This is a genomic window from Pseudomonas aegrilactucae, from assembly GCF_019168305.1.
GTDB lineage: Bacteria > Pseudomonadota > Gammaproteobacteria > Pseudomonadales > Pseudomonadaceae > Aquipseudomonas > Aquipseudomonas aegrilactucae.
In genome coordinates this window covers 1-104,536 of the sequence record NZ_JAHTBI010000072.1, presented here as the reverse complement: position 1 = coordinate 104,536, position 104,536 = coordinate 1, and the positions used below count along the sequence as shown (strand labels likewise).

Sequence of the window (104,536 nt, the reverse complement as noted above, 5' to 3'; positions counted from 1 at the left end):
TTTGATCGTTTTTGTCTGAACAAACCCGAAAAAGTGCGCAACTTCTTGCGCAGTACTGCGCAAGAAGTTGCGCACTCGTCTGTACATGGCAACCCACATGGCCTGCAGCAATGTATGCACAGGGTTATCCACATTTGAGTGCGCAAGAAGTTGCGCAGTGGGTAAAAATCACGGAATGGCGTTTCAGGGGTTGTAATTTCAGGGAAACCTGGAAAAGACGCTGTGCTCGTCGACCGCAGTGCGTGAAACAGAAATTTTTATGACCGTTCGTCGGTATTCTTGGCAGCCACAAAAAAGGGCCCTGCCGTCGCCGGCAGGGCCCTTCTTCATTCAGCGATCAGCGATCAGCGATCAGCTGTACACACGCCCCAGCAACTGGCGATGGCTCTCGAACTGGTCCAGCACGTCGCGGGTGATCTGCTCGGCGGTAAAGCCCATCAGGTCGTACTCCTGACTGCCGTTGTGCAGGTACACCTCGGCACGGTAGTAGCGCTGGCGCACTTCGCTCTCGCCTTCCACCGGCGCCTCGCTCGGCGCCGCCAGGTAACCGTCCAGGCTCACTTCGTAGACGAACGGGTTGCCCTCTTCCATCTCGATGCGCAGGCCCATGGCTTCACGCGACTGACCCAGACGCGTCTGCACCTGCAAGCCCATGCCCTGCAATTGCACGGTCGCTTCCTTCAGGGCCGGGCTGACCTGCTTGTCCATGAAGCGCTGCACCATCGATTGGGTCGGCTGCAGGTCCAGCTGCGACAGGCGTTCGCTGAAACCACGACGACCACGCGCGGCGAGTTCCGCCTGCTCCTGCTCGACCTGGGCGTCCTGCTTCATGGCCTTGAACAGGCCAAACATGAACACCACCAGCACCACCGAAAACGGCAGGCCGGCCAGCACCACCATGGTCTGCATGGCCTGGAAGTTGCCCACCAGCAACAGCCCGATGGTCACCAGGGTGATGATCGCCGACCACAGGATACGCAGCCAGTGCGGCGCATCCTCATCCACGTCACCGCCCTTGCACGACAGGTTGGCCATCATCACCGCCCCCGAATCCGCCGGGGTCAGGAACAGCACGAAGCCGACGAACACCGCCACGCCCACCACGATCTTGGCCGCCGGGAAATGCTCCAGCAACTGGTAGATCGACATCGCCGGCTGCTCTACGGCCGTGCGCCCCAGCTCCACCGCGCCATGGTTCATCACCAGGTCCAGCGCGGTGTTGCCGAAGATCGACAGCCACGCCAGGGTAAAGCCCAGCGGTATCAGCAACACGCCAGCCACCAGCTCGCGCACGGTACGGCCACGCGAGATACGCGCAATGAACATGCCCACGAACGGGGCCCAGGAAATCCACCAGGCCCAGTAGAACAGGGTCCACAGCCCCAGCCAGCCCTCGGACCTGGCGTTGTCGCCTTCATACACGTACAGGTCGAAGGTCTTGAGAATCACCCCGTTGAGGTAATCGCCGATGTTCTGCACAAAGCCGTTGAGCAGGTGCAGGGTGTCACCGAACAGCAGCACGAACAGCAGCAGGCCGCTGAACAGCAGGATGTTCAGGTTGGACAGGCGGCGAATGCCGTTCTCCACACCCGATACCGCTGCAATCGTGGCCACGGTGCTCATCACCAGGATCACGATCAGCAGGTTGGTGTCGCTGTGCGCCATGCCGAACAGGTACTCCAGCCCCGACGACACCTGCATCGCGCCGATGCCCAGGTTGGTCACCAGGCCCAGCAGGGTCACGAACATGCCGAAGATGTCGACGGTGTGGCCGGCAGCGCCCTTGACCCAGCGCTCGCCCACCAGCGGGTACAGCGCCGAACGCAAGGCCAGCGGCTGGTTGTGGCGGTACGCGAAGTACGCCACGGCCAGGCCGACCAGGGCATAGATCGCCCAGCCGTGCAGGCCCCAGTGCAGGAAGGTCAGTTGCATGCCCTGGCGGGCGGCCTGCAGGCTGGCCGGCGCACCTTGGGGCGGGTTGAAGTAATGGTCCAGCGGTTCGGACGCGCCAAAGTACAGCAGCGAGATACCGATACCGGAGGAGAACAGCATGCCGGCCCAGGCACCGTAGCTGAAGTCGGGCTTGTCATCCTTGCCGCCAAGCTTGAGCTTGCCGTACGAGGAAAATGCCAGCCCGATGACGAACACCAGGTAGGCGCCGATCACCAGCATGTAGTACCAGCCGAAGCTGCGCGACAGCCAGGCTTGGGCCTGGCCGAGGATTTGGCCGGCCGCGTCCGGGGCGGCGATCAGCAAGGCAGTCAACAGCAGGATCAGCAGCGCCGAGGTGTAGAACACCACGCTGTTGACCCGGACCCTCTCGGCAGGGGTCTTGATAAGGGAGGCAGAACTCATTGCACAGATGCTCCAGGCAGTGCGAGAGAAAACACGAATCGACCCGTCACCCGCGCAATTGGTGCAATAGCCCTACTGCGTCAGGTGTTATAAAAGCACCTTGAAAAACCGTGATCCCAAACCGGGTGCGTTGAAAAAACAGCACAAGAACCCCGTCATGAGGGTTCGCCGCGCGGTGCGACACCGCAGGGCACTGCTGTTCAACGTTCCGTTTAAACCCGTGCACGCCTTGCATTTCGGGGGTTACACGTCTTTTTTGGGGTGCCAATCTGCGTCAGCGAAGGGTCAGAAAACCCTGTCAATGGCGCGAATTGTCGCAGAGCTTATTCTTTGTTGATTGAACGTTCAATCAAAACAAAATAGACTGGCCTTCGCCCGGTAGCCGCCTGTCGTCTGCCCGAAGGCCTGAGGAGATGTGCAAGATGCCCAAGGTCGGTATGCAACCCATCCGCCGCCAGCAGTTGATCGAAGCCACGTTGACGGCCATCGATCAGGTCGGGCTGGGGGATGCCAGCATTGCGCTGATCGCCCGTTTGGCCGGTGTGTCGAACGGCATCATCAGTCACTACTTTCAGGACAAGAACGGCCTGATCGCAGCGACCATGCGGTACCTGATGAACGTGCTGATCGAGAATGTCTCGGCACGCCGCCAGGCGCTCAAGGACGACAGCCCGCGTGCCTACCTGCAGGTGATCATCGAAGGCAACTTCGACGCCAGTCAGGTCAACGGCCCGGCAATGAAAACCTGGCTGGCCTTCTGGGCCGCCAGCATGCACCAGCCGTCTTTGCACCGGTTGCAGCGGATCAACGATCACCGCTTGTATTCCAACCTGTGCTGCCAGTTCCGCCGCACGCTGCCCCTGCCTGAAGCACGCAGCGCGGCCCGCGGGCTGGCTGCGTTGATCGACGGGCTGTGGCTGCGCGGCGCGTTGTCGGGGGATGCCTTCGACACCGACCAGGCAAAGCAGATCGCCTACGAATACATGGATCTACAACTGGCTAAACAGACGAGCCCGGACACACATACCCAGGCCTCTGAACCACCGCGCGTCGCGATTGCCAAACAAGCAGGAGCACAGCGCGCATAGCCAACACACACTGCACTTGCGAGGACACTATGGCCCGTTTCGAAACGCAAAAACTCTACATTGATGGTGGTTATGTCGACGCTTCCAGCGGCGCCACCTTCGACGCCATCAACCCGGCCAACGGCGAAGTCCTCGCCCAGGTGCAACGCGCCAACGAAGCCGACGTGGAGCGTGCAGTAGAAAGCGCCGAACGTGGCCAGAAAGTCTGGGCGGCGATGACCGCCATGCAGCGCTCGCGCATCCTGCGCCGCGCCGTCGACATCCTGCGCGAGCGCAACGATGAGCTGGCCGCGCTGGAAACCCTGGACACCGGCAAGTCGTACTCCGAAACCCGCTACGTCGACATCGTCACCGGTGCCGACGTGCTCGAATACTACGCAGGCCTGGTGCCGGCCATCGAAGGCGAGCAGATCCCACTGCGCGACAGCTCGTTCGTCTATACCCGCCGCGAGCCGCTGGGCGTGACCGTGGGGATCGGCGCGTGGAACTACCCGATCCAGATCGCCCTGTGGAAATCCGCCCCGGCCCTGGCCGCCGGCAACGCGATGATCTTCAAGCCATCGGAAGTCACGTCGCTGACCACCCTGAAACTGGCCGAGATCTACACCGAAGCCGGCCTGCCGGACGGCGTGTTCAACGTACTGACCGGCAGCGGCCGCGACGTCGGCACCCTGCTGACCGAACACCCGCGCATCGAGAAGATCTCCTTCACCGGCGGCACCACCACCGGCAAGAAGGTCATGGCCAGCGCCTCGAGCTCTTCGCTCAAGGAAGTGACCATGGAGCTGGGCGGCAAGTCGCCGCTGATCATCTGTGAAGATGCCGACCTGGACCGCGCCGCCGACATCGCGATGATGGCCAACTTCTACAGCTCGGGCCAGGTGTGCACCAACGGCACCCGCGTGTTCATCCCGGCCTCGATGAAAGCGGCGTTCGAAGCCAAGATCGCCGAGCGCGTGGCACGCATCCGTGTCGGCAACCCGCAAGACGAAAACACCAACTTCGGCCCGCTGGTCAGCTTCGCCCACATGGAAAGCGTGCTGGGCTACATCGCCAAGGGCAAGCAAGAAGGTGCCCGCGTGCTGTGTGGCGGCGAGCGCCTGACCGAGGGTGAGTTCGCCAAGGGCGCCTTCGTCGCCCCGACCGTGTTCACCGACTGCCGCGACGACATGACCATCGTCAAGGAAGAGATCTTCGGCCCGGTGATGAGCATCCTGTCCTACGAGACCGAAGAAGAAGTGATCCGCCGCGCCAACGACACCGAGTACGGCCTGGCCGCCGGTGTCTGCACCAACGACATCAGCCGCGCGCACCGCATCATCCACCAGCTGGAAGCGGGTATCTGCTGGATCAACGCCTGGGGCGAATCGCCGGCCGAAATGCCGGTCGGTGGCTACAAGCAATCCGGTGTCGGCCGTGAAAACGGCATCAGCTCGCTGGCCCAGTACACTCGCATCAAGTCGGTACAGGTCGAGCTGGGCAACTACGCGTCGGTGTTCTAAGCACCCCGTGCAGCCGCGCCCGGGCTCCACGGCCCGGGTGCCTCCCCCGCTCCCCTGCTCACTGCCAATGAGGGTACACACCATGTCCCACGTATTTGACTACATCATCGTCGGGGCCGGCTCGGCCGGCAACACCCTGGCGACCCGCCTGACCGAAGACGAAGGCGTCACCGTATTGCTGCTTGAAGCCGGCGGCCCGGACTACCGCGCCGACTTCCGCACGCAGATGCCGGCCGCGCTGGCCTTCCCGCTGCAGGGCCGTCGCTACAACTGGGCCTACGAGACCGATCCGGAGCCCCACATGGACGGCCGCCGCATGGAGTGTGGTCGCGGCAAGGGCCTGGGTGGCTCGTCGCTGATCAACGGCATGTGCTACATCCGCGGCAACGCCATGGACTACGACGGCTGGGCCAAGCTGCCAGGCCTGGAAGACTGGTCGTACCTGGACTGCCTGCCGTATTTCCGCAAGGCGGAAACCCGTGACATCGGCCCCAACGACTACCACGGCGGCGAAGGCCCGGTCAGCGTGACCACGCCAAAAGCCGGCAACAACCCGCTGTTCCACGCCATGGTCGAAGCCGGCGTGCAGGCCGGTTACCCACGTACCGAAGACCTGAACGGCTATCAGCAGGAAGGGTTCGGCCCGATGGACCGTACCGTCACGCCGAACGGCCGGCGCGCCAGTACCGCACGCGGTTACCTGGACACGGCCAAGAAGCGCTCGACCCTGACCATCGTCACCCATGCCCTGAGTGACCGCGTGCTGTTCGAAGGCAAGCGCGCCGTGGGCGTAACCTACCTGGTAGGCGCCAGCGAAGAGCGCGTCGAGGCCCGTGCACGCAAGGAAGTCATCGTGTGCAGCGGCGCCATCGCCTCGCCGCAACTGCTGCAGCGTTCCGGTGTAGGCCCGGCCGCCCTGCTCGAAAGCCTGAACATTCCGGTGGTCCATGACCTGCCGGGCGTGGGTGAAAACCTGCAGGACCACCTCGAGCTGTACCTGCAATACGCCTGCACCCAGCCAGTGTCGTTGTACCCGTCGCTGCTCTGGTACAACCAGCCGGCCATTGGTGCGCAGTGGCTGTTCGCCGGCACCGGTATCGGCGCCAGCAACCAGTTCGAGGCCGGCGGCTTCATCCGCTCGCGCCCTGAGTTCGACTGGCCGAACATCCAGTACCACTTCCTGCCGGTGGCGATCAACTACAACGGCAGCAACGGCGTACAGGAACACGGCTTCCAGGCGCACATGGGTTCGATGCGCTCGCCCAGCCGCGGCCGTATCCAGCTGAAATCGCGCGACCCGCGCCAGCACCCGAGCATCCTGTTCAATTACATGGCCACCGAGCAGGACTGGCAGGAGTTCCGTGACGGCATCCGCCTGACCCGCGAGATCATGGCGCAGCCGGCGCTGGACGCCTACCGTGGCCGCGAGATCAGCCCGGGCGCCGAGGTGCAGACCGACGAGCAGCTGGATACCTTCATCCGTGAGCACGCCGAAACGGCCTTCCACCCATCGTGCTCGTGCAAGATGGGCACCGACGAGATGGCGGTGGTCGACCACCAGGGCCGCGTGCATGGCATGCAGGGGCTGCGCGTCGTGGATGCCTCGATCATGCCGATCATCACCACCGGCAACCTGAACGCGCCGACGATCATGATGGCGGAGAAAATCGCCGACAGGATCCGTGGTCGCCAGCCATTGCCGCGCAGCACGGCCAAATACTATGTGGCCAATGGTGCGCCGGTGAAGGGCAAGCCGATGCGTGAAGTGGCGCAGGCTTAAGACCCTGCAGCCCGCTTCGCCGGCAAGCCAGCTCCCACAGGTTTATCACTGCTCTTGAGGGCAGTGCGGTACCTGTGGGAGCTGGCTTGCCAGCGAAAGCGTCCGTATTGGCAACAGCAGATCAAGCACCCGGGCGGTGCTTTTTTTGTACCCGCGATAATCGCTTTACAGCCCGCCAACTCATCAGGTTAGAATCCTTGGCACGCGACCTGCTAGCTGAAGTCAGGCAAAAAGCAAGTCGACCTTATTCTGCACTGCCCTGGAGTACTGCCTTTGGATGCGTCCACCATCAATAGCCTGTTCTTGATCGGCGCATTGCTGGTAGGTGCAAGTATCCTGGTCAGTTCACTCTCCTCGCGCCTGGGCATCCCGATCCTGGTGATCATCCTGGCCGTGGGCATGGTCGCCGGTGTCGACGGCGGCGGCATCATCTTCAACAACTACCCCACCGCCTACCTGGTGGGCAACCTGGCATTGGCCGTGATCCTGCTCGACGGTGGCCTGCGCACACGCGTGTCGAGTTTTCGCGTGGCTCTGTGGCCGGCGCTGTCGCTGGCCACGGTCGGGGTGATGATCACCACCGGGCTCACGGGCCTGGCGGCCGCCTGGCTGTTCGACCTGAACCTGATGCAGGGCCTGCTGATCGGCGCCATCGTCGGCTCCACCGACGCCGCTGCGGTGTTCTCGCTGCTGGGCGGCAAGGGCTTGAACGAACGGGTGACCGCCACCCTGGAAATCGAGTCGGGCAGCAACGACCCGATGGCAGTATTCCTCACCGTGACCCTGATCGAGATGATCGCCAGCGGCCAGAACGGCCTGCACTGGGGCCTGCTCGGGCACCTGGTGCGCGAGTTCGGCATCGGCAGCCTGCTGGGCCTGGGCGGCGGCTGGCTGATGCTGCAGCTGGTCAACCGCATGAACCTGGCCGGCGGCCTGTACCCGATCCTGGTGGTGAGCGGCGGCCTGGTGGTGTTCGCCCTGACCAACGCCCTGCACGGCAGCGGCTTCCTGGCCGTGTACCTGTGCGGCCTGGTGCTGGGCAACCGGCCGATCCGCAGCCGCCACGGCATCCTGCACATGCTCGACGGCATGGCCTGGCTGGCGCAGATCGGCATGTTCCTGGTGCTGGGCCTGCTGGTCACGCCCCACGACCTGCTGCCGATCGCCCTGCCGGCACTGGGCCTGGCCCTGTGGATGATCCTGTTCGCGCGGCCGCTGTCGGTGATGGTCGGTCTGCTGCCGTTCAAGGCCTTCCACGGGCGCGAAAAGGTGTTTATCTCGTGGGTCGGCCTGCGTGGCGCGGTGCCGATCATTCTCGCGGTGTTCCCGTTGATGGCCGGCCTGCCCGATGCGCAGCTGTACTTCAACCTGGCGTTCTTCATCGTGCTGGTCTCGCTGCTGGTGCAGGGTACCAGCCTGCCGTGGGTGGCGCGCCTGCTCAAGGTGACCGTACCGCCGGACCCTGCGCCCATTTCGCGCTCGGCCCTGGAAGTGCACATCACCAGCGAGTGGGAGCTGTTCGTGTACCGCCTGGGCGCAGAGAAGTGGTGCATCGGCGCGGCCCTGCGCGAGCTGAAAATGCCCGAGGGCACCCGTATTGCAGCCCTGTTCCGTGGCCAGCAACTGCTCCATCCGTCGGGAAGTACCACCCTGGAAGTGGGCGACCTGCTGTGCGTGATCGGCCATGAGCACAACCTGCCGGCCCTCGGCAAGCTGTTCAGCCAGGCGCCGCAGCGTGGCCTGGACCTGCGCTTCTTCGGCGACTTCGTACTCGAAGGGGACGCAGAACTGGGGGCTGTAGCGGCGTTGTACGGCCTGCAGCTCGACGGCCAGGACGCGCACCTGCCGCTGGCACGCTTCATCGCACAGAAGGTGGGCGGCGCGCCGGTGGTGGGCGACCAGATCGAATGGAACAGCACCTTGTGGACCGTTGCACTGATGGAAGGGAACAAGATCCTCAAAGTGGGGATCAAATTCCCCGAAGGTTCTCGACCCGGCCCCGGGTTGTTCCTTTAAACTTCGATTCTCTGCCCGGTTCTACGACGTCTGCCTATGTCCCTGCGCACTGTTTTTAGCGCAGCCCTGCTCGGGCTGTGCCTGTCCCTCTCCCTCGCCCACGCGGCGGAGCCACCTTCCACCGCGAGCGTCCAGCACAGCCTGGACAAGATCGCCGAGCGCAAGCTGCCCGAGGCCGACCAGAAGGCCCTGCAGCAGGTGCTGGAGCAGACCCTGGGGTTTCTCGCCGCGCGCGAGGACTACGACAAGCGCCTGGCCGCGCTCAAGCAGCAACTGACCGACGCGCCGCGCCAGACCAGCGAGAGCCAGCGCGAGCTGACCCGGCTCAAGGACAGCAAGCTCGTCCCGGTGGCCCAGCGCTATGCCGCACTGAATGTGCCGCAGCTGGAGCAACTGCTGTCCGAGCGCACCACCCAGCAGGGTGAGCTGCAAAAGGCGCTGTCCGAAGCCAACAGCCTGATCATCAATTCCCAGACCCGCCCCGAGCGCGCCCAGGCCGAGATCAGCAGCAACCAGACCCGCACCCAGCAGATCAACAGCACCCTCAAGCTTGGCAAGGACAACGGCAAGAGCCTGTCGGCCGAGCAGCGCAACCAGCTCAATGCCGAGCTGGCCTCGCTTACCTCGCTGACCCTGCTGCGCCGCCAGGAACTGGCCGGCAACAGCCTGCTGCAAGACCTGGGCAACAGCCAGCACGACCTGCTGATCGAGCGCGCCACGCGCCTGGAACAAGAGATCCAGGACCTGCAGACACTGATCAACCAGAAGCGCCTGGCGCAGTCCCAGCAAACCGTCACCGAGCAGTCGATCGAGGCGCAGAAGGCCGGCGGCAGCAGTGTGCTGGCCACCGAGAGCGCGGCCAACCTCAAGCTCTCCGACTACCTGCTGCGCAGCACCGACCGGCTCAACGAGCTGACCCAGCAGAACCTCAAGACCAAGCAGCAGCTCGACAGCCTGACCCAGGCCGACCAGGCCCTGGACGAACAGATCAGCGTGCTCAAGGGCAGCCTGCTGCTGTCCAAGATCCTCTACAAGCAGAAGCAGGCGTTGCCGCACCTGAAGGTCGACCGCGACCTGGCCGACCAGATCGCCGACATCCGCCTCTACCAGTTCGAGGTCAACCAGCAGCGCGAACAGATCAGCAGCCCCAGCAGCTATGTCGAAAAGCTGCTCGGGACCCAGCCGCCCGAGAGCGTTACCCCGCAGCTGCGCAAGGCGCTGCTGGAGGTGGCGATCACCCGCAGCGACCTGCTCGAACGCCTGAACCGCGAGCTGAGCGCCCTGCTCAACGAATCGATCACCCTGCAGCTCAACCAGAAGCAGTTGCTGAGCACCGCGCAGAACCTGCGCGGCACCCTCGACGAGCAGATGTTCTGGATTCCCAGCAACAAGCCGCTGGACCTGGAGTGGCTGGGCACTGTGCCAGAGCGCCTGCACAAACAGGTGGTCAGCCTGCCGTGGGGGTCGGGCATCAACGAACTGGCCGACGGCCTGACCCAGCGCCCGCTGCTGTTCCTGCCCCTGCTGCTGCTGATCGGCGCCCTGCTGTGGCGGCGCAAGTACCTGTATGCGCGCCTGAGCAAGGTTCACCAGGATGTCGGCCACTTCAAACGTGACAGCCAGTGGCACACGCCCCAGGCGATCCTGATCAATATCCTCCTGGCCATGCCATTGAGCCTGGGCCTGGCGCTGTGCGGCTACGCCTTGCAGATCGACGCCCGCGGGCAGAACGCCAACCTGGGTGCTGCGCTGTGGCAGATCGCCCAGGCCTGGCTGGTGTTCTATACCGCCTACCGAATCCTGGCACCCGGTGGCGTGGCCGAGCTGCATTTTCGCTGGGAGAAGCCGCAGGTCGAGTTCCTGCGCGGCTGGATCCGACGCCTGGGCAGCGTGGTGCTGGCGCTGGTCGGCGTGGTCGCGGTGGCCGAGCATCAGCCCTCGGCGCTGGCCGAAGACGTGCTCGGCATCGGCGTGGTGCTGACCTGCTACGCACTGATGGCCTGGCTGCTCAGCCGCCTGCTGCTGAGCAGCCCCACCCACCGCAACACCTCGCTGTTCCGCAAGGCCGTGGGCGTGGCGTTCACCGCCTTGCCGGTGGCGCTGTTCATTGCCGTGTGCTTTGGCTACTACTACACCGCGCTCAAGCTCACCGACCGCCTGATCGACACCTTGTACCTGCTGATGTTCTGGCTGGTGATCGAGGCCGCCTTCGTGCGCGGGCTGGCCGTGGCCGCGCGGCGCCTGGCCTACCAGCGCGCGTTGAGCAAGCGCAACGCGACCAAGGAAGGGCTCGATGGCGAGGTGATCGTCGAAGAACCGACCCTGGACATCGAGCAGGTCAACCAGCAGTCGCTGCGCCTGATCCGCCTGGCCCTGCTGGGTGGTTTCATGGCCGCGCTGTACTGGGTGTGGGCCGACCTGATCAGCGTGTTCGCCTACCTCGACAACATCACCCTGTACGAGTACACCAGCGGCACGGGCGCGGCCATGAGCATGGTGCCGATCAGCCTGGGCGACCTGCTGGGTGCCCTGGTGATCGTGGGCATCACCTTTGCCCTGGCCGGCAACCTGCCGGGCCTGCTCGAGGTGCTGGTGCTGTCACGCCTGAACCTGGCCCAGGGCAGCGCCTACGCCACCACCACGCTGCTGTCGTACGTGATTGCCGGGGTCGGCTTCGTCACCACGCTGTCGACCCTCGGGGTCAGCTGGGACAAGCTGCAATGGCTGGTGGCCGCGCTGTCGGTGGGCCTGGGCTTCGGCATGCAGGAAATCTTCGCCAACTTCATCTCCGGCATCATGATCCTGTTCGAGCGCCCGGTGCGCATCGGCGACACCATCACCATCGGCAACCTGTCGGGCACGGTGAGCAAGATCCGCATTCGCGCCACCACCATCACCGACTTCGACCGCAAGGACATCATCGTCCCCAACAAGACCTTCATCACCGGGCAACTGATCAACTGGTCGCTGACCGACACCATCACCCGGGTGACCCTCAAGCTGGGCGTGGACTACGGCTCGGACCTGGACCTGGTGCGCTCCCTGCTGCTGCAGGCGGCCAACGAGAACCCGCGGGTGCTCAAGGAGCCGGCGCCGATCGTGTACTTCCTGAACTTCGGCGAAAGCACCCTGGACCACGAACTGCGCATGCACGTACGTGACCTGGGCGACCGCAACCCGGTGCTTGACGAGATCAACCGCTACATCAACAAAGAGTTCAAGAAGCAGCACATCAACATCTCGTTCCGGCAGATGGAGGTGTACCTGAAGAACATGCAGGGCCAGGAGTACAAGATGGTGCCGGTCGAAGCGCCGAACAAGACCGTGTTGCCCGATCCGCCCACCGATGCTTCAGGAGATGGCCGTTGAAAGCCCTTGATGAGCTGACCTTCGACAACCGCTTCGCCCGCCTGGGCGACGCGTTCTCCACCCATGTGCTGCCCGAGCCGATTGCCGAGCCGCGCCTTGTGGTGGTCAGCGAGGCGGCCATGGCGCTGCTCGACCTCGACCCTACCGAGGCCCACTCGCCGGTGTTCGCCGAGCTGTTCAGCGGGCACAAGCTGTGGGCCGAGGCCGAGCCGCGGGCCATGGTCTATTCGGGGCATCAGTTCGGCTCGTACAACCCGCGCCTGGGCGACGGCCGCGGGTTACTGCTGGGCGAGGTCTACAACGCTGCCGGCGAGCACTGGGACCTGCACCTCAAGGGCGCGGGCCAGACGCCGTACTCGCGCATGGGCGATGGCCGCGCGGTGCTGCGCTCCTCGATTCGCGAGTTCCTGGCGTCCGAGGCGTTGCACGCGCTGGGCATCCCCAGCAGCCGCGCCCTGTGCGTGATCGGCTCGAGCACGCCGGTATGGCGCGAAACCCAGGAGCGCGCGGCCATGGTGCTGCGCCTGGCCCCGAGCCATATCCGCTTCGGCCATTTCGAGTACTTCTACTACACCCGCCAGCCCGAACAGCAGCGCGAGCTGGCCGAGCATGTACTGAACCTGCACTTTGCCGACTGCCGCGAGCAGCCCGAGCCGTACCTGGCGATGTTCAGGACCATTGTCGAGCGCAATGCCGAGCTGATCGCGCGCTGGCAGGCCTATGGGTTCTGCCACGGCGTGATGAACACCGACAACCTGTCGATCCTGGGCATCACCTTCGACTTCGGGCCGTTTGCGTTTCTCGACGATTTCGATGCCGGCTTCATCTGCAACCACTCCGACGACCAGGGGCGCTACAGCTTCAGCAACCAGGTGCCGATCGCACACTGGAACCTGAGCGCGCTGGCCCAGGCGTTGACGCCGTTCATCAGTGTGGAGGCGTTGAAAGAGGCGCTGGGGCTGTTCCTGCCGTTGTACCAGGCGCATTACCTGGACCTGATGCGTCGGCGCCTGGGGCTGACCGAGGCGCGCGACAACGACATGGCGCTGGTGGAGCGCCTGCTGGAGCTGATGCAGAAGGGGGCGGTGGATTACACGCTGTTCTTCAGGAAGCTGGGCGACCAGCCGGCAGGCGACGCGGTGCAGGTGGTGCGCGATGATTTTGTCGACCTGGCCGGGTTCGACGCCTGGGCGGTGGCGTACCTGGCGCGATTGGCTGAAGAGCCGGGCAATGCCCAGGGGCGGCGCGAGCGCATGCATGCGGTCAACCCGCTGTACATCCTGCGCAACTACCTGGCCCAACGTGCCATCGAGGCGGCCGAGGGCGGGGATTACGAGGAGGTGCGACGGCTGCACCAGGTGCTGACGCGGCCGTTCGAGGAACAGCCGGGGATGCAGGCCTATGCCGAGCGGCCGCCGGAGTGGGGCAAGCACCTGGAGATCAGCTGTTCGTCCTGATGTACCTGGCTTGACTGCACCGGCCTCTTCGCTGGCAAGCCAGCTCCCACAAGGTTCTACGGCGCACACCTGACCTGTGGGAGCTGGCTTGCCAGCGAAGGGGCCATTACAGCCACCAGTTCAACAGGGTTTCATCCTCGTCATCGTTGAGGTTCTTGTAGATATTGGCGTAGTACCACTGCACGCCGGTCTGCTCACGAAACGCGTCGAACACCTTGCAAATGGCCTCGAAGCCGTTGCTGGCCGGCACTGCCAGCGTCAGGTTGCCCTTGTAGCGCCCATCCAGCGTACCGCCCAACTGCGTCTTCACGGCCTCTTCCAGGCCGTCCACGGCATCCTGTGGCAGCTCGTTGGCATAGATGTGAATGCAGAAGTTGCCGCCACGCTTTACCACCTCGACATGCTGGTCGGGGATGGCGGTACAGATGATGTCGCCGCGTGCCATGTTCAGCGCCAGCCCCGGCGAGGACAGCAACTCATAGGTATGCTCGCCCACCTCGTGCACCGGCACGGTTTCGTGCACGGGCTCACCCTGTTTGTTTCGGTCGACGAATACGCGAATGTGGAGCGAATGTTGGCAATCCATCGGTCTGTCCCTAGCCTGTTCAGAGAGGCCGCATGCTAAACCATTACACCCTCTTCGCCACAGAGACCTGGAGCCAGTCGACGCCACCTTGCAATCCGCACTCATCACCTCCAGATATCCGACATCAACCGCCTGCACCGGACCGCCGCCATGACCGACCCACTCCACATCCCCTGCCCGCACTGCAACGGCCTCAACCGCATCCCCGCCGCGCGCCTGGGCGATGCGCCCAAGTGCGGGCGCTGCAAGGGGGCGGTGCTGCTGAACACCCCGTTCGAGTTGAAACAGGGCGATTACGCCAGCCAGGTCAAGGGCGACCTGCCACTGCTGATCGATGTGTGGGCAGACTGGTGCGGGCCGTGCAAGTCGTTCGCACCGGTCTTCGAACAGGCTGCCAGCCAACTGGCCGGGCGCTGCCGCCTGGCCAAGCTCGACAGCGAAACCAACCAGCAACTGGCCGGGCAACTGGGCATCCGCTCGATCCCCAGCCTGATCCTGTTCAAGAACGGCCGTGAAGTGGCGCGCCAGAGCGGCGCCTTCCCGCTGCCGCAACTCATGCAATGGTTGCGTAGCCAGGGCGTCTAGGCGCCCTCTTCGAGCAACGCATGCAGTTCGACGAACTGCTGGGTCAGCTTGTGCCGTGGTTCCAGGTGGATCAGTGGCAAGCTGGCCTGGTGCGATTCGCGCATCTTCACCGAGCTGTTGAGGTACACCGGCAACACCGGCAAGCCCTCGGCGATCAGTTCGTCGAGCATCTGCTGCGGCAGGCTGGCACGCGCCTGGAACTGATTGACCACAATCCCCTCGACCTGCAGGCCTTCGTTGTGGTCGTCTTTCAGCTCTTCGATCTCGGCCAGCAGCCCATACAGCGCCTGGCGCGAAAAACTGTCGCAGTCGAAGGGGATCAGCACACGATCAGCAGCGATCAACGCTGAAACCGCATAGAAGTTGAGCGCCGGCGGGGTATCCAGGTAGATCCGGTCGTAATCCTCGTCAAGCGCTTCGAGCAGCTTTCGCAGCTTGTTGATCTTGTGCTTGGCCTCGAGCTTGGGCTGCAGGTCGGCCAACTCCGCGGTGGCGGTCACCACATGCAGGTTTTCAAATGGGGTCTGGTAGATGTCGACCTTGTTCTTCCTGGCGAACGGCCCCGAGGACAGGGTCTGCTTGAAGAAGTCGGCAATGCCCATGGGGATGTCCTCGCCGGTCAGCCCGGTAAGGTACTGGGTCGAGTTGGCCTGGGCATCCAGGTCGATCAACAGGGTTCGATACCCCTCATTGGCGCTCACCGCCGCCAGGTTGCAGGCGATGCTCGACTTGCCCACGCCACCTTTCTGATTGAACACCACGCGCCGCATGTACAAACCTCCATGTGTCAGGAACGACCGAGTATGTGGGCGCTGCACCGGTTTAGCCAGCACCGCCCAGCCACAAAATCCGAGTTGTACTACACGTCAAGTAACAGATAGACGGTATTAAACAGAAGCAAAATCTGCTTGTCCTACCACCACCAGCATTGCTACACACCGGCGTCACCGGGATAATGCGCGCCACTCGGCGATTGCGCCACACCCTCAGAGGTCGTGTTCCGAGGCATCTTTCGGCAAGGAAGTCCCTCAGGGCGGGAAGTACACCATCTTGATCACGTTCAACATCAGTCAGTGGCGCGCTTGGGCGCCGGGCCTCGAGTCGGCTGCCGACTGGCAGGCCTGGAGCGCCGCGCCGTGCGTGCCCGAAGCGGGCGAGCACGCCCCTGATGTGGCGTTCCTGCCCGCCCTGCAGCGCCGCCGCCTGAGCCGCCTGGCACGCATGGCGTTCAGCGTCGGCTGGCCGCTGGCCGAAGGCCTGGAGGCACTGCCGCTGGTGTTCGTGTCGCGCCACGGGGAAACCCCGCGCACCCTCGAGATTCTCAGCGACCTGGCCGCCGCGCAACCGCTGTCGCCCACCCAGTTCAGCCTGTCGGTGCACAATGCAGTGATCGGCCTGTGGTCGATCCTGCGCAACGAGACCGCCGAGATGACCGCACTGGCTGCGGCCGGCGACGGTTTCGAGCAGGGCCTGGTCGAGGCCGCCGCACTCCTGCACGAGGGCGCGCCGGCCGTGCTGCTGATCATCACCGAAGAACAACCGCCACAGGCCTACCGCCAGTGGATCGACGACGTACCGTTCCCCTATGCCCTGGCATTGCTGCTGACCCCGGGCGAGCAATGGACGCTTCGTCTGAGCGATACGCCCCACGCCTCAGCCCCCACGCCGTGGCCCCATGCCCTGAATTGGCTGCGCAACTCGCTGAGTGGCGCCACTACCTGCACCCATACCTGGAACCGTCGTACATGGAACTGGCAACGCACGCTTTGAACACGCCGCGCGACGCCTATTACTGGCGTCTGCTGGCCACCGCCGCAAGCTTCTGCCTGTTCGGCATCGGCGGATTGTGCCTGCGCGTGCTGGTGTTCCCGCTGCTGGCCTGCCTGCCGGGCGATGCGCAGGTGCACCGGCGCCGTGCGCGGGCGGTGGTGAGCCGGCTGTTCTGGCTGTTCATCCGCTTCATGTGCCGCACCGGCGTGCTCACCTACAGCGTCAGCGGCGCCGAGCGGCTCGGCCGGCCCGGGCAGATGATCATCGCCAACCACCCGTCGCTGATCGACGTGGTGTTCCTCATCGGCCTGGTGCGCGATGCCAACTGCGTGGTCAAGCAAAGCCTGTGGCAGAACCCCTTTACCCGTGGCCCGGTGCGCTCCACCGGCTACATCAGCAACGACGGCAGCATGGACATGCTCGACACCGCCGTCGAGGCACTGCAAGGCGGCCAGACCCTGATCATCTTCCCCGAAGGCACCCGCACCCAGCCGGGCCAGGCACCGGCCTTTCATCGCGGCGCTGCCGCCATCGCCCTGCGCGGTGCGCGGATCATCACCCCGGTCGCCATCACGGTCAGCCCCACCACCCTGACCAAAGCCGAGCCCTGGTACCGCATTCCCGCACGGCGCGTGCACTTCAGTTTGCGCGTGGGTGCCGATATAGAACCACACACCTTTGCCGCCGCAGGTCCTGCACCGCAAGCCTCGCGTCGTCTGAACGACTTTCTGCATCAGCATTTCATCAAGGAGCTCGCCACAGATGAGCCAGCAAGACCTTAACCATGACATCAAGCTGTTGATCATCGAGGCCCTGGGCCTGGAAGACATCGGTGCCGACGACATCGACAACGATCAGCCGCTGTTCGGCGAAGGCCTGGGCCTGGATTCGGTCGACGCCCTGGAACTGGGCCTGGCGATCCAGAAGCGCTACGGCATCAAGATCGACGCCGACGCCAAGGACACCCGCAATCATTTCACCAGCGTGGCCAGCCTTGCGGCTTTCGTCACCGCCAAACAGGCAGCCTGAGACCGCATCATGCAAAACCGCGAAGACATCTTCACCACCCTGCGCGACGCGCTGGTCGAACTGTTCGAACTGGACCCGGCGCGCATCAGCCTGGACTCCAACCTGTACCAGGACCTGGAAATCGACAGCATCGACGCCGTCGACCTGATCGACCACATCAAGCGCCAGACCGGCAAGAAGATTGCCGCCGACGACTTCAAGGCGGTGCGCACCGTCAATGACGTGGTCGAGGCCGTGTACCGCCTGGTCAACCCGGCGGCATGAACCGCCTGATCGGCCTCGGGCTGCTGCTGGCCGGTCTGCTGTACCCCTTTGCGGTGTATTTCGGCATGGCCCACGTGGCCCCCTGGCAGTTCGGGCTGTTGCTCGGCGGCCTGTGGCTGGCCCGCGCGCTGACCCACCGCAGCCAGCCCGGCGGGCGCTGGATGGCCCTGGCGGCCATCGCGTTCTGCGTGCTGCTGGCGGTGTTCGACAGCCCGCACCTGCTGCGCTGGTACCCGGTACTGATCAGCGCCTTCCTGCTGGCGGTGTTCGGCACCAGCCTGAAGGTCGGCCCACCGATCGCCGAACGCCTGGCGCGCCTGAGCGAACCGGAGCTACCGGCGGTGGCGATCCCCTATACGCGCAAGGTGACCCAGGCCTGGAGCCTGTTCTTCCTGCTCAACGGGTTGATCGCCGCGGCACTGACGCTATGGGCACCGCTGAGCTGGTGGACGCTGTACACCGGGCTGATCGCCTACGGGCTGATGGGCCTGCTGTTTGCCATTGAATGGCTGATACGACAACGCGTACGAGGACGCTCATGAAATGGATCAACCTTGAGCACCTGCTGCACCCGACCGACGCCCCGCGTACGGTTACCTTCGCCCCGGCACTGGACCACACCGGGGTGTGCGAGCGGGCCCTGCAACTGGCCGGCGGCCTGCACCAGCGCGGCGTAACGCGCCTGGCCGTGCACCTGGAAGACGCCGCCGACCTCGCCGTGGCCCTGCTCGGTGCCTGGCGCGCAGGCGTGCACGTGCTGCTGCCGGCCGACCTGCAGGCCAACACCCGCCAGCGCTGGCAGGCCGAGGTGGACCTGTGGCTGACCGACCAGGCAGGCGACACGCAGTGGGACACACTGCTGGGCAGCCCACTGGCCGCCGCCGACCTGAACCTGGACACGCCGCTGCTGAGCCTGTGCACCTCCGGCTCCAGCGGCGAGCCCAAGCGCATCGAGAAAAACCTGCGCCAGCTGGCCAGCGAAGTGCTGGGCCTGGAGCAACTGTGGGGCGCGCAGCTCGGGCAGGCCTGCATGATCGGCAGCGTCGCCACCCAGCACATCTATGGCCTGCTGTTTCGCGTGCTGTGGCCGCTGTGCGCCGGGCGCAGCCTGGTGCGTCGGCAGTTGCCGTTCCCCGAAGACCTGCAACGCGCCAGCCGCGAGCATCCGGCGTTCGCCTGGGTGGCCAGCCCGGCGCTGCTCAAGCGCATGGGCGACAACCTCGACTGGCCGGCGCTGAGCCGGGTGCGCCGGGTGTTTTCCTCCGGTGGCGAGTTGCCGGCCGCTGCCGCCCAGGCGCTGCAGCAGCGCCTGGGGCAATGGCCGTGCGAAATTCTCGGCAGCTCCGAAACCGGCGGCATCGCCTGGCGCCAGGGCGGCACGCTCTGGCAGGCATTCGCCGACGTGCGCCTGAGCCAGAACGAACACGGCGCGCTGTGCATCGCCTCACCTTATCTGCCACCCGGCCACCTCGAACACAGCATGGATGCCGTCGCGTTCAGCGACGATGGCCGCTTCAGCCTGCTCGGCCGCCTGGACCGCATCGTCAAGCTCGAAGAAAAGCGCATTGCCCTGCCGATGCTCGAACAGGCGCTGCTCCAGCACGCCTGGGTCGAAGATGCGCGCCTGGCCGTGGTGCAGGAAAACCGTGCCTCGCTCGGCGCCCTGCTGGTACTCAGCCCGGCCGGCCTGCACGCCCTGCGCAACAGCGGCCGTCGCACCGTCACCGAGGCCCTGCGCCAGCACCTGGCCGGGCACTGCGAAGCCATCGCGCTGCCGCGCCGCTGGCGCCTGCTGCGCCAACTGCCGTTCAACGCCCAGGGCAAGCTGCCCCAGGCCGACGTGCAGGCACTGCTGCTGGCGCCACGCCCCAAGGGCCCGGAGGTACTTGGCCAGGTGCGCGAAGGCGACGAACTGCGCCTGCAACTGGCGGTGTCGGCCGACCTTGCCTACTTCAACGGGCACTTTCCCAGGACCCCGGTGCTGCCCGGCGTGGTCCAGGTCGACTGGGCCCTGGCCCTCGGCCAGCCACTGTTCGACCGGCCACGGCGCTTCGCCGGCATGGAAGTGCTCAAGTTCCAGCAACTGGCGCGCCCCGGCGACGTACTCGAACTGAGCCTGCGTTTCGATGCCGAACGCGGCAAGCTCTACTTCACCTTCAGCAACGCCGGCGCACCCTGCTCCAGCGGGCGCATCGTGCTGGAGGCCGTGGATGCATAAGCCGTGTGCGGTGATCCCGGTGTACAACCACGAGCGCGCGGTGCCGGCGGTGGTCGCCGACCTGCTGCGCGCCGGCCTGCCCTGCGTGCTGGTCGACGACGCCAGCAGCCCGGCCTGCGCCCAGGTGCTGCAGCAGCTGGCCACACAACCCGACATTCATCTGGTGAGCCTGACGCTCAACCAGGGCAAGGGGGGTGCGGTCATGGCCGGCCTGCGCGAAGCCGCACGCCTGGGCTTCAGCCACGCCTTGCAGGTGGACGCCGACGGCCAGCACGACCTGGGCGACGTGGCGCGCTTTCTGGCGCTGTCGCGCCAGCACCCGCAATCGCTGGTGTGCGGCTACCCGCAATACGACACCAGCGTGCCCAAGGGCCGCCTGTATGCGCGCTACCTGACCCACGTGTGGGTGTGGATCAACAGCCTGTCGCTGCAGATTCCCGATTCGATGTGCGGCTTTCGCGTGTACCCGCTGGAGCGCACCTTGGCGCTGATCAACTCGGTCAGGCTGGGCCGACGCATGGACTTCGACCCGGAGATCCTGGTGCGCCTGGCCTGGCGCAACCAGCCGATGCAGTGGCTGGCGACCAGGGTGCATTACCCGCAGGATGGGCTGTCGCACTTTCGCCTGTTCCACGACAACGCGCTGATCTCGAAAATGCACACCAAGCTGTTCTTCGGCATGCTGCTGCGCGCGCCCGTGATCCTGTGGCGACGGTGGCGGCCATGAGCGAGCAACGGCACTGGGCCGCCCACCAGGAGCGCGGCAGTTTCTGGCTGATGAAGCTCACCGCCTTCGGCGTGCGCGTGCTCGGCCGGCGCCTGCTCAGCCCGATCCTGTATGGCATCGTGCTGTACTTCTTCATCTTCGCCAGCAAGGCCCGCCACAGCGTGCGCGAGTACCAGCAGCGCCTGGCCCGGTGGAGCGGGCAGCCGCAACTGCGCCCCACCACGCGCCGCGTGTTCGGCCAGTTCATGGCCTTCGCCGATGCGCTGCTGGACAAGCTCGACGTATGGAACGGCAAGCTGGGCATCGAGCAGATCGAGATCGTCGACCCGGCGCACCTGCGCACCCAGCTGCGCGCCGAGCGCGGGCAGATGCTGGTGGGCGCGCACCTGGGCAACCTGGAGGTGTGCCGCGCGCTGGCCGAGCTGGGCGAGCAGGTGACCATGAACGTGCTGGTGCATACCAAGCACGCCGAGCGCTTCAACCGCCTGCTGGGCGAGGCCGGGGCCACACACCTGCGCCTGATCCAGGTCAGCGAGCTGGACCCGGCCATCATGCTGCAACTGAGCCAGCGCCTGGAGCGCGGCGAGTGGCTGGCGATTGCCGGCGACCGCGTGCCGCTGCACGGCGGGCGCACCGTGCGGGCCGACTTCCTCGGCCATTCGGCGGCCTTCCCGCAGGGCCCGTGGCTGCTGGCCGGGCTGCTCAAATGCCGTACCAACCTGTTCTTCTGCCTCAAGCAGCACGGCCGCTACCAGGTGATCCTCGAACCGTTCGCCGAGGCCATCCAATGGCGCCGCGGCCAGCGTGACCAGGTGATCGCCGACTGTGCCGGGCGCTACGCCGAGCGCCTGGGCCATTACTGCCTGCAGGCACCGCAACAATGGTTCAATTTCTACCCTTTCTGGAAGACCGATGACCAAGCCTGAACTGGAGCCGATCACCTTCGGCGAGTCGCCCCTGTCCATCGAAGCCGTGCTGGCCCTGGCCAGCCGCCAGGCGCCGACGCGCCTGCAGGACGACGCCGAATACCGCGCACGCATCGCCCGTGGCGCGCAGTTCCTCGACTCGCTGCTGGACAAGGAAGGCGTGATCTACGGCGTCACCACCGGCTACGGCGACTCCTGCGTGGTGGCCGTGCCGCTGGAGCACGTCGAGGCCCTGCCACAGCACCTGTACACCTTCCATGGCTGCGGGCTGGGCAAGCTGCTCGACGCCCAGGCCACCCGTGCGGTGCTGGCGGCGCGCCTGCAGTCGCTGTGCCACGGCGTGTCCGGGGTACGTGTGGAGTTGCTGGAGCGCCTGCACGCGTTCCTTGAACACGACATCCTGCCGCTGATCCCCGAGGAAGGCTCGGTGGGCGCCAGTGGCGACCTGACCCCGCTGTCGTACGTGGCCGCCACCCTGTGCGGCGAGCGCGAGGTGCTGTACAAGGACGAGCGCCGCAGTGCCGGGGACGTGCACCGCGAACTGGGCTGGCAGCCGCTGGTGCTGCGGCCCAAGGAAGCCCTGGCCCTGATGAACGGCACCGCGGTGATGACCGGCCTGGCGTGCCTGGCCTTCGCCCGCGCCGACTACCTGCTCAAGCTGGCCACGCGCATCACCGCGCTCAACGTGGTAGCGCTGCAGGGCAACCCCGAGCACTTCGACGAGCGCCTGTTCGCCGCCAAGCCGCACCCGGGGCAGATGCAGGTGGCCGCGTGGCTGCGCCAGGACCTGGCCATCGACGCCCCCACCGCGCCCCTGCATCGCCTGCAGGACCGCTACTCGCTGCGCTGCGCGCCGCATGTGCTGGGCGTGCTGGCCGACAGCCTGAACTGGCTGCGCGGCTTTATCGAAATCGAGCTCAACAGCGCCAACGACAACCCGATCATCGATGCCGAGGCCGAACGCGTGCTGCACGGCGGGCACTTCTACGGTGGGCACATCGCCTTTGCCATGGACAGCCTCAAGACCCTGGTGGCGAATGTGGCCGACCTGCTCGACCGCCAGCTCGCGCTGCTGGTCGATGTGCGTTACAGCCATGGCCTGCCGAGCAACCTGTCGGGGGCGCCGGCCGAGCGTGCGATGCTCAACCACGGTTTCAAGGCGGTGCAGATCGGCACCAGCGCCTGGACCGCCGAAGCGCTCAAGCACACCATGCCGGCCAGCGTGTTCTCGCGCTCCACCGAATGCCACAACCAGGACAAGGTGAGCATGGGCACCATCGCCGCCCGCGATGCCCTGCGCGTGCTGGAGCTGACCGAGCAGGTCGCCGCCGCCACCCTGCTGGCCGCCAACCAGGGCGTCTGGCTGCGCAGCCTCGAAGCCGACGCGCGCAGCCTGCCGCCGGCACTGGCGGCGATGCACGTGCAACTGCGCGAAGACTTCGCCCCGGTGATCGAGGACCGTGCGCTGGAAGGCGAGCTGCGCCTGTGCCTGCAACGCATCGCCAGCCAACACTGGAGGTTGCATGCGTAGTCAGGGCGTAATGCACGTCGACACCGAGATCCTGGTGCCGTTTTTTGACGTCGACAGCATGCACGTGGTGTGGCACGGCCACTACGTCAAATACCTCGAAGTGGCACGCTGCGCGCTGCTCGACCACCTGGGCCACAACTACCAGCAGATGCAGGCGGCAGGCTTTGCCTGGCCGGTGATCGACCTGCAACTGCGCTACATGCGCGGTGCCACCTTCGGCCAGCGCCTGAACGTGCGCGCCAGCCTGGTGGAATGGGAGAACCGGCTCAAGATCAACTACCTGATCAGCGACCTGGCCACCGGCGAGCGCATGACCCGTGCCAGCACCGTGCAGGTGGCGGTCGAGATCGCCAGCCGCGAGATGCTGCTGGCCTCGCCCAGGGTGATGGTCGATGCGGTGCACAAGGTGCTCGGATGAAAAGCGTGCTGCGTAGCCTTACCCTGATCGGCCTGCTTGGCTGCGCGTCGCTGGCCCAGGCATTCGGCCTCGACGAGCTGAGCCGCCAGTTGGGTGAGCCTGCCGTGATCAAGGGTGCGTTCATTCAAAAGAAGCACCTGCGCGCCCTGCCCCAGCCGCTGGTGAGCAAGGGCGAGTTCGTGCTGGCCCGCGACCATGGCCTGCTGTGGCTGCTCAAGACGCCGCTGCAACAGGACTACCGGCTCGACGCCAAGGGCATCGCCCGGCGCGATGCCAACGGCTGGCAGAGGCTGCCGGGCAAAAGCGCCGGGGCCGAGCAGAACCGGCTGTTCTTCGCCGTGCTGCAAGGCGACAGCAGCGGCCTGCAGCGGGATTTCGACCTGAACCTGAACGGCACTGCCGAGCACTGGCAACTGCAACTGACCCCGCGCTCGCTGCTGCTCAAGCAGGTGTTCACCCGCATCGACATCGCCGGTGGCCGCTACGTGGAACAGATCCAGCTGCTTGAAACCCAGGGCGACAGCACCGTGCTGCGCATGCCGGCAAGCACCCAGGCCGCCGCCCTGACCGACGCGGAGCACACCGATTTTGCCGACTGAGCGCCTGCTGCCGCGCCTGTTCACGCTGCTGTTGCTCGGCGTGCTCGCCCTTGCCGGCTGGCAATGGCACAGCGGCGCGCCGCTGTCGGCCGACCTGATGACCCTGGTGCCCGGCGCCACCCAGGACCCGCTGGTGCAGCGCGCCGAACAGCGCATGCAGGCGCCGCTGAACCGCGAGATGCTGGTACTGGTCGGCCACCCCGAGCGCGACCAGGCGATTGCCCTGGCCCAGCGCCTGAGCGGTGAATGGCAGGCCAGCGGGCTGTTCGAAAAGGTCCAGTGGAGCCTGCAGGCCGATCTCGATGCGCTGCGCAAGCAGTTGCTCGACGGGCGCGTAGCCATGCTCGCCGCCAGCGACCGACAGGCCCTGATCAACACACCGCACGCCTTTATCGAACAGCGTGTACAGCGCCTGTACGACCCCTTTGCCGGCTTCAGCCTGGTGCCCAGCCAGGACGACTGGCTGGGCCTGACCGGCCTGATCCAGAACAGCCAGCCCAAGCCCGCCGCAGTAGAGCTGGACACCGCCAGTGGCGCGCTGCTGGCCGAAGCCGACGGCCAGCACTGGGTGCTGCTGCGCGCACGCACGCTGGGCAATGCCTTCGACCTCAGGCTGCCGCTGCAGGTCGCCGACCTGCTGGCGCAGTCACGCGATCAGGCGGCCCAGGTGGGCGGCCAGTTGCTGGCCGCCAGCGGCCTGCTCTACGCCGCCAATGGCCAACGCCAGGCCAGCCAGGAAATCACCTGGGTCGGCGGCGGCGCCACCGTCGGTATCCTGCTGTTGCTGTGGCTGGCGTTTCGCCGCGCCCGCGTGCTGCTGGCCTTCGTGCCGGTGCTGGTGGGCATGCTGTTTGGCGCAGTGGCCTGCGTGGCGCTGTTCGGCCAGATGCACGTGATGACCCTGGTGCTGGGTTCGAGCCTGATCGGCGTGGCCGTCGACTACCCGCTGCATTACCTGTCCAAGAGCTGGAGCCTGCGCCCGTGGCAGAGCTGGCCGGCGGTGCGGCTGACCTTGCCGGGCATGAGCCTGAGCCTGGCCACCAGCTGCATCGGCTACCTGGCGCTGGCCTTCACCCCGTTCCCGGCGCTGACCCAGATAGCGATCTTCTCCGCCGCCGGCCTGGTCGGCGCCTACCTGGCCGCAGTGTGCCTGCTGCCTGCGTTGCTCAAGGGCATGACGCTGGAGCCGGCGCACTGGCCGCTGCGTATCGCGCAGTGGCTGCTGGCGCTGCGTCAGCGCCTGCTGAACAAGGTCTCCAGCCCCTGGCTGCTGGCGCTGCTGATGCTGTTCTGCGCCGGTGGCCTGTGGCAGCTGGACAGCCACAACGACATCCGCCAGTGGGTTGCCAGCCCGCCGCAACTGCAAGCCGAGGCCCAGGCCGTGGCGCGCATTACCGGTTACCAGCCCACCAGCCAGTTCTACCTGGTGCGCGGTGCCGACCAGACGCAATTGCTTGAACGCCTGCACAGCCTGTCCAGCCGCCTCGACGAACTGGTCGAACTGGGCAAGCTCAAGGGCTTCATGAGCCTCGATCGCCTGGTGGCCAGCCAACCGGAACAGCAGCGCCTGCGCGAGGCATTGGCCAACCTGCCGGCCCACTGGCAGCCGCTGCTGGCGCTGGGCGTGCCGGTGGCTGCGCTGCAGGCGGAGCTGGGCCAGTTGCAGGCGCTGGCGCTGCAGGATATCGACCAGGCCCTGGCCGGCCCGCTGGCCGAGCCGTGGCGCACCCTGTGGCTGGGCGCCGATGCCCAGGGCGTGGCGGCTGTCGTCAGCCTGCAGGGGCTCAACGACCCGGCGCTGCTCAACCTGCAGAGCGAAGGGCTGCAAGGGGTGCAACTGGTCGACCGGCTCGGCGAGCTGAACCGCCTGTTCAGTGCTACCCAGATCAGCGCCGCCGAACTCAAGCTACTGTCCTGCGCACTGATCGTGGTGCTGCTGGTGCTGCCGTTCGGCCTGGGCGGTGCCCTGCGCATCGTCGCCCTGCCGCTGCTGGCGGCGCTGTGCAGCCTGGCGAGCCTCGGCTGGCTGGGGCAGCCACTGACGCTGTTCAGCCTGTTCGGGCTGCTGCTGGTGACCGCGATCAGCGTCGACTACGCGATCCTCATGCATGAACGCATCGGCGGCGCCGCGGTGAGCCTGCTCGGCACGCTGCTGGCGGCGGCCACCACCTGGCTGTCGTTTGGCCTGCTGGCGGTGTCGGGTACCCCGGCGGTAAGCAATTTCGGCCTGGCGGTCAGCCTGGGGCTTGCCTTCAGCTTCCTGCTTGCCCCATGGGCGGCCACCGACAAGGAGGCCGCCAGCGCATGACTGTCCTGCTGTTCTGGTTGTTCGCCCTGCTGTTGTTCGGCATCGCCAGCGAGCTGGGCCGTCGCCTGGGGCTGATCCCGATCGTCAGCCAGTTGCTGCTGGCCGCCCTCGGCCTGCCACTGCTGATGCTGCTGTGGGTCGAGCCGCACTGGCAGCTCACGGGCGCCGCACTGATCGCGCCCACCTGGCTCAAGACCCTGTATGGCGCCAGCTTCGCCCTGCTGCTGGGGCATATCCTCAGTGACGTGGTGGAGCTCAAGGTCGACCGCCAGAGCCTGAAGATCGCCCTGCCGAGCTTTCTGGTGCCGTTTGCCGCGGGCCTGGCCTGCGGCACCTGGCTGCTGGGCGAACAGCCGTGGCTGACCACCCTGGCGCTGGGCCTGGTGTTCGCAATCACCGCGATCCCGGTGCTGTACCTGTACCTGCGCCATATCGACTACCCGCCGGCGGCCGCGCGCCGCCTGATGCAGTCGGCGATCCTGATCGACCTCACCTGCTGGCTGCTGTTCGGTCTGGGCCAGGGCAGCCTGAACCCCTTGAGCCTGCTGCTGCCGCTGCTGGGCGCCGGGGTGCCGCTGGTGCTCCATGCCCTGCGCATCCGCCAGCCGCTGGTGTACAGCCTGGGCTTTTTCGCCCTGCTGTTCGTGGCCGAACACTACAGGCTCAATGCGCTGATCTTCGGCATCGGCTACCTGGCCTGCATGGCCTGGCGCAAGATCAGCCTGCGCATGCCGCTATCTCCCACCTGGATCAAGCGCCTGCAGAACGGCGTGGCGATCCCGCTGATCCTCACCTTCGGCATCGTGCAGATCGACCTGCACGATGTGCTGCAAGGCTTCGACCTGCTGCAACTGGGTGCCCTGCTGCTGGCGCCGATCGTCAGCAAGCTGCTCGGCAACTGGCTGGGGCTGAGCTGGGCCACGCCGTCGTTCGCCGGGGCAAGCAAATGGCGCGAGAGCCTGCTGCTGAACATTCGCGGCCTGAGCGAAATCGTGTTTCTCAACCTGCTGCTGCAACAACACCTGATCAGCCCGGCGCTGTACTTCGCGCTGATGCTGATGAGCCTGGTCGCCACGCTGATGCCTGCGCTGGCCGGGTTGCACCGCATCCCCATGACTACTCTCCCCACGGCACGGAGGCCACATGCCGAACGCTGAACTGCAACAACACCCGGTGCTGATCATCGGCGCTGGACCGTCTGGCGCCATCGCCGGCGCCCTGCTCAAACGCCAGGGGCACGATGTACTGATCATCGAGCGCCAGCGCTTCCCGCGCTTCTCCATCGGCGAGAGCCTGCTGTCGCACTGCATCGACTTCGTCGAAGAGGCCGGCATGCTCCCGGCCCTGGAGGCCGCCGGCTTCCAGCGCAAGAACGGCGCGGCCTTCGCCTGGGGCGAGGAATACAGCGCGTTCGACTTCGGTGAAACCTTCAGCAATGGCCGTCCGACCACCTTCCAGGTGCAGCGCGCGCGCTTCGACCAGTTGCTGGCCGACCAGGCCGCGCTGCAGGGCGTGCAGATCCGCTACGAGCAAGAGATCGTCGGCGCCGACTTCGAGCGCCCGCGACCGCAGGTGCAGGTCCGTCGCCTGGACGGCAGCGCGTACACCGTGGAGGCCGGCTTCGTGCTCGACGCCAGCGGCTACGGCCGCGTGCTGCCGCGCCTGCTGGACCTGGAGGCGCCGTCGAACTTCCCGGTGCGCCAGGCAGTGTTCACCCACATCGAAGACCGCATCGAGCATCCCGGTTTCGACCGCGACAAGATCCTGATCACCACCCACCCCGAGAAACGCGACATCTGGTTCTGGACCATTCCGTTCAGCGATGGCCGTTGCTCGCTGGGCGTGGTGGCCGCGGCCGAGCACTTTGCCCAGGCCCCCGCCGACCTGGATGAATGCCTCAAAGCCTTCGTCGCACAGACCCCAAGCCTGCACAAGGTCCTGGCCAACGCCGTGTGGGACACCCCGGCACGCACCATCGGTGGCTACTCGGCCAACGTGAAAAGCCTGCACGGGCCGGGTTTTGCCCTGCTCGGCAACGCTGCCGAGTTCCTCGACCCGGTGTTCTCTTCGGGCGTGACCATCGCCATGCGCTCGGCGAGCATGGCCGCCGGCCTGCTCGACCGCCAGCTCAAGGGCGAAGCGGTGGACTGGCAAACCGAATTCGCCGTACCGCTCAAGCGTGGCGTGGATACCTTCCGCGCCTACGTCGAGGGCTGGTACGACGGCAGCTTCCAGGACGTGATCTACCACCCGGCCAGCTCGCCGGAAATCCGCGCCATGATCAGCTCGATCCTGGCCGGCTACGCCTGGGACATGAGCAACCCGTTCGTCAGCGAACCGCAGCGGCGCCTGCGCATGCTGGCGCAGGTCTGCGCAAGGCCGACGGCATGAGCGAGCCGACGTTCCTGAGCAAGACCTACGTCGAGGAAACCCGCTTCGGCTTCTGGTTCCTGCGCAGCCACACCTGGCAGCACCACGTGCTGCGGGTGGCGATCGACGACCTGCGCGGGCTGTTCGACAACGAACCGCCCCAGGCACCGGTGGTACTGGACGTGGGCTGCGGCCAGGGCAAGTCGTTCCAGTACCTGCAACGGGTATTTGCCCCGGCACGCCTGCTGGGCACCGATGCCGACCCGCACAGCCTCGACCTGAGCGCAGCCGAGGCACGGCGCCTGGGCCTGGATGTGGAACTGCGCGGCAGCGACTGCGCCGCGTTGCAGTTCGACGACGCCAGCGTCGACATGGTCTTCTGCCACCAGACCTTCCACCACCTGGTGGAGCAGGAAAAAGCCCTGGCCGAGTTCTGGCGCGTGTTGAAGCCTGGCGGCTACCTGCTGTTTGCCGAATCCACCGAGGCCTACATCGACACCTGGGTGATCCGCTGGCTGTTCCGCCACCCCATGCACGTACAGAAAAGCGCCGAGGGCTACCTGGGCATGCTGCGTGACCAGGGCTTCGCATTCGACACCCACAACGTCTCGTACCCGTACCTGTGGTGGAGCCGTTCCAGCGACTTCGGCCTGCTCGAACGCTTCGGCCTGCGCACGCCGCCACCAGTGGGCCAGCGCGAGGAAACCCTGGTCAACGTGGTGGCGCGCAAACCGTTGCAGGCGCACACCCCATGAAACGCCTGCTGCTGATACTCGCCTTCGCCTGGCTGGCCGGTTGCACCAGCCACCCGCCATTGCCCGCGCAGTTGCCGACGCTGGCCTTGCCGCTGCAACTGCATGTGCAGCGCGAGCAGGCCGGCCAGCGCCAGGACTGGCTGCTGGTGATCCAGCAGGAAGACGCACGCCTGCGCTGGTCGCTGCTCGACCTGCTGGGCATGCCCCAGGCGCGCCAGTTGCTGCAGGACGGCACCTGGCAGGCCGACGGCCTGTTGCCGCCCAATCCAGCCGCGCGCGAGCTGTTCGCCGCGCTGCTGTTCGCCCTCACGCCGCAATCCAAGCTGCAGCGCGCCTACCCCACGGCGCAGCAGCAGGGCAATCAACGCCACCTGGGTAGCCGTTGGTCAGTCACCTATGGCCAGTCGGGATCATTGCGCTTGAACCTGGAGCAAGGCCTGCGTTATCTAGTCAGCCCCCTACCCAGCGAGAACACGCCATGACTGCCTACCTCAATGCCCTGGGCCTGGTGTGTGCCCTGGGCCGCGACCAGGCCGAGGTGGCGCGCCGCCTGTTTGCCGGTGACGGTTCGGGCATGCGTGAAGAACAGGGCTGGATACCCGAGCGCAGCGTGCCGGTGGGCGCCGTACAGGGCGAGTTGCTGGCATTGCCGCCGGCATTGCACGCCCACCACAGCCGCAACAACCAGCTGCTGTACGAAGCCGCCCTGCAGATCGAGGCGCCACTGCGCCAGGCCCTGGCTCGCTACGGCAATGGCCGTGTCGGGGTGGTACTGGGCACCAGCACCTCGGGTATCGGCGAGGCCAGCGAAGGCATCGCGCATTACCTGCGCGAGCAGCAGTTCCCGCCCAGCTACGACTATCACCAGCAGGAGCTGAGCGCGCCCGCCAACTTTCTGGCCGAGTGGTTGCAGAGCAGTGGCCCGGCCTATGTGATCTCGACCGCCTGCACCTCCAGCGCCCGTGCCCTGATGAGCGCACGTCGCCTGCTCGAGATGGGCCTGTGCGATGCGGTGGTGTGCGGTGGGGTCGACAGCCTGTGCCGGCTGACCCTCAACGGCTTCAGCGCCCTGGAAGCGGTCAGTGCGCAGCGCTGCAACCCGTTCTCCGCCCACCGCAACGGCATCAACATCGGAGAAGCCGCGGTGCTGTTCCTGATGACCCGCGAACGCCCCGACCAAGGCCCGGCGATTGCCCTGCTGGGCGCTGCGGCCAGCTCCGACGCGCACCACATCTCGGCCCCCGAACCGACCGGCAAGGGCGCCCTGCAGGCCATGCGCACGGCACTGGCCGATGCCGGCCTGGCCCCGGCACAAATCGACTACCTGAACCTGCACGGCACCGCCACGCGCCACAACGACGCCATGGAGAGCCTGGCCGTGGCGCAGTTGTTCGCACCCACGCTGGCGTGTTCCTCGACCAAGCCCATGACCGGGCATACCCTGGGCGCTGCCGGCGCGCTGGAAGCAGCGTTCTGCTGGCTGGCGCTGGCCCCGGGCAACGTCGAGGGCCACCTGCCGCCGCATGTGTGGGACGGGCAGCCCGACCCCGCGCTGCCGGCGCTGAACCTGATCGACCGCCCGTCGCGCCTGTCCGCCACGGGCGTGCGCCACCTGATGAGCAACTCGTTCGCCTTCGGCGGCAACAATGTGAGCCTGATTCTCGGAGACACGCCATGAACACCTGGCCCCTGGCCGAGCTGCTGCCGCACGCCGGCGACATGATCCTGATCGATCAGGTCGAGTCGTTCGACGAGGAGCAGATCCGCACCCGCCTGACCGTACGCCCCGGCGGGCTGTTCAACCGCGAGGACGGCAGCCTGCCGGCCTGGGTCGGTATCGAGCTGATGGCGCAGAGCGTCGCTGCCTATGCCGGCTGTCGTGCGCGCGAGCAAGGCAAAGCGGTGGAGCTGGGCTTTCTGCTCGGCACGCGCAAGTTCGAATGCAATGTCGAGCACTTCCCCGCCGGCGCCGAGCTGCAGGTGCACGCCCTGCGCTCGCTCGAAGACGAGAACGGCATGGGCGTGTTCGAATGTCACCTGAACGGCCCAGGCATCCATGCCCTGGCCCGCTTGAACGTTTTTCGCCCGCCACAGGCTGCGAGCTACCTCGCAGAACCGGGCCCAGAGGATTCGCCCCATGACTGACACCATCCTGGTCACCGGCTCCAGCCGTGGCATCGGCCGCGCCATCGCGCTGCGCCTGGCACGTGCCGGCTACGACCTGGTGCTGCATTGTCGCAGCGGCCGCGCCGAGGTCGAGGCGGTGGCCGAGGCCGTGCGCGCCCTGGGCCAGCAGGCGCGCATCCTGCAGTTCGACGTGTCCGACCGCGCCGCCTGCGCGGCCATCCTCGGTGAGGACGTCGAGGCCCACGGCGCCTATTACGGCGTGGTGTGCAACGCCGGCCTGACCCGCGACGGCGCCTTCCCGGCGCTGAGCGAAGAGGACTGGGACCAGGTGCTGCGCACCAACCTGGACGGTTTCTACAATGTGCTGCACCCGCTGAGCATGCCGATGATCCGCCGCCGCAAGCCGGGGCGCATCGTGTGCATCACTTCGGTCTCGGGGCTGATCGGCAACCGTGGCCAGGTCAACTACAGCGCCTCCAAGGCCGGTGTGATCGGCGCCGCCAAGGCCCTGGCGATCGAGCTGGGCAAGCGCCAGATCACGGTCAACTGCGTGGCGCCGGGGCTGATCGACACCGCCATGCTCGATGAGCACGTGCCGGTCGAGGAACTGCTGAAAATGATCCCCGTCCAGCGCATGGGCACCCCCGAAGAGGTGGCCGGCGCGGTGAATTTCCTGATGTCGGCCGAGGCCGCGTACATCACCCGTCAGGTGCTGTCGGTGAATGGAGGGCTGTGCTGATGAAACGTGTCGTGGTCACCGGCATGGCCGGCATCACCTCCCTGGGCAGCGACTGGGACAGCATCGCAGCGAACTTCGCCGCCAACCGCAGCGGCATCCGCCGCATGGATGAATGGGACCGCTTCGAGGAGTTGAACACGCGCCTGGCCGGGCCCATCGACGACTTCAAGGTGCCCGCCGCCTGGACCCGCAAGCAATTGCGCAGCATGGGCCGCGTATCGCGCCTGGCAGTGGCAGCAGCCGAGAACGCCCTGCGCGACGCCGGCCTGCTGGGCGACCCGATGATCCGTGACGGGCGCATGGGCGTGGCCTGCGGCTCGTCCACCGGCAGCACCGACGAGATCAAGGCGTTCGGCAACATGCTGCTCAACTCGGTGGCCGACGGCCTCAACGCCAACTCCTACGTGCGCATGATGCCGCACACCACGGCGGCCAACATCAGCATCTTCTTCGGCCTGACCGGGCGCCTGATCCCCACCTCCAGCGCCTGCACCAGCGGCAGCCAGGGCATCGGCTACGCCTACGAGGCAATCAAGTTCGGGCGCCTGCCGCTGATGCTCGCCGGCGGTGCCGAAGAACTGTGCCCCACCGAAGCCATGGTGTTCGACGCGCTGTACGCCACCAGCCTCAAGAACGACACCCCGCAAAAGAGCCCGCGCCCCTACGACAGCGGCCGCGACGGCCTGGTGATCGGCGAAGGTGCCGGCATGCTGGTGCTCGAGGAACTCGAACATGCCCTGGCCCGTGGCGCGCACATCCATGCCGAGATCGTCGGCTTTGGCAGCAATGCCGACGGCCAGCACACCACCCGTCCCGAGCAGGCCACCATGCGCCGCGCGATGGAACTGGCGCTGGAGGATGCGCAACTGGCGCCCGAGGCCATCGGTTACGTCAACGGCCATGGCACCGCCACCGAGCAGGGCGATATCGCCGAAACCCAGGCCACCAGCAGCCTGTTCGGTGCGCGCATGCCGATCAGCTCGCAGAAGAGTTTCTTCGGCCATACCCTGGGCGCGTGCGGTGCACTGGAGTCGTGGTTCAGCATCGAGATGATGAACCGCGACCAGTACGTGCACACGTTCAACCTGGACGAGGTCGACCCGCTGTGCGGCGCGCTGGACTACCTGCGCGGCGAATTCCGCCACCTGCGCAACGACCACGTGATGAACAACAATTTCGCCTTTGGCGGGGTCAATACTTCGTTGATCTTCCGCCGCTGGCACTGATTACCTACAACCTGCTGGAGAGAATGGAATGTCTTCATTGATTCGCACCGCACTGCTCGGCCTATTGCTGGCCGGCGTGCTCGGCTGTACCACCAAGCCGCTGCTGACCCCTCAGGAGCAGCTGAACCTGACCCGTCCGGTAAGCCACGAGCAGGTCAAGCAGGCTATCGTGCAGACCGTGACCAAGCGTGGCTGGAGCGTGCGCCGGGTAACCCCGGAACAGATCCAGGCCGACATCCTGGTGCGCAACACCTTCTTTGCCGCCGTCAACATCGACTACAGCGCCACCGGCTATCGCATCAACTACCGCGACAGCCGCGAGCTGGACTACAAGGACGGCAAGATTCACCGCAACTACAACCGCTGGGTCAAGGCGCTGGACAACAACATCCTGCGCGAGCTGAAAAACCAGCAGGCCCTGCAAGACGTTCAGCGCGCACTGAACCAGCAAGACAGCACCCTCAACTGAAACCCCAAGGAAAGACCCCATGCGTTTGAAGACCTGGACCGCAACCACCGCCCTGCTGTTGTGCGCCCTGCCTGGCCTGAGCCAGGCGCGTGACACCACGCACTACCTGCCGTTCGAGAAAGTGGTCGCGCAGATGACCGCCGAGAAGAAGCTCGACGGCTCGGTGAAATTCTACCTGGCCGGCGTGCAGCCACGCGGCAAGGTCACCGTGGTAAGCCCGGCAGCGGTCACCAACAAGAAGACCAACGCCTTCAACAAGACCGACGAAGCCGCCTGCGAATGGGCCCTGCAATCGGCACTGCTGACCATGCAGGACGCAGCGCGCAAGGTCGGCGCGAATGCCGTGGTGAACATCTCCAGCTACTACAAGCGCAACGAGCGCAAGGACGCCACCACCTACGAATGCCACGCCGGCGCGGTCATGGCGGGCGTCGCGATCAAGGGTGACCTGGCCAAGGTGCAGTAAGCCTTCAGCCGTGGCGCAGGGCCTGCCGGGTCAACAACTCGGTAAAGGCCCTGGCCATCGCCGACACATCCTCGCGCCGTTGCGCCAGCCACACCGCCGTCACCGCATCGCGGTCGAGCAACGTGCGGTACACCACCCCGTCGATGCGCATGCGCTGGAACGACGCCGGCAACACCGACACCCCCAGCCCCGCCGACACCAACCCGATGATGGTCATCGCCTCGCCCGCCTCCTGGGCAAAGTGCGGGCTGAACCCGGCTGCGCGCGCCAGGCTCAGCAACTGTGCGTGCAGGCCGCTGCCGTAGCTGCGTGGGAAGAACACGAACGGCTCATGCGCCAGTGCCGCCAGTTGCAGCCCTGGCTCGCTGCCCTGCGCCAGCGGGTGCGCGGCATTGATTACCGCCACCAGCGGTTCACGAAACAGCTCGGTGATCACCAGGCTGTCGGGCACGCTCATCGGGCGCATCAGGCCGACCTCGATCGACTCGTCGAGCAGCGCATCGACCACGTCGCGGCTGCTCATCTCCTTGAGATTCAGGTGCACCGCGGGGAAGCGCTGGCGGAAGGCGTAGATGGCCTTGGGGATGCTGGAATTGAACGGCGCCGACGAGGTGAAGCCGATCTTCATCTCGCCCAGTTCACCCAGCTGCGCACGCCGCGCCACGTCGGCGGCCTTGTCGACCTGGGCCAGCACTTGGCGCGCCTCGTCCAGAAACAGTCGCCCGGCCTCGCTGAGCGCCACCCGTCGGTTGGTGCGCTCGAACAGGCGCGCACCCAGCTCCTGCTCCAGGGCCTGGATCTGCTGGCTCAAGGGCGGTTGGGAGATCCCCAACTGCTGTGCGGCGCGGCCGAAATGCAGCTCTTCGGCCACCGCGATGAAATAGCGCAGGTGGCGCAGTTCCATGGCAACTCCATTAGGTCGTGAAACCTCTTAAACAGGTCGAACAATATATTGGAAATGATCATTAGCCAGCTATATGCTTTTTTCACTGCCCGCCAGGGCTGTACCCCTTCCGAGGTCTCCGTGAAAACTGCTGTTGCCCATGATCTGCCGCCCGTGTCCCCACCCCCTGCCGCGCACCTGAACGAACGGTGGATCGAAAAAGGCACGCCGGCGTTCATGCGCACGGTGCTGGCGCTGTTCTGTGGCGGGTTCGCCACCTTCGCCCTGCTGTACTGCGTGCAGCCGATGATGCCGCTGCTGTCCCGGGAATTTTCCATCAATGCGGCGCAAAGCAGCCTGGTGCTGTCGGTGTCGACCGGGCTGCTGGCCTTCGGCTTGCTGATCACCGGGCCGATCTCCGACCGTATCGGGCGCAAGCCGGTGATGGTGTTTGCCTTGTTCTGCGCGGCGCTGTGCACCCTGGCCAGTGCGCTGATGCCCAGCTGGCACGGGGTGCTGGCGATGCGTGCGCTGGTGGGCCTGTCGCTGAGCGGGCTGGCGGCGGTGGCCATGACCTACCTGAGCGAAGAGATCCACCCGCAGCACATCGGCCTGGCGATGGGGCTGTACATCGGTGGCAACGCGATTGGCGGCATGAGCGGGCGGCTGATCACCGGGGTACTGATCGACTTTGTCAGCTGGCACACGGCAATGCTGGTGATCGGCGGGCTGGCGCTGATCGCGGCGGCAGTGTTCTGGCGGATCCTGCCCGAGTCGCGCAACTTCACACCGCGCTCGATGAACCCGCGCAACCTGTTGAACGGGTTTACCCAGCACTTTCGCGATGCCGGCCTGCCGTGGTTGTTCCTTGAAGCCTTTTTGCTGATGGGTGCGTTCGTCACGCTGTTCAACTACATCGGCTACCGGCTGCTGGCCGAGCCGTACCACATGAGCCAGGCACTGGTGGGGCTGTTGTCGGTGGTGTACCTGGCGGGCATCTACAGCTCGGCGCAGATTGGTGCGCTGTCGGACCGGCTGGGCCGGCGCAAGGTGTTCTGGATGAGCATCCTGTTGATGTTCGGCGGGTTGCTGCTGACGCTGTGCTCACCGTTGGTGATGGTGATCGTGGGGATGCTGGCGTTCACCTTCGGCTTCTTCGGTGCGCACTCGGTGGCCAGCAGCTGGATCGGCCGGCGCGCGCTGACGGCCAAGGGGCAGGCGTCTTCGCTGTACCTGTTCAGTTATTACGCGGGGTCGAGCGTGGCGGGGACCGCGGGCGGGGTGTTCTGGCATTACGCGGGGTGGAACGGCATCGGGCTGTTCATCGGCAGTTTGCTGGTGGTGGCATTGCTGGTGGCGTTGCACCTGAGCAAATTGCCGGCGTTGCCGGGGAATGTGAAACCCTGAAAAAGCGGGGCCGCGTTGCGGCCCATTCGCTGGCAAGCCAGCTCCCACAGGGAATCCACCGCCTTCAAGCTCAGTGATCACCCTGTGGGAGCTGGCTTGCCAGCGAAGCTTTTCAATTGATCAGTTGATGACTTCGACCACGTCGACATCGATCTCGCGCTTCATCAGGCTCTTCTCGACTTCACCGGTCAGCTTGACCTTGGTCTTTTCGTTGAACGCCACGGCAGGCAGGTCTTCGTTGTCGATTTCGACGGTGATGGTGCCGCTGGCGTCCTTGAACTCGTAGTTGTCGTCGTTGTTGAGCTTCTTCACCACATACCCCACCAGCACGACCGGGGTATCGTCGGCCGCTTCATTGGCCGCCGCCACCGTGGTGACAGGCTGGGCGCCAGGGCCGGTGTAGCCGGCAGCCATCGCGCCAGTGGTGAACAGGGGAGCAAGCAGCAGGGCAAGGTAACGGGTTTTCATGGCAGTGGTTCCAAGGTCGGTTTCGATGGAGCCAGACTAACCAACCACCCTGAACTGAACCTTAAATGCAGAACGCCCGGCACAAGGCCGGGCGTTCTGCGTACAACACTGCTTACGGGTGGTACTGCGCCGACAGCTCGTGCACGGCGTGGATGAACGCGCCGGCATGCGCCGGGTCGACTTCCGGGGTGATGCCGTGGCCAAGGTTGAACACGTGGCCGGTGCCATGGCCGTAGCTGGCCAGGATGCGCCCGACTTCGGCACGGATGGCTTCAGGCTTGGCGTACAGCACGGTCGGGTCCATGTTGCCCTGCAACGCCACCTTGCTGCCCACGCGCTGGCGCGCCTCACCGATGTCGCAGGTCCAGTCCAGGCCCAGCGCGTCGGCGCCGGCCTCGGCAATGCTTTCCAGCCACAGGCCGCCGTTCTTGGTGAACAGGATCACCGGCACCTTGCGCCCTTCGTGCTCGCGGATCAGGCCGCTGACGATCTTGCGCATGTAGGCCAGGGAGAATTCCTGATAGGCCGCCGCCGACAGGTTGCCGCCCCAGGTGTCGAAGATCTGCACCGCTTGTGCACCGGCCAGGATCTGCCCGTTGAGGTAGCTGGTGACCGACTGCGCCAGTTTGTCGAGCAGCAGGTGCATGGCCTGCGGGTTGTCGTAGAGCATGGCCTTGGTCTTGCGGAAGTCTTTCGACGAGCCGCCTTCGACCATGTAGGTGGCCAGGGTCCACGGGCTGCCGGAGAAGCCGATCAGCGGCACGCGACCGTTGAGCTCGCGGCGGATGGTGCTGACGGCGTCCATCACGTAGCCAAGATCTTTTTGCGGATCGGGGATCGGCAGTGCCTCGATGTCGGCCAGGGTGCTGACGACTTTCTTGAAGCGCGGGCCTTCGCCGGTCTCGAAATACAGGCCCTGGCCCATGGCGTCGGGGATGGTGAGGATGTCCGAGAACAGGATCGCGGCGTCGAGCGGATAGCGGTCCAGCGGCTGCATCGTGACCTCGCAGGCGAACTGCGGGTTCATGCACAGGCTCATGAAGTCACCGGCCTTGGCGCGGCTGGCACGGTACTCCGGCAGGTAGCGACCGGCCTGGCGCATCATCCACACCGGGGTGACGTCTACGGGTTGCTTGAGCAGGGCGCGCAGAAAACGATCGTTCTTCAAGGCAGTCATGTCGGCATCCGGAAAAAAAGTGGGGGCATTTTCTCAGACACCAACGTAAAAGGCACGGTATCAACCGTGCCTTTTGTCTATCGACCTGTGGCAGGTCAATAGATTTAGTTAAAAGCTTCGCTGGCAAGCCAGCTCCCACAGGGATAGCGGTGAACCTTGTGGGAGCTGGCTTGCCAGCGAAGAGGCCGGATCAGACCCCCAGATAGTCCAGGATCCCCTCGGCCGCATTGCGCCCTTCGAAGATTGCCGTCACCACCAGGTCCGAACCGCGCACCATGTCGCCACCCGCAAAGATCTTCGGGTTGCTGGTCTGGTGCTTGAACTGGCTCTGCTCGGGCGCCACCACACGGCCCTGGCTGTCGGTCTGGATGCTGAACTGCTCGAACCACGGCGCCGGGCTTGGGCGGAAACCGAACGCGATGACCACGGCATCCGCCGGGATGATCTCTTCGGAACCCGGGATCGGCTCGGGGCTGCGACGGCCGCGTGCATCCGGTGCGCCGAGACGGGTCTCGACCACCTTCACGCCCTCGACCTTGTCTTCACCGACGATCGCGATCGGCTGGCGGTTGTAGAGGAACTTCACGCCCTCTTCCTTGGCGTTCTTCACCTCTTTGCGCGAACCGGGCATGTTCGCCTCGTCACGCCGGTAGGCACAGGTCACCGCCTTGGCACCCTGGCGGATGGAGGTGCGGTTGCAGTCCATCGCGGTGTCGCCACCGCCCAGCACCACGACCTTCTTGCCCTTCATGTCGACGAAATCTTCCGGCGACTTTTCAAAGCCCAGGTTGCGGTTGACGTTGGCGATCAAAAAATCCAGCGCGTCGTGCACACCCGGCAGGTCTTCACCCGGGAAGCCACCCTTCATGTAGGTGTAGGTGCCCATGCCCATGAACACCGCATCGAACTCTTCGAGCAGCTGTTGCATGCTGATGTCCTTGCCCACCTCGGTGTTCAGGCGGAACTCGATGCCCATGCCGCTGAACACCTCGCGACGGTTGCTGAGCACCGTCTTCTCCAGCTTGAACTCGGGGATGCCGAAGGTCAGCAGGCCACCGATTTCCGGGTTCTTGTCGAACACCACCGGGGTCACCCCGCCGCGCACCAGCACGTCGGCACAGCCCAGGCCCGCGGGGCCTGCACCGATCACCGCAACGCGCTTGCCGGTGGGCACCACCTTGGACATGTCCGGGCGCCAGCCCATGGCGAAGGCAGTGTCGGTGATGTACTTCTCGACCGAACCGATGGTCACCGCGCCGAAGCCGTCGTTGAGGGTGCACGCACCCTCGCACAGACGGTCCTGCGGGCACACCCGCCCGCACACTTCGGGCAGGGTGTTGGTCTGGTGCGACAGCTCGGCGGCAGCAAGGATGTTGCCCTCCGACACCAGTTTCAGCCAGTTGGGAATGAAGTTGTGCACCGGGCACTTCCATTCGCAATACGGGTTGCCACAGCCCAGGCAGCGGTGAGCCTGCTCGACCGACTGCTGGGGTTTGAAGGGCTCGTAGATCTCCACGAACTCTTTCTTGCGTTGACGCAACAGTTTCTTCTTCGGATCTTTGCGCCCGACCTCGATGAACTGGAAGTCATTACTCAGACGTTCAGCCATGTTCAAAACCTCATCAAACTCTTCAGGCGCATATCACTGCGGGTTGGCACGGGTGCTGGACAGCAGGTTCTTCAGGTTGGCCGCCTTGGGCTTGACCAGCCAGAAGCGACGCACGTAGTCATCCAGGTTTTCCCAGAGCTCACGACCCCATTCGCTGTTGGTTTCTTCGACGTATTCGCCCAGCACGCGCTGCAGGTGGCTGCGATAAGCCTCCATCGCCTCGCCGCTGATACGCTGGATCTCCACCAGTTCGTGGTTGACCTTGTCAACAAAGCTGTTGTCCTGGTCGAGCACGTAGGCAAAGCCACCGGTCATCCCGGAACCGAAGTTGTAACCGGTCTTGCCCAATACGCAGACAAAGCCGCCGGTCATGTATTCACAGCAGTGATCACCGGTGCCTTCGACGATGGCGTGGGCACCGGAGTTGCGCACAGCGAAGCGTTCGCCCGCGGTGCCGGCGGCGAACAGCTTGCCGCCGGTGGCGCCGTACAGGCAGGTGTTGCCGACGATGGCGCTGTGCTGGGTTTCGAACGGGCTGCCTGCAGGCGGTACGATCACCAGCTTGCCGCCGGTCATGCCCTTGCCGACATAGTCGTTGGCATCCCCTTCGAGGTACATGTTCAAGCCACCGGCGTTCCACACTCCGAAGCTCTGCCCGGCAGTGCCGTTGAAGCGGAAGGTGATCGGCGCCTTGGCCATGCCCTGGTTGCCGTGCAGGCGGGCGATTTCGCCGGAGATGCGTGCGCCGATGGAACGGTCGCAGTTGCAGATATCCAGGGCGAACTCACCACCGCTCAGGTCGCGGATGGCCGGCAGGGCCATCTGCACCATTTTTTCGGCCAGCACGCCCTTGTCGAACGGCGGGTTGCGGTCGACTTCGCAGAACTGCGGCTTGTCGGCCGGCACGTGCGGGCTGCCCAGCAACGGGCTCAGGTCCAGGTGCTTCTGCTTCTCGGTTTCACCCGGGAGCATTTCCATCAGGTCGGTACGCCCGATCAGCTCGCCCAGGCTGCGCACACCCAGCTTGGCCAGCCACTCGCGGGTCTCTTCGGCGATGTAGGTGAAGAAATTCACCACCATGTCGACGGTACCGATGTAGTGGTCCTTGCGCAGCTTGTCGTTCTGCGTCGCCACGCCGGTGGCGCAGTTGTTCAGGTGACAGATACGCAGGTACTTGCAGCCCAGCGCGATCATCGGCGCGGTGCCGAAGCCGAAGCTCTCGGCGCCGAGGATCGCGGCCTTGACCACGTCCAGGCCGGTTTTCAGGCCGCCGTCGGTCTGTACCCGCACCTTGCCGCGCAGGTCGTTGCCGCGCAGGGTCTGGTGGGTTTCGGCCAGGCCCAGCTCCCACGGGGCACCGGCGTACTTGATGGAGGTCAGCGGCGAAGCGCCGGTGCCGCCGTCGTAGCCGGAGATGGTGATCAGGTCGGCATAGGCCTTGGCCACGCCGGCGGCGATGGTACCGACGCCCGCTTCTGCCACCAGCTTGACCGAGACCAGTGCCTGGGGGTTGACCTGCTTGAGGTCGAAGATCAGTTGCGAGAGGTCTTCGATCGAGTAGATGTCATGGTGCGGCGGGGGCGAGATCAGCGTCACGCCCGGTACCGCATAGCGCAGCTTGGCGATCAGGCCGTTGACCTTGCCGCCCGGCAACTGGCCGCCCTCGCCTGGCTTGGCGCCCTGGGCCACCTTGATCTGCAGCACTTCGGCGTTGACCAGGTACTCGGGGGTGACACCGAAACGACCGGTGGCCACCTGCTTGATCTTGGAGCTCTTGATGGTGCCGTAGCGGGCCGGGTCTTCGCCGCCCTCGCCGGAGTTGGAGCGTGCGCCCAGGCGGTTCATGGCCTCGGCCAGGGCTTCGTGGGCTTCCGGTGACAGTGCACCCAGAGAGATACCGGCCGAGTCGAAGCGCTTGAGGATCGCTTCCAGCGGCTCGACTTCGCTCAGGTCCAGCGGCTGGTCGAGGGTTTTCACCTTGAGCAGGTCGCGGATCATCGACACCGGGCGCTTGTCGACCAGTGCGGTGTATTCCTTGAACTTGGCGTAGTCGCCCTGCTGCACGGCGGCCTGCAGGGTGTTGACCACGTCCGGGTTGTAGGCGTGGTATTCGCCACCGTGCACGAACTTGAGCAGGCCGCCCTGCTGGATCGGCTTGCGCGGGCTCCAGGCTTCGGCGGCGAGCAGCTTCTGCTCGTTCTCGATGTCGACGAAGCGCGCGCCCTTGAGGCGGCTGGCCACGCCACGGAAGCTCAGGTTGACCACTTCCTCGGACAGGCCCACGGCTTCGAACAGCTGCGCGCCCCGGTAGGAACCGATGGTGGAGATGCCCATCTTCGAGAGGATCTTCAGCAGGCCCTTGGAGATGCCCTTGCGGTAGTACTTGAACACTTCGTCCAGGTCGCCGAGCACTTCGCCGGTACGGATCAGGTCCGCCAGCACTTCGTAGGCCAGGTACGGGTACACCGCCGAGGCGCCGAAACCGATCAGCACCGCGTAGTGGTGCGGGTCGCGGGCGGTGGCGGTCTCTACCAGGATGTTGCTGTCGCAACGCAGGCCCAGTTCGGTCAGGCGGTGGTGCACAGCGCCCACGGCCAGCGACGCATGCACCGGCAGCTTGCCCGGCGCGATATGGCGGTCGCTCAGCACCAACTGGGTCTTGCCGCTGCGCACGGCCTCTTCGGCCTGCTCGGTGATGTTGCGCACGGCCGCTTCCAGGCCGACGCTTTCATCGTAGTTGAGGTCGATCACCTGGCGTTCGAAGCCCGGGCGCTCGAGGTTCATCAGCGAACGCCACTTGGCCGGCGAGATCACTGGCGAGCTGAGGATCACCCGCGAGGCGTGCTCGGGGGATTCCTGGAAGATGTTGCGCTCGGCACCCAGGCAGATCTCCAGCGACATCACGATGGCTTCGCGCAGCGGGTCGATCGGCGGGTTGGTGACCTGCGCGAACTGCTGGCGGAAGTAGTCGTAGGTGGAACGCACGCGCTGCGACAGGATCGCCATCGGCGTGTCGTCGCCCATCGAGCCCACCGCTTCCTGGCCCTGCTCGCCGAGCGGGCGCAGCACCTGATCACGCTCTTCGAAGGTGACCTGGAACATCTTCATGTACTGCTTGAGCTGGTCGCTGTCGTAGCTGGCCACGCCCTGGTCGTCGCTCAGGTCGGCCTGGATACGCAGGGCGTTCTGGCGCAACCAGCGCTTGTACGGGTGGCGCGACTTGAGGCGGTTGTCGATCGCATCGGTGTCGAGGATCTGGCCGGTCTCGGTGTCGACCGCGAAGATCTGCCCCGGGCCTACACGGCCCTTGGCGATAACGTCTTCGGGCTTGTAGTCCCACACGCCGATTTCCGACGCCAGGGTGATGTAGCCGTTCTTGGTGGTGACCCAGCGCGCCGGGCGCAGGCCGTTGCGGTCGAGCAGGCACACGGCGTGGCGACCTTCGGTAAGCACGATGCCCGCCGGGCCGTCCCACGCTTCCATGTGCATGGAGTTGTATTCATAGAACGCACGCAGGTCGGGGTCCATGGTCTCGACGTTCTGCCAGGCCGGCGGTACCAGCATGCGCACGCCACGGAACAGGTCGATGCCACCGGTGACCATCAGCTCGAGCATGTTGTCCATCGACGAGGAGTCGGACCCCACGCGGTTGACCAGCGGGCCGAGTTCTTCAAGGTCCGGGATCAGGTCGTTGGCAAACTTGGCGCGACGGGCCTGGGCCCAGTTGCGGTTGCCGGTGATGGTGTTGATCTCGCCGTTGTGGGCGAGGAAGCGGAACGGCTGGGCCAGCGGCCATTTCGGCAGGGTATTGGTGGAGAAGCGCTGGTGGAACACGCAGATCGCGGTTTGCAGGCGCTCGTCACCCAGGTCCGGATAGAAGGCGGTGAGGTCCGCCGGCATCATCAGGCCTTTATAGATGATGGTCTTGTGCGACAAGCTGCAGATGTAGTGGTCGCTGTCGTGGGCGTTGGCCACGGAGGAGCGGCGACGGGCACTGAACAGCTTGATCGCGAAATCCTGGTCGCTCAGGCCTTCGCCACCGATGAACACCTGCTCGATCTGCGGCAGGCGCTCCAGGGCCAGACGGCCCAGGACGCTGGTGTCGATCGGGACCTTGCGCCAGCCAACCAGGGTCAGGCCGGCAGCGAGGATCTCACGGTTCATGTTGTCGCGCGCCGCCTGGGCTTTGACCGGGTCCTGGTTGAAGAACACCATGCCCACGGCATATTGCTTCGCCAGCTCGGCACCGAACGCTTCGCGGGCCACGGCACGCAGGAACTGGTCGGGCTTCTGCATGAGCAGACCACAGCCGTCACCGGTCTTGCCGTCGGCGTTGATCCCACCACGGTGGGTCATGCAGGTCAGGGCCTGGACGGCCGTTTGCAGAAGGTGGTGGCTCGGTTCGCCCGTCATATGGGCGATCAGGCCGAAACCACAGTTATCCTTGAATTCTTCGGGATGGTACAGACCTGTTTTCATAGACACTTTCTCACCAGGTTCGCCTCTCACCAAGGCAAATCTCTTTTTAATACAACCACTTACCATCCACGCCGAACGAACGTCAGCTTTGCGGGGGCAATTCGGATGCCATTGTTGCACAGCGACAGTGACGCCCACAAATTTACTGACGAATCAGTGAAAATCCATGTCGCATTTTTGAATGTTTTTTATCGGGCATCCGTGGTAACGGAATCGCTCGAGTCTGAAGCGTTTCAGCCTGGACTGCAACTAGGGCTTGTGGCCGGCAGTCTGGGACAGAAAAGCCTGCCGCGTTTTACGCAGCAGGCTTCGCCGATGTTCAGGAGTCGCTCAGCAGGTGGCGGGGGTAGTGCCACCAGGCTATTTCAGCGGGTCGCAGCCAGCTCTTGTTGGACGCTGGCGACGGTACGTGGCCAAGGTTTACCAGCCTGGACCTTGGCTGGCAAGGCTTTGATTGCAGCAAGGGCAGCATCGCGGCTGGAGAAGCTGCCGTAGGTGATCACGAACAGCGGCTTGCCCTGCAGGGTTTTCTTGAAGTAGCGATAGTCGCCACCCTGCGCCTGGACGTAGGCCTGGGCCGACGCTTCGGAACTGGTGCCCAGGATCTGCACCACATAGTTGCCTGGCGCCTGGGCACTGTACCAGCTACCGCCGGCCGCCGGCTTGGCAGCAGGTTTTTCAGCCGGTTTCGGGGCGGGCTTGGCCGTGGCGACCTGCACCGGGGCAGGCTTGGGAGCTGGTGCAACCGGCTTGCTGGCAACCGGTACGGCGGGTTGCTGCACAGGTGCAACCGGCTGCGCCGGCGTCGGCGCGGGGCCTGCCGTGACACCTGGCGGCGGCGCGATAGTGGTCACGGTTGGCGGTTGCAGCGCGGTGTCGCCGGCCGGGCCGGACTCTTCGCCCTCGTCCATGCCGGCCGCTTCGGCCAGCGGGCCACGCATGACCGGCTGGGACTGCCCGACCAGCGGCAGCGGCATCGGTTGCGAGGAACCGGCAAACTCGATGGCCGGGCCACCGTTGTTCGACTGTGCGGTACCTGGCTTGCCCTCGCCCAACGGCAGTTGTGCCTGCTCAGCCGGCGCGGTGACGGGCGCCTGGTCACCCTTCTTGGGCATCAGCACGGCTGCCGCCACGGCAACCACCACCACAGCAGACAACGCCAGCACGTGTTTCTTAGGCATATTGAACCCCATTGATGGTCGCTTCACCGTCGAGCGGGTAGCGAGCATGGCTTCGATCATGGTATCCCGGGCCACCTGGTTGATTGCCCCAGGCCAGCCGTCCGAGTTTTCGTGAATATCGGCAATCTGTTCGCTGGTGAACACCTCGATGCCACGCCCGGCACCGTCCAGACGCTGTTCCAGGTATTCCCGGGTCTCGTCTTCGGTGTAGGGCTGCAACTCGATGACGTGGAAGCGCTCCTGCTCGGCATTGAGCTCGTCCAGTGCAGCGATCAGCGAAGGCTCGCCGAACAGGAACACGTGCGGGCGCCCTTCGGGCGTGCCTGCCGCCAGTTCCAGCAAGGCTTGGAGTGCCGACTCGCCCAGTTGTTCCGCATCGTCCACCAGCAGGTAGACTTCCTGACCGGTCAGGGCCAGTTGCACGATCTGCGCGATGATTCCCGGCACCTCGGGCTTGCTCACACCCAGTGACTGCGCCACCTGGGCCAGCAGGCCACCGGCGTCGCTGGCGCCACGTGCCGACACCACCACACTTTGCACCGACTGCTTGTTGGTACTGGCCACCAGGGCCTGGCGCAGCAGGGTCTTGCCACTGCCCTGAGGCCCGGTCACCACCAGCAGCAGCTGGCTGTAACGCGCCAGGTGATGCAACTGGCCGAGTACCGGCTTGCGCTGGGCAGGAAAGAACTTGAAGCCAGGCACCCGCGCAGCGAAGGGGTCATGGTTCAACTGGTAATGGCCGAGAAAGGCCTCGTCGGCATGCAAACTAGTCATCGAACTCTCGTCAACCTCAAAGCTGGGCGACGATGGCGCGGTAATCCGCCGCCAGCGTGGCCTGAAGAATCTCTTGCGGATAGTCGTCGGTCACCAGCGCTTCGCCGATGTGGCGCAGCAGGACCAGGCGCAGACGACCGTCGAGCACCTTTTTATCGACCGCCATGTGTTCCATGAAGTGAGCCGGGGTCATTTCCTGTGGCGGCACCACCGGCAGCCCGGCGCGCTGGAACAGGCGGACAGCGCGGTCGCGCTCGGCCTGACTGATCCAGCCCAGGCGCATGGACATTTCCAAGGCCATTACGGTGCCGGCAGCCACGGCTTCACCGTGCAGCCACACACCATAGCCCATGTGGGTCTCGATGGCATGGCCGAAGGTGTGACCGAGATTGAGCGTGGCCCGCACACCGGACTCGCGCTCGTCCGCGCCCACCACGGCCGCCTTGGCCTCGCAGGAGCGCTGGATGGCGCGCGTCAGCGCCACCTGATCGAGCGCGCGCAGCGCATCGACGTTGTCTTCCAGCCAGCCCAGGAACGGCTCGTCGCAGATCAGGCCGTACTTGATGACTTCGGCCAGCCCTGCAGACAGCTCGCGTGGTGGCAGGCTCTTGAGGCTGGCGGTATCGATCAGCACCGCATTGGGCTGATAGAAGGCGCCGACCATGTTCTTGCCCAGCGGGTGGTTGATGCCGGTCTTGCCGCCCACCGACGAATCCACCTGGGACAGCAGGGTGGTCGGCACCTGGATGAAGTCCACACCGCGCTGGTAACAGGCTGCGGCAAAGCCTGCCATGTCGCCGATCACCCCGCCGCCCAGGGCGATCACGGTGGTACGCCGGTCATGGCGCGCGGTCAGCAGGGCATCGAAGATCAGTTGCAGGGTTTCCCAGTTCTTGAAGGCTTCGCCGTCGGGCAGCACCACCGGCAGCACCGAATAGGCACCCAGGCTTTGGCTCAGGCGTTGCAGGTACAGGGGTGCGACGGTCTGGTTGGACACGATGGCGACCTGCTTGCCGGCAATGTGCGGCGCCAGCAGTTCAGGCTGATCCAGCAGGCCTTCGCCAATGTAGATCGGGTAGCTACGTTCGCCCAGTTCGACCTTAAGTGTCTGCATGTGTCCCCACAAAGAACAAAGGCGCGGCATCGAAGGCTCGACCCGCGCAATAACGAAGTGCCCTGCCAGGGCATGACTGGTCGCCGAGGATAGTCATGCCTTAGCGGGGCGGCAACTTCTGCAAGCGCTCGAGAATGTCCAGCACCACCATGCGTGGCGGCCGCTCGTCGGTTTCTACCACCAGGTCCGCGATTTCCCGGTACAGCGGGTCGCGCAGCTCGAGCAACGCGCGCAGCGTGGCTTCCGGGTTGGCGGTACGCAGCAGCGGCCGGTTGCGGTCGCGTGCCGTGCGCCCCACCTGCTGCTCGACCGAGGCATGCAGGTAGATCACCCGCCCGCCGGCGTGCAACGCCAGGCGGTTGGCGTCGCGCATCACCGCGCCGCCACCGGTGGCCAGCACCACGCCGTCGGCCTCGCACAGCTCGGCAATCATCGCCTGCTCACGATCACGAAAGCCGGGCTCGCCTTCCTTGTCGAAGATCCACGGAATATTGGCGCCCGTGCGCAGTTCAATTTCCTTGTCGGAATCCTTGAACGGCAGGCGCAGCTCTTTGGCCAGCAAGCGACCGATGGTGCTTTTACCGGCACCCATCGGCCCTACAAGTATCAAATTTCGCACAGAATCAACGACTCACAGCAATCGCCTGGTCACTCATGATACGCGGAGTCAGGAAGACCAGCAGCTCGGATTTTTTCTCTTGGATAACGGCGCGACGAAACAGCCGCCCAACATACGGCACATCGCCGAAAAATGGCACCTTGTCGACAACATTACTTTGCACGGTGGAGTACACCCCGCCGATCACGATGGTCTCGCCATCGCCCACCTGAACCTTGGCATTGACCTCGTTCTTGCGGATCGGCGGCACGCTGTTCAAGGCATTCAGATAGTCCGGCTCGTCCTTGGTGACCTTGACGGCCATGATCACGCGGTTGTCGGCGGTGATCTGCGGCGTCACCTCCAGCGACAGCGACGCCTCGCGAAAGGTGGTGGAGGTGCTGCCGTTGGCGCCCGACTCCTGGTACGGCACCTCGGTGCCCTTGAGGATGCGCGCGGTCTCCTTGTCGGCAGTGACCACCTTGGGCTGGGAGATGATCTCGCCGTTGCCGGTCTTTTCCATGGCGCTGAGTTCAAGGTCGAGCAGCACGCTGTTGCGCACCAGGCCCAGACCGATGCCTGCCGCCGGCCGCTCCACGCCCAGGTCGACGAACGGCTGCCCATCTGCGGCCATGCCCTTGAGGCTGAACCCGCCACCCAGTTGCACCGCCCCACCCCAACGCACACCCAGGCTTTTTTCATAATCGACATTGGCCTCGACAATGCGCGCCTCGATCATCACCTGGCGTACCGGCACGTCGAGCTGCGCCAGCATGCGACGCAGCTCGGCCAGACGAGCAGGCGGCTGGCTGGCAATGATGGTATTGGTGCGCTCGTCGACCGTGATCGCCCCTGGCGCCTCTTGCGGCGCCAGGGCCTGGAACATCTGCACCAGGTCGGCCGCCCGCGCATGGTTGACGGCCAGCAGCTCACGGGCCAGGGCCACGGGCGGTTGCGCCGCCAGCGCCTGGCGCTCATGCCCGGCCAGCTCGGCCAGGGGCGCCACCAGCAGCACATTGCCGTCCTGGCGCCGCCCCAGGCCCTTGCTGCGCAACACCAGGTCCAGTGCCTGCTCCCACGGCACATCCTGCAGGCGCAAGGTCACCTTGCCCTGCACCGCATCGCTGACCACCAGGTTGGTACCGGTGAAATCGGCCAGCACCTTGAGCACCGAACGCACCTCCACATCCTGGAAGCTCAATGACAGCCGCTCGCCACCCCCGGGCAAGGGTTGCAGCGCCGCCAGTGCCTGCGGCAGCCCGAGCACCAGCAACAACGCAACACACACACGCGCCCTTCTGTTCATCCATGACCTCCCTGGTCAGTTGAAGCTTCGTTGAGCATTGACGCCAATCACCCGCGAACGCACCACCCAGCCGCCGCCCTCGACCCAGACCCGCTCGGCCAGCTCCAACTGCTGTGCCTCGACACGCACCACCCGGCCCTGGTCGGGCCCCAGCCGATCACCCACACGCACCGGATACAGCGCGCCTGCCGCGCGGATCAGCGCCACGGCCCCACGTGGGTCTGCCAGGTGCCCCACCAGTTCCAACTGGTCCACGGGCAAGCCCTCCAGCACCGATGCGGCGGGGGCAGGCGTCGAGGCGCTGAACGGATTGCGCGACGCCATCAGCGCCCCCTCGGCCTGCACCGGTGCCTCGACAGGCACCCCGGAGGCATAGGCGTTGAGCTGCAGTTGCAGGCGCAACTGCTCGCGCCCATCCAGCGGCGACACCTGCAGGTCATGCAGGGTTGCCCGCCTGGGCAGACCGAGCAGTGCGTCGACAAACCCCGACAGTTGCGAAAAGTCGCCCACCACCCGCACCTGAATCGGCACCTCGGCATACTCGGCCCGGGCCTGCGCCGCCAGCACGTTGACCTGTTCGAACACCAGGCCCCGGCCTGTCGCGGCGATGTCCTGCAACAACCCTGGCAGGCCGCCCTCGGGCAACAGCGGCGCCTGGGCCTCACGCAAACGACGCTGCAACTGCAGCAACCGCGCCTGCTCCCCGGCCAGTCGGGCCGCCTGGTCGGCCTGCTGCTGCCAGGTCACCTGCAGCTCGGCACCACGGGCCTGTGCCCGTGCCAGCGCCGCGTCACCCGCGCGCAGGTGCGCACCCTGCCCCAGCCCGAGCAGCAGCACGCCACCGCCCACCAGCAACAACAGCTTGCGCGGCCATGACCACGCCGCGATCGCCCCCCAGCTCAGCGCCTGGTTCACGGCCGCACCTGCGCACTCATCTGGAACACCTCGCCGGTCGCCGTGGCCTTGACTTCCTGCAGGCGGATATCGGCCAGGCCAGGCGACTGCCCGAGGTTGCTCATCAAGCGGGTCACCGACGCTCGCCCCTGCGCCACGCCTTCCAGGCGCAGGGCGTTGCCCTCCAGCGCCAGCGCGGTCAGTTGCACCCCAGGCGGCACACGCCGGGCCAGCAGGCCGAGCACCTGTGCGCCCGGTGACGCGGCGTGCTGCAAGGCTTCAAGCACCTGTGCCCGCTGCAACAGCGCATCGCCTTGCGCCGCCAGGCCGTTCACCTGGGCAACCGGTGCCTGGAGCCGAGCGATGGCGTCACTCACCTGCGCATTGGCCAGGCCCTGCAGCGCAAGCCGGCGACTGGCCTGTCGATCGAGCAGCACCAGGCCGACAATCGCCAGCAGCAAGGTGGCGAGCAACAACCCCTGCAACTGGCGCACCCCACGCTGACGCCGCCATTCACGCCAAGGCAGCAGATTGAGCCCGTGCCTCACGGCGCACACCTGGCTGCCAACCCGTAGGCCAGGGCCAGTGTGGGTGGGGCCGGACCGAACAGGGTGGTGTCCAGGCCCAACTGGCGCTGCAGGTACAGCGCCTGCCCCGCCGTGGCCGCCGCCCCTGCCAGCACCAGGCGCGACGGCATGACGCCATCGAGCGCGAGCAACCAGCGGTCGACGCACTCGGCCAGGCTGTGCGGCAGGTCGGTGGCCGCCACTGCCTCGCCTCGCCACACCACCGCGTGCGCTGCCAGTACATGCAGCACCAGATGGCCGGCCTCCACCTGCAGCACCGCACCGCTCTCAAGCCCGGCGGCCCGTTGCAGGGCCAGGCTGTCGGACTCCACCACCCGTGCGCGCAAGCCGGCCAGTTCCACCGCTGCCTCCAGCCCATCGACCCAGTTCTGGTGGCAGGCATGCACGCACACCGCCTCGCAGGCAGGATCCTGCGCGGCGCGACCCAGGCACTCGAAGTCGAGTGCGGCGTCCTCCATGGCAAATGGAATGAATGCCTCGGCTTCGAGGCGCACGTGGGCGAACAGTGCATCGGGCGTGAGCCCTGCCGGCACCCTCAGCACCTTGCTCAGCACCGCCGATGCGGGCACCGCCACGCCAGCCTCGCGACAGGTGGCACCGCTGCGCGCAAAGGCCTGCCCCAAGGCGTGCGCCAGTCGCTCGGGGTCCACCACCCGGCCCTCGTGCAGCACCCCCGCCGCCACCGGTTCGGTGGCCCACGCGCTGACCGTGCCGCAGGCACGCCGGCGCTGCAGCAACCTGATGCCATGCGCCGAAATATCGATGCCCAGCAGTGAACCGGCATCCTTGCCGAAGCGTCCAAACATTGGCGTTCCCTTCCATTGACGGGGCATCACCCACCCCGAGCGCCGCGCAACCCACGCGGCGCCGTAAAATTGCTTATAATGCCGAGCGTTTTTTCGCCTCTGTCGGCCCTGCGCTCAACCCATACTTCAACCTGGACACCCCAACGCCTTGATACGCCTGCTGAAGTTCTTCTGGTGGTCTTTCGTCGCAGTCATCTGCGCTGTCGTGCTCGGTCTGAGCGGCGCGTTTCTGTATCTTAGCCCCAGCCTGCCCTCGGTAGAGGCCCTGAGAAGCATCCAGTTGCAGATCCCTTTGCGGGTGTACAGCAGCGATGGAAAACTGATTGCCGAGTTTGGCGAAATGCGCCGTTCTCCCATCCGTTTTGCCGACATTCCACCGCATTTCATCCAGGCTTTGCTGTCTGCCGAAGACGACAATTTCGCCAATCACTATGGGGTCGACCCCAGCAGCCTGATGCGCGCTGCAACACAATTGCTCAAGTCCGGGCACATCCAGACTGGCGGCAGCACCATCACCATGCAGGTGGCGAAGAACTTCTTCCTCAGCAGCGAACGCAGTTTCTCGCGCAAGACCAACGAGATCCTGCTGGCCCTGCAGATCGAGCGCGAACTGACCAAGGACGAGATCCTCGAGCTGTACGTCAACAAGATCTACCTGGGCAACCGCGCCTACGGCATCGAGGCCGCCGCCCAGGTGTACTACGGCAAGTCGATCCGCGACGTGAGCCTGGCGCAGATGGCGATGATCGCCGGCCTGCCCAAGGCACCGTCGCGCTTCAACCCGCTGGCCAACCCGACGCGCGCCAAGGAGCGTCGCGACTGGATCCTGGGGCGCATGTTCAAGCTGGGCAAGATCGACGACGCCAGCTACCAGGCCGCGCTGGCCGAACCGATCAACGCCAGCTACCACGTGCCGACGCCGGAAGTGAACGCGCCGTATATCGCCGAAATGGCCCGCGCCGAAATGGTCGGGCGCTACGGCAGCGATGCTTACACCGAAGGTTTCCGCGTCACTACCACAGTGCCGAGCAACCTGCAGGAAATGGCCAACACTGCCGTGCTCGACGGCCTCAGCGCCTATGACCACCGCCACGGCTACCGCGGCCCCGAGTCGCGCCTGCCGGGCAAGACCCAGGCCGCCTGGCAACAGGAACTGACCAAGCTGCGCACCCTTGGCGGCCTGGAGCCGGCCATCGTCACCCAGGTCGACAAGACCGGCCTGCGCGTACTGACCAAGGCAGGCACTGAGGAGACTGTGGCCTGGGACAGCATGAAATGGGCCCGCCCCTTCCTCAACACCAACAGCCAGGGCCGTGCCCCGGCGCAGCCGAGCGATGTGGCCCAGGTGGGTGATGTTATCCGCGTGCAGCGCCAGGCCGAGGGTGTACTGGCGTTCACCCAGGTGCCGGGTGCACAGAGCGCGCTGGTGACGCTCGACCCGAGCAACGGCGCGATCCGCGCACTGGTGGGTGGCTTCTCCTTCGAGCAGAGCAACTACAACCGTGCCATGCAGGCCAAGCGTCAGCCGGGCTCGAGCTTCAAGCCGTTCGTGTACAGCGCTGCGCTGGACAGTGGTTACACTGCCGCCAGCCTGGTCAACGATGCGCCGATCGTGTTCGTCGACGAGTACCTGGACAAGGTCTGGCGGCCGAAGAACGACACCAACACCTTCCTCGGCCCGATCCGCATGCGCGAGGCGCTGTACAAGTCGCGCAACCTGGTGTCGATCCGCCTGCTGCAGGCGATGGGCGTGGACAAGACCATCGACTACATCGCCAAGTTCGGCTTCAACAAGCAGGACCTGCCGCGCAACCTGTCGCTGGCACTGGGTACCGCGACCCTGACCCCGATGGAGATCGCCACCGGCTGGAGCGCGTTTGCCAACGGCGGCTACAAGATCAGCCCGTACCTGATCGACCGCATCGAGAGCCGCAACGGTGACACGCTGTTCGTCGCCAACCCGCCGAGCGTGCCCCAGGGCCATCAGGACCAGGCGGGCATTGCGGCGGCCGAGTCGCCGATCCTGACCGAGGCGTCGACAGCGCTGGATGCACCTGCACCTGTAGCACCGGCCCAGGCACCGGCAGTGGCTGAACAGATCATCGACGAGCGCACCAGCTACATTCTCACCAGCATGCTCGAGGACGTGATCAAGCGCGGCACCGGACGCCGTGCCATGGCACTGGGGCGTACGGACCTGGCGGGCAAGACCGGCACCACCAACGAGTCCAAGGACGCCTGGTTCTCCGGCTACAACGCCGACTACGTGACCACCGTGTGGACCGGCTTCGACCAGCCGGAAACCCTGGGCCGTCGCGAGTATGGCGGCACGGTGTCGCTGCCGATCTGGATGAGCTTCATGGGGGCAGCGCTCAAGGACAAGCCGATGCACCCGCAGGCGCAGCCTGAGGGCATCCTCAGCCTGCGGGTCGACCCGGTCAGTGGCCGTGCGGCGACGCCGAGCACGCCCAATGCCTACTTCGAGCTGTTCAAGGCCGAGGACACCCCGCCGTCGGTCAACGAACTGGGCGGCAGCGCGCCAGGCAGCCCGCTGCCGGCAGACGAGTCGGCGCCGATCGACCTGTTCTGATGCGATAAATCTGGGCTGCTCTGCGGCCCCTTCGCTGGCAAGCCAGCTCCCACAGGGTTTTGTGAGCACCGCAAACCCTGTGGAAGCTGGCTTGCCAGCGAAGCGCACCACACAGACCCAATGCCTTGCCCCAAATAAAAAGCCCCGACTCTCGCGAGCCGGGGGCTTTTTGCTACAACGCTACAACGGCTCAGCCGTTGAACACGTCATCCACGCTTTTGAGCGGGTAGTTCTTCGGGTACGGCAGGGTCGCCACACCGGTCTCGATCGCGGCCTTGGCCACGGCGTCGGAAACCAGGGTGATCAGGCGCGCATCCATCGGCTTCGGAATGATGTACTCACGGCCGAACTCCAGCGATTCAACGCCATAGGCCGCACACACTTCTTTAGGTACTGGCAGCTTGGCCAGATCCTTCAGGGCGTTGGCGGCAGCGATCTTCATCTCTTCGTTGATGCGCTTGGCGCGAACGTCCAGGGCACCACGGAAGATGAACGGGAAGCCCAGCACGTTGTTGACCTGGTTCGGGTAGTCGGAACGACCGGTCGCCATGATCACGTCGTCGCGGGTGGCATGGGCCAGCTCTGGCGAGATTTCCGGATCCGGGTTCGAGCAGGCGAACACGATCGGGTTCGGTGCCATCGACTTCAGGCCTTCAGCGCTCAGCAGGTTCGGACCGGACAGGCCGACGAACACGTCAGCGCCTTCCAGGGCATCGGCCAGGCTGCGCTTGTCGGTGGCGTGAGCGAACACTGCCTTGTACTGGTTCAGGTCGTCACGGCCAGCGTGGATCACACCGGTACGGTCAACCATGAAGATGTTTTCGATCTGTGCGCCCATGCTCACCAGCAGCTTCATGCAGGAGATGGCCGCAGCGCCGGCGCCCAGGCAAACGATCTTGGCGTCGCCAAGGGTCTTGCCTGCAATTTCCAGGGCGTTGATCATGCCGGCGGCGGTAACGATCGCGGTGCCGTGCTGGTCATCGTGGAACACCGGGATGTCGCACTGTTCGATCAGCGCGCGCTCGATCTCGAAGCACTCAGGTGCCTTGATGTCTTCCAGGTTGATGCCACCGAAGGTGATGGAGATGCGACGCACGGTGTCGATGAAGGCCTGCGGGCTTTCGGACTCGACTTCGATGTCGAACACATCGATACCGGCGAAACGCTTGAACAGAACACCCTTGCCTTCCATGACCGGCTTGGACGCCAGTGGCCCCAGGTTACCCAGGCCAAGGATGGCGGTGCCGTCGGAAATGACTGCTACCAGGTTGCCCTTGCCGGTGTACTGGTAGGCCAGTTCGGCGTCGCGGGCGATTTCACGTACCGGCTCGGCAACACCCGGGCTGTAGGCCAGCGCCAGGTCGCGAGCAGTCGCGGTAGGTTTGGTGAGCTCTACGCTCAGTTTCCCCGGACGAGGCTGAGCATGGTATTCGAGAGCGGCAGTTTTCAAATCTGACATGGTGGGCATTCCGCTTTTACTGTTCTGACGGACCGCCGAGGATACGCAAAGAGCAATGGGCCTACAAGACTGGTCGGTCACTAGTGTCAAGGCCTTTAACCTACGACTTTAAGCCAAGAGCCGCAGCCCGCAAGGCTTTGCGTGTGTACAATCGACTTTTAAAATGTCCACAATTTATTGTGTTTATTGTCTTTCAAGCATCGATGGGTCGGTCAACGGCAGCACCCAGCGCGCCTGACCCGACGTGAGCCCGCCCTTGCGGGAACGATCCAGCACCCAGCCGCGGGCCTCGACCGTGCGCCCTTTCAGGCCGTGCGCAAAGTCAGCCGGGAAATGTCGCGACAAACGCGCAGGCACCTGGAGCACCAGATCATCTCCCAGCGCGATCCAGATCCCAGCACGATTACGCTCGATTGCCCGCACCTGGCCCCTGATCAGGGCAAAGCCGGACTGGCGCAACTGCCCGGGACCGAGCACCGCAGACACGCGCCACACCCCGACAGCGGCCCGACGGGCGGCCTGCTCGGCCTGTTGCTGGCACCGCACCAACGCCACGTTGGGCGCCACTGCGACACGGTAGCCAAGCCCTTCACCGAGTAATTGTGCTTCCAGATTGTCGCCAGAGCGCCCGTACACATGAGCCAGGGTACGCCCATATTTGTCTCGCGGCTCGACGCCAGGCTGCAGGCCCACCTGACCGCCACTGGCGTTCACCAGCGCCTGCAGACGCTGGCGTGCAGCCTGCGCGAAGGGCTCGCTGGCGCGCCCCTTGCGCCCGATTTCAGGTGCATTCAGGCCAATCAGGCGCACGCTGCGCCCATCGACCAGACGCAAGGTATCGCCGTCGACCACCTGGCGCACGCCGACCGTCTGCAGGCCGGCGGGCGTCGAACACAGCGCAAGCGCCGGCAGTTGCCAGATCGCGGCCATAAAAAAGGCGCCCACGAGGGACGCCTTTTTCAGCAGCATTGCAAAGCCCATGGGGCCCGCTTCGCGCTGTCTTACTTCTTGGCACCGAACATGCCGAAGCGATCTGCGAACTTCTGTACGCGGCCGCCGGTGTCCAGCACTTTCTGCTTGCCGGTGTAGAACGGGTGGCATTCGTTGCACACGTCGGTACCCAGCGGAGCGGACAGGGTCGAACGGGTTTCAAACTTGTTACCGCAGCTGCAAGTCACTGCGATTACTTCATAATTCGGGTGAATTTCTGGTTTCATGGTCACTTCCTCGACTGCGTGCCGCCACCCAACACCATTGTTGAATACCGCACGTAATTAGGCGGCGAATAATACCAGAGCATGCCATCCGCGCAAGTTGTCGCTTGCACCGACTGTCGTCTGCTAGGCTCGGCGGCTACAGAATCACCCTCCAGAGACCCTGCGCGTGCCCGACGTCATCCTTCGCCTTGCCCTGCCCTCGCCCCTGCGGCGGTTGTTCGACTACAGGGCCCCGGCAAGCATGGCGCGCACCGCGTTCACGCCAGGCATGCGCATTCGCGTGCCGTTCGGGCGCCGCGAAATGATCGGCATCCTGGTCGAGGTGTGCGACCACAGTGAAGTGCCGGCTGACAAGCTCAAGCCGGCCATCGCCCTGCTCGACCCCGTCTCGCCGGTGCCGCCGGCGCTGTTCAAGCTGTGCCTGTGGACCGCGCAGTACTACCAGCACAGCCTGGGCGACACCCTGAGCTGGGCGCTGCCGGTGCTGCTGCGCCAGGGCGAACCGGCCGAGGCACGCCAGGAACGCTTCTGGCAGATCGCCCCCGGCGCGCGTCAGGACGACCCGCGCATCGCCCGCGCGCCGCGCCAGCGCGAAGCCCTGGCCACCCTGGCACAACATCCGCACGGGGTGGCGCACGGCCTGCTGAGCAAACTGATGCTGAGCAAGGACAGCCTCGACCTGCTGCTGGCCAAGGAACTGGTGCAGGTCGAGGTGCGCCGGCACGCCCCGCAGGCGCGCCATGAACACTGGCTGGCGCAGCCCGAACTGCCACTGAACGACGAGCAGAAGGCGGCCTTTCATGCCGTGCGCGCCGGCTTCGACAGCTTTCATGCGTTCCTGCTGGCCGGGGTCACCGGCAGCGGCAAGACCGAGGTCTACCTGCAACTGATCCGCGAAACCCTGGAGGCCGGCAAGCAGGCGCTGATCCTGATCCCGGAGATCAACCTGGGGCCGCAGACGCTGGCGCGCTTCGAACAGCGCTTCAACGCACGCATCGCGCTGCTGCACTCGGCGGTCAACGACCGCGAGCGTCTGGAAGCCTGGCTGGCAGCCCGTGATGGCGAGGCCGACATTATCATCGGTACCCGTTCGGCGCTGTTCACCCCGATGAAGCACCCGGGGCTGATCATCATCGACGAAGAACATGATGGCTCCTACAAGCAGCAGGAAGGCCTGCGCTACCACGCCCGCGACCTGGCGCTGGTGCGTGCGCGCCAGGAGCACATTCCGATTCTGCTGGGCTCGGCCACGCCGTCGCTGGAAAGCCTGCACAACGCCTACTCCGGGCGCTACGGCCTGCTGCGCCTGACCCACCGTGCCGGTGGCGCCAAGCCGCCACGCTTCCTGCGCCTGGACGTGAAGAGCCGCCCCCTGGACAGCGGCATCAGCGGGCCCATGCAACAGGCCATCGGCCAGACCCTGGCCGCCGGCCAGCAGGTGCTGGTATTCCTCAACCGCCGCGGCTTCGCCCCGACCCTGCTGTGCCATGACTGCGGCTGGTTGTCGGAATGCCCGCGCTGCGACGCGCGCATGACCGTGCACCAGCGCTCGGGGGAGCTGCGCTGCCACCACTGCGGCTATGACGAGCGCGTGCCGCGCCAGTGCCCGCAGTGCAATCACGTTGACCTGCGACCGGTAGGCGCCGGCACCGAACGCGCCGAGGAGCGCCTGAGCATCCTGTTCCCGGACGTGCCGGTGCTGCGCGTGGACCGTGACAGCACCTCGCGCAAGGACGCGATGAACCAGCTGTTCGCCACCATCCAGCGCGGTGAACCGTGCATCCTGGTCGGCACCCAGATGCTGGCCAAGGGGCACCACTTCCCCCGGGTGACCCTGGTGTCGATCCTGGATGCCGATGGCGGGCTGTTCTCCGGGGACTTTCGCGCCAGCGAGCGCATGGCCCAGCTCATCGTGCAGGTGGCCGGGCGTGCCGGACGCGCCGAGGAGCCGGGCAAGGTGATCATCCAGACCCACCTGGCCGACCACCCTTTACTGGTGCAACTCACCGAACAGGGCTACTTCGCGTTTGCCGAACAGGCCCTGAGCGAACGCCGCGCCGCCGGACTGCCACCGTTCGCACACCTGGCGCTGCTGCGCGCCGAGGCGCACAAGCCGGGCCAGGCCGAAGGGTTTCTGGACCAGGCGTGCAGCGCTGCCGAGCAACTGGTGCGCGAGCAGGACTTGCATGGCATCGAGCTGCTGGGGCCGGTACCGGCGCCCATGGAGCGACGGGCCGGGCGTTTTCGTGCGCAATTATTGCTGCAGGCCAATGCACGGGCACCTTTGCACCGGCTGATCAGTGCCTGGCTGCTAGTGTTGGAGCAGATGCCGAGCGGGCGACAGGTGCGCTGGTCGCTGGATGTGGATCCTGTAGACCTCTACTGACGGTTCTTGCCGGCGAAGGCGCCCTAAAGGTTGGCAACCTCGCCCCGGCAACGGATAATGCCCAGTTTTTCCACCTGCGCATCCAAGCGCCGCCGCGCTTGCGGTCGAAAGAGAAGCCCATGAAAGACACCATTCGCCAGCTGATCCAGCAAGCCCTCACCCAACTCGTCGCCGACGGTGTGCTGCCAGAAGGGCTGACGCCGGCGATCCAGGTGGAAAACGCCCGGGACAAGACCCACGGCGATTTCGCCAGCAACATCGCCATGATGCTGGCCAAGCCCGCCGGGCTCAAACCCCGCGAGCTGGCCGAAAAGCTGATCAACGCCCTGCCCGCCGACCCGCAGGTCAGCAAGGTCGAGATCGCCGGCCCCGGTTTCCTGAACTTCTTCCAGAACACCCAGGCCCTGGCCTCGCGCCTGGACGCCGCGCTGGCCGACGCCAGGCTCGGCGTGCACAAGGCCGGTGCCGCACAGAAGGTGGTGGTCGACCTGTCGGCGCCCAACCTGGCCAAGGAAATGCACGTCGGCCACCTGCGCTCGACCATCATCGGTGACGCCGTGGCCCGCGTGCTGGAGTTCCTCGGCGACGAGGTGGTACGCCAGAACCACGTCGGCGACTGGGGCACCCAGTTCGGCATGCTGATGGCCTACCTGGAAGAAAACCCGGTCACCAGCGACGAGCTGTCGGACCTGGAGAACTTCTACCGCGCCGCCAAGAAGCGCTTCGACGAGTCGAGCGAGTTCGCCGACCGTGCCCGCGGCCTGGTGGTCAAGCTGCAGGCCGGCGATGCCGACTGCCTGAAGCTGTGGACCCGCTTCAAGGACATCTCGCTGTCGCACTGCCAGAAGACCTACGAGCTGCTCAACGTCAAGCTGACCATGGCCGACGTGATGGGCGAGAGCGCCTACAACGATGACCTGGTCAATGTGGTCAACGACCTCAAGGCCAAGGGCATGCTGGTCGAGAGCAACGGCGCCCAGTGCGTGTTCCTCGACGAGTTCAAGAACGCCGAAGGCGAGCCACTGCCGGTGATCATCGTCAAGGCCGACGGCGGCTACCTGTACGCCACCACCGACCTGGCCGCCGTGCGCTACCGCAGCGGCGTGCTCAAGGCCGACCGCGCCCTGTACTTCGTCGACCAGCGCCAGGCCCTGCATTTCCAGCAGGTGTTTGCGGTGGCACGCAAGGCCGGCTTCGTGACCCACCCGATGGACATGGAGCACATGGGCTTCGGCACCATGAACGGCGCCGACGGCCGCCCGTTCAAGACCCGTGACGGCGGCACCGTGAAGCTGATCGACCTGCTCAACGAAGCCAAGGAGCGTGCCTACGCCCTGGTCAAGGAGAAGAACCCGCAGTTGGCCGAAGACGAACTGCGTGCCATCGCCAAGGTGGTGGGCATCGGCGCGGTCAAATACGCCGACCTGTCCAAGCACCGCACCAGCGACTACAGCTTCAACTTCGAGCTGATGCTCAACTTCGAAGGCAACACCGCGCCGTACCTGCTGTACGCCTACACCCGCGTGGCCGGCGTGTTCCGCAAGCTGGGCAAGGACTTCGACCAGGTCGATGGCGAGATCCTGCTGAGCGCCCCCCAGGAACAGGACCTGGCCGCACGCCTGGCGCAGTTCGGCGAAATCCTGAACAACGTCGCTGAAAAAGGCACCCCGCACGTGCTGTGCACCTACCTCTACGACGTGGCCGGCCTGTTCTCCAGCTTCTACGAGAACTGCCCGATCCTGGGCGCGGACACCCCCGACGTTCAGCAGAGCCGCCTGCGCCTTGCCGCGCTGACCGGCCGCACCCTCAAGCAGGGCCTGGAACTGCTCGGCCTGGAAACCCTGGAGCGCATGTAAGTTGGCTGCCAAGAAAAAACCTGCACCCAAGCGCGGCGCCAGCCGCTACCAGGCACCGGCCAAGCAACCGATTCCGGGCTGGATGTGGCTGGCCATCGGCCTCACGGTCGGTGCCTTCATCGTGTTCCTGATGAAACTCGAGCCCAGCCGTGACGAGGTCAAGCGCACCAAGCCCGAGGCCCAGCAGAAGGCCGAGAAGATCGCCGAGGCGAACAAGACTGCGCCCAGCCCGCAACAGCCGGTCAAGCCCAAGTACGACTTCTACACCCTGCTGCCCGAATCGGAAGTGATCGTGCCGCCGGAGGCGGTGCCGGAGAAAACCCCGCCGGTACCGGCGCAACCTCCGGTGACCCCGGCCGAGGCGGCCAAGATCGACACCGCACGCGCACAGGCCGCACTGCTGGGGCAGACGCCACCACCGGCACCCGAGGTGATCAAGCCGGCCGCCACCACGCAGTTCTATCTGCAGGCCGGCTCGTTCCGCAAGCAGGCCGATGCCGACAAGGTACGTGCCCAGATCATCCTGCTAGGCCAGGCGGTCAAGGTGGAGTCCGGCACGGTGAAGGAGGAAACCTGGTACCGCGTACTGGTCGGCCCGTTCAGCAACCGCGAGCAACTGACCGTGGCGCAGAAGCAACTGGCAGGCAGCGGCTTCAGCAACCTGCTGTTGCAGCAGCGTCAGACCCGCCAGTAACCCCGGCGATCAGCGGCCCGCACCTTGCGGGCCGCTGCCTTTCAGAAGCGCGCCTGCGCATTCTTGAGCGACACCTGGGTATTCAACGTCCAGAAGTCATACAGCACCCCGAGCAGGAACAGGCCACCGGTGAACAGGTAGATCACGCCTGAGATCCACTTGCCCTGGTACATGCGGTGCACGCCGAACACACCCAGAAAGGTCAGCAGCACCCAGGCCACGGTGTAGTCCAGCGGGCCGGCCTGAAAGCGCAGGTCGGCTTCACGGTCCATCGCCGGCACCAGGAACAGGTCGATCAGCCAGCCAATGCCGAGCAGGCCAAGGGTGAAGAACCAGATCGTCCCGGTCACCGGCTTGCCGTAGTAGAAACGGTGCGCACCGGTAAAGCCGAAAATCCACAGCAGGTAGCCGATGATCTTGCTGTGGGTGTCCTGCGGATGTGCACTCTGCTGATAACTGTTCATTCATAGCCTCTGGGTTTTAGAGAAAAATTTTCTAAGAAAAGATGTGACTTTTGCGTGACGACCCGACGTATGGCACCGCCGCAATCGACCAACGGATCAGAATTTGATCAAAAAGCTGTTATAAAGTTGCGCGCTTAACCACGAAGAGCCCTGCCCATGCGTCCATTTTTCAAGACATGGCTGACTGTTTGCCTATTATTGCCACTGGCCGCTCACGCCACCAACCGTGAGCAACGTCTACCCACTGGTTTTTCCGTCCATACCACCAACACCAGTGCCGTGCGCTCGACCAAGGTCAGCCACACGCAGGTTTCCAAGGCCCGCGCCCGCTCGACCCAACCGGTTGCGCTGATGCCGGCCAAGCAGAGCAGCGACGTACTCAGCCGCGCCGTGAATGTGCTCGGCACACCCTACCGCTGGGGCGGCAGCAGCCCGAGCAAGGGCTTTGACTGCAGCGGCCTGGTCAAGTACGCCTTCAATGACATCGATGAGGTCGACCTGCCGCGCACCTCCAATGCCATGGCCAGCGGCCATGGCGTCAAGGTCGAGCGCAAGGACCTCAAGCCCGGCGACCTGCTGTTCTTCAACATCAAGAGCCGCCGCGTCAATCACGTGGCCATCTACCTGGGCAACGACCGCTTCATCCACGCCCCGCGGCGCGGCAAGCGGGTCAGCATCGACACGCTGAACAAGCCGTACTGGCAGAGCCACTATGTGGTCGCCAAGCGCGTGCTGCCCAAGGAACAGCCACAACAGCAACTGCGCCTGGCCAAGCGCTAGAACAGTTCGGGCGAGCGTGCGTTCGCCCGGGCCGCCTCACGATTGATCACCCCGCGCCTCACCAGGCCCTGCAGGCAAGCGTCAAGGGTCTGCATGCCAGCGGCCGCACCGGTCTGCATGGCCGAGTACAGCTGCGCCACCTTGCCCTCGCGAATCAGGTTGCGCACGGCCGGGGTGGCCAGCAGTATCTCATGTGCCGCCACCCGCCCGCCGTCCACCTGCCCCACCAGTACCTGCGCCACCACTGCCTGCAGCGACTCGGCGAGCATGCTGCGGACCATGGCCTTCTCGTCGGCGGCAAACACCTCCACCAGGCGGTCGATGCTGCTGGACGCCGAGCGCGTGTGCAGGGTCGCCAGCACCAGATGACCGGTTTCGGCAGCGCTCAGGGCCAGGCGAATGCTCTCAAGGTCGCGTAGCTCACCGAGCATGATCACGTCCGGGTCCTGGCGCAGCGCGGCACGCAAGGCCTGCGCAAAGCCCTTGCTGTGCCGACCGATCTCGCGCTGGCTGAGCCGGCTGCGCACCGGGCTGTGGATAAATTCGATGGGGTCTTCGAGGGTCAGGATGTGCAGCCCGCGCTGGCAGTTGAGGTGATCGACCAGTGCCGCCAGGGTGGTCGACTTGCCCGAACCGGTGGCGCCGGTGACCAGCACCAGCCCGGCGGGCTGCTCGGCAATCTGGCGAAATACATCAGGCAACTGCAGCGTCGCCAGGCTCGGCACCGTGTCGGGTATCAGGCGCAGCACCGCCGCCGCCCCTTGCAACTGGACGAACGCATTGACCCGAACACGCCCCTGGCCGGGCAAGGCCACGCAGAAGTCCAGATCCTGAAGGGTTTCGTAATCCTTCAATTGCTGCGGGCTCATGAGCTGCCCGAGCAAGGCCTGCATTGCACCCACGTCGAGTACCGCCAACCCGAGCGGCTCAATCGCTGCGCCACGGCGAATCATCGGTGCAGTACCCGCCGCCAGGTGCAGGTCGGAGGCGCCCTCCCTGAGCGCCAGGGCCATCAGCCCGGTCATGTCCATAAGACTCCCCAAACATCGCCAAGCAGGTAGAATGCCGCAGACCCGAACAGCCGCTGGCGTTGATCCATGTCCACCATAGCAGACAACCTTTCCACGCTCGCCGAACGCATGCGCAGCGCTGCGCAGGCCGCCGGGCGAGCGCCCGAGCACGTGCGGCTGCTGGCCGTGAGCAAGACCAAACCCGCCGCAGCGGTGCGCGAGGCGTATACGGCCGGTGTACGCGACGTGGGCGAAAACTACCTGCAGGAAGCCCTGGCAAAACAGCTCGAATTGTCCGACCTGCCCTTGACCTGGCACTTCATCGGCCCCATTCAATCGAACAAGACCCGAGCAATCGCCGAACATTTCGACTGGGTACATTCGGTGGACCGACTGAAAATCGCACAACGCCTGTCCGAGCAACGCCCTGCCGAGCTGCCCGCACTCAACGTGTGCCTGCAGGTGAATGTCAGTGGCGAAACCAGCAAGTCCGGTTGCAATCCCGACGAACTGCCCGCACTGGCCCAGGCCATCGCAGCCTTGCCGCGCCTCACGTTGCGCGGCCTGATGGCAATCCCCGAACCCACCGACGACCCGGCCGCCCAGGCGGCGGCGTTTGCCCGCGTGCGCGAGCTGCAGGCCGGCCTGAACCTGGGCCTGGACACGCTCTCGATGGGCATGAGCCATGACCTGGAGGCGGCGATTGCCCAAGGCGCCACCTGGGTACGCATCGGCACCGCGCTGTTCGGTGCCCGCGACTACGGCCAGGCCTGACCCCATGCATTGTTCACCTTCTTCGACCAAGGACCTGACATGAGCACGACTCGTATTGCCTTCATCGGCGCCGGCAACATGGCCGCCAGCCTGATCGGCGGCCTGCGCGCCCAGGGTGTGGACGCTGCGCAGATCCGCGCCAGCGACCCGGGTGCCGAAACCCGCGCCAGGGTGCACGCCGAACACGGCATCCAGCTGTTCGAGCACAACGCCGACGCCGTCGACGGCGCCGACGTGGTGGTCATCGCGGTCAAGCCACAAGCCATGAAAGGCGTGTGCGAAGCCCTCAAGCCCAGCCTCAAGCCCGAGCAACTGGTGGTGTCGATCGCCGCCGGCATCACCTGCGCGAGCATGAACCGCTGGCTGGGCGCGCAACCGCTGGTACGCTGCATGCCCAATACCCCGGCGCTGCTGCGCCAGGGCGTCAGCGGCCTGTACGCCACCGAGCAGGTATCGGCGGCCCAGCGCGCCGAAGCCGAGCAACTGCTGTCGGCCGTCGGTATCGCCCTGTGGGTCGACAGCGAAGCACAGCTGGACGCGGTGACCGCCGTCTCCGGCAGCGGCCCGGCGTATTTCTTCCTGCTGATCGAGGCGATGACCGCGGCCGGCGAAAAACTTGGCCTGTCCCGCGAAATCGCGGCCAAACTGACCCTGCAAACCGCCCTGGGCGCCGCGCACATGGCCGTTACCAGCGACGTCGACGCCAGCGAGCTGCGCCGCCGGGTAACCTCGCCCAACGGCACCACGGAAGCGGCGATCAAGTCGTTCCAGGCCGAGGGTTTCGAGGCGCTGGTAGAAAAAGCACTGGGCGCCGCGGCGCACCGCTCGGCCGAAATGGCCGAACAACTGGGCAAATAAGGAGCTCTGCATGAATGCACTTTCTGGCGCCGCGATCTTCGTGGTGCAAACACTGGTCAGCCTGTATCTGGCCATCGTTCTGCTGCGCTTCGTGCTGCAGCTGGTCAAGGCCAACTTCTACAACCCGCTCAGCCAGTTCGCCGTGCGCGCCACGCAACCGCTGCTCAAGCCGATCCGACGCGTAGTGCCCAGCGTGTTCGGGCTCGACACCTCGTCACTGATCCTCGCGATCGTGATCCAGGCGCTGCTGATGGCCTTCGTGCTGATGCTCACCTTTGGCACCATCGGCGATATTCCGCACCTGCTGATGTGGTCGGTGATCGGCGTGACCTCGCTGTTCCTGAAGATCTTCTGGGTCGCCATGATCGTGATGGTGATCGTCTCGTGGATCGCGCCAGGCAGCCACAACCCCGCAGCGGAGCTGGCCTACCAGATCAGCGAGCCGGTCCTGGCACCGTTTCGCAAGCTGGTGCCGAACCTGGGCGGCCTGGATATTTCGCCGATCTTCGCCTTTATCGCGATCCAGGTGTTCCAGTCGTTCGTGATGCCGCCGCTGGCGGCCTACGCCGGCATGCCGCAAGAACTGTTCCGCATGATCTGAGCACCACCGCGCCCCCAACCTCAAGCCGCGCCATGTGGCTTGCCGCTGGGGGTGGCGGTCTTTAGACTTACGCCTCATTCAAGCGTGAGCAGGGTCGATGTCCACTGTCTTTCCCGAAGATTCGGTCGGTCTGGTAATTCCGCAACTGGCGCAGTTCGATGAGCCCCTGGCACTGGCCTGTGGTCGCTCACTGGCCTCCTACGCGCTGATCTACGAAACCTACGGCACCCTCAACGCCACGGCCAGCAACGCCGTGCTGATCTGCCATGCGCTGTCGGGGCACCATCACGCCGCCGGCTACCACAGCGCCGACGACCGCAAGCCGGGCTGGTGGGACAGCTGCATCGGCCCGGGCAAGCCGATCGACACCAACCGCTTCTTCGTGGTCAGCCTGAACAATCTCGGCGGCTGCAACGGCAGCACCGGCCCCAGCAGTATCAACCCGCTCACCGGCCAGCCCTACGGCGCCGACTTCCCGGTACTGACCGTGGAAGACTGGGTGCACAGCCAGGCCCGCCTGGCCGACCGCCTGGGCATTGCCCAGTGGGCGGCCGTGGTCGGCGGCAGCCTGGGCGGCATGCAGGCGTTGCAATGGACCATCACCTACCCCGATCGCGTGCGCTATTGCCTGGACATCGCCTCGGCACCCAAGCTGTCGGCACAGAACATCGCGTTCAACGAGGTGGCGCGCCAGGCCATCCTCACCGACCCGGACTTCCACGGCGGCTCGTTCCAGGCTGAAGGCGTGATCCCCAAGCGCGGCCTGATGCTGGCGCGCATGGTCGGGCACATCACCTACCTGTCGGATGACTCGATGGGCGAGAAATTCGGCCGTGAACTCAAGAGCGACCAGCTCAACTACGACTTCCACAGCGTCGAGTTCCAGGTCGAAAGCTACCTGCGCTATCAGGGTGAGGAGTTTTCCGGGCGTTTCGACGCCAACACCTACCTGCTGATGACCAAGGCCCTGGACTACTTCGACCCGGCCGCCGCCCATGGCGGTGACCTGGCCGCGACCCTGGCCCACGTCACCGCGCAGTACTGCGTGATGTCGTTCACCACCGACTGGCGTTTTTCGCCGGCGCGCTCGCGCGAGATCGTCGATGCACTGATCGCCGCGCGCAAGAACGTGTGCTACCTGGATATCGACTCGCCCTATGGCCACGATGCCTTCCTGATCCCGACCCCGCGCTATATCACGGGATTCACGAACTACATGAACCGCATCGTCTGCTGAGGACCCCATGAGAGCCGACCTGGAAATCATCCAAGACTGGATCCCCGCCGGTAGCCGGGTACTCGACCTCGGTTGTGGTACTGGCGAGCTGCTGGCTTCGCTGCGCGACACCAAGCAGGTGGCGGGCTACGGCCTGGAAATCGACCCCGACAACATCGCCCAGTGCGTGGCCAAGGGCGTCAACGTCATCGAACAGGACCTGGACAAGGGCCTGGGCAACTTCGCCAGCAACAGTTTCGACGTGGTGGTCATGACCCAGGCCCTGCAGGCCGTGGAGTACCCCGACCGGATCCTCGACGAAATGCTGCGCGTGGGCCGCCAATGCATCATCACCTTCCCCAACTTCGGCCACTGGCGTTGCCGCTGGTACCTGGCCACCAAGGGTCGCATGCCGGTCTCGGACTTCATGCCGTATACCTGGTACAACACGCCGAACATCCACTTCTGCACCTTCGAGGATTTCGAGGCACTGTGCAGCGAACGCCGGGCCCAGGTGCTCGACCGTCTGGCGGTCGACCATATGCACCGGCATGGGTGGGCGAGCAAGCTATGGCCTAATCTTCTAGGGGAGATCGGCATTTACCGTGTCAACAGCCCGGGCCTGCAGGAACACAAGGTCGCGGTTTAACCCACCCACTGGAGCAGACAGATCATGGGTCGCTTGTTGAGTTTTTTACTGGTCGCCTGCCTGAGCGCGACGGCCATCGCAGCAGACGCCATCAAGGGCGAGCGCAAGGAAGTCTTCGGTGACACCACGGTGCACTACAGCACCTTCATCTCCACCTTCCTGCAGCCGGACGTGGCCAAGGCAGCGCAACTGGTGCGCAGCAAGAACCAGGGGGTGATCAACGTGTCGGTGATCAAGGGCGGCAAGCCGGTGGTCACCCAGGTCAGCGGTACCGTCAAGGACCTGACCAGCCACTCGGTGCCGCTCACCTTCAAGCAGATCAACGAACCCGGCGCGGTCTACTACATCGCCCAGTTCCCGGTGCCGCAGCAGGAAACCCGCACGTTCACCCTTACCGTAGGGGTTGACGGCAAGACCGAAACCATCAGCTTCAACCAAGAGCTTTTCCCAGGCCAATGATGAACATCCAGCAACTCGTACTGGCCAGCCACAACGCTGGCAAACTCAAGGAACTGCAGGCCATGCTCGGTGACACCGTGCAGCTGCGTTCGATTGGCGAATTCAGCAGCGTGGAGCCGGAAGAGACCGGCCTGTCGTTCGTCGAAAACGCCATCCTCAAGGCGCGCAACGCCGCCCGCATCTCGGGGCTGCCGGCACTGGCCGACGACTCGGGCCTGGCGGTGGACGCTCTCGGTGGCGCGCCGGGCATCTATTCGGCGCGCTATGCCGACGGCCAGGGCGACGCGGCCAACAACGCCAAGTTGCTGGACGTCTTGAAGGACGTGCCGGATGCCCAGCGCGGCGCGCAGTTCGTGTGCGTACTGGCGCTGGTGCGCCATGCCGACGACCCGCTGCCGATCCTGTGCGAAGGCCTGTGGCACGGGCGTATCCTGCACCAGGCCAGCGGTGCCCACGGCTTTGGCTACGACCCGCTGTTCTGGGTGCCGGAGCGCGACTGCTCGAGTGCCGAGCTGGCCCCGGCCGAGAAGAACCTGATCAGCCACCGTGCCCGCGCCATGAGCCTGCTGCGTCAGCGTCTGGGCCTGCAATGACCGATCACACGCCGGCACAGCCACTGCACCTGGGCGAGGCTGGCTTTACTTCCCATGCACCGCGGGCGGCGCTGCCACAGTTGCCGCCGCTGGCGCTGTACATCCATATCCCGTGGTGCGTGCGCAAATGCCCGTACTGCGACTTCAACTCCCACGCCGCCACCCCCGAGCTGCCGGAAGCCGCCTACGTCGACGCCCTGCTCGCCGACCTCGACCAGGTGCTGGGCACGGTGTACGGGCGCCCGATCAGCTCGATCTTCTTCGGTGGCGGTACCCCGAGCCTGTTCAGCGCCGATGCGCTGGGCCGCCTGCTGGCGGGCGTGGAGCAGCGTATCCCGTTCGCCCCCGACATCGAGATCACCCTGGAAGCCAACCCCGGGACATTCGAGCAGGAGAAGTTCAAGGCCTACCGCCAGCTGGGCATCAACCGCCTGTCGATCGGCATCCAGAGCTTCCAGCAGGCCAAACTGCAGGCGCTGGGGCGCATCCACAACGGCGACGAGGCCGTGCGTGCGGCCGCCATGGCGCGCGAGGCCGGGTTCGACAACTTCAACCTGGACCTGATGCACGGCCTGCCCGACCAGTCCCTGGACGATGCGCTGGGCGACCTGCGCCAGGCCATCGCGCTCAACCCCACGCACCTGTCGTGGTACCAGCTGACCCTGGAGCCCAACACGGTGTTCTGGAACCAGCCGCCCGAGCTGCCCGAGGACGACATCCTGTGGGATATCCAGGAGGCCGGGCAGGCACTGATGGCCGCGCATGGCTACCGCCAGTACGAGGTCTCGGCCTATGCCCAGCCTGGCAGGGCGGCGCGGCACAACCTCAACTACTGGAGCTTTGGCGACTTCATCGGCATCGGTGCCGGCGCGCATGGCAAGCTCAGCCATCCGGACGGGCGCATCCTGCGCACCTGGAAGACGCGCCTGCCCAAGGACTACCTGAACCCGGCCAAGCCATTCACTGCCGGCGAGAAGCTGCTGACGGTGGACGAGCTACCGTTCGAGTTCCTGATGAATGCCTTGCGCCTGACCGAGGGGGTGGACGCCGAGCTGTTTGCCCAGCGCACCGGGCTGGCGCTGGAGCAACTGGCGGCGGCGCGGCGTGAAGCCGAACAAAAGGGCCTTTTGCAGGTCGAACCGACGCGACTGGTCGCGACCCCGCGCGGCCAGTTGTTCCTCAACGACCTGCTGCAGTATTTCTTGACCTAAGGATAGCGAATGGACCTGGTACTCGACCTGCTTTCGACCGTCTCCCGCTGGAGCCGCAGCAACCTGTCGGAAATCTCTCTGGCGCTTGTAGGCTGTTTGCTGGTGCTGTTCGGCACCGACATCAAGGGCTGGGTCGAACAGCGCCTGGGCGGGCTGGCAGGTGCATTGCGCGTGCCGTTCATGGCCCTGCTGGTGCTGATCGGCAGCGGCGCGGCGCTGATCTATGCGACGCCGTGGGTGGTGCGCGGGCTGAGCCAGTTCAACAACTATGCGCTGGCGCCGGTGTTGCTGGTGGTGCTGGTGTTGCTCGGCGTGGTCGCTGACCGCCGCTGAAAGCTTCGCTGGCAAGCCAGCTCCCACAGGGTTTGGCGGTGTTCGTACATCCCCTGTGGGAGCTGGCTTGCCAGCGAATAGCCGTTATGCGGTCTTAAGCCAATTTCTCGAACTTCAGATCCCACACCCCATGCCCCAAGCGCTCGCCACGGCGTTCGAACTTGGTGATCGGGCGCTCGGCAGGGCGTGGTACGCACTTGCCGTCTTCAGCCAGGTTCCTGTAACCCGGCGCGACATTCATCACTTCCAGCATGTACTCGGCATACGGTTCCCAGTCGGTCGCCATATGGAACACACCGCCCACCTTCAGCTTGCTGCGCACCAGCTCGGCAAACTCCGGCTGCACGATGCGACGCTTGTGGTGACGGCTCTTGTGCCACGGGTCCGGGAAGAACAGCATCAGGCGATCGAGGCTGTTGTCGGCCACGCACGTGTTCAGCACTTCGATGGCATCGCAGTCATACACCCGCAGGTTCTTCAGCCCCTGGGTCAGCACGCCATTGAGCAGCGCCCCCACACCCGGACGGTGCACCTCCACACCGATGAAGTCCTGCTCCGGCGCAGCAGCGGCCATTTCCAGCAGGGAATGGCCCATGCCGAAGCCGATTTCCAGGGTACGCGGCGCCGAGCGGCCAAATACCTGGTCGTAGTCCACCGGGCTGTCGGCCAGCGGCAGCACGAACAACGGCGCGCCCTGGTCCAGGCCACGCTGCTGGCCTTCAGTCATGCGACCGGCACGCATCACGAAACTCTTGATGCGGCGGTGTTGGCGTTCTTCGCCTTCGGCGGTGATCGGCGATTCTTGCGATTCAGTCATCAGGGGCTCTTACTTGATCAGACCATCCAGCGGCGACGAGGCGCTGGCATAGAGTTTTTTCGGCATGCGGCCGGCCAGGTAGGCCAGACGGCCGGCAACGATGGCGTGCTTCATGGCCTCGGCCATCATCACCGGCTGCTGGGCATGGGCGATGGCCGAGTTCATCAGCACCGCCTCACAGCCCATTTCCATGGCGATGGTAGCGTCGGAGGCGGTACCCACACCGGCATCGACCAGCACCGGCACCTTCGATTCCTCGAGGATGATGCGCAGGTTGTACGGGTTGCAGATGCCCAGCCCGGTACCGATCAGGCCGGCCAGCGGCATGACCGCGATGCAGCCGATTTCGGCCAGTTGACGCGCGATGATCGGGTCATCGCTGGTGTAGACCATCACATCGAAGCCGTCCTTGACCAGCACTTCGGCGGCCTTGAGGGTTTCGATCACGTTGGGGAACAGGGTCTTCTGGTCGGCCAGCACTTCAAGCTTGACCAGGTTGTGCCCGTCGAGCAGCTCACGCGCCAGGCGGCAGGTGCGCACGGCTTCGATGGCGTCATAGCACCCGGCGGTGTTCGGCAGGATGGTGTAGCGATCCGGCGGCAATACGTCGAGCAGGTTCGGCTCACCCGGGTTCTGGCCCAGGTTGGTACGGCGCACCGCGACGGTGACGATCTCGGCACCCGAGGCCTCGATGGCCAGGCGGGTTTCTTCCATGTCGCGGTACTTGCCAGTACCGACCAGCAGGCGCGACTGGAAGGTACGACCGGCCAGCGTGAAGGGCTTGTCGCTACGAACGTTGCTCATCGGTAATCCTCTTGAAGGTTGAGGGACTTGCAGGTGGATCGCGTGGGCCTAGCCGCCGCCAATGGCGTGAACGACCTCGACCTGGTCGCCTTCGCGCAGGGCGGTAGCGTTGTGCTGGCTGCGCAGCACGATGCCAAGGTTCAGCTCCACTGCCACCCGGCGACCTGCAAGGTCCAGCCGGCTCAGCAGGGCCGCGACGGTTTCGCCATCGGCCACTTCGAAAGGTTCACCGTTCAATTGAATGCGCATGCGCACGGCCGCCATTATTTTCAGGGGCCCGCATTCTAGCCCCTATCCGGGCCTGAACCCAAGGCCGGGCAACGCCATTCGTCTCGATTTGGACTCGCGGGTCAGCCCAGTCGCCAGGCTGCAAGGCCCAGGCACAGCCAGCCGCCGAGGAACGCCAGGCCGCCAAAGGGGGTGATGATGCCGAGCTTGCCGATGCCGCTCAGGGTCAACAGGTACAGGCTACCGGAAAACAGCACGATCCCCAGGCAGAACAGACCACCGGCCCAGGCCACCAGCCGCCCCGGCAGGTGCACCGAGATCACCGCCACCGCGAGCAGGGCCAGCGCATGCACCAGCTGGTAGGTCACACCAGTGTGGAAGATGGCCAGGTACTCGCTGCTCAGGCGCCCCTTGAGGCCATGGGCGGCGAAGGCGCCGAGGGCCACCCCGGTAAAACCGAAAACGGCGGCGAGCGACAGGAAGCTGCGAAGCATGCGGAAGACTCCTAGGGGGCACAGGGTCTGTATAATGGCCCGCTCATTCGGTTCGGCCAAGCCATCTCTATGCTGTCATCCCTGATCCGCCGCCTCACCCGCGCCCTGCTCTGGTTTGCCGGCGCCAGCGTGTTGCTGGTCCTGCTGTTTCGCTGGGTGCCACCGCCAGGCACCATGCTGATGGTCGAGCGCAAGGTCGAGTCCTGGTTCAATGGCCAGCCCATCGACCTGCAACACGACTGGCGACCATGGGACGAGATATCCGACGAGCTCAAGGTGGCGGTGATTGCCGGTGAAGACCAGAAATTTGCCGGGCACTGGGGGTTCGACTTCACGGCGATCCAGGCGGCGCTGGCGCACAACGAGCGCGGCGGGTCCATTCGCGGGGCCAGTACCCTGAGCCAGCAGGTAGCCAAGAACCAGTTTCTGTGGGCCGGCCGCAGCTGGTTGCGCAAGGGGCTGGAAGCGTGGTTTACCGCCTTGATCGAGCTGCTGTGGTCCAAGGAGCGGATCCTGGAGGTGTACCTCAACAGCGCCGAGTGGGATGACGGGGTGTTTGGTGCCCAGGCAGCGGCGCGACATCACTTTGGCACCGATGCGAGCAAGTTGACTCGCCAGCAGGCCAGCCTGCTGGCCGCGGTGCTGCCGAGCCCGCGCAACTGGAGCGCGAGCCGGCCGAGCAGTTATGTGGCGCGACGGGCGGGGTGGATCCGCCAGCAGATGAGCCAACTGGGCGGTAGCGGCTACCTGGTGCAGCTGGATGAGACGCGCAAGGCGCCGTGGACCAACTGATAAGGCGCAGGCATTAAAAAACCCGACCTGAGTCGGGTTTTTTGTTGGCCCCTTCGCTGGCCAGCTCCCACAAGGATTGCGGTGATCCTGTGGGAGCTGGCTCGCCAGCGAAGGGGCCAGTACAGGCGATAAAAAGATCAGGCCGCGATCAGGGCTTTCACCTTGTTCATGGCATTCTTCTCCAACTGCCGGATACGCTCCGCCGACACGCTGTACTTGGCTGCCAGGTCGTGCAACGTCGCCTTCTCTTCGGCCAGCCAGCGCTGGTACAGAATGTCGCGACTGCGATCGTCCAGGCCTTGCAGCGCCTCGTGCAGGTTGCTCGAGGAGTTGTCGCTCCAGTCTGCATCCTCCAGCTGGCGCGCCGGGTCGTAACGGTGGTCTTCGAGGTAGTTGGCCGGCGACTGGAACGCGCTGTCGTCGTCCGCCTCGGCTGCCGGGTCGAACGCCATGTCCTGACCGGTCAGGCGGCTTTCCATCTCGCGTACTTCACGCGGCTCGACACCCAGGCTTTCAGCCACCCGGTGCACTTCATCGTTGTTCAGCCAGGCCAGACGCTTCTTCTGGCTGCGCAGGTTGAAGAACAACTTGCGTTGCGCCTTGGTGGTCGCAACCTTGACGATGCGCCAGTTGCGCAGGATGAACTCGTGAATCTCGGCCTTGATCCAGTGCACGGCAAAGGACACCAGGCGCACACCCATCTCGGGGTTGAAGCGCTTGACCGCTTTCATCAGCCCGACGTTGCCTTCCTGGATCAGGTCGGCCTGGGCCAGCCCGTAGCCCGAATAGCTACGTGCGATATGTACGACAAACCGCAGGTGGGCGAGCACCATCTGCCGAGCCGCCCCCAGATCCTGCTCATAATAGAGACTCTCGGCCAGTTCACGCTCCTGCTCGGGTGTCAGCAGTGGAATGCTGTTCACCGTATGAACATAAGCCTCCAGGTTCGCACCCGGGACCAAGGCATACGCAGGTTGCAACGAAGTGGTCATACGAAAAAACCTCCGACTCACTGAACTTGTGCCATCAGGCACTGCCACCATTGACCGGGAACCCCGAAACAAGTTCCCTGAAACGATAAAGCCAGGTGGTGGCAAAAAGACTCTTATCGCGGTGCAAGCTCACGCAAATGCCGAGCGACCGCAATCCAAGCACCGATATACCCTAACAACACTGCACCAAGCAAGAGCGATAGGCCATCGGCTGACGGAACCCCGGCCAGCGCGAAATCACTGCCGTACAGGCCGGACACCCCGATAACCGCGTCATTCAGCCAGTTCAGGCCGAACGCCAGCACGCCCCAGGATAGAACACCGGCCCCCAGGCCATACAGCGCGCCCATGTACAGGAAAGGCCGGCGCACATAGCTGTCGGTGCCGCCCACCAGCTTGATCACCTCGATCTCGGTGCGGCGGTTCTCGATGTGCAGGCGAATTGTGTTACCAATTACCAACAGCAGCGCCGACACCAGCAGTACCGTCAGGCCGAACACGAAACGGTCACCCAGCTTGAGGATCGCCGCCAGGCGCTCGACCCACACCAGGTCCAGCTGGGCCAGCTCGACCTTGGGCAACTCGGCCAGGCGCTGGCGCAGGGCCTCCAGCGCCGGCTTGTCGACTTCGGCCGGGGTCACCACGATCACCCCTGGCAGCGGGTTCTCCGGCAATTCGCGCAGGGCATCGCCCAGCCCGGACTGTTGCTGGAACTCGTTCAGGGCCTGTTCGCGGCTGACATAGTCGGCCTCGGTCACCCCCGGCAAGCCCTTGATCTGGGTGCGCAGGGCTTCGCCCTCGTGGGCGCTGGCATCGAGCTTGAGGTACAGCGAAATCTGCGCGGCGCGCTGCCACGAACCGCCCAGGCGCTCGACGTTGCTCAGCAGCAGCGACAGCCCCATGGGCAGGCTCAGTGCCACCGCCATCACCAGGCAGGTGAAGAAACTGCCGATCGGCTGCTTGCCCAGGCGACGCAGGCTGTCGAGCAGGCTGGAGCGGTGGCTTTCGATCCAGGCGTGCAGCAGGGTGCTGAAATCCGGGCCGTCATCGTCATCACGGCGTTTTTTGTGTTTTTGCGGGGCCGGCTCGGCGGCTTTGGGCGCGACGCGTTCGGACACCTTGGGGCTACGTGATGCACTCATTGCCCGGCCTCCCCATCGCCGATCAGTCGGCCACGCTGCAACGTCAGCATGCGATGGCGCATGCGTGCGATCAGGGCCAGGTCGTGACTGGCGATCAGCACGCTGGTGCCCAGGCGGTTGATGTCTTCGAACACGCCCATGATCTCGGCCGCCAGGCGCGGGTCGAGGTTACCGGTGGGCTCGTCCGCCAGCAGCAGGGCCGGGCGGTGCACGATGGCACGGGCAATCCCGACACGCTGCTGCTGGCCGGTGGACAGGTCACCGGGAAACAGCTCGGCCTTGTCCGACAGGGCCACGCGCTCCAGCGCCGAATCGACACGCTTGGCCACTTCGAGCTTGGACAGGCCAAGGATCTGCAGCGGCAAGGCGACGTTGTTGAACACGGTACGGTCGAACAGCAACTGGTGGTTCTGGAACACCACGCCGATCTGACGGCGCAGGAACGGGATCTGCGCGTTGCTGATCTGGCCCAGGTCTTGCCCGGCCAGCAGCAGCTTGCCGCTGGTGGGGCGTTCCATGGCCAGCAGCAGGCGCAGCAAGGTGCTCTTGCCTGCGCCGGAATGGCCGGTGACGAACAGGAATTCGCCCCGACGTACCCGAAAACTCAATTCATGCAGGCCAACGTGACCATTCGGATAGCGTTTGGCGACCTGTTCGAATCGGATCATGGATGCTCCCGCTCGGCAAACAGTGCTTGAACGAAGGGTTCTGCTTCGAACGTGCGCAGATCGTCAATGCCTTCACCCACGCCGATGTAGCGGATAGGCAGGCCGAACTGCTTGGCCAGGGCGAAGATCACCCCGCCCTTGGCGGTGCCGTCGAGCTTGGTCAGGGCCAGGCCCGTGAGTTCGACGCTCTGGTTGAAGTGCTTGGCCTGGTTGATGGCGTTCTGCCCGGTACCGGCGTCGAGTACCAGCAACACTTCGTGCGGCGCATCGGCGTCGAGCTTGCCGATGACCCGGCGCACCTTCTTGAGTTCTTCCATCAGGTTGTCTTTGGTGTGCAGGCGACCAGCGGTGTCGGCGATCAGCACATCGATGTTGCGCGCCTTGGCGGCCTGCACCGCGTCGAAGATCACCGAGGCCGAGTCGGCACCGGTGTGCTGGGCGATCACCGGGATCTGGTTGCGCTCGCCCCAGACCTGCAACTGCTCCACCGCCGCGGCGCGGAAGGTATCACCGGCCGCCAGCATGACTTTCTTGCCTTCAAGCTGGAGCTTTTTCGCCAGCTTGCCGATGGTGGTGGTCTTGCCGGCGCCATTGACGCCGACCACCAGGATCACGAACGGCTTGTTCTGCGACTGTATCTTCAGTGGTTGCTCGACCGGCTTGAGCAGGTCGGTCAACTCGCCTTGCAGCGACTTGTACAGGGCGTCGGCATCGGCCAGTTGCTTGCGCGCAACCTTCTGGGTCAGGCTCTGCACGATCACGGAGGTAGCCTCGACGCCGACGTCGGCGGTCAGCAGTCGGGTCTCGATCTCTTCGAGCAGGTCATCATCGATGACCTTCTTGCCCAGGAACAGGCTGGCCATGCCTTCGCCGATACTGGCGCTGGTCTTGGACAGGCCCTGCTTGAGACGGGCGAAGAAGCCGGCCTTGGTCTCTGCGGCAGGCACCGGGGCGGCTTGCGGCTCGACGGCGGTTTCGACCACTGCCGCCACAGGGGCTGGGGCCGGAACAACCGGCGCCGGAGAGGGCGCAACCACTACGGGCTCAGGCTCGACCACGGGGACTGGGGCAACGTACTGCGGCTCAGGCTCGGCAACAGGCACTGGCGCAGCATATTGCGCTTCAGGCTCGACCACCGGCGCTGGCGCAGCATATTGCGGCGCTGGTTCGACCACAGGCTCTGGCGCCTGCCGTTCAGGGATCGGCGGAGGCAGATGCGGCTCGAGGTCGGCCACCAGCGCTACCGGCTCTTCAGGCACCGGCAACACCAGGTTGCCCGCCGGGGCCTCGACCACCACCGGCGCCGCTTCGACAGCAACGGGGGCAGGCGCGGGCGCACTCGGGGCGATCGGCTCCAGCGCCTCTGGCACCGGGGTTTCGGGCTGTTCGACAACTGCTTGCTGGGGCTTTTTGCGCAGCCAGCCGAACAGGCCTTTCTTTTCACCGGCCGCGGCCGGGGTCTTTTTGTCGTCGTTGGAACCAAACATGGAAGACGGCTATCTCAGGGTAGCGATGCGCCAGTGTGGCGCCTCAAAATTCTTCTAACGCAGAACAGACTATGGTCAAGCCGACTGGTTCATGCGCAACATTTTGTCGGGACGCCGATAACGCCTCAATCTCGACAGGCATGGTCGTCAGGCAACCGGATCAGTATCCTAGCACCTCCTAGCCCGCCGACGCTAAGGCCATGCGGGCAGCCCTACAGGTTGAATCATCAATGAATGCTCTAGCCCGCCGCGCCGCCGGCCTGCTGCTCAGCACAATTGTATTGCCCCTGGTGGCCGTTGCCGCCGATTCCCAACCGACCCACGAATTCACCCTCGACAATGGCCTGAAGGTCATCGTGCGCGAAGACCATCGCGCGCCTGTGGTGGTCTCGCAGGTCTGGTACAAGGTCGGTTCCAGCTACGAAACCCCGGGCCAGACCGGCCTGTCCCACGCCCTGGAGCACATGATGTTCAAGGGCAGCAACAAGCTGGGGCCAGGTGAGGCCTCGCGCATCCTGCGCGAGCTGGGGGCCGAAGAAAACGCCTTCACCAGCGACGACTACACCGCTTACTACCAGGTACTGGCCCGCGACCGCCTGGGTGTGGCGCTGGAACTGGAAGCCGACCGCATGGGCAGCCTGCGTCTGCCACCGCAAGAATTCAGTCGCGAAATCGAGGTCATCAAGGAAGAGCGCCGCCTGCGCGTCGACGATCAGCCCAACGCCAAGGCCATGGAACTGTTCAGCGCCATGGCCCACCCGGCCAGCGGCTACCACACCCCGACCATCGGCTGGATGGCCGACCTCGAACGCATGAAGGTCGAAGAGCTGCGCCACTGGTACGAAGCCTGGTACGTGCCCAACAACGCCACCCTGGTGGTGGTCGGCGACGTCACCCCTGACGAGGTCAAGGGCCTGGCCCAGCGCTACTTCGGCGCCATCCCCAGGCGCGCCACGCCACCGGCCAAGCTGCCGCTGGAGCTGGCCGAGCCCGGCCTGCGCCAGCTCACCGTGCATGTACGCACCCAACTGCCGAGCCTGATCTACGGCTTCAACGTGCCGGGCCTGGCCACCGCCAAGGACCCGCGCAACGTGCACGCCCTGCGCCTGATCGCCGCCCTGCTCGACGGCGGCTACAGCGCACGCATGGCCACGCGCCTGGAGCGCGGCCAGGAGCTGGTGGCCGGCGCCTCCGCCAGCTACAACCCGTTTACCCGCGGCGACAGCCTGTTCATGCTCTCGGCCATCCCGAACACCCAGAAGCAAAAGACCCTGCCCGAGGTTGAAACCGGCCTCTGGCAACTGCTCGACGAACTCAAGACCACCCCGCCCACCGCCGAAGAGCTGGAGCGCGTGCGCGCCCAGGTGATTGCAGGGCTGGTCTACGACCGCGACTCGATCAGCAGCCAGGCCACCACCATCGGCCAGCTGGAAACCGTGGGGCTGTCCTGGAAACTCATCGACAAGGAACTGGACGAGCTGAAAAGCGTGACCCCGGCCGACATCCAGAGCGCCGCCCGCACCTACTTCACCCGCGAACGCCTGAGCGTTGCCCACGTATTGCCCGAGGAACAGGCGCATGACTGAGCAGTCGACCCCCCGCTACACCCTGATGGGCCTGGGCATCCTTGGCGCCGTGGTACTGACGGCCGTGTTCCTGGCCCGCCCGGCGCAATCGGACAATGCCACCAGCAATGCCCCGGCCAAGCCTGGCAGCAGCCTGCAATCGCTGGCCGAGCTGGACGGCAAGGCGCCCAGCCGGCGCGCCCTGGACATTCAGACCTGGAGCACCGCCGAAGGCGCCAAGGTGATGTTCGTCGAAGCCCACGAACTGCCGATGTTCGACCTGCGCCTGACCTTCGCCGCCGGCAGCAGCCAGGACGCCGAGCTGCCGGGCCTGGCCACGTTGACCAATGCCATGCTCAACGAAGGCGTGGCCGGCAAGGACGTCAGCGCCATTGCCGCAGGTTTTGAAGGCCTGGGGGCAGACTTTGGCAACGGTGCCTACCGCGACATGGCCGTCGCCTCGCTGCGCAGCCTCAGTGCCAAGGACAAGCGCGAACCTGCCCTGGCACTGTTCGCCGAGGTGGTCGGCAAGCCGACCTTCCCCGAAGACGCGCTCACGCGCATCAAGAACCAGATACTCGCCGGCTTCGAGTACCAGCAGCAGAACCCGGGCAAGCTGGCCGGCATCCAGCTGTTCGAGAAGCTGTACGGCAAGCACCCCTACGCCCACCCCAGCGACGGCGATGCCAAAAGCATCCCGCCGATTACCCTCGAGCAACTGCGCTCCTTCCATGCCAAGGCCTACGCCGCCGGCAACGTGGTGATCGCGCTGGTCGGCGACCTCAGCCGCGACGAGGCCCAGGCGATTGCCGCGCAGGTCTCCAGCGCGCTGCCCAAGGGCCCTGCCCTGCCCAAGCTGGCCCAGCCGAGCGCACCCACGCCTGGGGCCAGCCACATCGACTTCCCATCCAAGCAGACCCACCTGATGCTCGCGCAACTGGGCATCGACCGTAACGACCCGGACTATGCGGCCCTGTCGCTGGGCAACTCGATCCTGGGCGGTGGCGCCTTCGGCACCCGCCTGATGAGCGAAGTGCGCGAGAAGCGCGGCCTCACCTACGGCGTATACTCGGTGTTAAGCCCGATGCAGGTGCGCGGCCCGTTCATGATCAACCTGCAGACCCGTGCCGAACTGAGCGAAGGTACGCTCAAGCTGGTGCAGGACATCCTGCGTGACTACCTCAAGACCGGCCCCACCCAACAGGAACTGGACGACGCCAAGCGCGAGCTGGCCGGCAGCTTCCCGCTGGCCAATGCCAGCAATGCCAGCATCGTCGGCCAACTGGGCGCGATCGGCTTCTATGATCTGCCACTCGATTTCCTCGAAGACTTCATGCAGAAGTCCCAGAGCCTGACCGTCGAGCAGGTGCGTGATGCCCTCAACAAGCACCTGGCCGCCGACAAGATGGTCATCGTGACCGCAGGGCCGAAGGTGGCGCAGCAACCGTTGCCACCGCCCACTGACAAACCCGCCGAGCAGCCGCTTGGCGTACCGGAGCATTAATGGCCAGTCCATCCAGCAAATCCAGGGCCACCCACGGCGGCCAGGGCCAGCTGCGCATCATCGCAGGCCAATGGCGCAGCCGTCGCCTGAGCTTTCCCGACGCACCGGGCCTGCGCCCTACCCCTGACCGGGTGCGCGAAACCCTGTTCAACTGGCTGAGCGCCTATATCGAAGGCGCCCGCGTGCTGGATGCCTTCGCCGGCAGCGGCGCGCTGTTTCTCGAAGCCTTGTCCCGCGGGGCGGCTTCGGGCGTAGCGCTGGACAGCAACCGTACGGCCATCGAGAACCTCAAGGACAACCTCGAGCTGCTGCGCTGCCCCACCGGCCAGGTGATCCAGACCGACGTGGTGCGTTACCTGCAGGGCGAGTCCAAGGCGCCGTTCGACGTGGTGTTCCTCGACCCGCCGTTCCACCAGGACCTGCTGCCGACGACCTGTGCGCTGCTCGAAGAGCGCCAGTGGCTGGCCGAGCACGCCTGGATCTATACCGAAAGCGAGACGGCACCGTCCAGCCTGCAACTGCCGGGCAACTGGCGCCTGCACCGGGAAAAGAAGGCCGGCCAGGTGCACTACGCGCTCTGGGAGCGCGGCTGAGCCCAACCCCCCGGGGCCTGGCCCCGGGGAACCTTCCCTGCACTATCTATCTACCCCGCCCGTGCCCTCGCTTTGGATGATCGTGTTGCCTCTTCGACAAGAAAAGGAAACCACCCCATGCGAGCCCTTCTGCCTTGCGCCCTTTCAGGGCTGTTGCTGCTGAGCTGTTCAGCGCAGGCCAGCCCCGCCCCGACCCACGACTTCGAACTCGACAACGGCCTGCGCGTGATCGTGCGCGAAGACCACCGCGCGCCCGTGGTCAGCACGCACATGGTGGTAAAAGTGGGCTCCAGCCACGAACACCCCGGCCAGTCCGGCCTGTCACACGCCCTGGAGCATCTGGTCTTTACTGGCAGCGGCAAGACCTCGGCAGGTGAGTACTCGCAGATCCTGGAACGCCTCGGTGCCGAGGAAAACGCCTACACCAGCCGCGACCTGACGGTGTTTCATCAAACCCTGTCCGCGCCCTACCTGGGGCTTGGCCTGGAGCTGCTGGCGGACCTGCTGGTGGCCGCGCGCCTGGACGCCGCCCAGTTCGACGTGGAACTGCCTGCCATCAAAGCCGAACGCCGACAGCGCCTGGATTCGGCACATAGCCGCCTGGGCGAGCAGTTGCAAGCGATCGCCCATTCATCCAGCAGCTATGCCACACCGGTGATCGGCTGGCCCAGTGACCTGGAGCGTATGAACGCAGCCGAGCTCACTGCCTGGTACCGCGCCTGGTATGCCCCCAACAACAGCGTGCTGGTGGTGGTCGGCGCTGTCACGGGCGAACAGGTACGCAGCCTTGCCCAGCGGCATTTCGGCGGGTTGCCGCGCACCCCGCTGGCAGCTGTCAAGGCACCACTGGACTATCCGGTCGCCCTTCGCCAGGTAACGCTGCGCGATGGCGCGGCAACCCCTGCCGTGGCGATGGCCTTCAATGTACCCAGCCACGCGACGGCCACCGCCCCGCGTGACGTCAATGCACTGCGCCTGACCCAGGCCCTGCTCGGCGGCGGGCTGAGTGCGCGCCTGGTGGCCGGGCCGATGCGCGAACAGGAACGACTGATGGACCCGTTCGTCAGTTACTCGCCCTTCACGCGGGGCGACAGCCTGTTCGTGGTGCAAGCCTCGATCAACCCGACCAAGGCGCTGCCCCTGGACAATGTGCGCAGCGCGCTGCAGGACGAACTGCAGGCATTGAAAGCCGCCCCGCCAACGCCCCAGGCCCTGGAACGCGCCAGGACCTGGCTGCTGGCGCAACTGGTCTACGCCCGCGACGACCTCAGCGCCCAGGCCGACGAGCTCAGCGCACTCAGCGCCGCCGGCCTGCCCCTGAGCCTGCTCGCCAGCGAGCGCGAGGACCTGCAAGCCATTACCGCGCAAGACATACAGCACGTCGCACGCACCTACTTCAGCGACGAACGCCTGAGCGTGGCGTACATTAAAGCCCCGGAGGCCGATGATGAATAAGATCCTCTGCAGCCTCTTCACGCTGTGTCTGGCACTGCTGGCGAGTGCACCCGTTCGCGCTGGCGCAACGCTCGACGCGCTGACCGACGCCAACCAGCCCATCGAGGTGCCCGCCCTGCAGGTCGCCCGCTGGCATACCCCCGCGGGCACGCCCGTGCTGTTCGTACGCAGCCAACAGCTCCCCATGTTCGATGTACAGGTGATCTTCGCCGCTGGCAGCGCCTATGAACAGGGCGTCGCCGGGCTGGCCCAACTGACCCTGGGCATGCTCGACGAGGGCACCCTGGTGCGTGACGCCAGCGCCTTTGCCGAGGCGCTGGACGATACCGGGGCGGTGCTCCACAAGAGCAGCGGGCGCGAGCGTGTGCAGGTCGCATCTTGCGCAGCTCAGCCATGATCCCCAGCGCACATCGTCAATCGACCTGCTGGTCGAGATGCTGGGCCAGCCGCTGTTTGCCGAGCCCAGGCTGGCGCCGATCAAGGACCAGTTGAACAATCTGATCGCCCATTCCCGGCATTACGCCGCGCAACGTGCCAGCGACCTGCTCAATGTGCATCTGTACCCAGGCCACCCCTATTCGGCAAATCCGCTGGGCGAGCCGACGCGATTGCCAGGATCTCGATCGAGCAGATCAAGGCGTATTACCAGCGCGCGTTCACCGCCAGCAACGCTACTATCGTGTTGGTCGGCGACCTGAGCCACGAACAGGCCAGGCAGATGGCGGAGCACATCGCCGGCACCCTTCCCACAGGCCCGGCGCTGCCGTCCATCCCGGCGCCTGCGGCCACTGAGCCGGAGCTCTACCACCTCGAGCACCCGGGGACACAGACCACCTTGCTGGTGGGGCTGCCCGCACCAGCGGCGAACCATCCCGACCGGGCCGCACTCACCGTGCTCAACCAGATCCTGGGCGGCAAAGGCCTGCGTACGCGCCTGATGCACGAACTGCGCACCCGCCGCGGTCTCACCTATGGCGCCTACTCCCGACTGCAGCTTCAGCGCAGTGCCGGTATCTGGGGCATGCAACTGGGCGTCGAGCATCGTTACCGGGACGCCACGCTGCACGTCGTGGAGCAACTGCTGCACGACTATGTCGAGCACGGCCCGACCCAGCAGGAGCTTGACGATACGCGGCGCAAGCTGCTGGGCGAGCTGTTGCTCGCCAGCGCCAGCAACGCGGGCAAGCTCGCGCAGTTACAGGACATTGCCTTCAACCAGTTGGCGCCTGACCATCAGGCGCAGTTCATCAACGCGATCCAGGCCTTGAGCATCGATCAGCTGAAGGTCGTGTTGAAAAATCACCTGCAGATCGACAAGCTGGTGCAGATAAGTGTCGGCCCGCTCTCTGACCAGGAGCCGCTGCCCACCCACACGACGGATTGAGCGTCCCGGCGCCCGGCAGTGTCGCCCTTGAACACATACACTGAGAGCTGAACGGCCGTGCGTCACCGAGAAGTGCAATGATGTCGACCCCTTCACCCCACACCTTCGAGCCCGCCAGCGGGCTAGGCAATCCGCACCTGCAGACCCTCTGGGGCCCGCTTTGGCGCAAGCCGCCGGGCGTCGAGCATCAGCGCGAACGGCTGTGGCTGGCCGATGGCGACTTTCTCGACCTGGACTGGTGTGGCCCGCACGCGGCCACTGCGCCGCTGGTGGCGGTTCTGCACGGGCTGACCGGCTCGTCCACTTCGCACTACGTGGTCGGCCTGCAGCAGGCCCTGCAGGCTCAGGGCTGGGCCAGCGTGGCGGTCAACTGGCGCGGCTGCTCGGGCGAGCCGAACCTGTTGCCCCGCAGCTATCATTCCGGTGCCAGTGAAGACCTGGCCGAGGTCATCGCCCACCTGCGCGCTGCACGTCCACAGGCACCGTTATACGCGGTGGGTTATTCGCTGGGGGGCAACGTGCTACTCAAGTACCTGGGCGAGGTGGGCGCCGCCAGCCCGTTGCAGGCGGCCGTGGCGGTGTCGGTACCGTTTCGCCTGGACCAATGCGCAGACCGCATCGGCCTGGGCTTCTCGCGGGTGTACCAGGCGCATTTCATGCGCGCAATGCTCGGCTATGTAAAGGACAAGCAACGCCACTTCCAGCACCAGGGCCACCACGAAGGGCTGGCGGCGCTGGCACGCCTGGGGCCGTTGGAAAACCTGCGCACGTTCTGGGACTTCGATGGGCGGGTCACTGCGCCGCTCAACGGTTTCAGCGACGCACACGACTACTACAAGCGCTCTTCCAGCCGCTACTACCTGGGCCGCAACCGCACGCCGACCCTGCTCATCCAGGCCAGCGACGACCCCTTCGTGTTCGCTCACAGCCTGCCGGGCGCCGCCGAGCTGGCCAGCCAGACCACCCTGGAGCTACACCGCCAGGGCGGCCACGTCGGTTTTGTCGATGGCAGCCTGCGCCAACCCGGCTACTACCTGGAGCGGCGTATTCCGCACTGGCTGGCCAGCGGCGCCTAGTCGCCGGTGGCCACCGGGCGCTGCGGGTCGGTGATCCATTCGCTCCACGAGCCGGCATACAGCCGCGCCAGCGGGTAACCGGCCAGGCACAGGGCGAACAGGTTGTGGCAGGCCGTTACGCCCGAGCCGCAATAGGCCACCAGAGCCTCGGGCGCACGCCCGCCCAGCATCGCCGCGAAACGCTGCCTGAGGTACTCGGGCGCCAGGAAACGGCCATCGGCCCCCAGATTGTCGGTGAACGCCGCACAATGGGCACCGGGGATATGCCCGGCCACCGGGTCGATCGGCTCGACCTCGCCGCGAAAGCGCGGCAGCGCGCGAGCGTCGAGCAGGGTCAGCGCAGGCTCGCCCAGGTGGTGGCCGAGTTGCTCGGCATCGAGCAGCAACTGCGGGTCGGGCTGGCCACTGAAACTGCCCTCGCGCCGCTGCGGCGCATCCAGGCTCAGGGGCAAGCGGGCCGCATGCCAGGCCTTGAGGCCGCCGTCGAGAATGAACACCCCATCGCGCTTGCCCAGCCACGCCAGCAGCCACCACGCCCGCGCCGCAAATGCGCCGGGGCCATCATCGTAAAGCACCACCTCGCTGTCGTTGTCGATGCCCCAGTTGCGCAGGCGCTGCACCATGGCATCGGCATCCGGCAGCGGGTGGCGCCCGGTCACGCCCTTGACCACCGGCCCGCTCAGGTCCCGCTCCAGATCGGCGAAATACGCGCTGGCAATATGCCCTTCGGCATAGCTGCGCTGGCCATGGTCGACGTCATCCAGGGCAAAGCGACAATCGAGAATCACCAGCTTCGGCGCGCCGAGGCGCTCGGCCAGCGGCTGGGGTGCAATCAGTTGCGCGAGGGGCATGACAGTCTCCATATCGGTTCAAAGAGGGGCGCCCTGCTGTCCCAGCGCCTGGTCCAGCGGTACGTAGAATTCCGTGCACAATGCATCCACTGCCGGGCGGGCGCGGGCAGTGACGAACCCCAGCTCCAGCACCAATACCTGATAGACACCGCGCTTGATCGCGTCCTCACTCAGGTACGCGGCATTTTCCCGTGTGGTGCACAGAAAGCGCACCCAGGAGGTCAGCACGATCCAGGCATTGAGGGTCAGCGACTCGATCTGCACACAGTCCATGGCGACGATGTCGGCCTCGACGAAGCCGCGGTAGATCGCCTGGCCCTGCAGCAGGCAGCGCTGCGAAAAGTGCCGATAGCGGGCGGCCAGCGCCTTGTCACTGTCGAGCAGGTGTTCCAGGTCACGGTGCACAAAGCGGTAGCTCCACATCGCCGCCAGCAGCGCCTTGAGGTAGAAACGCTTGTCGTCGACGGTGGCCGCACGGCCCTGGGGCGGGTGCAGGAAACTGTCCACCAGGGTTTCGTACTGGTTGAACAGCACCGCGACGATCGCCTGCTTGTTGGCGAAGTGGTAATACAGGTTACCGGGGGAAATCTCCATGTGCGCCGCAATGTGGTTGGTACTGACACTGCGTTCGCCCTGCTGGTTGAACAGTTCCAGGCTGGTCTGCACGATACGCTCGCGGGTCTTGATGCGCGCTGCCATGGTCAGCTCCAAAGGCATGAGCTCGGGGGAATGGGCTTATCTTACGGCGTATCCGTCACAGGATGTACCGCTGGCAATAGTAGAGTATAAGCTCTATTAAAAACCGCCCTGCCGGGGACCCCCACATGCCTGCCCAAACCCTGTTCGACCGCCAGCGCCAGGCCTTTGCCGGGCTGCCAATGGCGCCTTTGGCGCAACGCCTGCAGTGGCTCAAGAGCCTGCGGCGGATGCTGCTCGAGCACCAGCGTGCACTGGTCGAGGCGATCAGCCAGGACTTCGGCGGGCGCAGCGCCGACGAGACGCTGCTGGCCGAACTGATGCCCAGCGTACAGGGCATTCGCCATGCCGAGCAGCACTTGGCGGGCTGGATGAAAGCGGTGCGGCGCAAGGTCGGCCTGGCGTTCCAGCCGGCCACTGCTCGGGTGCTGTATCAGCCCCTGGGCGTGGTGGGCGTGATCGTGCCGTGGAACTACCCGCTGTTCCTGGCCATGGGGCCGCTGACGGCGGCCCTGGCGGCGGGCAATCGGGTCATGCTCAAACTCAGCGAGGCCACACCGGCCACCGGCGAGCTGCTCCAGCGCCTGCTGGGCGAGGTATTCCCCGAGGACCTGGTGAGCGTGGTGCTGGGTGAGGCCGAGGTCGGCGAAGCCTTCTCGCGCCTGCCGTTCGACCACCTGCTGTTTACCGGGGCCACCAGCATCGGTCGCCACGTGATGGCAGCTGCGGCGCAAAACCTGACTCCGGTGACCCTGGAGCTGGGCGGCAAGTCACCGGCCATCGTCTCGGCCGACGTCCCCCTGGAGCATGCAGCCGAGCGCATTGCGTTCGGCAAGACCCTGAATGCCGGGCAGACCTGCGTGGCGCCTGACTACGTGCTGGTGCCACGGACGCGCCTGGACGCTTTCGTCGAGGCGTACCGCCAGGCAGTGTTGCGGTTTTATCCACAGGTACAGGGCAACCCCGACTACAGCGCGATCATCAATGCACGGCACCTGGCGCGCCTGAACCGTTACCTGGCCGACGCACACGACAAGGGCGCAACGGTGCTGGACCTGTATCCGGGTGAAGCACGCGAAGGCCGGCGCCTGCCGCCGCAGGTGCTGCTGCAGGTCGACGACAGCATGCAGGTGATGCAGGACGAGATCTTCGGCCCGGTGCTGCCGGTGGTGCCCTACGACAGCCTGGCCGAGGCGCTGGCTTACGTGGCCCGGCGCCCGCGCCCGCTGGCGCTGTACTACTTCGGCTATGACCGTGGCGAGCAGCAGCGGGTACTGGAGCAGACCCACTCGGGCGGGGTGTGCCTGAACGACACCTTGCTGCAGGTGGCACAGGATGACCTGCCGTTTGGCGGGGTCGGGCCATCGGGCATGGGCAACTACCACGGGCATGAGGGCTTCAAGACCTTCAGCCATGCCCGGGCGGTGTTCGCCAAGCAGCGGGTGAATGCGGCCCGGTTGATCTACCCGCCGTACGGCAAGGCGCTGCATCGGTGGGTGTACCGGCTGTTCATTCGCTGAGCCTGCGCGCCATCAACAGCCCCGCCCTTGCTGCTGCGCTCCGACGCGCCCGACCCGTACCGGCGCCTGGCCAACGGCGGATGACAAGTATTATAACGGCTGTCTATAGTGCCTTGAGCGGGTGCAGGCGACTTGGCCGACCGAAGCGGCTGCGATACCATCCGACTCCCAAACGCACTCCTGCCAGGACGACGCGATGAACCGAGTGTTGTACCCAGGTACTTTCGACCCTATCACCAAGGGCCATGGCGATCTCGTCGAGCGGGCCTCCCGGCTGTTCGACGAAGTGATCATCGCGGTCGCCGCCAGCCCCAAGAAGAACCCGCTGTTCCCCCTGGAGCAACGGGTCGAGCTTGCGCGTGAGGTCACCAGGCACCTGCCCAATGTGCAGGTCATCGGCTTTTCCACGCTGCTGGCGCACTTTGCCAAGGAGCAGCAGGCCAATGTGTTCCTGCGCGGGCTGCGCGCCGTCTCCGACTTCGAGTATGAATTCCAGCTGGCGAACATGAACCGGCAACTGGCGCCCGACGTCGAAAGCCTGTTCCTGACGCCTTCGGAGCGCTATTCGTTCATCTCCTCGACCCTGGTGCGCGAAATCGCGGCCCTGGGCGGCGACATCACCAAGTTCGTCCACCCGGTGGTGGCCGATGCGCTGACCGAGCGCTTCAAGAAGTAACTGCGCCGCGCGCGAGAACCGCGCCCGCGTGCACTGCGGGCGTTAATGCGGCACAATTGTGCCCATCGGTTTTCATATGCCCGGGCCTGATGCCCCGGCCGGAGTCCCCATGTCCCTGATCATCACCGACGATTGCATCAATTGCGACGTCTGCGAACCCGAGTGCCCGAACGCCGCCATCTCCCAGGGCGAAGAGATCTACGTGATCGACCCCAACCTGTGCACCCAGTGCGTGGGCCACTACGACGAACCCCAGTGCCAGCAAGTCTGCCCGGTCGACTGCATCCCGCTGGATGAAGCGCACCCGGAAAGCGAAGACGAACTGATGGCCAAGTACCGCAAGATCACCGGCAAGGCCTGATACAGGCCGTCAGGTCTGGCAGCGCGGGCAGAACACGCTGGCGCGCTGGCCCAGGGTCACGTTGCGCAATACCGTGCCGCACACCTTGCACGGCTCTTCCCCGCGCCCGTACACAAACAGCTCCTGCTGAAAGTAGCCCGGCTGGCCATCGCCCCCGATGAAATCGCGCAGCGTGGTACCGCCCCGCTCGATGGCATGCGCCAGCACCCGCTTGATCTCGATGCCCAGGCGCACATAACGCGCCCGCGAAATCCCCCCCGCCGGCCGGCGCGGGTCGATGCCCGCCGCGAACAGCGCCTCGGTCGCATAGATGTTGCCCACCCCCACCACCACCGCGTTGTCCATGATGAACGGCTTGACCGCCATCGAGCGCCCGCGTGACTGCTGGAACAGACGCTCGCCGTCGAACAGGTCGGTCAATGGCTCCGGCCCCAGGCGCAGCAGCAGCTCGTGCTGCAGCGGGTCGGCGGTCCACAGCATGGCGCCGAACCGACGCGGATCGGTGTAGCGCAGCGCCAGCCCCGACTCCAGTTCGATGTCCACATGCTCGTGCTTGGCCGCCGGCAAGCCGATCTCCACCAGCCGCAGATTGCCCGACATGCCCAGGTGGCTGATCAGCGTACCCACCTCGGCGTTGAGCAACAGGTACTTGGCACGTCGCTGCACCGACACGAAGCGTTGCCCGGACAGGCGCACGTCGAGGTCTTCGGGAATCGGCCAGCGCAGGCGCTGCTCGCGCACGATCACGCGGCTGACACGCTGCCCTTCAAGGTAGGGCGCAATGCCGCGGCGGGTGGTCTCGACTTCAGGGAGTTCAGGCATGGATCAGTGCGCGCCCATTTCGCGGATGGTCTGCTTGAGGTTCTCGAAGTCGTACTCCGACAGGCCGACGTAGTCGAGCACCAGGTGCCCGACGGTGTTCCATTCATGGTCCACGCTCTGGTTGCCCAGCACCCGGCAGGAGCTGCAGATATGCTCGGCCATCTTCAGGATCGCCAGCAGGTTCTTGAGCTGGGTGTTGCGCGCCGACTCGTCGCTGAACACCGCCAGCGCATTGTGGTGGTTGGCGATGGCCGCACTCACATGCTCCGGCAGGCGCCACGACTTGGCGGTGTAGTAACCGACCACCGCATGGTTGGTGTTGAACACGCGGTTCTCGGTGTCGACCACACGCTGCTCGGAGCCGGCATTGGCGTAGGCCTGCTCCAGGGTGTCCATGTAGTCGGGAAACCGCTTGAGCATCAGCGGCACGCCGCAATCGTGGAACAGGCCCAGTGCATAGGCTTCGTCCACCGCCTGCGAGCCGATGCGCTTGGCCAGGGTCAGGCAGGTCATGGCCACGTCCTGGGCGGTATCCCAGAAGCGGTTGAGGGTGACGATGGTGGCGTCGCTCATCTCGCCCTTGATCGACTGCGCGTTGATCAGATTGATGATCGAGCGGCTGCCCAGCAGGTTCACCGCGCGCTGGATCGAGGCGATCTTGTTGGTCAACCCGTAATACGGGGAGTTGACCAGCTTGAGCAGCGCGCCGGACAGGCCCGGGTCCTGGGCGATCAGCTTGGCGATCGTTTCGAGGTCGGGGTCGGGCATGTACTGCTCGAACTGCAGGTCGACCATGATCTGCGGCTGTGGCGGTACGCTGATGCCCTGCAGGGCTTGCTGGATCTGTTCGGCGGTAAGTTCCTGGGACATAAGTACACACTCGGGGCTGAGGGGCGATTCTAACCCTGCACGCGTGCCGGGAGACACCCGTTGATGCAGTCCAAAGGAACTTTACCTGCCTGCCTGCGGCCTGCTGGCTACAGATCAAACGGAAAAAGGAGCACAGCAATGACAACCCCATTGAGCGGCAAGCGCGTCGCCATGCTGGTCACCGACGGCTTCGAGCAGGTGGAACTGACAGGGCCCATGCAAGCCCTGCAACAGAGCGGCGCACGGGTCGAGATCCTGTCGGACAAGGCCGGCACGGTCAAAGGCTGGCACCACGATGAGCCGGCCGATGACTTCACCGTCGACGGCACTTTCGACGCGGCCCGGGGCGAGGTGTATGACGCCATCGTGCTGCCGGGCGGGGTGCAGAACTCCGACACAATCCGCATCAATTCTGCCGCGCAGAAGCTGGTCAAGGCCCACGACGCCGCCGGCAAAACCCTGGCGGTCATCTGTCATGGCGGCTGGCTGCTGGTATCGAGCAACCTGGTCAAGGACCGCAAGATGACCAGCTACAAGAGCGTGCGCGACGACATCATCAATGCCGGTGGCCTGTGGCTGGATGATGCCGTGGTGATCGATGGCAACCTGATCAGCAGCCGTGATCCCGACGATATCCCGGCCTTCAACGCCCAGTTGCTGAGTGCCCTGGGCGCCTGACGGGCTATTTGTCGCCGGCCGAGCCGCGTGCCCGGCCGACGCGCTATACTCCCGCTCTTTTTTCCGGAGCGACGTCATGTCCCTGCCCAGCCTTCGCCTCAAAGCCAACGCCGACCGCCGCCTGCGCGCCGGCCACCTGTGGGTGTACAGCAACGAAATCGACGTCGCCGCGACCCCGCTGCATGGCTTCAAGGCCGGCGACCAGGCGGTACTCGAAGGTGCCGGCGGCAAGCCGCTGGGCATCGTCGCGATGAGCCCGAACAACCTGATCTGCGCACGCCTGCTGTCGCGTGACGCCAAGCTGGCACTGGACAAGTCGCTGCTGGTACACCGCATCAACGTGGCCCTGTCGCTGCGCGAGCGCCTGTTCGACAAGCCGTTCTACCGCCTGGTGTACGGCGACTCGGACCTGCTGCCGGGCCTGGTGGTCGACCGTTTCGGCGACATCCTTGTCGTGCAGCTGGCCTCGGCCACCATGGAACAGCACAAGGACGAGGTGATCGCCGCCCTGGTGCAGGTGCTCAAGCCAAGCGGCATCCTGTTCAAGAACGACTCGGCGGCGCGTGATGCCGAGGGCCTGAACCGTTATGTCGAAACCGTGTTCGGCCTGGTGCCGGAGTGGGTGGCGCTGGAAGAGAACGGCGTGAAGTTCGAAGCGCCGGTGATGGAAGGCCAGAAGACCGGCTGGTTCTACGACCACCGCATGAACCGCGCGCGTCTGGCGCCGTACGTGAAGGGCAAGCGTGTGCTCGACCTGTTCAGCTACATCGGTGGCTGGGGCGTGCAGGCCGGTGCGTTTGGCGCCAGCGAAGTGTTCTGCGTGGATGCATCGAGCTTCGCCCTCGATGGTGTGGAGCGCAATGCGGCGCTCAACGGCATTGCCGAGAAAGTCACCTGTGTCGAAGGCGACGTGTTCGAGGCGCTGCGCGAGCTCAAGGCGGCCGAAGAGCGTTTCGACGTGATCGTGGCCGACCCGCCCGCGTTCATCAAGCGCAAGAAGGACCTGAAGAACGGCGAAGGCGCGTACCGTCGCCTGAACGAGCAGGCCATGCGCCTGCTGAGCAAGGACGGCATCCTGGTGAGTGCGTCGTGCTCGATGCACCTGCCCGAGGATGACCTGCAGAACATCCTGCTGACCAGTGCCCGTCACCTGGACCGCAACATGCAGTTGCTCGAGCGCGGCGGCCAGGGCCCGGACCACCCGGTGCACCCGGCGATCCCGGAAACCCGCTACATCAAGAGCATCACCTGCCGGTTGCTGCCCAACAGCTGATCGCGGTGGACGAAAATCCCGGCCAGGTGCCGGGATTTTTTTTGCCGGTACCGGCCTCTTCGCTGGCAAGCCAGCGCCCACAGGGATCACCGCTGCCATTGGAGCGCCATGCACCCTCAATCGCGCTGCGAGTACGGCATCATCCCCAGCTCCTGCCCATCGATCACCAGGGTCTTGTAGCGCGGGCGTGCCAGCTTGAGCGTGCCCGCACGGATCTGCTCGATCAGTTGCCGGCCCGTACCGACCCTGTCCACCCGCGCATAGTCACGCCAGGCACCCTTGTGACGCGCATACACGAACGCCGACGTCGAGTACTCGTGCTTGGGCACCACCAGCACCTCGTTGGCCCCATCGTCATCCAGGTCCACCTGCCAGGCCGCACACCCCGAGCTGCCGCACTGGCTTTCGATCAGGGTCAGGTTGAGCATTTGCGCGCTGTCTTCAGGCTCAGGCCCGATCCATTCCAGCTTTGGTCCGTATTCACGCGGCGACATGCTCACGGGTTCGGCTTCCAGCAGGCGATCGGCCAACAGCTCGCGGCTGGCCGCATCGAGAATCTGACCCTCCTTGACCAGCCGCGACAGGCGTTCGAACTGCTCCAGCCCCGGCTGGCCAAGCCGATGACGCAAGGCGCGCATATCGAACTTGTCTGCCGAGGTGCGCCCGCTCAACAGCCGCTCCACCTGGTTGGCGGCACTGTAGGTCAACGGGTTGAGCACCGGGGTAAATACCAGTATCAGCACCACGAAGCTGAGCAGCGCGATCAACGGGTTGCTGCGCCGCAGGCTACCCAGCCACACCGCCTGACGCGGGCGTATGGCCCACAACGCCGCCAGGCTGTGCACCAGCGCGATACCAATCAGCAGCATCGCCAGAAAACGCTGCGGCGTCAGGCCGTACTGGTCAATGCGCAGCCAGCTCGAATAGCCCGCCAGCCCCATCAGCAGCGGCAGGCACACCAGGCTGGCGTTCACCAGCAACTTCAGCGGCCTGGCGTAACCGGCATCGTGCTCGCCGTCCTGGAACACGCCGTTGAGCAGGAACAGCGTGCTGCCCGCCAGGCACAGCAGGATGCTGGTGGAGTAGCCGGTGTTGAAGATCGGCTCGACCCCGCTCACCGCCAGTGCCAGGGTGAACACCAGAGCGATCAGCGAGCACAGCGGCAGCAGGTAGCGGCACACGGTCAGCAGCACATTGCGCAGCAGGCCGATGACCTTGTCGTTCTCGCGCCCCATGCGGATGCCCAGCGAGAAGAAGATCGGCAGGCACACGTAGATGAATTCGGCCGAGGCAAATATATCGCTGAGCACCGGCGCGCCCAGGATCGTGAACAACCGACCGCACAGCCACAGCAGCATCCAGAACGCCAGGGTGACCAGCAATGCCAGCAATATGATGAAGGCATTGTTCCAGGCATGTCGGTACAAGTCCTGATAGCGCAGGCGGTTGCCGTCGCGGGTCGGCCAACTGAGGATGAACGCCGCGCCGATATAGGCCAGCACCAGCGAGGCCGGTATCCAGCGGGTCCACTGCCAGTCATCCGACTGTGCAAACAGCCAGGCAGAGATACTGGCCATCAGCAATGTCAGGCCGGCCACCAGCAGCCAGGTGCCGCGCTGGCGTACCGCGCTGCCGAGCAGTTGCAGGTTGAGACCACCCACCAGGGCCAGCGTGGCCGTGAAGGCGCCGAGCGCGGGATGGCGATAGTAGAGATGGCTGAGCAGCAGCACCCCCTGTACCAGGGCGATGGCGATGTAATACAGCACGGAACGGTTGAGCACGGGCATTCCAAGTCCTTTTGCGAGGGGGTGCACAAGGCGCGCAGTCTAGAGCCAAGCAGCCCTGTGCGGCTAGGCCACGCCCCCCGCGTCAACGTCCATGCGTAGCCGCAAAGACAGCGGCCAGCGTCGGCAACGCTGGCGCCACGCGTGCCGTCGTTTCAGATATCCAGCACCTGGGAAGCAATCCCGAAGTACACCAGTACCCCCGCCGCATCCGCAATCGAGGTTACCAGCGGCCCGCTCGCTGTGGCCGGATCGAGCCGCAGGCGGCTGAGCAGGAATGGCAGGCTCATGCCGATCAGGCTGCCCACCAGCACGATCACCAGCATGCTGCTGGCCACGATGAACGCCACATCGGCACCGCCGCGCAATGCGCCCAGCGACGCCACCGCCACCGCCATGGTCAGCCCCAGCAACAGCGCCACACCACACTCGCGCCCGAGCATCGACAGCCAGTCACGCATCGCTACTTCGCCGGTTGCCAGCCCGCGTACCATCAAAGTGGCCGATTGCGCACCGGCATTGCCGCCACTGTCCACCAGCAATGGCAGGAAGAACACCAGCACGATGTGGGCCGCAATGGTGTCTTCGAATGCAGCGATACCCGCCCCCGAAAACAGGTTGCCGAACACCAGCAGTACCAGCCAGAACACTCGCTTGCGGTACAGCAGGCCGGTGGTTGCGGTTTTCAGGTTGCCGATGCGCGTGGCAATCAGGGCGCCCTTGTGGAAGTCTTCGGTGGCCTCCTCCACCACTACGTCCATGGCATCGTCACAGGTGACGATGCCTACCAGGCGCGCCTGTTCATCCAGCACCGGCAATGCCGGCAGGTCGTGATGACTGATCAGCCGCGCCACCGACTCCTGGCTTGCCGCCACGGTGACACTCACCACCGGCTTGACCATCAGTTGCGCCACCGGCGTGTCTGGCGCCGCCAGGATCAGCTCGCGCAACGACAAGGTCCCGAGCAGGCGCCGCTGCTCGTCGAGTACGTAGGCCTGGTAGAGGGCCTGGGCATCCGCCGCCTCGCGGCGCAATGCGTCGATCGCCTGAGCGGCCGTGAGGTCCACCGCCACACGGGCATACGCGCTGCTCATCAAGGCCCCCGCCGTGCCTTCGGCATGGCTGCAGACGCGCCGCAGGTCATCGCGCTCGGCCTGGGCCTGGGCCCGCTCGGTATAGAGGTGCGAAATGCAAGGGTCATGCGCAAATTCAAGGTGCTTCATAGTGCTCTCCAGGCACCCGCGCAGGGTGCCGTGAAGCCGCACGGCAGGACGCGTCAGCTCACAGGCGCCCCGCCGCCGGGCGCGGTCGGTGCCAGAATGTAAGTTCGTGATGAACTGAAACTGGGAAGGTCCATTGACGGTGTCGTCTCGTAAGCCGCACATGCGGCGCCGGGATAGTAGCCCTGTCGCGCCTGCACTGACACCCTGCACAAGGCATTTGGGAAATGCCCTACATCGACCAGCCGACCAGCGAAAACGCCCATCCGGCCATTGCGCCGTTCCTTCCCGCCGCCAGCGGTGTAGAATCGGCCTATTCATCGCCAGTCATCCCCGGCGGGTTTATGAGCTCTGGTCGAGCCCACGGCGATCCCGCGGCGTTTTCGGCCTCATCCGTACCAGCGGCCACCTGCCTTCGGTACAAAGGACAAGAGAAGCTCACTCCCCTTTTTGTTACCTGATTAGCCGCCAGGAGTGCTTCATGCCTGATTACCGCTCGAAAACGTCCACCCACGGTCGCAACATGGCCGGCGCTCGTGCCCTGTGGCGCGCCACCGGCATGAAAGACGCCGACTTCAAGAAGCCGATCATTGCCATCGCCAACTCGTTCACCCAGTTCGTCCCAGGCCACGTGCACCTGAAGGACCTGGGCCAGCTGGTAGCCCGCGAGATCGAACGCGCCGGCGGCGTGGCCAAGGAATTCAACACCATCGCGGTGGATGACGGCATCGCCATGGGCCACGACGGCATGCTCTATTCGCTGCCGAGTCGCGAAATCATCGCCGACTCGGTCGAGTACATGGTCAATGCGCACTGCGCCGACGCCATCGTGTGCATCTCCAACTGCGACAAGATCACCCCCGGCATGCTGATGGCCGCCCTGCGCCTGAACATCCCGGTGATCTTCGTGTCCGGTGGCCCGATGGAAGCCGGCAAGACCAAGCTGGCCAGCCATGGCCTGGACCTGGTCGACGCCATGGTGATCGCCGCCGACAGCACCGCCAGTGACGAAAAAGTCGCCGAGTACGAGCGCAGCGCATGCCCGACCTGCGGCTCGTGCTCCGGCATGTTCACCGCCAACTCGATGAACTGCCTGACCGAAGCCCTGGGCCTGGCCCTGCCGGGCAATGGTTCGACCCTGGCCACCCACAGCGACCGCGAGCAGCTGTTCCTGCAGGCCGGCCGCACCATCGTCGAACTGTGCCAGCGCTACTACGGCGAAAACGACGAATCGGTACTGCCGCGCAACGTCGCCAACTTCAAGGCGTTCGAGAACGCCATGATGCTGGACATCGCCATGGGCGGTTCGACCAACACCATCCTGCACCTGCTGGCCGCCGCCCAGGAAGCCGAGATCGACTTCGACCTGCGCGACATCGATCGCCTGTCGCGCAGCGTGCCGCAGCTGTGCAAGGTGGCGCCGAACATCCAGAAGTACCACATGGAAGACGTGCACCGCGCCGGCGGCATCTTCAGCATCCTCGGCTCGCTGGCCCGTGGTGGCCTGCTGCACACCGACCTGCCGACCGTGCACAGCCGCAGCATGGAAGAAGCCATCGCCAAGTGGGACATCACCCAGACCGACGATGAAGCGGTGCACCACTTCTTCAAGGCCGGCCCGGCCGGTATCCCGACCCAGACTGCATTCAGCCAGTCGACCCGTTGGGAAACCCTCGACGACGACCGCGAGAACGGCTGTATCCGCAGCTTCGAGCATGCCTACTCGCAGGAAGGCGGCCTGGCCGTGCTGTACGGCAACATCGCGCTGGACGGCTGCGTGGTGAAAACTGCGGGTGTCGACGAGTCGATCCACGTGTTCGAAGGCAATGCGAAGATCTTCGAAAGCCAGGACAGCGCCGTGCGCGGCATCCTCGCCGACGAAGTGCAGGCCGGCGACATCGTGATCATCCGTTACGAAGGCCCCAAAGGCGGCCCGGGCATGCAGGAAATGCTGTACCCCACCTCCTACCTGAAGTCCAAGGGCCTGGGCAAAGCCTGTGCGCTGCTGACCGACGGGCGTTTCTCGGGCGGCACCTCGGGCCTGTCGATCGGCCATGCTTCGCCGGAGGCGGCAGCCGGTGGCGCGATTGGCCTGGTGCGCGATGGCGACAAGGTGCTGATCGACATTCCGAACCGTTCGATCAACCTGCTGGTCAGCGACGAAGAGTTGGCGGCGCGTCGTGTCGAGCAGGACCAGAAGGGCTGGAAGCCGGTCGAGAAGCGTCCGCGCAAGGTGACCACGGCATTGAAAGCCTATGCCCTGCTGGCCACCAGTGCCGACAAGGGCGCGGTGCGCAACAAGGCGATGCTGGACGGGCTGTAAGGTCTGGCGGCAATAAGGAACCGGCGCCCAGGCGCCGGTTTTTTTTATTGCCTGCACTGGCCCCTTCGCTGGCAAGCCAGCTCCCACAGGGTAAAGCACTGCCCCTGAGAACAGCGCAGTACCTGTGGGAGCTGGCTTGCCAGCGAAGGGGCCGCAAAGGCCACCGATCGGAACTGCGGCGTGTACTCCACGCGGAACATGAAGTTGCGCGGGTCGCCGAAGTACCTGGCTGTACGCCGGAATGCGCCTGTGCCAAGACGTCAAAGAATTAATTGTTTTTGTCGCCCACTGGTCGGCGAAAACGCCAGACGGCAATCGCGCCTCTTATCAATCCAGCCGCTCTCTGGTTTCTTCGCGCGCAAGAGCTCGCGGAATATGCATATTCCAAAAGCATCTAAGCACATTCCATTTAGATCTAAATTCGTTGTTTTTCAGGCTGTTAGCATTTCTGTTCGCAATCGCGCACAGACGCGACGCCCCGCCCTTTTTCTGGAGCCTCAATGAACCTGCCGTTGTTTCTCAACCTGCTGGTGTTCGCAGCCTTGCTGCTGGGCCTGGCGCAAACCCGCAAGACGTCCTGGAGCCTGGCGAAGAAAGTCCTGGTCGGCCTGATCGTCGGCGTGCTGTTCGGCAGTGCCCTGCATGCGATCTACGGGGCCGGCAACCCGGTCCTGAAAAGCACCATCGGCTGGCTCGACCTGGTCGGCAACGGCTACGTGTCGCTGCTGCAGATGATCGTCATGCCGCTGATCTTCGTCTCCATCCTCAGCGCCGTGGCACGCCTGCACAACGCCTCGTCGCTGGGCAAGATCAGCTTCCTGACCATCGGCACCCTGCTGTTCACCACGGCCATCGCCGCGCTGATCGGCATCGGCCTGACCAACCTGTTCGGCCTCACCGCCGAAGGCCTGGTGGCCGGCGTGCAGGAAGCCGCGCGCATGCAGACCATCCAGAGCGACTACGCGGGCAAGGTTGCCGACCTGAATATCCCGCAACTGCTGCTGTCGTTCATCCCCACCAACCCGGTGGGCGACCTGGCGCGGGCCAAGCCCACCTCGATCATCAGCGTGGTGATCTTCGCCGCGTTCCTGGGCATGGCGGCGCTGCAACTGCTCAAGGACGATGCCGACAAGGGCAACCGCGCCCTGGTGGCCATCGATACCCTGCAAGCCTGGGTGATGAGACTGGTGCGCCTGGTGATGAAGCTCACCCCGTACGGCGTGCTGGCCCTGATGACCAAGGTAGTGGCCAGCTCGAACCTGGACGACATTCTCAAGCTGGGCAGTTTCGTGGTGGTGTCGTACATCGGCCTGGGCCTGATGTTCGTGGTGCACGGCGTGCTGCTGAGCCTGAGCGGGGTCAACCCGCTGCGGTTCTTGCGCAAGGTGTGGCCGGTGCTGACCTTTGCCTTCACCAGCCGCTCGAGCGCAGCGAGCATTCCGCTGAGCATCGAGGCGCAGACCCGTCGCCTGGGTATCCCACAGGCCATCGCAAGCTTTGCCGCCTCGTTCGGCGCGACCATCGGCCAGAACGGTTGCGCAGGGCTGTACCCTGCCATGCTGGCGGTGATGGTGGCGCCGGCCGTGGGCATCGATCCGCTCGATCCGTTGTGGATCGCGACGCTGGTGGCGATCGTTACGCTGAGTTCGGCCGGCGTGGCCGGGGTGGGCGGTGGTGCAACCTTCGCCGCGCTGATCGTGCTGCCGGCGATGGGCCTGCCGGTGGAGCTGGTGGCGCTGCTGATCTCGGTGGAGCCACTGATCGACATGGGCCGCACGGCGTTGAACGTGAGTGGTTCGATGGTGGCCGGGACCTTGACCAGCCAGGCCATGGGGCAGACCGACAAGGCGCTGCTGGAAGCCGATGAGCATGCGCAATTGACGCAGAGCTGAGGTCTTCAGGCCCCCTTCGCTGGCAAATCGAAGCGTCGAACCGCAGCCCCCACAAGGACTGCGGTGATCCCTGTGGGAGCTGGCTTGCCAGCGAAGCTTTTGGGCTCAACGCCGTTCCCACACCTCGAAATGATAAGCCGGCTTGTCCCCTTCAGCCGCATTCGCCTGGGTCGACGTCACCGCCCACTGCTGTTCATCCACCTCGGGGAACCACGCATCCCCAACCGGGCTCAACTCCACCCGCGTCAGGTACAGCCGATCCGCCAGGCCGCGCTCCAGCGCCTGCCCGTACAGCTGCGCGCCGCCGATCAGCATCAGCTCGTCCACGCCCTGTTCCAGCGCCCATTGCTCGGCACGCACGATGGCGTCATCCAGCGAACCGAACACCTCGGCACCTGCCAGCACCAGCCCCGGCTGGCGGCTGACCACCAGGTTCAGGCGGCCCGGCAATGGCCGGCCAAGCGAATCCCAGGTCTTGCGACCCATGATGATCGGCTTGCCCAGGGTGGTGGCCTTGAAATACTTGAAATCCCCCGGCAAGTGCCAGGGCATGCGGTTGTCGATGCCGATGACGCGGTTCTCGGCGAGGGCCGCGATCAGGCTGAGAGGCAGTGATGTTTTCATGCCCGCGAGGATAGCAAAGCCCGCCAGCCGATGCCTGGGTTATGCTTTGGGCTGTGTTGATCAATGGAACCTGGGTGTGATTGGACTGACTGACCTGGACAAACGCTGGCTCACCGAAGCCGTGCGCCTGCGCGAAGAACATGCCGGCCCGCTGGACGACCAGGAAGCCAACCGTCGTGCCCGCCAGCAGGGCGGAGAACTGAGCGCGCGCATTCAACAGCGCGCCCTGTGGCTGGCCGAACGCGACGGCCTGCACAGCGCGCTGGTGCGCTGGAAGGCCGGTGCGCGCCTGGCATTGCTGGGCATGCTGGTGCTGGCAGTGCTCAGCGGCGCCGGCCTGGCCTTCGCCGGGTTGGGCGACGGCCAGCGCCCGATCAATGTGTTCTGGGCCCTGGGCAGCCTGCTGGGGCTGAACCTGCTGATGCTGCTGAGCTGGGCGCTGGGCTTTTTTCTGGCCGGTGAACAGGGCGCGAGCCTGGGCCGCCTGTGGCTGTGGCTGAGCGAAAAATTCGCCCGCGACGCCAAGGCCGCACACCTCGCCCCGGCCCTGCTGGTGCTGCTGCAACGTCAACGCCTGAACCGCTGGCTGCTAGGCCTGCTGGTGCACGGCCTGTGGCTGCTGGCGCTGGCCAGTGCGCTGGTAGTGATGTTGATGCTGCTGGCGACCCGGCGTTACGGCTTCGTGTGGGAAACCACCCTCCTGCACCCCGATACCTTTGTCGGCCTGACCCAGGCGCTGGGCGCACTGCCTGTGTTGCTGGGCTTCAGTGTGCCGGACGCAGCGATGATCCGTGCCAGCGGCGCAAGCGAGCCGGCCCTGGAACTGGCCCGCCAGTCGTGGGCCGGCTGGATGCTCGGCGTGCTGGTGGTGTATGGCCTGCTGCCGCGCCTGGGGCTGGCGGCCGTGTGCCTGTGGCGCTGGCAGAGCGGGCGCAAACGCCTGGGGCTGGACCTCGACCTGCCCGGCTACAGCGCATTGCGCGAGGTGCTGATGCCCAGCAGCGAGCGCCTGGGCGTCAACGACCCGGCCCCCGCCGCGTTGCCCGAAGTCACTCGCTTCGAGGGCGATACAGCCACCGAAGGCGCCCTGCTGGTCGGCCTGGAGCTTGACGATCAGCAGCCCTGGCCGCCCGCCCTGCCGATCTCGGTCACCCATGCCGGCATCCTCGACAGCCGCGCGTCACGCAACAAGCTGCTCGAACAGCTGAGCCGCTTTCCACCCGCTCGCCTGGCCATCGCCTGCGACCCGCGGCGCTCGCCCGACCGTGGCAGCCTGGCGCTGCTGGCCGAACTTTCGCGCAGTGCCGGGGCCGTGCGCATCTGGCTGTTGCAGGCGCCCCCGGGCCAGGCGCTGGACGCCGATCGCCTGGGCGACTGGCACCGGGCGCTGGAGCACCTGGGGCTGGAGTATGCCGACAGCGCCCCCTTGAACTGGCTGGAGCATGGCCATGACTAAGCCGTTGAAACTGGCCGTGGTGGGCCACACCAACGTCGGCAAGACCTCGCTGCTGCGCACCCTGACCCGCGATGTGGGCTTTGGCGAAGTCTCGCACCGCCCCAGTACCACGCGGCATGTGGAGGGCGCGCGGCTGTCGGTGGAGGGCGAGCCGCTGCTGGAGCTGTACGACACGCCGGGCCTGGAAGACGCCATCGCCCTGCTCGACTATCTCGAACGCCTGGAGCGCCCGGGCGAGCGGCTGGACGGCCCGGCGCGGCTCGAGCGCTTTCTGCAAGGCAGCGAGGCGCGCCAGCGATTCGAGCAGGAGGCCAAGGTGCTGCGCCAACTGCTGGCCAGCGACGCCGGGCTGTATGTGATCGATGCCCGCGAGCCGGTGCTGGCCAAGTACCGTGACGAACTGGAAGTACTGGCCGGCTGCGGCAAACCGCTGCTGCCGGTGCTCAATTTCGTGGCCAGCGACAACCATCGCGAGCCCGACTGGCGTGAAGCGCTGGCGCGCCTGGGGCTGCATGCACTGGTGCGCTTCGACAGCGTGGCCCCCCCCGCAGGATGGCGAGCAGCGCCTGTACGAAAGCCTGGCGCTGCTGCTGGAAAATGCGCGCCCGGCCTTGCAGCGCTTGATCGACGACCAGCAGGCCCAGCGCGTGGCGCGTCAGCACAGCGGCAAACGGTTGATTGCCGAGTTGCTGCTCGATTGCGCGGCATGCCGGCGCAGCGTGGTAGCCAGGCCGGCTGAGGAGGCGGCGGCGATCAGCGAGTTGCACCAGGTGATTCGCCAGCGCGAGCAGCGCTGTGTCGAGGCGCTGCTCAAGCTGTATGCGTTTCGCAAGGACGACGCCACTACCGGCGAACTGCCGCTGCTGGACGGGCGCTGGGGTGATGACCTGTTCAACCCCGAGACGCTCAAGCTGCTGGGTGTGCGGTTGGGCAGCGGGGTTGCCGCCGGTGCCGCGGCGGGTGCGGGGGTCGATCTGCTGGTCGGCGGCCTGACCCTGGGCGCGGCCGCGCTGGCCGGGGCGATTGCCGGGGGCGCGGTGCAGACGGCGCGCAGTTATGGCTCGCGACTGCTGGGCAAGATAAAGGGGCAGCATGAGCTGACCGTGGATGACGGGGTGCTGCGGCTGTTGGCGTTGCGCCAGCGCCAGCTGTTGCAGGCGCTGGACAGCCGCGGGCATGCGGCGACGAACCGTATAAAGCTGCAGTTGCCAGCCGACAAGGGCTGGCGTGAAGGCAAGCTGCCGGAGGCCCTGAGCAAGGCACGAGCGCACCCGCAATGGTCGTCGATGAACCCGGGGGCCAGGTTGGGGCAAGCCGAGCGCCAGGAGCAGATCGACAGTCTGGTGCAGGAGCTTTAGGGCCCCTTCGCTGGCAAG

General features: G+C 65.3%; 96 protein-coding genes and 3 pseudogenes. 63 read left to right on the top strand and 36 right to left on the bottom strand.

Going from position 1 to position 104,536, the window contains the following annotated elements; genetic code table 11:
* Positions 1 to 351: 351 nt before the first annotated feature.
* Positions 352 to 2,355 (bottom strand): choline BCCT transporter BetT, encoded by a 2,004-nt coding sequence (betT, locus tag KUO17_RS19570; RefSeq protein ID WP_217977167.1) that lies wholly within the window; start codon positions 2,353 to 2,355, stop codon positions 352 to 354.
* 422 nt (positions 2,356 to 2,777) lie between these two features.
* On the opposite strand from betT, the gene betI reads away from it, so the two are divergent.
* The 6 genes from betI to selO all read left to right on the top strand — a co-directional run bounded on the left by betI (position 2,778) and on the right by selO (position 13,567).
* The gene (betI, locus tag KUO17_RS19565; RefSeq protein WP_217977166.1) at positions 2,778 to 3,443 is read left to right on the top strand and encodes a transcriptional regulator BetI; all 666 of its coding nucleotides are present in this window, start codon (positions 2,778 to 2,780) and stop codon (positions 3,441 to 3,443) included.
* A gap of 29 nt (positions 3,444 to 3,472) precedes the next feature.
* Entirely contained in the window at positions 3,473 to 4,945 is a 1,473-nt protein-coding gene (betB, locus tag KUO17_RS19560) for a betaine-aldehyde dehydrogenase (protein ID WP_217977165.1), read from the top strand.
* 82 nt (positions 4,946 to 5,027) lie between these two features.
* A complete protein-coding gene (gene betA / locus KUO17_RS19555) occupies positions 5,028 to 6,725 on the top strand; it encodes a choline dehydrogenase (RefSeq protein WP_217977164.1) in 1,698 nt (565 codons plus the stop codon).
* 273 nt (positions 6,726 to 6,998) lie between these two features.
* Entirely contained in the window at positions 6,999 to 8,741 is a 1,743-nt protein-coding gene (locus KUO17_RS19550; protein ID WP_217977163.1) for a potassium/proton antiporter, read from the top strand.
* A gap of 36 nt (positions 8,742 to 8,777) precedes the next feature.
* On the top strand, positions 8,778 to 12,110 hold the full coding sequence (gene mscK / locus KUO17_RS19545) for a mechanosensitive channel MscK (protein WP_217977162.1): 3,333 nt from the start codon (positions 8,778 to 8,780) through the stop codon (positions 12,108 to 12,110).
* On the top strand, positions 12,107 to 13,567 hold the full coding sequence (gene selO, locus KUO17_RS19540; RefSeq protein ID WP_217977161.1) for a protein adenylyltransferase SelO: 1,461 nt from the start codon (positions 12,107 to 12,109) through the stop codon (positions 13,565 to 13,567). The genes mscK and selO overlap by 4 nt, the downstream gene beginning before the upstream one ends.
* A gap of 106 nt (positions 13,568 to 13,673) precedes the next feature.
* On the opposite strand, the gene KUO17_RS19535 is transcribed toward selO, so the two are convergent.
* A complete protein-coding gene (locus KUO17_RS19535; RefSeq protein WP_217977160.1) occupies positions 13,674 to 14,153 on the bottom strand; it encodes a DUF4265 domain-containing protein in 480 nt (159 codons plus the stop codon).
* 150 nt (positions 14,154 to 14,303) lie between these two features.
* Between KUO17_RS19535 and trxC the strand changes: the two genes are divergently transcribed.
* Positions 14,304 to 14,738 (top strand): thioredoxin TrxC, encoded by a 435-nt coding sequence (gene trxC, locus KUO17_RS19530; protein ID WP_217977159.1) that lies wholly within the window; start codon positions 14,304 to 14,306, stop codon positions 14,736 to 14,738.
* Here the strand turns inward: trxC and KUO17_RS19525 are convergent.
* On the bottom strand, positions 14,735 to 15,508 hold the full coding sequence (locus KUO17_RS19525; protein WP_217977158.1) for a ParA family protein: 774 nt from the start codon (positions 15,506 to 15,508) through the stop codon (positions 14,735 to 14,737). The two genes, trxC and KUO17_RS19525, sit on opposite strands and share 4 nt — an antisense overlap.
* 280 nt (positions 15,509 to 15,788) lie before the next feature.
* Between KUO17_RS19525 and KUO17_RS19520 the strand changes: the two genes are divergently transcribed.
* Genes KUO17_RS19520 through KUO17_RS19415 form a run of 22 tightly spaced genes read left to right on the top strand, consistent with a single transcriptional unit; the run spans position 15,789 to position 34,680 of the window.
* A complete protein-coding gene (locus tag KUO17_RS19520) occupies positions 15,789 to 16,508 on the top strand; it encodes a beta-ketoacyl synthase chain length factor (RefSeq protein ID WP_217977157.1) in 720 nt (239 codons plus the stop codon).
* Positions 16,484 to 17,290: a lysophospholipid acyltransferase family protein gene (locus KUO17_RS19515; protein ID WP_217977156.1), complete on the top strand. Its 807-nt coding sequence runs from the start codon at positions 16,484 to 16,486 to the stop codon at positions 17,288 to 17,290. The genes KUO17_RS19520 and KUO17_RS19515 overlap by 25 nt, the downstream gene beginning before the upstream one ends.
* Positions 17,271 to 17,537 (top strand): phosphopantetheine-binding protein, encoded by a 267-nt coding sequence (locus KUO17_RS19510; protein ID WP_217977155.1) that lies wholly within the window; start codon positions 17,271 to 17,273, stop codon positions 17,535 to 17,537. The genes KUO17_RS19515 and KUO17_RS19510 overlap by 20 nt, the downstream gene beginning before the upstream one ends.
* Before the next feature lie 9 nt (positions 17,538 to 17,546).
* Complete coding sequence (locus KUO17_RS19505) at positions 17,547 to 17,801, top strand: acyl carrier protein (RefSeq protein ID WP_217977154.1); 255 nt, start codon at positions 17,547 to 17,549, stop codon at positions 17,799 to 17,801.
* Complete coding sequence (locus tag KUO17_RS19500) at positions 17,798 to 18,343, top strand: COG4648 family protein (protein ID WP_217977153.1); 546 nt, start codon at positions 17,798 to 17,800, stop codon at positions 18,341 to 18,343. The genes KUO17_RS19505 and KUO17_RS19500 overlap by 4 nt, the downstream gene beginning before the upstream one ends.
* Positions 18,340 to 20,019 carry an acyl-CoA synthetase family protein gene (locus KUO17_RS19495; RefSeq protein ID WP_217977152.1) on the top strand — a complete coding sequence of 560 codons (1,680 nt, stop codon included), beginning with the start codon at positions 18,340 to 18,342 and terminating at the stop codon, positions 20,017 to 20,019. Before KUO17_RS19500 ends, KUO17_RS19495 begins: the two co-directional genes overlap by 4 nt.
* A complete protein-coding gene (locus tag KUO17_RS19490) occupies positions 20,012 to 20,746 on the top strand; it encodes a glycosyltransferase family 2 protein (RefSeq protein WP_217977151.1) in 735 nt (244 codons plus the stop codon). Before KUO17_RS19495 ends, KUO17_RS19490 begins: the two co-directional genes overlap by 8 nt.
* Positions 20,743 to 21,672, top strand: coding sequence for an LpxL/LpxP family acyltransferase (locus tag KUO17_RS19485; RefSeq protein WP_217977150.1), 930 nt, complete (start codon positions 20,743 to 20,745; stop codon positions 21,670 to 21,672). The genes KUO17_RS19490 and KUO17_RS19485 overlap by 4 nt, the downstream gene beginning before the upstream one ends.
* Positions 21,659 to 23,203, top strand: coding sequence for an HAL/PAL/TAL family ammonia-lyase (locus KUO17_RS19480; protein WP_217977149.1), 1,545 nt, complete (start codon positions 21,659 to 21,661; stop codon positions 23,201 to 23,203). Before KUO17_RS19485 ends, KUO17_RS19480 begins: the two co-directional genes overlap by 14 nt.
* A complete protein-coding gene (locus KUO17_RS19475; RefSeq protein ID WP_217977148.1) occupies positions 23,196 to 23,621 on the top strand; it encodes an acyl-CoA thioesterase in 426 nt (141 codons plus the stop codon). The genes KUO17_RS19480 and KUO17_RS19475 overlap by 8 nt, the downstream gene beginning before the upstream one ends.
* Positions 23,618 to 24,220, top strand: a complete 603-nt coding sequence (locus KUO17_RS19470) for an outer membrane lipoprotein carrier protein LolA (RefSeq protein WP_217977147.1) — start codon at positions 23,618 to 23,620, stop codon at positions 24,218 to 24,220. Before KUO17_RS19475 ends, KUO17_RS19470 begins: the two co-directional genes overlap by 4 nt.
* Entirely contained in the window at positions 24,210 to 26,528 is a 2,319-nt protein-coding gene (locus tag KUO17_RS19465) for an MMPL family transporter (protein WP_217977146.1), read from the top strand. The genes KUO17_RS19470 and KUO17_RS19465 overlap by 11 nt, the downstream gene beginning before the upstream one ends.
* Positions 26,525 to 27,685 (top strand): cation:proton antiporter, encoded by a 1,161-nt coding sequence (locus KUO17_RS19460; protein ID WP_217977145.1) that lies wholly within the window; start codon positions 26,525 to 26,527, stop codon positions 27,683 to 27,685. The genes KUO17_RS19465 and KUO17_RS19460 overlap by 4 nt, the downstream gene beginning before the upstream one ends.
* A complete protein-coding gene (locus KUO17_RS19455; protein ID WP_217977144.1) occupies positions 27,672 to 28,919 on the top strand; it encodes an NAD(P)/FAD-dependent oxidoreductase in 1,248 nt (415 codons plus the stop codon). Before KUO17_RS19460 ends, KUO17_RS19455 begins: the two co-directional genes overlap by 14 nt.
* On the top strand, positions 28,916 to 29,653 hold the full coding sequence (locus KUO17_RS19450; protein ID WP_217977143.1) for a class I SAM-dependent methyltransferase: 738 nt from the start codon (positions 28,916 to 28,918) through the stop codon (positions 29,651 to 29,653). Before KUO17_RS19455 ends, KUO17_RS19450 begins: the two co-directional genes overlap by 4 nt.
* Positions 29,650 to 30,135: a hypothetical protein gene (locus tag KUO17_RS19445; protein WP_217977142.1), complete on the top strand. Its 486-nt coding sequence runs from the start codon at positions 29,650 to 29,652 to the stop codon at positions 30,133 to 30,135. The genes KUO17_RS19450 and KUO17_RS19445 overlap by 4 nt, the downstream gene beginning before the upstream one ends.
* Positions 30,132 to 31,331 (top strand): beta-ketoacyl-[acyl-carrier-protein] synthase family protein, encoded by a 1,200-nt coding sequence (locus KUO17_RS19440; RefSeq protein WP_217977141.1) that lies wholly within the window; start codon positions 30,132 to 30,134, stop codon positions 31,329 to 31,331. Before KUO17_RS19445 ends, KUO17_RS19440 begins: the two co-directional genes overlap by 4 nt.
* Positions 31,328 to 31,798 carry a hotdog family protein gene (locus tag KUO17_RS19435; RefSeq protein ID WP_217977140.1) on the top strand — a complete coding sequence of 157 codons (471 nt, stop codon included), beginning with the start codon at positions 31,328 to 31,330 and terminating at the stop codon, positions 31,796 to 31,798. Before KUO17_RS19440 ends, KUO17_RS19435 begins: the two co-directional genes overlap by 4 nt.
* The gene (gene fabG / locus KUO17_RS19430; protein WP_217977139.1) at positions 31,791 to 32,519 is read left to right on the top strand and encodes a 3-oxoacyl-ACP reductase FabG; all 729 of its coding nucleotides are present in this window, start codon (positions 31,791 to 31,793) and stop codon (positions 32,517 to 32,519) included. The genes KUO17_RS19435 and fabG overlap by 8 nt, the downstream gene beginning before the upstream one ends.
* Entirely contained in the window at positions 32,519 to 33,745 is a 1,227-nt protein-coding gene (locus KUO17_RS19425; protein ID WP_217977138.1) for a beta-ketoacyl-ACP synthase, read from the top strand. The genes fabG and KUO17_RS19425 overlap by 1 nt, the downstream gene beginning before the upstream one ends.
* A gap of 28 nt (positions 33,746 to 33,773) precedes the next feature.
* Complete coding sequence (locus KUO17_RS19420) at positions 33,774 to 34,214, top strand: hypothetical protein (RefSeq protein ID WP_217977137.1); 441 nt, start codon at positions 33,774 to 33,776, stop codon at positions 34,212 to 34,214.
* Between the two features lie 19 nt (positions 34,215 to 34,233).
* Positions 34,234 to 34,680 carry a YbjQ family protein gene (locus tag KUO17_RS19415; protein WP_217977136.1) on the top strand — a complete coding sequence of 149 codons (447 nt, stop codon included), beginning with the start codon at positions 34,234 to 34,236 and terminating at the stop codon, positions 34,678 to 34,680.
* 4 nt (positions 34,681 to 34,684) lie between these two features.
* Here KUO17_RS19415 and KUO17_RS19410 read toward each other — a convergent pair whose 3' ends face one another.
* On the bottom strand, positions 34,685 to 35,584 hold the full coding sequence (locus KUO17_RS19410; protein ID WP_217977135.1) for a LysR family transcriptional regulator: 900 nt from the start codon (positions 35,582 to 35,584) through the stop codon (positions 34,685 to 34,687).
* 144 nt (positions 35,585 to 35,728) lie between these two features.
* Here KUO17_RS19410 and KUO17_RS19405 point away from each other — a divergent pair, with 144 nt between their 5' ends.
* Positions 35,729 to 36,970: an MFS transporter gene (locus KUO17_RS19405; protein ID WP_425274882.1), complete on the top strand. Its 1,242-nt coding sequence runs from the start codon at positions 35,729 to 35,731 to the stop codon at positions 36,968 to 36,970.
* A 120-nt stretch (positions 36,971 to 37,090) separates the two neighbouring features.
* Here KUO17_RS19405 and KUO17_RS19400 read toward each other — a convergent pair whose 3' ends face one another.
* From KUO17_RS19400 to pilM, 11 genes are all read right to left on the bottom strand, one after another.
* Entirely contained in the window at positions 37,091 to 37,438 is a 348-nt protein-coding gene (locus KUO17_RS19400; RefSeq protein WP_217977134.1) for a YgiW/YdeI family stress tolerance OB fold protein, read from the bottom strand.
* A 112-nt stretch (positions 37,439 to 37,550) separates the two neighbouring features.
* Positions 37,551 to 38,615, bottom strand: a complete 1,065-nt coding sequence (gene hemE, locus KUO17_RS19395; protein ID WP_217977133.1) for a uroporphyrinogen decarboxylase — start codon at positions 38,613 to 38,615, stop codon at positions 37,551 to 37,553.
* 190 nt (positions 38,616 to 38,805) lie between these two features.
* Positions 38,806 to 40,224, bottom strand: a complete 1,419-nt coding sequence (locus tag KUO17_RS19390; protein WP_163949578.1) for an FAD-dependent oxidoreductase — start codon at positions 40,222 to 40,224, stop codon at positions 38,806 to 38,808.
* A 33-nt stretch (positions 40,225 to 40,257) separates the two neighbouring features.
* Positions 40,258 to 44,703 (bottom strand): glutamate synthase large subunit, encoded by a 4,446-nt coding sequence (gltB, locus tag KUO17_RS19385; RefSeq protein ID WP_217977132.1) that lies wholly within the window; start codon positions 44,701 to 44,703, stop codon positions 40,258 to 40,260.
* Positions 44,704 to 45,068: 365 nt separating this feature from the next.
* Positions 45,069 to 46,658, bottom strand: a complete 1,590-nt coding sequence (locus KUO17_RS19380) for an AAA family ATPase (protein ID WP_217977131.1) — start codon at positions 46,656 to 46,658, stop codon at positions 45,069 to 45,071.
* Positions 46,659 to 46,674: 16 nt separating this feature from the next.
* Complete coding sequence (aroB, locus tag KUO17_RS19375; protein WP_217977130.1) at positions 46,675 to 47,772, bottom strand: 3-dehydroquinate synthase; 1,098 nt, start codon at positions 47,770 to 47,772, stop codon at positions 46,675 to 46,677.
* 100 nt (positions 47,773 to 47,872) lie between these two features.
* A complete protein-coding gene (gene aroK, locus KUO17_RS19370) occupies positions 47,873 to 48,391 on the bottom strand; it encodes a shikimate kinase AroK (protein ID WP_217977129.1) in 519 nt (172 codons plus the stop codon).
* Positions 48,392 to 48,395: 4 nt separating this feature from the next.
* Positions 48,396 to 49,676: a type IV pilus secretin PilQ gene (locus KUO17_RS19365; protein WP_217977128.1), complete on the bottom strand. Its 1,281-nt coding sequence runs from the start codon at positions 49,674 to 49,676 to the stop codon at positions 48,396 to 48,398.
* A gap of 15 nt (positions 49,677 to 49,691) precedes the next feature.
* Positions 49,692 to 50,591 carry a pilus assembly protein PilP gene (locus tag KUO17_RS19360; RefSeq protein WP_217977127.1) on the bottom strand — a complete coding sequence of 300 codons (900 nt, stop codon included), beginning with the start codon at positions 50,589 to 50,591 and terminating at the stop codon, positions 49,692 to 49,694.
* The gene (locus tag KUO17_RS26975) at positions 50,588 to 51,118 is read right to left on the bottom strand and encodes a PilN domain-containing protein (protein WP_217977126.1); all 531 of its coding nucleotides are present in this window, start codon (positions 51,116 to 51,118) and stop codon (positions 50,588 to 50,590) included. Before KUO17_RS26975 ends, KUO17_RS19360 begins: the two co-directional genes overlap by 4 nt.
* The gene (pilM, locus tag KUO17_RS19350) at positions 51,115 to 51,963 is read right to left on the bottom strand and encodes a type IV pilus biogenesis protein PilM (RefSeq protein ID WP_217977125.1); all 849 of its coding nucleotides are present in this window, start codon (positions 51,961 to 51,963) and stop codon (positions 51,115 to 51,117) included. The genes KUO17_RS26975 and pilM overlap by 4 nt, the downstream gene beginning before the upstream one ends.
* A 151-nt stretch (positions 51,964 to 52,114) precedes the next feature.
* Here pilM and KUO17_RS19345 point away from each other — a divergent pair, with 151 nt between their 5' ends.
* On the top strand, positions 52,115 to 54,553 hold the full coding sequence (locus tag KUO17_RS19345; RefSeq protein WP_425274881.1) for a penicillin-binding protein 1A: 2,439 nt from the start codon (positions 52,115 to 52,117) through the stop codon (positions 54,551 to 54,553).
* 190 nt (positions 54,554 to 54,743) lie between these two features.
* Here the strand turns inward: KUO17_RS19345 and KUO17_RS19340 are convergent, their stop codons facing one another.
* The 3 genes from KUO17_RS19340 to rpmE form a co-directional block, all read right to left on the bottom strand.
* The gene (locus KUO17_RS19340) at positions 54,744 to 56,012 is read right to left on the bottom strand and encodes a malic enzyme-like NAD(P)-binding protein (RefSeq protein WP_217977123.1); all 1,269 of its coding nucleotides are present in this window, start codon (positions 56,010 to 56,012) and stop codon (positions 54,744 to 54,746) included.
* 183 nt (positions 56,013 to 56,195) lie between these two features.
* Complete coding sequence (locus KUO17_RS19335) at positions 56,196 to 56,993, bottom strand: thermonuclease family protein (protein ID WP_217977122.1); 798 nt, start codon at positions 56,991 to 56,993, stop codon at positions 56,196 to 56,198.
* 20 nt (positions 56,994 to 57,013) lie between these two features.
* Positions 57,014 to 57,229 carry a 50S ribosomal protein L31 gene (gene rpmE, locus KUO17_RS19330; protein ID WP_217977121.1) on the bottom strand — a complete coding sequence of 72 codons (216 nt, stop codon included), beginning with the start codon at positions 57,227 to 57,229 and terminating at the stop codon, positions 57,014 to 57,016.
* A 166-nt stretch (positions 57,230 to 57,395) separates the two neighbouring features.
* Between rpmE and KUO17_RS19325 the strand changes: the two genes are divergently transcribed.
* The 3 genes from KUO17_RS19325 to KUO17_RS19315 all read left to right on the top strand — a co-directional run bounded on the left by KUO17_RS19325 (position 57,396) and on the right by KUO17_RS19315 (position 62,165).
* The gene (locus KUO17_RS19325; protein WP_217977120.1) at positions 57,396 to 59,615 is read left to right on the top strand and encodes a primosomal protein N'; all 2,220 of its coding nucleotides are present in this window, start codon (positions 57,396 to 57,398) and stop codon (positions 59,613 to 59,615) included.
* A gap of 119 nt (positions 59,616 to 59,734) precedes the next feature.
* Positions 59,735 to 61,471: an arginine--tRNA ligase gene (gene argS / locus KUO17_RS19320; RefSeq protein WP_217977119.1), complete on the top strand. Its 1,737-nt coding sequence runs from the start codon at positions 59,735 to 59,737 to the stop codon at positions 61,469 to 61,471.
* Between the two features lies 1 nt (position 61,472).
* Complete coding sequence (locus tag KUO17_RS19315) at positions 61,473 to 62,165, top strand: SPOR domain-containing protein (RefSeq protein ID WP_217977118.1); 693 nt, start codon at positions 61,473 to 61,475, stop codon at positions 62,163 to 62,165.
* A gap of 41 nt (positions 62,166 to 62,206) precedes the next feature.
* Here KUO17_RS19315 and KUO17_RS19310 read toward each other — a convergent pair whose 3' ends face one another.
* A complete protein-coding gene (locus KUO17_RS19310; RefSeq protein ID WP_217977117.1) occupies positions 62,207 to 62,629 on the bottom strand; it encodes an NINE protein in 423 nt (140 codons plus the stop codon).
* A 156-nt stretch (positions 62,630 to 62,785) separates the two neighbouring features.
* On the opposite strand from KUO17_RS19310, the pseudogene KUO17_RS27275 reads away from it, so the two are divergent.
* Both KUO17_RS27275 and KUO17_RS19305 read left to right on the top strand, forming a co-directional pair.
* A pseudogene (locus tag KUO17_RS27275) lies at positions 62,786 to 62,882 on the top strand (peptidase P60); the annotation flags it as partial.
* An 83-nt stretch (positions 62,883 to 62,965) separates the two neighbouring features.
* Positions 62,966 to 63,409, top strand: a pseudogene (locus KUO17_RS19305) (C40 family peptidase); the annotation flags it as partial.
* Here the strand turns inward: KUO17_RS19305 and KUO17_RS19300 are convergent.
* On the bottom strand, positions 63,406 to 64,440 hold the full coding sequence (locus KUO17_RS19300) for a type IV pilus twitching motility protein PilT (protein WP_217977115.1): 1,035 nt from the start codon (positions 64,438 to 64,440) through the stop codon (positions 63,406 to 63,408). The pseudogene KUO17_RS19305 and the gene KUO17_RS19300 sit on opposite strands and share 4 nt — an antisense overlap.
* Before the next feature lie 66 nt (positions 64,441 to 64,506).
* Here KUO17_RS19300 and KUO17_RS19295 point away from each other — a divergent pair, with 66 nt between their 5' ends.
* From KUO17_RS19295 to KUO17_RS19255, 9 genes are all read left to right on the top strand, one after another.
* Positions 64,507 to 65,193: a YggS family pyridoxal phosphate-dependent enzyme gene (locus tag KUO17_RS19295; protein WP_217977114.1), complete on the top strand. Its 687-nt coding sequence runs from the start codon at positions 64,507 to 64,509 to the stop codon at positions 65,191 to 65,193.
* A 39-nt stretch (positions 65,194 to 65,232) separates the two neighbouring features.
* Complete coding sequence (gene proC / locus KUO17_RS19290; protein WP_217977113.1) at positions 65,233 to 66,051, top strand: pyrroline-5-carboxylate reductase; 819 nt, start codon at positions 65,233 to 65,235, stop codon at positions 66,049 to 66,051.
* Between the two features lie 10 nt (positions 66,052 to 66,061).
* Entirely contained in the window at positions 66,062 to 66,652 is a 591-nt protein-coding gene (locus tag KUO17_RS19285) for a YggT family protein (RefSeq protein WP_217977112.1), read from the top strand.
* A 97-nt stretch (positions 66,653 to 66,749) separates the two neighbouring features.
* Entirely contained in the window at positions 66,750 to 67,889 is a 1,140-nt protein-coding gene (gene metX, locus KUO17_RS19280; RefSeq protein WP_217977111.1) for a homoserine O-succinyltransferase MetX, read from the top strand.
* Positions 67,890 to 67,896: 7 nt separating this feature from the next.
* The gene (metW, locus tag KUO17_RS19275) at positions 67,897 to 68,517 is read left to right on the top strand and encodes a methionine biosynthesis protein MetW (RefSeq protein ID WP_217977110.1); all 621 of its coding nucleotides are present in this window, start codon (positions 67,897 to 67,899) and stop codon (positions 68,515 to 68,517) included.
* A 24-nt stretch (positions 68,518 to 68,541) separates the two neighbouring features.
* Positions 68,542 to 68,976 carry a DUF4426 domain-containing protein gene (locus KUO17_RS19270; RefSeq protein WP_217977109.1) on the top strand — a complete coding sequence of 145 codons (435 nt, stop codon included), beginning with the start codon at positions 68,542 to 68,544 and terminating at the stop codon, positions 68,974 to 68,976.
* On the top strand, positions 68,973 to 69,569 hold the full coding sequence (gene rdgB, locus KUO17_RS19265) for an RdgB/HAM1 family non-canonical purine NTP pyrophosphatase (protein ID WP_217977108.1): 597 nt from the start codon (positions 68,973 to 68,975) through the stop codon (positions 69,567 to 69,569). The genes KUO17_RS19270 and rdgB overlap by 4 nt, the downstream gene beginning before the upstream one ends.
* A complete protein-coding gene (gene hemW, locus KUO17_RS19260; RefSeq protein WP_255263679.1) occupies positions 69,566 to 70,780 on the top strand; it encodes a radical SAM family heme chaperone HemW in 1,215 nt (404 codons plus the stop codon). Before rdgB ends, hemW begins: the two co-directional genes overlap by 4 nt.
* A 9-nt stretch (positions 70,781 to 70,789) precedes the next feature.
* Positions 70,790 to 71,113 (top strand): DUF3392 family protein, encoded by a 324-nt coding sequence (locus KUO17_RS19255; RefSeq protein WP_043860129.1) that lies wholly within the window; start codon positions 70,790 to 70,792, stop codon positions 71,111 to 71,113.
* Between the two features lie 94 nt (positions 71,114 to 71,207).
* On the opposite strand, the gene trmB is transcribed toward KUO17_RS19255, so the two are convergent.
* From trmB to KUO17_RS19235, 4 genes are all read right to left on the bottom strand, one after another.
* Complete coding sequence (gene trmB, locus KUO17_RS19250) at positions 71,208 to 71,930, bottom strand: tRNA (guanosine(46)-N7)-methyltransferase TrmB (RefSeq protein WP_217977107.1); 723 nt, start codon at positions 71,928 to 71,930, stop codon at positions 71,208 to 71,210.
* 9 nt (positions 71,931 to 71,939) lie between these two features.
* The gene (locus KUO17_RS19245) at positions 71,940 to 72,734 is read right to left on the bottom strand and encodes a thiazole synthase (protein ID WP_163949395.1); all 795 of its coding nucleotides are present in this window, start codon (positions 72,732 to 72,734) and stop codon (positions 71,940 to 71,942) included.
* A gap of 48 nt (positions 72,735 to 72,782) precedes the next feature.
* The gene (gene thiS, locus KUO17_RS19240) at positions 72,783 to 72,983 is read right to left on the bottom strand and encodes a sulfur carrier protein ThiS (protein ID WP_217977106.1); all 201 of its coding nucleotides are present in this window, start codon (positions 72,981 to 72,983) and stop codon (positions 72,783 to 72,785) included.
* A 101-nt stretch (positions 72,984 to 73,084) separates the two neighbouring features.
* On the bottom strand, positions 73,085 to 73,456 hold the full coding sequence (locus KUO17_RS19235) for a DUF423 domain-containing protein (RefSeq protein ID WP_217977105.1): 372 nt from the start codon (positions 73,454 to 73,456) through the stop codon (positions 73,085 to 73,087).
* Between the two features lie 69 nt (positions 73,457 to 73,525).
* Here KUO17_RS19235 and mtgA point away from each other — a divergent pair, with 69 nt between their 5' ends.
* Positions 73,526 to 74,248, top strand: a complete 723-nt coding sequence (gene mtgA, locus KUO17_RS19230) for a monofunctional biosynthetic peptidoglycan transglycosylase (RefSeq protein WP_217977104.1) — start codon at positions 73,526 to 73,528, stop codon at positions 74,246 to 74,248.
* 137 nt (positions 74,249 to 74,385) lie between these two features.
* Here the strand turns inward: mtgA and rpoH are convergent, their stop codons facing one another.
* The 4 genes from rpoH to ftsY all read right to left on the bottom strand — a co-directional run bounded on the left by rpoH (position 74,386) and on the right by ftsY (position 78,537).
* On the bottom strand, positions 74,386 to 75,240 hold the full coding sequence (rpoH, locus tag KUO17_RS19225; RefSeq protein WP_217977103.1) for an RNA polymerase sigma factor RpoH: 855 nt from the start codon (positions 75,238 to 75,240) through the stop codon (positions 74,386 to 74,388).
* Between the two features lie 113 nt (positions 75,241 to 75,353).
* A complete protein-coding gene (ftsX, locus tag KUO17_RS19220; protein WP_217977102.1) occupies positions 75,354 to 76,382 on the bottom strand; it encodes a permease-like cell division protein FtsX in 1,029 nt (342 codons plus the stop codon).
* Positions 76,379 to 77,050: a cell division ATP-binding protein FtsE gene (gene ftsE, locus KUO17_RS19215; protein WP_163949409.1), complete on the bottom strand. Its 672-nt coding sequence runs from the start codon at positions 77,048 to 77,050 to the stop codon at positions 76,379 to 76,381. Before ftsE ends, ftsX begins: the two co-directional genes overlap by 4 nt.
* Entirely contained in the window at positions 77,047 to 78,537 is a 1,491-nt protein-coding gene (ftsY, locus tag KUO17_RS19210; protein ID WP_217977101.1) for a signal recognition particle-docking protein FtsY, read from the bottom strand. The genes ftsE and ftsY overlap by 4 nt, the downstream gene beginning before the upstream one ends.
* Positions 78,538 to 78,767: 230 nt before the next feature.
* Here ftsY and KUO17_RS19205 point away from each other — a divergent pair, with 230 nt between their 5' ends.
* From KUO17_RS19205 to KUO17_RS19185, 5 genes are all read left to right on the top strand, one after another.
* Positions 78,768 to 80,123, top strand: a complete 1,356-nt coding sequence (locus KUO17_RS19205; protein WP_217977100.1) for a M16 family metallopeptidase — start codon at positions 78,768 to 78,770, stop codon at positions 80,121 to 80,123.
* Entirely contained in the window at positions 80,116 to 81,606 is a 1,491-nt protein-coding gene (locus tag KUO17_RS19200) for a M16 family metallopeptidase (protein WP_217977099.1), read from the top strand. The genes KUO17_RS19205 and KUO17_RS19200 overlap by 8 nt, the downstream gene beginning before the upstream one ends.
* Complete coding sequence (gene rsmD / locus KUO17_RS19195; RefSeq protein WP_217977098.1) at positions 81,606 to 82,199, top strand: 16S rRNA (guanine(966)-N(2))-methyltransferase RsmD; 594 nt, start codon at positions 81,606 to 81,608, stop codon at positions 82,197 to 82,199. The genes KUO17_RS19200 and rsmD overlap by 1 nt, the downstream gene beginning before the upstream one ends.
* A 117-nt stretch (positions 82,200 to 82,316) precedes the next feature.
* Positions 82,317 to 83,654, top strand: a complete 1,338-nt coding sequence (locus KUO17_RS19190; RefSeq protein ID WP_217977097.1) for a M16 family metallopeptidase — start codon at positions 82,317 to 82,319, stop codon at positions 83,652 to 83,654.
* Positions 83,647 to 84,051, top strand: a complete 405-nt coding sequence (locus KUO17_RS19185; RefSeq protein WP_217977096.1) for a peptidase M16 family protein — start codon at positions 83,647 to 83,649, stop codon at positions 84,049 to 84,051. The genes KUO17_RS19190 and KUO17_RS19185 overlap by 8 nt, the downstream gene beginning before the upstream one ends.
* A gap of 16 nt (positions 84,052 to 84,067) precedes the next feature.
* Here KUO17_RS19185 and KUO17_RS26765 read toward each other — a convergent pair whose 3' ends face one another.
* Positions 84,068 to 84,211, bottom strand: coding sequence for a hypothetical protein (locus tag KUO17_RS26765; protein WP_255263678.1), 144 nt, complete (start codon positions 84,209 to 84,211; stop codon positions 84,068 to 84,070).
* 50 nt (positions 84,212 to 84,261) lie between these two features.
* On the opposite strand from KUO17_RS26765, the gene KUO17_RS19180 reads away from it, so the two are divergent.
* Together KUO17_RS19180 and KUO17_RS19175 are read left to right on the top strand one after the other, a co-directional pair.
* Positions 84,262 to 85,038, top strand: a complete 777-nt coding sequence (locus KUO17_RS19180) for a M16 family metallopeptidase (protein WP_341869637.1) — start codon at positions 84,262 to 84,264, stop codon at positions 85,036 to 85,038.
* A gap of 80 nt (positions 85,039 to 85,118) precedes the next feature.
* Positions 85,119 to 86,114 (top strand): hydrolase, encoded by a 996-nt coding sequence (locus KUO17_RS19175; RefSeq protein WP_217977095.1) that lies wholly within the window; start codon positions 85,119 to 85,121, stop codon positions 86,112 to 86,114.
* Here KUO17_RS19175 and KUO17_RS19170 read toward each other — a convergent pair.
* Positions 86,111 to 86,965 carry a sulfurtransferase gene (locus KUO17_RS19170; RefSeq protein WP_217977094.1) on the bottom strand — a complete coding sequence of 285 codons (855 nt, stop codon included), beginning with the start codon at positions 86,963 to 86,965 and terminating at the stop codon, positions 86,111 to 86,113. The two genes, KUO17_RS19175 and KUO17_RS19170, sit on opposite strands and share 4 nt — an antisense overlap.
* An 18-nt stretch (positions 86,966 to 86,983) precedes the next feature.
* Complete coding sequence (locus tag KUO17_RS19165; RefSeq protein ID WP_217977093.1) at positions 86,984 to 87,664, bottom strand: TetR/AcrR family transcriptional regulator; 681 nt, start codon at positions 87,662 to 87,664, stop codon at positions 86,984 to 86,986.
* A 125-nt stretch (positions 87,665 to 87,789) separates the two neighbouring features.
* Here KUO17_RS19165 and KUO17_RS19160 point away from each other — a divergent pair, with 125 nt between their 5' ends.
* From KUO17_RS19160 to KUO17_RS19150, 3 genes are all read left to right on the top strand, one after another.
* Positions 87,790 to 89,181 carry a coniferyl aldehyde dehydrogenase gene (locus KUO17_RS19160; RefSeq protein ID WP_217977092.1) on the top strand — a complete coding sequence of 464 codons (1,392 nt, stop codon included), beginning with the start codon at positions 87,790 to 87,792 and terminating at the stop codon, positions 89,179 to 89,181.
* A gap of 196 nt (positions 89,182 to 89,377) precedes the next feature.
* Positions 89,378 to 89,857, top strand: coding sequence for a pantetheine-phosphate adenylyltransferase (coaD, locus tag KUO17_RS19155; protein WP_217977091.1), 480 nt, complete (start codon positions 89,378 to 89,380; stop codon positions 89,855 to 89,857).
* A 109-nt stretch (positions 89,858 to 89,966) separates the two neighbouring features.
* Positions 89,967 to 90,218, top strand: a complete 252-nt coding sequence (locus KUO17_RS19150; RefSeq protein ID WP_217977090.1) for a YfhL family 4Fe-4S dicluster ferredoxin — start codon at positions 89,967 to 89,969, stop codon at positions 90,216 to 90,218.
* Between the two features lie 9 nt (positions 90,219 to 90,227).
* Here KUO17_RS19150 and mutM read toward each other — a convergent pair whose 3' ends face one another.
* Together mutM and KUO17_RS19140 are read right to left on the bottom strand one after the other, a co-directional pair.
* Positions 90,228 to 91,040, bottom strand: coding sequence for a bifunctional DNA-formamidopyrimidine glycosylase/DNA-(apurinic or apyrimidinic site) lyase (mutM, locus tag KUO17_RS19145; RefSeq protein ID WP_217977089.1), 813 nt, complete (start codon positions 91,038 to 91,040; stop codon positions 90,228 to 90,230).
* A gap of 3 nt (positions 91,041 to 91,043) precedes the next feature.
* Entirely contained in the window at positions 91,044 to 91,910 is an 867-nt protein-coding gene (locus KUO17_RS19140; protein ID WP_217977088.1) for an HDOD domain-containing protein, read from the bottom strand.
* A gap of 138 nt (positions 91,911 to 92,048) precedes the next feature.
* Here KUO17_RS19140 and KUO17_RS19135 point away from each other — a divergent pair, with 138 nt between their 5' ends.
* Positions 92,049 to 92,588 carry a type 1 glutamine amidotransferase domain-containing protein gene (locus KUO17_RS19135; RefSeq protein ID WP_217977087.1) on the top strand — a complete coding sequence of 180 codons (540 nt, stop codon included), beginning with the start codon at positions 92,049 to 92,051 and terminating at the stop codon, positions 92,586 to 92,588.
* A gap of 76 nt (positions 92,589 to 92,664) precedes the next feature.
* Positions 92,665 to 93,861 (top strand): class I SAM-dependent rRNA methyltransferase, encoded by a 1,197-nt coding sequence (locus tag KUO17_RS19130; RefSeq protein ID WP_217977086.1) that lies wholly within the window; start codon positions 92,665 to 92,667, stop codon positions 93,859 to 93,861.
* Between the two features lie 116 nt (positions 93,862 to 93,977).
* On the opposite strand, the gene KUO17_RS19125 is transcribed toward KUO17_RS19130, so the two are convergent.
* Together KUO17_RS19125 and mgtE are read right to left on the bottom strand one after the other, a co-directional pair.
* The gene (locus tag KUO17_RS19125) at positions 93,978 to 95,648 is read right to left on the bottom strand and encodes a DUF4153 domain-containing protein (protein ID WP_217977085.1); all 1,671 of its coding nucleotides are present in this window, start codon (positions 95,646 to 95,648) and stop codon (positions 93,978 to 93,980) included.
* A gap of 152 nt (positions 95,649 to 95,800) precedes the next feature.
* Positions 95,801 to 96,868 carry a magnesium transporter gene (mgtE, locus tag KUO17_RS19120; protein ID WP_217977084.1) on the bottom strand — a complete coding sequence of 356 codons (1,068 nt, stop codon included), beginning with the start codon at positions 96,866 to 96,868 and terminating at the stop codon, positions 95,801 to 95,803.
* 224 nt (positions 96,869 to 97,092) lie between these two features.
* Between mgtE and KUO17_RS19115 the strand changes: the two genes are divergently transcribed.
* From KUO17_RS19115 to KUO17_RS19105, 3 genes are all read left to right on the top strand, one after another.
* Entirely contained in the window at positions 97,093 to 97,326 is a 234-nt protein-coding gene (locus KUO17_RS19115) for a hypothetical protein (RefSeq protein WP_217977083.1), read from the top strand.
* 20 nt (positions 97,327 to 97,346) lie between these two features.
* The gene (ilvD, locus tag KUO17_RS19110; RefSeq protein WP_217977082.1) at positions 97,347 to 99,188 is read left to right on the top strand and encodes a dihydroxy-acid dehydratase; all 1,842 of its coding nucleotides are present in this window, start codon (positions 97,347 to 97,349) and stop codon (positions 99,186 to 99,188) included.
* Positions 99,189 to 99,688: 500 nt separating this feature from the next.
* Positions 99,689 to 101,080 carry an L-cystine transporter gene (locus KUO17_RS19105; protein WP_217977081.1) on the top strand — a complete coding sequence of 464 codons (1,392 nt, stop codon included), beginning with the start codon at positions 99,689 to 99,691 and terminating at the stop codon, positions 101,078 to 101,080.
* Positions 101,081 to 101,185: 105 nt separating this feature from the next.
* Here the strand turns inward: KUO17_RS19105 and KUO17_RS19100 are convergent, their stop codons facing one another.
* A complete protein-coding gene (locus tag KUO17_RS19100; RefSeq protein ID WP_217977080.1) occupies positions 101,186 to 101,704 on the bottom strand; it encodes a dihydrofolate reductase in 519 nt (172 codons plus the stop codon).
* 76 nt (positions 101,705 to 101,780) lie between these two features.
* Here KUO17_RS19100 and KUO17_RS19095 point away from each other — a divergent pair, with 76 nt between their 5' ends.
* Entirely contained in the window at positions 101,781 to 103,160 is a 1,380-nt protein-coding gene (locus KUO17_RS19095) for a DUF2868 domain-containing protein (protein WP_341869635.1), read from the top strand.
* Positions 103,153 to 104,518: pseudogene (locus KUO17_RS19090) on the top strand (GTPase/DUF3482 domain-containing protein). The gene KUO17_RS19095 and the pseudogene KUO17_RS19090 overlap by 8 nt, the downstream one beginning before the upstream one ends.
* Positions 104,519 to 104,536: the final 18 nt, after the last annotated feature.

Excerpts from the sequence above, each read along its gene's own strand:
- betT (WP_217977167.1), bottom strand. The coding sequence starts at position 2,355 with ATGAGTTCTGCCTCCCTTATCAAGACCCCTGCCGAGAGGGTCCGGGTC.
- betI (WP_217977166.1), top strand. The coding sequence starts at position 2,778 with ATGCCCAAGGTCGGTATGCAACCCATCCGCCGCCAGCAGTTGATCGAA.
- betB (WP_217977165.1), top strand. The coding sequence starts at position 3,473 with ATGGCCCGTTTCGAAACGCAAAAACTCTACATTGATGGTGGTTATGTC.
- betA (WP_217977164.1), top strand. The coding sequence starts at position 5,028 with ATGTCCCACGTATTTGACTACATCATCGTCGGGGCCGGCTCGGCCGGC.
- mscK (WP_217977162.1), top strand. The coding sequence starts at position 8,778 with ATGTCCCTGCGCACTGTTTTTAGCGCAGCCCTGCTCGGGCTGTGCCTG.
- KUO17_RS19535 (WP_217977160.1), bottom strand. The coding sequence starts at position 14,153 with ATGGATTGCCAACATTCGCTCCACATTCGCGTATTCGTCGACCGAAAC.
- trxC (WP_217977159.1), top strand. The coding sequence starts at position 14,304 with ATGACCGACCCACTCCACATCCCCTGCCCGCACTGCAACGGCCTCAAC.
- KUO17_RS19525 (WP_217977158.1), bottom strand. The coding sequence starts at position 15,508 with ATGCGGCGCGTGGTGTTCAATCAGAAAGGTGGCGTGGGCAAGTCGAGC.
- KUO17_RS19515 (WP_217977156.1), top strand. The coding sequence starts at position 16,484 with ATGGAACTGGCAACGCACGCTTTGAACACGCCGCGCGACGCCTATTAC.
- KUO17_RS19510 (WP_217977155.1), top strand. The coding sequence starts at position 17,271 with ATGAGCCAGCAAGACCTTAACCATGACATCAAGCTGTTGATCATCGAG.
- KUO17_RS19505 (WP_217977154.1), top strand. The coding sequence starts at position 17,547 with ATGCAAAACCGCGAAGACATCTTCACCACCCTGCGCGACGCGCTGGTC.
- KUO17_RS19500 (WP_217977153.1), top strand. The coding sequence starts at position 17,798 with ATGAACCGCCTGATCGGCCTCGGGCTGCTGCTGGCCGGTCTGCTGTAC.
- KUO17_RS19495 (WP_217977152.1), top strand. The coding sequence starts at position 18,340 with ATGAAATGGATCAACCTTGAGCACCTGCTGCACCCGACCGACGCCCCG.
- KUO17_RS19490 (WP_217977151.1), top strand. The coding sequence starts at position 20,012 with ATGCATAAGCCGTGTGCGGTGATCCCGGTGTACAACCACGAGCGCGCG.
- KUO17_RS19485 (WP_217977150.1), top strand. The coding sequence starts at position 20,743 with ATGAGCGAGCAACGGCACTGGGCCGCCCACCAGGAGCGCGGCAGTTTC.
- KUO17_RS19480 (WP_217977149.1), top strand. The coding sequence starts at position 21,659 with ATGACCAAGCCTGAACTGGAGCCGATCACCTTCGGCGAGTCGCCCCTG.
- KUO17_RS19475 (WP_217977148.1), top strand. The coding sequence starts at position 23,196 with ATGCGTAGTCAGGGCGTAATGCACGTCGACACCGAGATCCTGGTGCCG.
- KUO17_RS19470 (WP_217977147.1), top strand. The coding sequence starts at position 23,618 with ATGAAAAGCGTGCTGCGTAGCCTTACCCTGATCGGCCTGCTTGGCTGC.
- KUO17_RS19460 (WP_217977145.1), top strand. The coding sequence starts at position 26,525 with ATGACTGTCCTGCTGTTCTGGTTGTTCGCCCTGCTGTTGTTCGGCATC.
- KUO17_RS19455 (WP_217977144.1), top strand. The coding sequence starts at position 27,672 with ATGCCGAACGCTGAACTGCAACAACACCCGGTGCTGATCATCGGCGCT.
- KUO17_RS19450 (WP_217977143.1), top strand. The coding sequence starts at position 28,916 with ATGAGCGAGCCGACGTTCCTGAGCAAGACCTACGTCGAGGAAACCCGC.
- KUO17_RS19445 (WP_217977142.1), top strand. The coding sequence starts at position 29,650 with ATGAAACGCCTGCTGCTGATACTCGCCTTCGCCTGGCTGGCCGGTTGC.
- KUO17_RS19440 (WP_217977141.1), top strand. The coding sequence starts at position 30,132 with ATGACTGCCTACCTCAATGCCCTGGGCCTGGTGTGTGCCCTGGGCCGC.
- KUO17_RS19435 (WP_217977140.1), top strand. The coding sequence starts at position 31,328 with ATGAACACCTGGCCCCTGGCCGAGCTGCTGCCGCACGCCGGCGACATG.
- fabG (WP_217977139.1), top strand. The coding sequence starts at position 31,791 with ATGACTGACACCATCCTGGTCACCGGCTCCAGCCGTGGCATCGGCCGC.
- KUO17_RS19425 (WP_217977138.1), top strand. The coding sequence starts at position 32,519 with ATGAAACGTGTCGTGGTCACCGGCATGGCCGGCATCACCTCCCTGGGC.
- KUO17_RS19420 (WP_217977137.1), top strand. The coding sequence starts at position 33,774 with ATGTCTTCATTGATTCGCACCGCACTGCTCGGCCTATTGCTGGCCGGC.
- KUO17_RS19415 (WP_217977136.1), top strand. The coding sequence starts at position 34,234 with ATGCGTTTGAAGACCTGGACCGCAACCACCGCCCTGCTGTTGTGCGCC.
- KUO17_RS19410 (WP_217977135.1), bottom strand. The coding sequence starts at position 35,584 with ATGGAACTGCGCCACCTGCGCTATTTCATCGCGGTGGCCGAAGAGCTG.
- KUO17_RS19400 (WP_217977134.1), bottom strand. The coding sequence starts at position 37,438 with ATGAAAACCCGTTACCTTGCCCTGCTGCTTGCTCCCCTGTTCACCACT.
- hemE (WP_217977133.1), bottom strand. The coding sequence starts at position 38,615 with ATGACTGCCTTGAAGAACGATCGTTTTCTGCGCGCCCTGCTCAAGCAA.
- KUO17_RS19390 (WP_163949578.1), bottom strand. The coding sequence starts at position 40,224 with ATGGCTGAACGTCTGAGTAATGACTTCCAGTTCATCGAGGTCGGGCGC.
- gltB (WP_217977132.1), bottom strand. The coding sequence starts at position 44,703 with ATGAAAACAGGTCTGTACCATCCCGAAGAATTCAAGGATAACTGTGGT.
- KUO17_RS19380 (WP_217977131.1), bottom strand. The coding sequence starts at position 46,658 with ATGACTAGTTTGCATGCCGACGAGGCCTTTCTCGGCCATTACCAGTTG.
- aroB (WP_217977130.1), bottom strand. The coding sequence starts at position 47,772 with ATGCAGACACTTAAGGTCGAACTGGGCGAACGTAGCTACCCGATCTAC.
- KUO17_RS19365 (WP_217977128.1), bottom strand. The coding sequence starts at position 49,676 with ATGAACAGAAGGGCGCGTGTGTGTGTTGCGTTGTTGCTGGTGCTCGGG.
- pilM (WP_217977125.1), bottom strand. The coding sequence starts at position 51,963 with ATGTTTGGACGCTTCGGCAAGGATGCCGGTTCACTGCTGGGCATCGAT.
- KUO17_RS19340 (WP_217977123.1), bottom strand. The coding sequence starts at position 56,012 with ATGTCAGATTTGAAAACTGCCGCTCTCGAATACCATGCTCAGCCTCGT.
- KUO17_RS19335 (WP_217977122.1), bottom strand. The coding sequence starts at position 56,993 with ATGGGCTTTGCAATGCTGCTGAAAAAGGCGTCCCTCGTGGGCGCCTTT.
- rpmE (WP_217977121.1), bottom strand. The coding sequence starts at position 57,229 with ATGAAACCAGAAATTCACCCGAATTATGAAGTAATCGCAGTGACTTGC.
- argS (WP_217977119.1), top strand. The coding sequence starts at position 59,735 with ATGAAAGACACCATTCGCCAGCTGATCCAGCAAGCCCTCACCCAACTC.
- KUO17_RS19310 (WP_217977117.1), bottom strand. The coding sequence starts at position 62,629 with ATGAACAGTTATCAGCAGAGTGCACATCCGCAGGACACCCACAGCAAG.
- KUO17_RS19300 (WP_217977115.1), bottom strand. The coding sequence starts at position 64,440 with ATGGACATGACCGGGCTGATGGCCCTGGCGCTCAGGGAGGGCGCCTCC.
- KUO17_RS19295 (WP_217977114.1), top strand. The coding sequence starts at position 64,507 with ATGTCCACCATAGCAGACAACCTTTCCACGCTCGCCGAACGCATGCGC.
- proC (WP_217977113.1), top strand. The coding sequence starts at position 65,233 with ATGAGCACGACTCGTATTGCCTTCATCGGCGCCGGCAACATGGCCGCC.
- KUO17_RS19285 (WP_217977112.1), top strand. The coding sequence starts at position 66,062 with ATGAATGCACTTTCTGGCGCCGCGATCTTCGTGGTGCAAACACTGGTC.
- metX (WP_217977111.1), top strand. The coding sequence starts at position 66,750 with ATGTCCACTGTCTTTCCCGAAGATTCGGTCGGTCTGGTAATTCCGCAA.
- metW (WP_217977110.1), top strand. The coding sequence starts at position 67,897 with ATGAGAGCCGACCTGGAAATCATCCAAGACTGGATCCCCGCCGGTAGC.
- KUO17_RS19270 (WP_217977109.1), top strand. The coding sequence starts at position 68,542 with ATGGGTCGCTTGTTGAGTTTTTTACTGGTCGCCTGCCTGAGCGCGACG.
- rdgB (WP_217977108.1), top strand. The coding sequence starts at position 68,973 with ATGATGAACATCCAGCAACTCGTACTGGCCAGCCACAACGCTGGCAAA.
- hemW (WP_255263679.1), top strand. The coding sequence starts at position 69,566 with ATGACCGATCACACGCCGGCACAGCCACTGCACCTGGGCGAGGCTGGC.
- KUO17_RS19255 (WP_043860129.1), top strand. The coding sequence starts at position 70,790 with ATGGACCTGGTACTCGACCTGCTTTCGACCGTCTCCCGCTGGAGCCGC.
- trmB (WP_217977107.1), bottom strand. The coding sequence starts at position 71,930 with ATGACTGAATCGCAAGAATCGCCGATCACCGCCGAAGGCGAAGAACGC.
- KUO17_RS19245 (WP_163949395.1), bottom strand. The coding sequence starts at position 72,734 with ATGAGCAACGTTCGTAGCGACAAGCCCTTCACGCTGGCCGGTCGTACC.
- thiS (WP_217977106.1), bottom strand. The coding sequence starts at position 72,983 with ATGCGCATTCAATTGAACGGTGAACCTTTCGAAGTGGCCGATGGCGAA.
- KUO17_RS19235 (WP_217977105.1), bottom strand. The coding sequence starts at position 73,456 with ATGCTTCGCAGCTTCCTGTCGCTCGCCGCCGTTTTCGGTTTTACCGGG.
- mtgA (WP_217977104.1), top strand. The coding sequence starts at position 73,526 with ATGCTGTCATCCCTGATCCGCCGCCTCACCCGCGCCCTGCTCTGGTTT.
- rpoH (WP_217977103.1), bottom strand. The coding sequence starts at position 75,240 with ATGACCACTTCGTTGCAACCTGCGTATGCCTTGGTCCCGGGTGCGAAC.
- ftsX (WP_217977102.1), bottom strand. The coding sequence starts at position 76,382 with ATGAGTGCATCACGTAGCCCCAAGGTGTCCGAACGCGTCGCGCCCAAA.
- ftsE (WP_163949409.1), bottom strand. The coding sequence starts at position 77,050 with ATGATCCGATTCGAACAGGTCGCCAAACGCTATCCGAATGGTCACGTT.
- ftsY (WP_217977101.1), bottom strand. The coding sequence starts at position 78,537 with ATGTTTGGTTCCAACGACGACAAAAAGACCCCGGCCGCGGCCGGTGAA.
- KUO17_RS19205 (WP_217977100.1), top strand. The coding sequence starts at position 78,768 with ATGAATGCTCTAGCCCGCCGCGCCGCCGGCCTGCTGCTCAGCACAATT.
- KUO17_RS19200 (WP_217977099.1), top strand. The coding sequence starts at position 80,116 with ATGACTGAGCAGTCGACCCCCCGCTACACCCTGATGGGCCTGGGCATC.
- rsmD (WP_217977098.1), top strand. The coding sequence starts at position 81,606 with ATGGCCAGTCCATCCAGCAAATCCAGGGCCACCCACGGCGGCCAGGGC.
- KUO17_RS19190 (WP_217977097.1), top strand. The coding sequence starts at position 82,317 with ATGCGAGCCCTTCTGCCTTGCGCCCTTTCAGGGCTGTTGCTGCTGAGC.
- KUO17_RS19185 (WP_217977096.1), top strand. The coding sequence starts at position 83,647 with ATGAATAAGATCCTCTGCAGCCTCTTCACGCTGTGTCTGGCACTGCTG.
- KUO17_RS26765 (WP_255263678.1), bottom strand. The coding sequence starts at position 84,211 with ATGCACATTGAGCAGGTCGCTGGCACGTTGCGCGGCGTAATGCCGGGA.
- KUO17_RS19175 (WP_217977095.1), top strand. The coding sequence starts at position 85,119 with ATGTCGACCCCTTCACCCCACACCTTCGAGCCCGCCAGCGGGCTAGGC.
- KUO17_RS19170 (WP_217977094.1), bottom strand. The coding sequence starts at position 86,965 with ATGCCCCTCGCGCAACTGATTGCACCCCAGCCGCTGGCCGAGCGCCTC.
- KUO17_RS19165 (WP_217977093.1), bottom strand. The coding sequence starts at position 87,664 with ATGGCAGCGCGCATCAAGACCCGCGAGCGTATCGTGCAGACCAGCCTG.
- KUO17_RS19160 (WP_217977092.1), top strand. The coding sequence starts at position 87,790 with ATGCCTGCCCAAACCCTGTTCGACCGCCAGCGCCAGGCCTTTGCCGGG.
- coaD (WP_217977091.1), top strand. The coding sequence starts at position 89,378 with ATGAACCGAGTGTTGTACCCAGGTACTTTCGACCCTATCACCAAGGGC.
- KUO17_RS19150 (WP_217977090.1), top strand. The coding sequence starts at position 89,967 with ATGTCCCTGATCATCACCGACGATTGCATCAATTGCGACGTCTGCGAA.
- mutM (WP_217977089.1), bottom strand. The coding sequence starts at position 91,040 with ATGCCTGAACTCCCTGAAGTCGAGACCACCCGCCGCGGCATTGCGCCC.
- KUO17_RS19140 (WP_217977088.1), bottom strand. The coding sequence starts at position 91,910 with ATGTCCCAGGAACTTACCGCCGAACAGATCCAGCAAGCCCTGCAGGGC.
- KUO17_RS19135 (WP_217977087.1), top strand. The coding sequence starts at position 92,049 with ATGACAACCCCATTGAGCGGCAAGCGCGTCGCCATGCTGGTCACCGAC.
- KUO17_RS19130 (WP_217977086.1), top strand. The coding sequence starts at position 92,665 with ATGTCCCTGCCCAGCCTTCGCCTCAAAGCCAACGCCGACCGCCGCCTG.
- KUO17_RS19125 (WP_217977085.1), bottom strand. The coding sequence starts at position 95,648 with ATGCCCGTGCTCAACCGTTCCGTGCTGTATTACATCGCCATCGCCCTG.
- mgtE (WP_217977084.1), bottom strand. The coding sequence starts at position 96,868 with ATGAAGCACCTTGAATTTGCGCATGACCCTTGCATTTCGCACCTCTAT.
- KUO17_RS19115 (WP_217977083.1), top strand. The coding sequence starts at position 97,093 with ATGCCCTACATCGACCAGCCGACCAGCGAAAACGCCCATCCGGCCATT.
- ilvD (WP_217977082.1), top strand. The coding sequence starts at position 97,347 with ATGCCTGATTACCGCTCGAAAACGTCCACCCACGGTCGCAACATGGCC.
- KUO17_RS19105 (WP_217977081.1), top strand. The coding sequence starts at position 99,689 with ATGAACCTGCCGTTGTTTCTCAACCTGCTGGTGTTCGCAGCCTTGCTG.
- KUO17_RS19100 (WP_217977080.1), bottom strand. The coding sequence starts at position 101,704 with ATGAAAACATCACTGCCTCTCAGCCTGATCGCGGCCCTCGCCGAGAAC.